Here is an 81,660-nt window from a genome sequence, read left to right as displayed (position 1 = left end):
AACCGCTGGTCAATTTTGGTGCCTGATAATGGCGGCGGCGGGGGTGGGGATTGCCGTATGGCTAATAAAAAAATCAAACACCAGGCGCGCCAAGCCCGTTTCCTTCTAAGGTTTTGATTGCGATTTCTATGGCCTCAGGTTGAAATAGTTTCTTTTTTCTGTCGCTCCAATTAGAAATATAATTAATAATTTTTTTACTATCATTTGTCTTCATTTCATTTGTTGCCCAATGAACAGATGACAACAATTCCATGCCAAAAGAATCTTCAAAACCATCGATTAACTTTTTAACCTTTTCTATGTTTTCTTTTGTTTGGCTTGTATCAGTAGCATTTAAAAAGATTTCAGATTTTTCTTTCGCCCCAGGCAATAATTCAATCAAGTTATTTGGTTTATCACCTTGTTCAAATCCTTTAATGAAATGATTGCATAACGCATCTAAAACAAATCTTAAATTTTGGGCATAGGGGCCAAACTGCTCTTTGTTAAATTGCAACCTCAATGGTTCACCAAAAGCTTGCATAAAATACATTAATTTGTGCACCTCTAACAACGTAATAGCCTCGTCTAACAACCCTTCCAAATAAGAATCTATTAGCAAAACTAAAGAGGCTCTGCCCGTTGTAAGTTTTCCACTCTGATTATTATAATTTGTTTTAAATTTATTATCCGCCAATGATTGATTTGGCTCATACAAAAAAACTTTAACGTCAGGTAAGTCTTGAAAAGAATTTTTTATTAAAATGCTAACCTCCTGCCAATTCAAGCCACCTAACCCGCAACCCAATGGGGGTATAGCGATAGATTGAATTTTATATTTCTTAACCGCATTTATCAAATCTTGTAAGCCATCTTCAATATATTCGATTTTGCTTTTACCGCGCCAATGAACCTTGGTCGGAAAATTAATAATATATTTTGGATTAAAAATATTTTTTGTTGAATAAACAAACATTTTACCAGTTTGCACCAATCCATCTTGGCAAGCCTTTTCATATTCCTTAAAATTATTAGAATATTTTTCTTTAAATGCCAAGGCGACACCCCGCCCCATCACGCCAACGCAATTAACGCTATTGACCAATGCTTCTGCATCGGCATCCTCAATTTTTCCTTTTTGTAAAATAATCATTGCCTTAAAAATACCAGTCCTTCTTTACCTCTATAGAAATTTTCTTATCCTGTAAAACTTTTTCTATAGCAATCTTTGTTTTTTCATCATACACAGCTAATAACTTGCAAAGTTTTAACGAAACAAAGTCTTTAATGAGAAATTCTGAATATTTTGCTATAAAATTATCAGGATATTCAGCCCTGGCAAAATCTTCTGAATGAATGCCATCCCAATTTAATTTATTTATATCATCTGCGTCTGTATAAAAAACTGTTCCCCTGCTTGCGGCATTGCCATTGGTAAAAAAACATTGTTGTTGATATTTAAGAACACTCTCTATTTTTGTTACAAAATAAATAGCTTTATGTTGTGAAGATTGCTTCCTCCATTCATATAACAAGGGATGCCTTGGACAAAAATAAAATGGCACATAGTCACCGACATTACCTTGGTCGCCCAAAATACCAATAGGAATTTCTTTTCTTAATCTTGCATCCTTAATTTCTTTACTGGTATTAGAAGCCGCTGTTTTATTCTCACGACGCAATCTTGCATCTGACTTCAAGCCACCATCCTTAACAATGCCAACCAAATTATCAATGTGGATTATATGATAAATATCTATTTTATTTATATCGACCATTCCCTATTATATCACAACTACAAATGTCGCGCAAATTCTTGAAATAGAATTTTGTTGTGCGGCTGGTCGATGACAATATCAACCTCGGGGTGCCATTGCAGGGCGAGCAAAAACTTGCCCTGTTTGGTGTAATCGGGGCAAGATAAGGCCTCGATAACGCCGTCATCGGCGTAGGCCTCGACCTTAAGATTTGGTGCCAATTTATCAACCCCTTGGCTGTGCGCCGAATTGACCAGCCATTTTTTCTTGCCGGGTTCGAGCCGTTCGTAAAGTTTTTCCAACACGCCATCGGGCTGGATAGTTACATCATGCACCGCGCGAAACCCGTAATTATATGTTTTGCCCTGTTCGTATTGATAACGATGGTCCATTTTGCCTGGCAATTCTTCGATATGTTGGAACAAACTGCCGCCCATCGCGACATTTAATTCTTGCGCGCCACGGCAAATACATAAAATCGGCAGGCCGCGCCCCATGGCCAATTTAAACAACGGCAGGGTGGTTTGGTCGCGTTGGCGGTCTTCCAAATTATCGGCGCGTGGTGCCTCGCCGCCATAATTATCGGGGTGCACGTTACTGCCCGCGCCGGTGAAAATAAGCCCGTCCAATTTTTCAACCGCGGCAAACATCGCCGCCCCCAATGGCGGCAACAACACCGGCACCGCCGTGATATCGTCAACTTGACAGCTGTCAATCACCCGCTGGCTGTAGCGTAATTTTTCGACAATCATTTCAACCCCATTGATTAACCCGAATTTCATATCGGCTTCATCAACTTTATAGTTGCTGGTGATACCCACCAGTTTTACTTTTTTTGCCATGCAGAGATTTTCCTGCCCCTTTTTAATCCTTTTTTAAATCGATAAACAAATATATTTTTCTTCAACATATTCACGCAGGCCTTGCCATCCGCCCTCGCGCCCCAGGCCGGATTCCTTAACCCCGCCAAATGGTGCGACCTCGGTTGTCAACATGCCCGTGTTGACGCCCACCATACCACTTTCAATCGATTCTGCAACATTAAACACGCGCGATAAATCGCGGGCGTAAAAATAACTGGCCAGGCCGTAACGCGTGCTGTTGGCCATGGCGATGGCTTCTTCGTCCTTATCAAATTCAAAAATCGCCGCCACCGGGCCAAAAATTTCGTTGGTCGCTATCAACATATCGGGGGTCATGTTTGTCAATAATGTTGGTTCAAAATAAAACCCACCGAGTTTATGTTTGTTACCGCCAAGGGCGACCTTCGCCCCCTTGGCCGTTGCGTCCTTGACCAGTGCCTCGACCTTTTCGACCGATGGCGCGTCGATAAGCGGGCCGGTGGTTACCCCGTCGTCCGCGCCGTTGCCGACCACCATTTTTTCCATCGCCGATTTTAATTTTTCAGCAAATTGTTTGGCGACCGAACGTTGCACAATGAAGCGATTGGCGCAGACGCAGGTTTGACCGGCGTTGCGGAATTTTGACGCCATGGCACCGGTTACCGCCGCGTCCAAATCGGCATCGTCGAACACCAAAAACGGCGCGTTGCCGCCCAGTTCGAGCGAGATTTTTTTCACCGTGCCAGCGCATTGCGCCATCAATAATTTGCCAACCTCGGTCGAGCCGGTAAAAGAAAATTTCGCCACCCGTGGGTCGGTGGTCAAAACCGTGCCCACGTCGCGCGCGCGTGACGATGTAACGATAGAAAATAATCCTTTTGGCAAACCGGCTTCCTCCGCCAATTTGGCCATGGCCAGGGCCGACAGCGGGGTTTGTGCCGGCGGTTTAACAATTTGCGCGCAACCGGCGGCCAGGGCCGGCCCGGCCTTTCGTGAGATCATCGAATGGGGGAAATTCCACGGGGTGATGGCGGCCGTAATGCCGACCGGTTGCAATATCACCATTAAACGTTTGTCGGGCAAATGCCCGTGGATAACATCGCCGTAGGCGCGTTTGGCTTCCTCGGCGAACCATTCGATATAACCCATGCCCGAGGCAATTTCGCCCAAGGATTCAGCTATCGGTTTGCCATTTTCCCAGGTGAGGATAAGCGCAAGGTCGTCCTTATGCTTATCAATCAGGGCGACCCATTTTTTTAACACCGCGCTACGTTCCTTGGCGGTTTTTTTTGCCCATAATTTTTGCGGCGCAACGGCGGCCGCAATCGCGGCCTCGGTTTCGGCAGAGCCACAATCGGGCAGGGTCGACAATAATTCGCCGGTCGCCGGGTTTTTTACATCAAATGTTTTGCTGGCCGAAACCCATTCACCGCCGATGAAGGCCTTGGTGCAGAGCAAATCCTTACGCGCCAATTGTTTTGCTGGAACTTTAGTCATGGTTGTTGCGATTATTATTCTATGACATTTGATTTAAAAAACCACCATAGATAAAAAATTGTTACCTTAATAAATTTTTAATATACCTGCCCCAGTTTTTTGCCCGCGCAGACATTGATAGCATAAAGAATTTAATTGCACAACTAGGCCGTAGGCCTAGAACCAAACTTTTCAGCTTTGTTCAGAAAGGCTTCTTTCCTCTCCAACAGTCATCCTCTAAAATTCTTACGAGTAGAAAGCGCAAAGCCTCCATTGCTTTAGCCGCCGACGAGGGATAAAAATACGAACACCGCGAAGCGGTGGAGATATTTTTTGGGTGGGTTCGCGGACAAGATTTTTTATATTAAAAAATTTATAAGCGAGCAAAAGCGGTATTTTTTGCGCCGCCGTCAAAAGCCCCTCTCGCCGTCATCCTCGAAACCCGCGCCTCTCACCTCTCTGCCCGTCATTCTCGAAGCCCGTAAGGGCTATCGGGAAACCATTCCTTGGACGGCGTGAGTCGCTATCAGGTTATTGCCTTGCACTACCGCTCTTGCCTCCCCGCCCGTCATCCTCGAAACCCGCGCGACCAGCGCGGGTTATCGGGGAACCATTTCCGAGGCATCGGTGGTTACAGGAAACGAAAGGGTAATAGAAAGGAATCTTAAGCTAGCCAAAAAATATTCGCCCTACCGCTTCCATGGTTGAAGGCAGACAAAATTTTGACACCATCACCCTTTCGCAGTTTTCCATGATGACGCCTCGGAAATGGTTTCCCGATAATCGCTTCGCGATTTCGAGAATGACGGGTAGGGCGAGGCCATGGGCTTAGAGCCGGATTTTTTTTGGGTTTTGATTAAAATTTTTTTGTTCTATTTATTGTTGACTTTGTAAGTAGATTGCGTATAATAAAATTATGTCCTTATTCTCCTTAAAAAATGGTTCTTTAAAGAATATAAAACCAAATTATTTTATATTGGAAAAAGATATAGAAGAATTTGTTAAAAATCATTTTAATGAACTCTTTGCAGAATTGAATTTTATTAAAAACCAATTTTCTATTGGTGATTATATAATTGATATTCTTGCCTACGCGCCCCAAACAAAGTCATTCGTTATTATAGAGATAAAAAAAGGTAAGGACAGCTCCTTATCTGACCAAGGCGTTTCGTATCTTAATTCAATAATAAACAGAAAAGCAGATGTAGTTTTAGAATATAATCAAAAACTAGGTTTCAATATGAAAATTAATGATTTCGACTGGACAGAATCTAAATTAAAATTTATCTCACAAGAATTCAACCGCTATCAGATTGATGCAACCGCCTCCCCAGCGTTGCCGATAGAATTATATAAAATTACAAGATACGATGACAATTTAATAGAATTTAAAAAAGTAGAAAAATATGGCTCATCTAAAAGTGAAAATATAATAAAAGTTAGCAAAAGTCTTGATGCAACAATAAAATCTTATACAGAAGAAGACCTTATTAATCATCATAACAGCAATGTGCAAGAATTATATAAAGAATATAAGAAGCATATTCTTGATTTGGCAATAGACTTAAAAGAACCGATTGCTACAAAAACCTATATGGCATTCAAAAAGAATGGTTATAATTTTTGTGATATTGTAATACAAAAAAAATCCATTGATATATTTATTAATTTAAAAAAAGGCGAATTAAATGACGCCACAAATAGAACCAGCGATGTTTCTAACAAAGGGAAAGCAGGAAATGGAGATTATGTTATTAAAGGTATTACCAATATTAATAATTTAGAATATGATATTGCATTGATAAAACAATCTCTCCTTAAAAAATAATATCACATCCCCAACATCAGCCTAACATTCTGCAAGGCCGCGCCGGACGCGCCCTTGCCCAGGTTGTCATATTGCGCGGTCAGGGTAAGGCGGCCATCGGTGTCATTGCCCAGCACCGATAATTTTATATCATCGCGGTTGGCAAATTCATCGGGCAATAATCTTTGCCCTACCGCTCCGCTGCTTGAGGGCGATAATCTTTGCCCTACCGCTCCGCTGCTTGAGGGCGTTAATCTTTGCCCTACCGCTCCGCTGTTTGAGGGCGATTCGTCGCCCAACAAAATCTTCTCGCAACCGCCATAACTCTCAACCCAAATTTTTTCGATAAGCGATTGGTTGATTTTGGTTAACACCCGCCCGTCCAACGGCACCATCATCACCATGCCGCGCGGGAAATCGCCCACCACCGGTTGGAACAATGGCGGGTGCGGCAACAAACCATAATCGGCCATTTCGGCCAAATGTTTGTGATTTTGCTGTAACCCATAAACATGGCCGTGAATTTTTTTATTGGGGGTTTCATATTCGGCCATCATGGTTTTGCCGCCGCCCGAATAACCCGACAGGCCAAACGCCGCCAATGGGTAATCGTCGGGGATAAGGCCGGCGCGTTTCAACGGCGCGACCAACAAAATAAAACCGGTGGCGTAACACCCCGGGTTGGCAACCCGCGGCGATTTGCCAATCACCGCCGGTTGTTGTTGGTTATATTCAGGCAGGCCGTAAACCCAGCCATGGCTGATGCGGTGCGCCGTCGAACAATCCAAAATTTTTACCGCCGGGTTGTCGACCATGGCCACGGCGTCGCGCGCCGCATCATCGGGCAAGCACAATATCGCCACATCGCAATCGTTTAAATTTAACGCGCGGTGTTTTTTGTCTTTGCGCAAATCATCGGGCAGGGTGATAATGTCAAGCCGGTCGCCAGATTCGCGGTTATAGGCCGCCAGTCGTTCGCGAATGTCGAGGCCGGTTGTGCCCTCCGCCCCGTCGATAAAAATTCTTTTTTTAACCATAATCTTACTGCCATATCTTTACGCCAAAATCTTGCGCCGCGCAAATATTGTTCGCGCGTTATTCATGTTTTATATTTATTGGTTAGATTTTGCGTTTTAAACCCTTGGCAAAAAATGGCGGCCGGCGGGCGCGAACAAAACCCCGCGCCAACAATGCCAAGTGGTTTGATTACAACATGATAAAAAATTGCCCCTGCGGGAGCGGCTTGGTGCGGTTGTCGCCGCTTGTCCATCGGCCTTTAAGCCCGGCCTTAAGCGATATTGTCTTCCTCGTCGCCCGCGTTATTGGCCATGCCGTCACCCGCGTTATCGGCCATGCTATCGGCCATGTCATCGCCCACCATGCCGGCCGGCAACAGGTCGTCGCTTGGCATGTCGGTTTTTTTAATTTTGCCAACCGCCTTATCCAATTCGGCCTTGGAACATAACCCCAATTCGACCGGATGTTTCGCGCTTAAATTGGCCATGTTCCAATGGGTGCGGTTTTTAATTGCCTTAATGGTATTCAGGGTCGTGCCGATAAGCCGGCCAATTTGGCTGTCGGACAGGCCCGGGTGATTTTTCAACAACCACACCACGGCGTCGGGTTTATCCCCGCGTTTTGAAATCGGCGTGTAACGCGGCCCACGGCGTTTTTCAACCAAATTGTCGTAACTTTCAACTTTATTTAATTGCAATGATTGGCTGGCGTCTTTTTCGCAACGGGCAATTTCCTCGCGCGTTAATTGGCCGTTCAGCAATGGGCTGGTGCCCTTCAATTGGCTGTCGCTGGCATCGGCGAGGTTTTCCACCTCCAACAGGTGCAGGCCGCAAAAATCGGCTATCTGCTGAAAACTAAGGGCGGTGTTATCAATCAACCACACCGCGGTCGCGCGCGGCATAAGGATGGACGGATGGGTAATTTTCTTTTTGGCCATTTGGTGATGATTAACTAATATCGGGATTTTTGTCTGACGCAGTCTTTATCATATCCTTAACAAATTGTAAAAAGAAAAATCTTGTTTACCGACCCAAAAAACGATAATCTCCGTAAAGGATAAGTTTTAGAAAGCCTGCCAAAATAAATGACCAATAACACCATCACCATCACCGATAACCGCACCGGTAAAAAAATTGACCTGCCGATTAAAGACGGCACCATGGGCCCCTCGACCATCGACTTGAATGGTATCAAGGGTGGGCTTTACGATAACATGGGGCTTTTCACCTTGGATTCGGGTTACAGCCAAACCGCGTCATGCAAAAGCGCCATCACCTTTATCGACGGCGACCAGGGGGTGTTGTTGCATCGCGGCATCCCTATCGAGGAATTGGCCGAAAATTCCGGCTTCCTTGAAACCGCTTATTTATTGATTTACGGCAACCTGCCGACCAAGCCGCAATATGATAGTTTCTGCTGGGAAATAAACCACCACAGCATGGTGAACGAACAATTGATAAATTTTTATCGTGGCTTTCGCCGCGACGCGCACCCCATGGCGACCTTGGTCGGGGCGGTCGGTGCCCTGTCAGCATTTTACCAAGAGGAAACCAACATCAGCGACCCGAATATCCGCGAAAAGGCAATGATTCGCATCATCGCCAAAATGCCGACGCTGGTTGCGACCTCCTACAAATACTCCATCGGCCAGCCGTTTGTTTACCCGCGCAACAACATGCATTACACCGCGAATTTTATTCACATGACATTTTCGGTGCCTTGCGAAAAATACGAAGTCAACCCGGTGTTCGAACGGGCGTTGCGCAAGATTTTTATTTTGCACGCCGACCACGAACAAAATGCCTCGACCTCGACGGTGCGAATGGCCGGCTCGTCAAAGGCCAACCCATTTGCTTGTATATCGGCCGGTATTTCGTGCCTGTGGGGGCCCAGCCACGGCGGCGCGAACGAGGCGGTGTTGAAAATGTTGCAAGAAATCGGCGACAAGAAAAATATCAAACCATTTCTGGACAAGGTAAAGGCCAAGGAGGCCAACACCCGCCTGATGGGTTTTGGCCACCGCGTTTACAAAAATTACGACCCACGGGCCGCGGTGTTAAAAAAATCTTGCCACGAGGTTTTGGCCGAATTAAAAATCCACGACCCATTGTTAGAATTGGCGCAAGAATTGGAAGCCATCGCCCTGAGCGATGAATATTTCATCGAACGCAAACTTTTCCCCAATGTTGATTTTTATTCGGGGATTATTTTCCGCGCCATGGGTTTCCCGCTGTCGATGTTTACCGCTTTATTCGCCCTGGCGCGCACCGCCGGTTGGGTGGCGCAATGGAACGAAATGATGAGCGAGCCAACGCAAAAAATCGACCGGCCACGCCAACTTTACACCGGCCAAACAAAACGCCCCTACGTACCGATGGAAAAGCGGTAGGGGGGGTGCTTCCATGACCGCTGTCGTAGGTGGTTGAGTTAGACATTTTCTAATGTTTGCGTGCCAAAAATTTTATTTGCTTTTTAAGAAAAATATAATAAAATGGGCAGGGAAAGATAAAAAAATGACCCCTACCGCACAAAAAATTTATGACATTTTGGTTGATTGCGCAAAAAACAAAACAATCATTTATTATGGCGAATTAAAGAATATGGTTTACCCTCAAAACGGACAAAAAGACCATTCGTTTTTTGGCAATGACCGTTCTCAAGGCTACCATGATTTACTCGAAGTATCAGAATACAGCATTCAAAATCATAACGGAGCTATATTAAATGTTTTAATAAGAAGAGATGACGAACAGAAGAAGGTTGGTTGCGGATTCTGGGATTATGCAGGTTATTGCACTTCGGTTAATCCTAGAATTAACAAACAACAGGCTCTAAATTTATCCGATGCCGATAAGAAAAAAATACAAGACGATGAAACGCAATTGGTCTACGCACAATTTCCATAATTCAGCCCCCGCCTAAATTCGTGGTAATAATTCGACAAAATTGCATGGGCGGTGGCGATTGTCCAATTGCGACAGCAATATCATTTGCCACGCGTCCTTAACCGCGCCCGGACTGCCGGGCAGGGCGAATAACAATAACCCGCCGGCGACAAACCCAATGGCGCGCGATTGAATGGTCGAGGTGCCAATTTTTTCGTAAGATAACTGGCGGAACAATTCGCCAAAGCCAACGATCTCCTTGCCCTGGTGTTTTTGCGAAAATGCTTGCAATGCCTCGGGCGTTATATCGCGCGCCGTAATGCCGGTGCCGCCGGTTAATATCACCACCTTCGATTCTTCCCCCTGCCGAATTTTTTCCAAACAATCGACAATATCTTTTGCCTCGTCCTTTAACAAATGGCGGGCATGGATTTTATGGCCGGCGGCCAAAACCATTTCGGCCAACACCGCGCCCGATTTGTCGTTTGCCATGTCGCGCGTGTCGGACAGGGTTACCAGCGTTATGGCAAGCGGTATAAAAGGACGGGAATCATCGCGTGGCATCTGGCAATTATCTGCTTAAAATTTTTTGATTGCAACCCTTTTGATTGCACGCCTATTGACCGATAAATTTTTTTGGCCAGCGGTTATTAACTATATCGGTTAGGGTCGGGTTATCAAGGTCGAGCATGTCGCTGTAAACCCAATAATTGGCCAACACCCGCGCCACGTAAAGCCGCGTTTCGCGCAACGGAATCGATTCGACAAACAACAATGGGTCGCCGTGATAAGATTTTTTATTTTTAACCCATTTGCGCATATTGTTGGGCCCGGCGTTATAGGAAGCAACCGCGAATATCAAATTGCCGTCAACATCATCCAACGCCAACAAACTGGCCAGGTAACGTGTGCCCATCACCAAATTTAATTGCGGGTTAAACAAGTCATATTTCGACGGCCGTTTGTTATCGGCATATTGCGATGTTAAATCTTGGAAACTATCCCAGCGGCTGACCATCGTGGCGGTTGTTGGCATCATCTGCATCATGCCAACCGCGCCACTGCGGCTGATAGCATGGGGGGAAAAATGCGATTCCTGCCGCGCCACCGCCAGGGCCAGGGCGGCATCGTCCGGTTTTAAATCTTTATCGCCATCGGTTAACACCGGAAAAAGCGCGCGGCCATAATAATGGCCAGAAATTTTTTGCAAATGAATCGCCAAGCGAAGACCGGTGTGGTGCAATTGGTAATCATCGGCCAGGGCCAGCAGGTTTTCGCTGTAGGAGCTATTTAACCTATCAACCGCATAACGCCATTCGAGCATCGCCAAGGCCGGCTCGTCGATATTAAGCAGGGCGAAACCGCGCGCCATGACCGGTATTTGTGCCAGACGCGATAAAATACGTGGGTTGCCCTTTGGGCTGTCGGTAAAAATATGCTTGTTATTAACCTTGCCATCGGCGGCAAGGTATTTTAAGGCAATTTGCCCGTAAAAAGTGGTTGGGTTTTTGGCGGCATAGGTCAATTGCTTCACCGCCATGTCGTCTTTGTTTTGCGACGCCATGGCGCGCCCCTGCCAAAAATAGGCCGCCGATTGCAAAAATGGGTCGGTGCTTTGGCTGGTGATACTAAATAAATTTGCCGCCCGCTCGTAATTGCCTTCCTGCCATGCCGCCAGCCCACCCCACCAACTGCTTTCTATCGCCGCATTTTTTAAATTATTCACCGCTTCATCGGCCAGGGTGGCGGCGTCGCTATAACGTTCGTCAAAATAAAAACCCGACATGGTGATGGCAAACATTTGGTCAAGCAACGACGCGTTGTTTTTTATATTATCGGCGGTAAGGTTTTTGCGCGCCAAGGCCACGGCGTCAAATAATTTATCGCGTTTTACCAACCGCCGCAGGTCCATAACCTGTTGGTCGAGCGGGTCGAGGGCGAAATGGCTGTCATCGATAATGCCATTGTCGGCCTGGTCAGCTAGAAAATTTTTCTTTGATTTGTCGTCCATCGCATCAAGCGGCAATAGCGGTGCCACCGGTTCGGTAAGAACAAATTTTTTGTTTGGCCGCCGCGCCAGGGCCAAGCGATAGATATTATCGGCCATGCCGTGGTCTTTGTATTTGGTTAACCAATCGGCCAATTCCTTGATGCTGGTTTTGTAACCTGGGTGGATATAAATTTGCGCCAACACCGCCGAACGCAAAATTGGGTTTTCGGCGGTGCGGATAAAGTTCTTTGCGGCATCAAATTTTTTATTATGCACCGCCTGGAAAGCTTTTTTATAAATCGCCTGGTCATTGGCCGATAATATGGTTGGCACCGTCGTCCCAACCGCGAAGGCGGGGGGTGATGATAGCAATAACAACATCGCCGGCACCCCCAGCGATAAAAACAACGCGCGCCATGGGCGGCGCACCGGCAAGGCCACCACCATCGATAACCGCCCAGTTTGCGCCAACCGCGCCAGTCCACCCAGGCCCACATTGGCCGGTTGCCGATGGTTTTTTAGCCGAAAGATTTTTGTGATTTTCTTAACCATAGATTTATGCCCCAACACTAAGCACGTAGCGTGCCACATCATGCCCCACGCCATGCAACCGCCATTTGGTCATGGGCCATTTCATCCGCTGAATAGACTGATTCGCCTTAAGAGTATAGCTTTTCGCTGATGGCGGAAAGGGCGGCGCGCGCCACCGCCAATTTGTCATTAACAATAGCTTGCTGGGCGGCGTCCTTGGTGTTTTTTAATTCGTCGGTGAAATCCTTGATTTGCTTTTCAATATCCTTGCTGTCCAGGGTGGCGACATCATTCGCCGCGGTGGCCAAAATCACCACTTTTTTTTGGCTGATGTCGGCGAAGCCGCCGCTTAGAAAAAATTTTTTGCTTAATTTGCCGCCGGTGTAAAACCACAACACCCCAGGGCGCAGGGCGGCAATGGTGTCGGCGTGCCCCGCCAAAATACCCATGTCGCCATTGTCGCCGGGCACAATAACCATGTCGCCCATGCCATTAAATAATGTGCCGTTCGGGGCAATGATGTCGATTTGTAATTGTTCGCTTGCCATTTTTTATCAATCTTTAATTCATGTTTTTTGATAGGCTTGCGTTTAGAATTTTCGCCCTTTCGCAAAAATCAATTTTGCAACCACAACCAAAAGAATCTTAAGCCGCCTTGGCCAATTCCTTGGCGCGCGCCACCGCTTCCTCAATACTGCCGACCATGTAAAATGCCGATTCGGGCAAATCATCATAATCGCCATTGACGATGGCGGCGAAGCTTTTCACCGTATCCTCAAGTTGGACAAATTTGCCGGGCTTGCCGGTGAAAACCTCGGCCACATGGAATGGCTGTGACAGGAAACGTTGAATTTTGCGTGCCCGCGCGACGGTTAATTTGTCGGCTTCCGACAATTCGTCCATCCCCAAGATAGCAATGATTTCTTGTAATGATTTATAGGCCTGCAGGGTGCGTTGCACGGCGCGGGCGGTGTCGTAATGTTTTTGGCCGACCGTGTTGGCGTCAAGAATCCGGCTGGTTGAATCCAGCGGGTCGACCGCCGGGTAAATCCCCAATTCAGAAATTTGCCGTGACAAGGTGGTGGTCGCGTCAAGGTGAGAGAAGGTCGTGGCCGGGGCCGGGTCGGTCAAATCGTCGGCCGGCACATAAACCGCCTGAATCGATGTAATCGAACCTTTTTTGGTTGAGGTGATACGTTCCTGCATCGTGCCCATGTCGGTCGCCAAGGTTGGTTGGTAACCCACGGCCGAGGGAATACGGCCGAGCAAGGCCGAAACCTCTGACCCGGCTTGGGTGAAACGGAAGATATTATCGACGAAGAACAACACGTCCTTGCCTTCTTCATCGCGGAAATATTCGGCTTGCGTCAAACCGGTCAGGGCGACCCGCGCCCGCGCGCCCGGTGGTTCGTTCATCTGGCCATAGACCATCGCCACCTTTGACTCGCCGCCCAAATTGATAACGCCCGAATCTATCATTTCATGGTAAAGGTCATTGCCCTCGCGCGTCCGCTCGCCCACGCCGGCAAATACCGAATAACCGCCGTGCCCCTTGGCGATGTTATTGATAAGTTCTTGAATCAGCACCGTCTTGCCCACGCCCGCGCCGCCGAACAAACCAATTTTACCCCCCTTGGGGTATGGCGTCAGCAAATCGATAACCTTAATACCGGTGACCAGCACCTCGGTATCGGTCGACTGGTCAACATAGGGCGGTGCCGAACGATGAATCGGCATTTTCATTTTTGATTTTATCGCGCCACGGTCGTCAATCGGATCGCCGATAACATTCATAATGCGGCCCAAGGTTTCCGGCCCAACCGGCACCGAAATCATATCGCCGGTGTCCTTCACCGCTTGGCCGCGTTGCAACCCCTCGGTTGCGTCCATCGCGATGGCGCGCACGGTGTTTTCGCCCAAATGTTGTGCAACCTCGAGCACCAATTGTTGGCCATTGTTGTCGCAGGTCAAGGCGTTCAAAATGCCCGGCAAGTTGCCGTCGGTAAATTCGACGTCGACCACCGCCCCCAGCACCTGGTTAATTTTGCCCATGCCGGACGCGGTTTGAGAATTCTTTGCCATGTTTTTTTCCTTTTTTTCTTTTGTTATTGTAATAAATTCGTTCTTATTTTTTTGCCTTACTTTACCAGTAACAATTTTGGCCTTATCAAGCAACAAGTTTTTTGTCAATAACAATATTTAACGCCCGCGCAAGTAATTTTGTGCTATAGAACAGCCATGACGGCCATTGCGCAAAATATATTCAGCCATATCACCGACCAACGGAAAGATTTCATCGCCACCATGCCACGGGTCGGGCGATTATTGGCGTTGGATATTGGCAAAAAACGCACCGGCCTGGCCCTGTCGGACCCGCAACGAAAAATCGCCAGCCAATTTGGCCTGTTGCAACAACAGATGCCGCATAATGGGGCGAAGGATAGTTTTTCGCGCCAGGCCGAGGCGATTATCACCATGATAAGCAACGAGCAAATTGTTGGCTTGGTTATTGGCCTGCCGCGCAACATGGACGGCGGCGAAAACAAATCAACCCAAAGCCGCCGCCAATATGCCCGCAACCTGGCCAAGGCCGGCGTTACGATTCCGATATTGTTGTTGGATGAACGTTTAACCAGCCAGGCGGTTGATAAATTATTGGCCGATGATAAGGCATTTGGCGATAACCTGACCACCGCCAAAAAAAACAAATTGCGCGACCAGATGGCGGCGAGTTTTTTGTTGCAAGGATTGTTGGACCAGATGAACCCCCTCATCAACCCGCTCATGAAGCGGCCGTTATAGAAGCGATTTGATGGCGGCATCAAGCCGCGCCAAGGATTCAGTTTTGCCGCAAACCGCCAGCAAATCAAAACAGCCCGGCGAATGTTCAAGGCCGGTCAAGGCCAGGCGGATAGCGGGGGCGATGTCTTTCATTTTTAAACCCTGCGCCTCGCCCCAAAATTTCACCGCATCATGCAAATTTTGTTTGCCCCAATTTTCTTGGCTTGATAAAAATTCACAAGCTGACAATAATGTCTGTTTTTTATTTTGCAATTCGGTTTGCAAGGTTGCGGCGGTTAGGGGAAATGCCGGCGTGGTCAGCAACAGCGCAACCTGTTTTTCCAAATCAACCAAATTAAATACCCGCGTTTTTATCAGCGGTATAAATTGCTTGCCCTCAGTAATGCTGGCAAGATTTGCCAACCGCGCGTCATCGGCCATCGCCATGTAATGGCCGGCCAAATGTTGCAATTTTTTTATGTCGGTGCGGGCCGCGCTTTTCCCGACATGGGCGATATCAAACCATTCCACCGCCTGCGCCATGGAAATAATTTCGTCATCGCCGTGCGACCAGCCCAGGCGCAACAGGTAATTCACCATTGCCTCGGGCAGAATCCCCATTGTTTGGTAATCGGTTATCGCCGCCGCGCCATTGCGTTTTGATAATTTTTCGCCGGCCTCGTTCATAATCAGCGGAATATGGGCAAATGCTGGAATGTTTTTTTCATCGCCAGCAATCGCCTTAAAGAGGTGATATTGGCGGAAAGCGTTGGTTAGATGGTCATTGCCACGAATAATATGGGTAACGCCCATATCGACATCATCCACCACCACCGACAACATGTAGGTCGGGGTGCGGTCAGACCGCAGTAAAATAAAATCGTCCAATTCGCTGTTTTGCACCGTGACCGACCCCTGCACAGCATCGTTGATGGTGGTCGCGCCAGCTTGCGGCATTTTTATACGGATGGTTGGTTTTGCACCATTGCCCGCCATTTTTTTTCTGTCGGTTTCGTCGCGGTCGCGCCATCGCCCGTCGTATTTCAGGGGCAATTTTTTTGCCTCTTGCTCTTTGCGCAGGGCCTCCAATTCATCCGCCGTCATGTAACATTCATAGGCCAAGCCTTTTTTTACCAAGCCCTCGGCCACCGCCACATGCCGCGCAATGTTGTTGGATTGCAACACAAAATCGCCATCGTGTTTTATGCCCAGCCATTCCAGGCCGCGCAAAATAACCTCTATCGCGTCGGGGGTGGAGCGCGCGCGGTCGGTATCCTCTATCCGTAATTTGTAATCGCCGCCGTGGTGTTTGGCGAATAAATAATTAAACAGCGCGGTGCGCGCCCCGCCCAGGTGCAAATAACCGGTGGGCGACGGGGCAAAGCGGGTAACAATTTTTTGTGTTTGCGCCATTATTCATAACCACATCGATAACCACGGGGTTGTTTCATCGCATGATGCACGGCCTTATTATGGCTTGGCCGGCGCGATGGCGGGCGGCGTTGCCGGGGTCGCCGGCGCAACCGCCGGAACAACCTTGGCCGATTTCACCGTGTAATCGCTGTCCTGCATGATTGGTTTTACCAACCATTGTTCATATTCGACAACAATTTTTTGCCTGGTGGCAACCGCCTGCTCAATCACTTGGCAATCATCTGGCGTTTTGGAAAACATGCAAGAGACAATAAAAACAGTGATTGGGTCGCTGGTCATAACCATGCCCTCGACCGGCAAAACCATGGTGATTTCGCCCGATTTAAATATAATCCCCTTCACCGAGTATTTTTGCACCACGCCGGCGCGCATGCCACGGCTGTAATCGGGCATAAAACCAAATAGCGATATCGACACCACCAGCACCAGCACCAGCACCACCAGGGCAATAAGAATGGGCAGGAAACGCCTTACCGCGAAGGCGACACCCAAAAACAACAGCAATAAAATTGCAACATACAAAATCGTCATGCTGTTATCTTACCATGTTTTTTTGGCAAATAATAGATGGCAACCGCCGCCAACATTTTCTTAATGAAAAATTATTGTTTTCGTGATAGCAAAAACCAAAGCGGAGTGTAGCTCAGACTGGTAGAGCACTGCCTTCGGGAGGCAGGGGCCGTAGGTTCAAATCCTGCCACTCCGACCACGAAAAATACTTGCGAAAGCCACGAAGTGGCGTTCGCCTCACCGACATTTTTTTATATTTTTCACGCGAGCAAAGCCCGCGCGAATTTCGGGCGGGGGTGGCTTCACTTGCTACTATAAACGTTTTTACCCACGTTGCTACTCGAACGATATCTTGCGTGCGCGGCGGGTGGCAGGCTTAGGCTACCGCAAAGATAAAGAAGCTATTAGCTTTTATTCTTAAGCGTGAAAAGCCCGCATGAATTTCGGGCGACGTTTGAGAAAATGAAATCTGATTAAAAAAAAACCACCCCAAACATCAATTCATAGAATTGGTGCAGGGGTGGGTATATTCATCTTTAATATAAGCCTGTCCCCTTTATTTGTCAAGCCTCGCTGGTTTTCTATAAAAAAGCGATTATCCTTTGCCGCCGGTTAGCTTCTCAAATTCTTTTTTCAACGCTTCCATCTGTTCATCGATAATGTTCATTTCCTCCAAGGATTTTATCATGTTGAAAAAATAATCGCGGTTTGTGCCGTTTGCACCGGCGGAGGTGGCGATAATTTTTGCCTGCTCGGATAATGGCATTTCGCGGTGCACATATTGTTTGTGCGCCGCGTCAAGGGTGAAGGCCAAGGCCTGCACCACTTTATTCTCGCCCTCGATAAGCACCGGCAGGGCGCAGGGGGTGTAGGCCGCCGAAATCATTTCCCGCTCCCATAGTTTTTTTGCCACGGCGTCGCGGTCTGCCTCCGCCACCTGCAGGCATGCCCCCACCGTGTGGCCGCCATGGTCCAACCCCACCACCAACCCGGGTTTTTCAATCGTGCCGCGGTAATGCACCGACCACATGCCAAACCGGCGGTGAAACCCCTCGACACGGGCGCGCATTTTTTTTTCGCAATTAAAATCGGGTGCCCAAATCAACGACCCAAAGGCAAAAACATAAAATGGGCGGAGCGATTCGACGAGCGATAAATATTCTTGGTAGTTTTGTCTATCTGCGGTCATAAATTTTCACGAATAATGCTGGGGGTTCGTTATCAACATGATTCGCACCCCCATTGGTAAGATTGATAACAAAAAATCACCCTGCCCAATTAACAAAAATAGTCAAAAAATTGTTTCGGTGGTTTGCTTAATTGCTGGCGCGCGCCGGCAAAAAATTCAACGGGTTCGACGGCTGGTTATTTTTTCTAATTTCAAAATACAATTGTGGGCGTTGCGCCAGGCCCGACCGACCGACCGTGGCAATGATTTGTCCGCGTTTTACCGCATCGCCCTTTTTCACCAACGATTTTTGCAAATAGCCATAGGTCGATACCAACCCATTATCATGCTTCACCAACACCAACAGACCAAGCGGTTTTATATCGGTGCCGACATAAATCACCGTGCCACCGCTGACCGCCGCAACATTTTGCCCCATCGACCCGGCCAAAATAAGCCCATCTTGGCTTGTGCCCTCGCCAAATTTTTGCAAGATATTCGATTGTTGCAACGGCCAAGCCAGGGCTTGCGGTTGCCCACTGCTATTGGCCTTGTCATTGGTGGTTGCATTTGAACTGGCTATCGGTGTTTCGGTTACCGCCATTTGCGCGCGCGGCGGTGTCATGCCGTCGCTATTGCCAATTGCATTGCCCGCCGCGTTGCTCGCGACTTTTTTACTAATCGTGATATTTTGCCCTATCTTCAATTGGTCGGTAATTTTTAAACCATTATCCTTTGCAAACTCGGCCGGCGTCATGTTGTTTTGCCGCGCCAAGGAATAAATCGTATCGCCCTTCACCACCTTATAAGGGGTTTTCTTCGTCACCATTTGTGGTGCGCTGGCGGTATTATTATTGGCATTATTGATGGCAACATTATTGGTCGGGTTGCTCAGCCCGTTATTGGTTGGCTTAAGGCTGGCCGGGTTATCACCGGCAAGGATGAGTTTTTGCGGCTTGCTACCGCCGCCGCCTTTAACAACCAAATCCTTAACACCAACTTCCTCGCCCCAGCGAAACGGCAAGGATTCACACCCCCACAGCGACAACATTATTGGCAACAGCAAAAGATATTTTTTTGCGATGGTGTTTTTTCCTATTACGATGCTCATTGTAAATCTCCTTATTTTTTTATTATCTTTGCCATGCCCGCCATGTAGGGTTGCAACACCGCGGGCACGTCAACACCACCATCGGACGATTGATAATTTTCCATCACCGCCACCAGGGCGCGACCAACCGCCAGTCCCGAACCATTGAGCGTATGGACAAATTTCATCGTGCCATCCTTATCCTTATACCTACCATGCAAGCGGCGCGCCTGAAAATCGCCCACGTTCGAACAGGACGAAATTTCGCGATAACAATTCTGCGCCGGCACAAAAACCTCGATGTCATAGGTTTTTTTGGCGGCAAACCCCATGTCGCCCGAACACAACAACATGGTGCGATAGGGCAATTGCAACTTTTGCAATATATGCTCGGCGCAGGCCGTCATCCGTTCCAATTCATCGTTCGATTGTTCAGCGGTGGTGATGCTGACCAATTCAACCTTCCAAAACTGGTGTTGGCGAATCATCCCCTTGGTGTCCTTGCCGGCGGCCCCGGCCTCCGACCGAAAACACGGGGTCAGGGCAACATAACGTTTGGGCAATTCGTCTGCTTGATAAACCCTACCCATGATTTGCGCGGTCAGGGGCACCTCGGCGGTGGGAATAAGCCATCGGTCATCGGTGGTTTTGAACAAATCATCGGCAAATTTTGGCAATTGCCCGGTGCCATAAACGGTGTTCGACCTCACCAACAGGGGGGGCGAGGTTTCCTCGTAACCAAATTCTGTAAAGTGGGTATCAATCATAAATTGCGCCAGGGCACGTTCCAACCGCGCCAAATCTTGGCGCAAAAACACAAACCTTGCACCGGCCACATTGGCGGCGGTGGTGAAATCCATCATCGCCAAATCCTCGCCCAATTGGTCGTGCGGCTTTGGCGGGCTTGAAAATTTTCGCGCCTCGCCTTGGCGGCGAATTTCGACATTGTCATGTTCGTCTTTACCCGCCGGCACGGCATCCTCTGGCAAATTGGGCAGGGCGGCGAGCATTTCATCCAACTTGGTTTTTTGCGCCGCCGCCGCTACCTCCAGCTCGGGGATTTTTGTTTTTAATGATTGCAATTGCGCCATGGCGTCGTCAGTCGGTTGGTTCGATTTTTTTAAAACCGCAATATTGGCCGAGCCAGCATTGCGCGCCGCCAATAGTTCCTCCAGCTCGCGTTGCAAGCGTCGCCAGGTTTCGTCCATCGCCAAAATGGTCGCGCTTTGCGCCGCCAGGCCGCGCCGCGCCAGGCCGGCATCAAATTGTTCGGGGTTATCGCGGATGAATTTTATATCGTGCATGGTGGTGGTGTTACAAACGATTTAACCTTTTTTCATCGCCAGGTAAAGCGGCGCGGCGACCATAATAAAGCCTTAATCAATATATTGGAGCGGGTAGAGGGAATCGAACCCTCATCTTCAGCATGGGAAGCTGACATTCTACCACTGAACCATACCCGCGGTAAAAATGCTCTATCAAAAAATTAAACCCAAAGATAGCCCCACCGACAACCCACCGGCCGACACCATGGTGGCGGTTGCACCGCCGGCGGTGCCGCCCGCGCCGAGCGGCAAGTAATAACGACCATAGAGGGTAAAATCCAAGGTTTCATTAACCTTATAATCCACCACCAATTTAAAGGGCAGAACAAAGGCGACATTGTCGAAATCATCGCCGCCGGCCACCGCGCCGCGAACCACCTCGACCCCGGCACCACTGCCCAGGTAAATACCAAAATTCCCCAAAACCTTAAATCCCGACGACCGACCAAACCGATAACCTACGTCGGCCAGGGCGATATCATGGGTAACATAAAAATAATCCCCCGCGCCGGTGTTATTAAATATATTGCCGCCGCTTTGTGATTCAATGATGCTACGATGTTGGAGGAAAATATATTCGGCATCTAGTTGCAGGCCGTTTAAGAAACGATAACCGAGCGCGCCAAAAAAACCACCGGCTTTATTATTGGTCAATTTGGCCTGTTTGTCGCCGACCGTGATGGTGGTGGCAAAGGGGCTGTAGATTTCGGCCCCGCCCTGCAACAACCATTCGGCCCGCGCCGGACCAGCCTGCATCGCCAACAGCATCATGGCCATCAGCCCGGTCAGGCCATGGCGGCGACCAAAGCGCGCCTTGCCATGACTGCCAAACAATTTTTGCAAATAACGCATCATAAAAATTGCCTACTCCACCGTAACCGATTTGGCAAGGTTTCTTGGCTTATCGACATCTTGCCCGCGCAACAACGCGGTATAATAGGCTATTAATTGTATCGGCAAGGAAAAAACCAGCGGCGACAACAATACATCGTGGTCGGGCACGGTGAAGAACCCCTTAACCGCCAGCTGGCGTTTTTTTAATTCCCTTTCGCCTTTCTCATCGGTCAGGGCAAATATCACGCCGCCGCGCGCCACCACCTCCTGCACGTTGCTCAAGTTTTTTTCAAACAATTCATCGCTCGGGATAATGGCGATAATTGGCATGCCTGCCTCGATAAGGGCTATCGGCCCATGTTTCATTTCGCCGGCGGCGTAACCCTCGGCATGGATATAGGAGATTTCTTTCAATTTTAACGCCCCCTCCAACGCCAAGGGATAACAACGACCGCGCCCCAAATAAAGCACCGACCGCGCATTTTTTAATTCGGCGGCAATTTGTTTGGCGGCCTCGTGGTTTTGCAATTCCTTGTTCATGATGAATGGCAAATGGAGGAGATGCTCGACAATATTTTGTTCGATGGATTTATCAAAATGTTTATTTTTTTCCTTTGCCAGGTGAAGCACAAAAAACAACAGGGTCAATAATTGCGTGGTGAACGCCTTGGTGCTGGCGACGCCAATTTCCGGGCCGGCGTGGGTGAATATCGTGGCGGTGGCCTCGCGCGCGATGGTGCTTTGCAACACATTGATAATCGCCAATGTCGGCAAATGCCGTTCGTGAAAAAATCGCAAGGCCTCCAAACTATCCATCGTCTCGCCCGATTGGCTAATCACCAGCCCCAAATTATGCGGCAAAAATGGCGGCTTGCGGTAGCGAATTTCGGAGGCAACATCGCATTGAAAGGGGATGCCGGCCAATTCCTCGCACCATGACCGCGCTGTCAAGCCGGCGTAAAAGGCCGTGCCGCAGGCCGCCATCTGCACCTGCTGAATATCCTTTAATGGCAAATTTATTGGCGGCAGGGTAATGGCCAGGGTTTCGCGGTTTATCATTTCTTGCAACAATATGCCCATCACGGTCGGTTGTTCATAAATTTCTTTCAACATGAAATGTTCGTAATTGCCCTTGCTGACCAATGTCGCATCGGCCAGCGATTGATGGATGGCGCGTTTCACCACCTGATTATTTTTATCAAAAACCACCGCCGTGGTTTTTGACAGCACGACCCAATCGCCCTCTTCCAAAAAACTAACCTGGTCGGTCAGGTGCGATAAACTTAGGGCGTCCGACCCCAAAAACATTTCGCTATCGTCCTTGCCGTAACCAATCGCCAGCGGGCTACCACGGCGCGCGCCGATGATAATATCATCATGGTCGTTGAACATGGCGACAAAAGCAAATGCACCGCGAAGCAACGGCAACATTTTTTTCACCGCTTCCTCGGGCGCCAGGCCGTCGTCAAGAAAACTGGTCAACAGATAAACCAACACCTCGGTATCGGTTTCGGACGAAAATTGTTGTTGGTATTTTTTCGCCAGGCCATTTTTTAATTCTTGGTAATTTTCGATAATGCCGTTATGCACCAAGGCAACTTTATTGCTGACATGGGGGTGGGCATTTTCTTCCTTCGCCCCGCCGTGGGTTGCCCAACGGGTGTGGCCAATTCCCATCGTGCCGGTCAGGGGGTGTTTGTCGAATTGCTTGATAAGGTTTTCCAACTTGCCGGTGGCGCGCAGGCGCGAAAATTGATTATCGTTCAGCATCGCCATGCCCGCCGAATCATAACCACGATATTCTAATCTTTTTAACCCATCCAAAATATCTTGCGCCACCGATGCTTGATTCGATCCTAAAATGCCGATAATACCACACATAATAATAAACCCACGCGCCTTTTAATTATTTCTTGTTTTGCCATTTTTTTTGCCGATAGCCCGCCACCGCCATCTGTTGCCCACGGGTAATGGCCAGCGCGTCCCGCGCCACATCTTCGGTTATCACACTGCCGGCGGCGACCACCGCCCCCTCGCCAATTTTTACCGGCGCGACCAGCGAGCTGTTACTGCCGATAAAGGCATTTTTGCCGATGATGGTTTTTGATTTCTTTTGTCCATCGTAATTGCAGGTGATGGTGCCGGCGCCGATATTCACCCCATCGCCAACCTCGCTATCGCCAAGATATGTCAAATGGTTGGCCTTGGCCCCATAACCTAAAGTCGCGTTTTTGATTTCGACAAAATTGCCAACATGCGCCTCGGCCAAAATTTTTGCCCCCGGGCGAAGCCGCGCGTAGGGGCCAACCACCGCGTTCTTGCCGATGGTGGCCTCGGCCAGGTGACTGAATGATTTTATAACCGCGCCGCGTTCGATATTGACGCCATTTTTTATCACGACAAATGGTTCGATGGTGACATCGGGTTCAATCGCCGTGTCGTGGCTAAAAAAAACGGAGGCTGGGTCGGGCATGGTGACCCCCTGCGACATAAATTGTTCGCGCCATTTATTTTGCAATGTTTTTTCCGCCTGGGCCAGGTCGGCCTGGCTATTAACCCCCAAACATTCATCCTCACCCGTTAGGCAATAGGTGGTTTTTAAACCAGCATTGCTCACCATCTTAACCAAATCGGTGAGGTAATATTCGCCGGCGCGGTTATCGTCGGTGATTTTTTCTAAATGGTCGAGCAGGGTTTCCCTGCCCAAATGCCACCGCACCGCCATCACGCCCGAATTAAAAATGTTAATTTTTTTATCCTCCGCGCTGGCATCTTTGGCCTCGACGATGCTCATCACCTGGTTATTTTTAATCTGCAATCGGCCATAATTGTAATCCTTACCCGATTGAAAGGCCAATAGGGCAAGGTCATGTCGCCCCGCCTCGCCATCCAAACTATCCACCAATTGTTCGATGGTGCTTTGTTCAAACAATGGGCTGTCGCCGCATAAAAACAACACCACCGCATTGTCGGGCATGGCTTTTTTTTCAAATTCCTGCGCGGCCAATTTGGCGGCATGGCCAGTGCCCAATGGTTGGCCCTGCACCAACAGGCGATGCGGGTAGAACAGGTTTTTTAACCCATCGTCTTTTTCCTCGCCCGCAAATGGCGGAATCAAGCATAAAATATCGGCCGGCGCGAGGTTTTCGGCCAGGCGCGTAACATGCGCCCCCAGTGGTAAACCACCCAGTGAGTGCAAAATTTTCGGCAGGGTGGCGCGCATCCGCGTGCCGCGCCCGCCGGCCATTATCACCACAAATATCGATTTTCTTGCCATGTTATTGCTATTTATTGTTTATTGTTTATTGTTTTTTATATTTTTTATTTTTTGTGCTTAGAAGTAGCAACTTATGGCTTTTGCAATTTTATTGCCAGCATTATTATATGAAGAATTTTTAAGCACCGCGAGTGCCTTGGCTTATTGCCATTAGCCGTCAATAAAGTATTTTGTTAAACAATAAGCTATTTAGGCTGTCTCAAATCATTGAGCCAGTTTTCATCGTGATAATCTTGATAGTATTTTTCGTCTTTATCTAATCGGATAGCCATCGCTAAAGCGGAGACATTAAATTTCCTTGCTAAAGCAGATACTTCTATTTCTTCTTTCATGTCTTTAATTACTGTAATAATTTTATCATAAGGCATTAAAATATCAGCGGCCATTTGATTGGCGGCGACCTCGTCTTGATTCGATAGCGAGCCCCGATACATAATATGGTCAATGATGCCATCGCCAATTTTATCTTTGTGTAAAACAAAATGGGCTATCTCATGGGCAATCGTAAATCGTTGTCTAACCTCAGGGTGAGATTTGTTAACAACAATTATATATTTATTTTCACCATCTTTTTTTATTAAACCGGAAATAAGCTCTTCATCACCTTGAAATGACTCGTAACTAATACCCACCCCCAAAGCTTGCGCCATCTCTTCAACGGGCACAGGGAGGCTGGTTGGCCTGTCTCTAATTTCTTTTACGACAAGCCATCGTTCATAAACGGTGGAGGAATTTTCTATCGACATTTTTTACCCTATCATGGTTTATTTGGTTTGTCCATATTGGTCTTCTCAGCTAACGCCCCTAGATTCTCACGCTCACGCTGAAGATTGTGAAGCCTGCGTTGAAGTTCTTGCCGCCGCTCCAAAAGATTCTCAAGTTTCTTTTTTTGGCTATCTTCTGTTTCCTTTTCTTTTTTAAAAGCGGTGAATAAATTTTCTGCGGTTTTTTCTGCCGATTCTTGCGCCGCCTCTTTTATATTTTGAAACCCAACAAAGCCTAGTGCGGTTAATATAATAGTAAATAAAACCAAAAACAAGCCAAAGAGGCTGATTTGGTTAGACATTGTAGAAGCGTCTATAATTTTAGAACTCTGGTCATAAATATAATAATTTTGTTTTGGTATTGCGTAACCAATTATTCCTATTAAAATTACTATAAATAAAATTGCCGAAATTATTCCAAAAAAATAAATTAAGGTTTTGCGAATTGTTTTCTCGATTGTTTTGCTCATGGCGAGAATCTTGCAAAATTCTCGCCAAATTGTCAAACTATTTAAACATCATTTTATCCCTTGCGATTTTTATTTTTTTACCATAAAATGGCAACCAACCATTTTATTAAACCAATATTTATTTTTTTAGGAGAGAAACCCATGGCAATGCCGAGTAAAGCCGATTGGCAAAAACAAGCCAAATCGTTAAAATTGGAGACTAAGGCCTTCATCAATGGCCGATTTGTTGATTCATTAAGCGGTAAAAAATTCAAAACCATCAACCCCGCCACCGAGGAAGTGATTGTCGAGGTCGCCGAATGCGATAAAGAGGACATCGATGTCGCGGTTAAGGCGGCGCGCAAATCGTTTGAAAGTGGTGTTTGGTCAAAAATGTTGCCCAGCGACCGCAAAACCATTTTGTTAAAATGGGCTGATTTGATTGAAAAACACCATGCCGAATTCGCCCTTATCGAAACCCTCAACATGGGTAAGGCCATCAGTTACGCCTACAACGACGACATTCCCTTTTCCATCGGCACCATCCGTTGGTATGCTGAGGCGGTTGATAAAATCTACGACGAAATAACCCCCACCCCCGCGCCCAACGCCATCGCCATGATTCGGCGCGAGGCCGTCGGCGTGGTCGGTGCCGTCGTGCCGTGGAATTTCCCCCTGCAAATGGCGGTGTGGAAATTAGCCCCGGCCCTGGCCGCCGGTAATTCGGTGGTGTTGAAACCGGCCGAACAATCGCCCCTGTCGGTTTTATTGGCCGCCAAATTGGCGTCTGAAGCCGGCCTGCCCGATGGCGTGCTGAACGTCGTGACCGGTTTTGGTCATACCTGTGGCAAGGCTATCGGCCTGCATATGGATATTAACGTCGCGGCCTTTACTGGCTCGACCGAGGTTGGCAAGTATTTCCTTGAATATGCCGGCCAATCAAACATGAAGGCCGTGTGGTTGGAATGCGGTGGCAAAAGCCCGAACCTGATTTTCGCCGATGCCGATTTGGAGGCCGCGGCCGATAACGCGGCGCGTGGTATTTGGTATAACCAGGGCGAGGTCTGCTCGGCCAATTCGCGGTTATTTGTCGAAAACAAAGTGAAAGACAAATTTGTCGCCATGTTGAGCGAGCGCGGCAAGAAAAATTACATGCCGAAGGACCCGCTGGACCCAACATCGATGATGGGGGCCATATTGGACGACAACCAACATAAACGTATTTTAAGCTACATCGACAGCGGCAAACAATCGGCCAAGCTGGTGATGGGCGGCAATGCGGTAAAAATCGACGGCAAGGGTTTCTTCATCGAACCCACCATTTTCGACAATGTCAAAAACGACATGAAAATCGCCCAAGAAGAAATTTTTGGCCCGGTGTTGTCGGTGATTGGCTTCGATAACGACGAGCAAGCCGTCGCCCTGGCCAATGATTCTATCTATGGCTTGGCCGGCAGTGTTTGGACCAACAACCTGTCGCGCGCCCATCGTTTGGCCGATGCGTTGCAGGTTGGCACCGTGTCGGTGAACAACGTCGACGCCGGTGGTTTCACCATGCCGTTCGGCGGGTTTAAGCAATCGGGGTTTGGCCGCGATTTGTCATTGCATAGTTTTGACAAATACACCGCGTTGAAAACCGTTTGGATTAGCTATTAAAGACGAAGCCACCGCCACGGGGGTTTGTTTGCCATGCTGGGCATTGCGGGGCGGTGGCGAATCACGCTATATATTGGCAATTAAGGAGCCCCGTTGAGGAATCTAAATGACCGATAATAGCCGCGATGATAGCCAATTTGATATTGCCACCCGTCTGATTATTGACGGCCGCGACAGCATGCGTTACGACGGCGCGGTCAACCCGCCGCCGCACCGCGCCAGCACCATTTTACACCCCACCCTGAACCACCTGCTGGGGGCCGAGCCACAACAATTTACCTATGGCCGGCATGGCACGGTGCCCGCCAATTATTTACGCCAGGTTTTAACCGAATTGGAACATGGCCATGATACGATTCTTGCACCATGTGGGCTGTCGGCCATCACCACGCTGTTTTTATCATTATTGCCATTGAAAAAAAACCCGACCATTCTGGTTACCGACAATACCTACGAACCGGTTAAAAATTTTGTGCGCGATATCTTAACGCCAATGGGCGTCACGGTGATTTATTTCGACCCGATGGATTTGCCGGCTTTGGAACAAAAAATTAATGCCTATGAAAAAAACCTGGTGTTGGTCTGGCTGGAAAGCCCCGGGTCGCAAACGTTCGAGGTTTGCGATACCCCCGCGATTGTCAAATTGGCGCGTGCCAAAAATATATTGGTCGGGCTTGATAACACCTGGGCGGTTGGCATGTTTATGAACCCACTGCCATTGGGGGTAAATTTTGTCATGCATTCCCTGACCAAATATATTTGCGGCCATGCCGATGCGCTGATGGGGTCGGTAACCGCCGACACCGCCGAGCATTTTGCCCTGTTGGAGCGCGGGCGGCGCGCGCTGGGCGTTTCGGTATCAGCCGACGATTGTTATATCATGTTGCGCGGCCTGCGCACCCTGCCAGTGCGTTTAAAACATCATGAGGCATCGACTTCATGGTTGTTAGAAAAATTGCAGGGGCAAAAACATGTCCAGGCCGTCCTGCACCCCAGTGTTGCCACCGCCACCGGCCATGAATTTTGGCAACGGGATTTCACCGGCTCGGCCGGCGTTTTTGCCATTATCATCGACCCCTTGGTGAAAAACAAATTGGCCGATTTTTTAGACAACATGAAATTATTCAAAATGGGTTTTTCCTGGGGCGGGTTTGAAAGCCTTATCCTGCCGCAACACCCAAATCGCCATGTCACGCCCTGGACGCGCTCCGCCGCGCCCTGGAAAACACCCGAGAAAACGCCGGGGAAAACGCCCGCGCAAACCACCGGCAACGATGAAGCGGTCGATAATGACAAGCCCTTGCTCCTGCGTATTCAAATTGGGTTGGAGGCCAAGGAAGATTTATGGGCCGATTTGCAAGCCGCCTTCACCCGCGGTTACGGCCAATAGATAAAACTAATTATTGTGGCAACATATGGGGTTTTTTAACGCCCTGCCGCGACCAAAGACGTTAGGCAAGCGTCATGGATTTTTCGCTTTATTTCTGTTATAAAACAACATGGCCTCCGAACCTATTCGTAAAACCCTTCCCGCCGCTGAAAAAGCCCGCCACCCGGAGAAAATTCACCGCCCCGACCAATTGAGTGTCGCTCGACCCGATTGGTTGCGCGTTCGCGTTGCCGCCAGCCCCAGCCCGGCCTGGCAAGAAACCCAACAAATCGTTAAGGATTATAACCTGCATACGGTTTGTGCCGAGGCCGCCTGCCCCAACATTCATGAATGTTGGCAAAAAAAACACGCGACCTTTATGATTATGGGTGATACCTGCACCCGCGCCTGCAGTTTTTGTTATGTCAAAACCGGTCGGCCAAATATCCTTAACCCGCAAGAACCCGATAATATCGCTAAGGCGGTTGCCCTGATGAAATTGGCGCATGTCGTTGTAACCTCGGTCGACCGCGATGATTTGCCCGACGGCGGTGCCGAACATTTCACGCGGGTGGTCGCCGCCATTCGCCGTGACAACCCCGCAACCACGGTCGAAATACTAACCCCCGATTTTAAACAAAAACGCGGCGCGGCCGATATTATCGCCCGTGTGCCACCCGATGTTTTTAACCATAACCTGGAAACCGTGCCGCGACTTTACCCTGAATGTCGCCCGGGGGCGCGTTATTACACCTCGCTCGCCCTGCTGGAAAAAATGAAGGAGCTGGTGCCAAGTATTTTTACCAAAACCGGCCTGATGGTCGGCCTGGGGGAGGAACGGGGCGAGGTGTTGCAAGTAATGGACGATGCCCGTTCGGCCGGGGTTGATTTTTTAACCCTGGGCCAATACCTGCAACCCACCAAAAAACACGCCGCGGTAAAAAAATTCTGGACGGCCGAGGAATTTGACGAATTGGCGCAGGTCGCCTCGGCCAAGGGTTTTTTGATGGTATCGGCCAGTCCCCTGACCCGTTCATCATACCACGCTGGCGATGATTTCAAAAAATTGCAAGCCGCGCGAAATGCTACTATAACAACATCGGGGACTGGTGATAAAATTTAGATAACGAAAACAAAACCTTATATTCATTTACCATGTTCAAACGCCCGCCAAAACCCTCGCATCAATTTTCTGGCCATGGTAACGGCGCGGGTAACGCCACGCCCCCTGGCGGCGCGGACAATAAAAAAAAACCAACTGCCTGGCGGCGGGTTTGGCATTATCTATTGGCCAGCTTGCCCTATTGCTTGCCCTTGGGGATTTATTTTTTTGATTATTGGCTAAAAAAATATTTTGCCGCGCCAACCCTAAACGACATCGCCAATTATTTTCTTACCACCGGCATCGCCAATGGTTTGCATGTTGCGCCGGCGGTTTATGGTTGGTTCGTTCTATGGGTGTTGGTCATACCATTCGCCATCGCCGTGGCAATTGCGCTGTGCGTGGCTGCCCTGCGGGCAATATTGATAGCCAGTGGTCGCATTGCCTTTGACATGATGCTCCCCAGCTTCCTCACCAATCAGCAGGCCTTTGTCCATTTGGTGTTAAAAAAAGTCTTGCCGAAAAAAATTATCGACCCGACCGAACCGCTGGTCAATAGTATTTTGGCACGGATAATCGATAAGTTTATTTTTTTCGTCAAATGGCTGGTGGTCATTATTTTTATCGCCATCAACGGGGTCGGGCTGGTGCGCGATGTCAAATGGAATGACTTTTGGCAAAGCCCAGAAAAAGACCAATTGGTCGAACGTGTCAAAACCGGTGCAACCACCGGCGGCGCAAACCTGTTGCATCGTTTATTGCCATTTTTACCGGCCAGGGAGCCAATAACGCCAACCGCCCCCACCATGCCGGATGATAACCCCAGCCTGCCCGATAATAACGCCGCACCAACCACACCCGCACCAACGCCGCCGGTCACCACGCCGCAACCCGCGCCAACGCCTGCGCCTACGCCTGCGCCAACCACGACCACACCAAAACCCGCCCCGCAACCCACAACCACGACCACACCAAAACCCGCCCCGCAACCCACAACCACGCCCGCGCCAAAACCCGCCCCCACGACCAACCGGCCTTAAGGCTGTATCGGGGATGCCGCCTTGACAGGCGGTGGCTTTAAGGCTATGGGTTGATTCCTTGGGGCTAAAAATTATAAATTTTATAGCATATATTTAAGCCATCACTTAAAGCCATCTTCCCTTGCGCTGAACCAAATGAAAAAAAGGAAAAAAAACAACCGCCAAGCCGCGCCGTTTTTTGCTCGTAATACCGATGGCATGGCATGGTTACCTGTGGCCTATGGTTCGCTAGCTTATTTTTTACCATTTGTCTTCTACGGCTTTAAGCTGTGGATGGACGAAAATTTTGGCGGTGCCGGCACCGTGGAAATGATCGCGGTGTTCCTGATGTTCGGGCCCAGCGCGCTGGCGGGTGGACCAAGCGAATTTATCATCAATGGTGTTATATTAATGGTGTTATGGCCGTTGGCTATCAGCTTGCTTGCCAGCGGGTTGGACCAATGGTTGTTGTGGCTGTTTAAAAAAGCCGCCAGCAATGCCAGCGAAATAAAAAAAATATACCAACGTTATAAAATTATCAAATCGGTGGTGGTGGTTGGTTGGTTTGTCTTGGTGGGTAGTATTTTATGGCACGCCCTTAATGGCAACGAATTTGTAAAAATGCACAACAAATCAAGTGCCGACCAGCCGGATTATTTTCAACAACATTATGTTGACCCAAAAAACATTGCCATCACCCCGCCCGCCCGCAAAAAAAACCTGGTGCTGGTCTATGTCGAAAGCCTGGAGGATAATTTTAAGGACCCGGCTTTTTTCGGGCGCAATTTAATGGCCAGCATGAAGCCGATGGAGCAAAAAGGCTTCCTGTTCAACCTGCACACCGCCGGCACCGCGGTTGAAACCCTGCCTGGCCATGTCGCCAGCCAATGTGGCCTGCCCTTAAAATCTACCTTTTTTACCAACATCGATAATGCCCGTGGCGAACCCGCGGTATTGCAAAACGCAATTTGCCTGAGCGATATTTTGGCAAAACATGGTTATTACAATGTTTTTATGCAGGCGGCGACCCGCTACACTGGTGGCATCGGTTATTTTTATGGTAACCACCATTTTAATGAAGCCAAATCGTTGGAATATTGGCAGACCCATGGCTATGGAATTGGCGAATCGGATAAAAAAGGCCCCTGGGGATTGTTTGATAAGGTAATTTTTGACGAGGGTTATAAAAAATTACAGGCCCTGCAGGCGCAACGCCAGAACACCGACCAACCATTTTTCTTGATTATCGCCACCATCGACATCCACGCGCCGGTGGCATCGCCCTGCACCCGGGGTCAACAACCACAACAATTTGACCAGGTGGTTGAATGCACCAGCCTGGCCATTGCGCAATTTGTTGCCGACGCCGATAAAAATGGCTTGCTGAAAAACACCGAACTCTACATGATGGGCGACCATCGTATCGTTTCGGTCAGCGGCGTCGACATGGAAAAATGGAATAAAGCCTACCCAAAGCGAGAGCCCTATAGTTTTTTATACGGCAAGGACATTACCCCCAAACGCCGTGATATTACCCATTACGACGTATTGCCAACCTTGCTCGAGCTATTGGGGTTCAGTGTCGCCGGCCATCGCCTCGGGTTTGGTTATTCGGCACTTGCCGAATTCCCCAATTACCCCAGCCTTGACCAGTGGCATAGCATCATGGCGCAGGCCGCCGAACCGTCGACAAAATACCTATCGCTCTGGGGCTTATCCGATGCATCATTCAAACAATATATGGGCAATGTGCAAGAACCATATCCCGAACAATAATATGTAACAAGGCAATGACGCACCAAACAACACAACGCAAGCAGTTACAACAAGATTACAACAAAGTATAAAAACAACAAAGAAACCTATTGCGCCAACCAGCGAATTGTTTTATTTACATTAGGTAAAAGAATAATGGGTCATAGAATAATAAAAAAATCATAAGCCATGGCCTAGCCTGGCGCAGAATGCCAACAGCCCCGCCAATAAAAATAATAACACCGCCATGAACCCTATCACCTGCATCCCTTTGTTGAAAAACGGTCGGTCTACCCGCGCCACCCTGGCGCGGCTGTGCCTGGCGGCCGCCATTATTCTTGCGCCCACTTTTTCGGCGCGGGCGCAAAACGCCAATGATAGCCTGGCTATCCCCGACAACATGCGCGTGCCAAAAACCATGACCAGCAGTTTTGCCCTGCCAGCCGATAGTAACAAATTGGGGTTGTTTTTAAAGGGCGGTTTTGCCGCCATCATCCCCTTTGACGAAACCGGTTTCGCCGCCACCGGCGACCGCGTTACCAATACGTTCAAGACGGCCTTTGCCCCGACCATGGCGCTGGGGTATGATTTCAATAAAGACTATTCGGCCGAGGCCAATTTCCTTTTTTACAAAACCCCGAGCTCGGTTTATTTCAGCACCAGCGCGCCGCTTAACCAGACCTCTACCACCATCAGCAATTACATTTTAACCATCGACCAATCGTTCCATGGCGTATCGATTTGGCAATTTTCATTCCCGTTGCGCCTTGGGGTTGGCGCGTTGTTTTGGAATAACCCAAGCGCGCCGGCGGCCAGTGGCACGTTTTTTCTGTTAAAGCTTGGCACTGGTTTAAAATTTAACATCGTGCAAAATCTTTCGATTTTCAGCACGATGGATGTCGAAACCCGTTTCGATTATTATTTTGCCTTTGGCGACCGCCGCAACACCAACGTGGCCCAGGGGTCGCAATTGCTGTTGAGCAAGGACATCGCCTCGGGCGGTATCGGCAGTGTGATGGTCGATTTCAAATTGGGTTTTTAACCACGCGATTGCAAAAATCTTTTTTACAATAAACTTGCACCCAATGTTACTATTGGTTTATCATTAAAACACAAAATAACCGAGAATAATAATCATGGCCAACAACCTCATTCCCGAACATTTTGCCGACACCACGGTCAATATATCCTTAACCGGTGGGTTGGTGCGCATCGACTTTGGTTCTATCCGACCCGACCCCGACAACCCACAAAACACGCCGGAGTTATCCACCTGCCATCGGGTTATCATGCCGCTCAATGGCTTCATCAAAATGTTTGGCGATTTAAACGGCATGGTGCAAAAATTAGAACAAAGCGGCGTGCTCGGCCGCACCAACCAGGCCGGCGGGCAACCAGCCGGACAAGGCATGGGACAAGGCATGGGGCAAGCAATGGGGCCGGCAACCGCGCACAGCAACCTCGCCAACGAATTCAGGCTTGATACCCGCGGCATGCCCGCCGCCGAACCAAAAAAATAGCAAGCCGACGCGCTCATTATGGAAAAATCCCACCTCGCGTTTTTGCATACCTTAACCGCCACCACCGCCCGCGCCGTTTTGCCATTATGGGGGTGCGGTGATAAAGAAAAATCTGACGGGGTATGTGTTAATGGCTTGCGCCGGGGATTAAGCGACGCGCCGTTTCAAGCGCGCGTCGTGATTGGCGAGGGGGAAAAAGACAATGCCCCGGCCCTTTATCGCGGCGAAATTGTCGGCAACAAGCAAGCCCCATTGCTTTACGACATGGCGGTTGACCCATTGGAATGCACCAGTTTTTTTGCCAACGGGCTGGGGAATAGTTTGGTGGTGGTGGCCTTAACGCCGCACAACAGCATGATGGATTGTGGCCAAAGTTATTACATGGATAAAATCGCCCTGCCGCCGCGCGCCAAAAACAATATCGATAAAAAAATGTTGCAGGGTGATATCGATTACGACAAATTCTTGCCCCATTTGGCCCATGTCTTGGGCAAAAAGCCGGCCGATTTGGTGATATACATGCTCGACAAAGACCGCCATAAAAAAATTAAGCAAGCCGTGATAAAGCACGACGCCCGGATGATAGCCATTCCCGCCGGCGACATTGCCGGCGCGGTGCTGGCCATGACCGGCACGCCAACCACCGCAACCCAAGGCAACCACGGCAGTGTAATGGTCGATGCCTTGCTCGGCATTGGTGGCTCGCCCGAGGGGGTTGTCAGCGCGGCGATGGCAAAAATCTTGGGGGCCGAATTTCTTGGCCGCTTCGCCCCGCAATCGGATAAAGAACGCGACCTGTTAAAAAAAGAAAATTATAATTTTGCACAATGGTATAATGCCGATGATTTCATCACCAGTGGCGACGTAAACAACATGGCGGTTGTGCTGACCGGCATTACCGAGGGAATGGTCGTGCCCGGCCTGACGGCAAAAAAAGCCAGCAGTTTGATTATCACCAACGGCGCGGCGACCATCACCGATTATATTTTTTAAATGAAAAAAATCTTGACCGCAACATCAAACTTAATTATGAAATAAAGAGAGAGAATATAATGACCGCCATTTCATTACGCCAATTGCTTGACCATGCCGCCGAACATGGCTACGGCGTGCCGGCATTTAACATCAACAACATGGAACAATTATTGGCGATTATGCAGGCCGCCGACAAAACCAACGCACCGGTGATATTGCAGGCCAGCCGTGGCGCGCGCAGTTACGCCGGCGACATGATGATAAAAAAAATGATGGAGGCCGCCGAATTCATGTATCCCCATATTCCGATTTGCGTCCACCAAGACCATGGCAACAGCCCAAAAACATGCCTGTCGGCGATGCAATATGGTTTCACATCGGTGATGATGGATGGCAGTTTGATGGAAGATGCCAAAACCCCGAGCGATTACGATTACAATGTCGCGGTTACCGAACGCGTGGCCAGCCTGGCCCATGATATCGGGGTGTCGGTGGAGGGGGAATTGGGTTGCCTTGGGTCGCTGGAAACCGGCAAGGGCGATAAGGAAGATGGCCATGGGTTCGAGGGCACATTGTCGCACGACATGTTATTGACCGACCCAACCCAGGCGATGGATTTTGTCAAAAAAACCAAGGTCGATGCCTTGGCGGTGGCGATTGGCACGTCGCATGGCGCATATAAATTTACCAAAAAACCCGACGGCAAGGTGCTGGCGATGGAGGTCATAAAAGAAATCAATAAAAAATTACCGACCACCCATTTGGTGATGCATGGTTCGTCGTCGGTGCCGCAGGAATTGCAAGACATCATCAATAAATACGGCGGGGTGATGCCGCAAACCTATGGCGTGCCGGTCGAGGAAATTAAGGTTGGCATAAAACACGGCGTACGCAAAATAAATATCGACACCGATTGCCGCATGGCGATTATCGGCCAATATCGCAAAATCGCGATGGAGAAAAAAGACGAAATCGACCCGCGCAATTTTAACAAGCCGGCTATCGAGGCAATGAAAAATTTATGTATCAGCCGATTCGAAGATTTTGGCACCGCCGGCAAGGCCGATAAAATCAAGGTCATCCCCTTGAGCGAAATGGCCAAACGTTACGCCGCCGGGCAACTCGACCCAAAAATGGGGTAGCTGTTTTATCGCCGGCGCGGGCAATGACGCGGAAGATAAATGCCCCTAACCGCCGCGCTTTTTTCACCAATTGTAACCGCTAATGGTAAGGGCAGATGGTAAAAGCCAATTGCAACGGCGATTTGCCGGTGGCAATTGTTGTCGATGACTCCTTAAAGGACATTCGCAACCCACGCCCCTTTGCCTGCCATTGACTCCTGCGCCATATGGTAGTATAATAATACCATATTTATCGTCAAGCAAAGACGAATTGTTCTTACCATGATTAAAATTTCAAAAATGACCGACTATGCGATTGTGCTATTGGCCGAATTGGCACGTGGTCGCCCGCTAAAAGATTTGCGCGATAATGCAAATGATAATTTGCCCATCGCGGATAACGGCACGCGGCAATTTATGTCGGCCGGCGATTTGGCGGCCCTGACCCTTATCCCCTTGCCGACCGTGCAATTGTTGTTAAAAAAATTAACCGCCGGCGAATTGTTGCTGGCCGAGCGCGGCCGCGATGGTGGTTACGCCCTGGCCAAAAACCTGGCGGCGATATCGGTGTTTGATGTGCTGTTGCTGATGGAGGGCGCGCCCGCCCTGACGACCTGCGTCGCCAATGTTGAGGCGCAAGATGCCTGCGACAAAATTGACCATTGCCATTTGACTGGTCGCTGGCAAAAAATTAATCACGTCATCCACAGCGCGTTGCAAGAAATCAGCTTGCAAGATATTTTGTCGGACGACAAAACCTTTAACCAAAATTTTCAACATTACATCAGCACATGACCGACCAACAAAATATTACTAACCATAACCCCATCGATGGCGCCACCGCGCCCGATGCGGTGGCACAACGTCTTGATAAAGATTACGAATTTGGTTTCGTGTCGCAGGTTAATAGCGACGTGATGAAGGTCGGCCTGTCGGAGGAGGTGGTGCGTGCTATTTCAAAAATTAAGGACGAGCCGGATTGGTTGTTGGATTTTCGCCTCAAGGCCTATCGCCATTGGCAAACCATGCGAGACCCCAACTGGGCCAGCTTTCCCATTCCCGCCATCGATTACCAAAAAATATCCTACTTCGCGCAACCCAAAAAATCGGTCGAAAGTTTAGACGACATCGACCCCGAGGTGCTAAAAACATTTGAAAAACTCGGTATCCCGTTGAAGGAGCAAGAGGCCTTGCTGAATGTCAAGGGTGCGCCGCGCGTCGCGGTTGATGCAATTTTTGACAGCGTGTCGGTGGCAACCACCTTCCGCGAGGAATTGGCCCGCGCCGGCGTTATTTTTTGTTCCTTTTCCGAGGCGGTTCGCCACCACCCCGAGCTGGTAAAAAAATACCTCGGCTCGGTCGTGCCCTACACCGACAACAAACATGCCTGCCTGAACAGCGCGGTATTTTCAGACGGGTCGTTCGTTTATATACCGCGCGGCGTGAAATGCCCGATGGAGCTATCGACCTATTTTCGCATCAACGCCGAAAACACCGGCCAATTTGAACGCACCCTCATTATCGCCGATGCCGGTGCCGAGGTAAGTTATTTGGAGGGTTGCACCGCGCCGATGCGCGACGAAAACCAACTCCATGCCGCGGTGGTCGAATTAATCGCGCTCGACGACGCCAAAATAAAATACTCGACCGTGCAAAATTGGTATCCGGGCGATAAACAGGGCGTGGGGGGAATTTATAATTTTGTTACCAAACGCGGTGCCTGCCGTGGCGTGCGTAGCCATATTTCTTGGACGCAGGTTGAAACCGGCAGTGCCATCACCTGGAAATACCCCAGCTGTATTTTGCAGGGCGATTATTCATCGGGCGAATTTTATTCGGTGGCGATTAGCAACCATTATCAAAAGGCCGATACCGGCACGAAGATGATTCACCTCGGCAAGAACACCACGTCGCGTATTATTTCAAAGGGGATTGTCGCCGGCCACGGCCACCAGGCCTATCGCGGGTTATTGAAAATTGCCGCCAAGGCGACCGGCGCGCAAAATTTCACGCAATGCGATTCGTTGATTATCGGCGACCGCGCAATCGCCGAGACCATTCCCTATATCGAAAACAACCAGTCGCTGGCCAAGTTGGAGCATGAGGCCACCACCACCAGCCTATCCGACGAGCAAATTTTTTATTGCCAACAACGCGGCATCGATAAGGAACAGGCCATCGGCCTTATCGTTAATGGTTTTTGCAAAGAGGTATTGCAAAACCTGCCGATGGAATTTGCGGTTGAGGCGCAAAAATTGGTGGCGATTAGTTTGGAAGGGGCGGTGGGGTAACACTGGTTTATCCCAGGGTAACCGCGACAAAAAACATGAATTTACTTGAAATCAAAAACCTAAAAGTCAAAAGGGAGGATGGCAAGGACGCCATCTTGCAGGGTATCGACCTGACGATTCCCGCCGGCCAGGTGCATGCCATCATGGGCCCCAATGGTTCGGGCAAAAGCACGTTGGCGCAAATCCTAGCCGGCAAATCGGGCTATGAATTATTAAGCGGCGAGGTATTGTATAAAGGCCAGGATTTGCTGGCGATGGCGGTCGAGGAACGCGCCCGCGCCGGCGTGTTTTTGGCCTTTCAATACCCTATCGAAATTCCCGGCCTGTCGTCATCGATTTTTTTACGCCACGCGGTCAATGGCGTGCGCCAAGCGCGCGGCGAAAAACCATTGTCGCCGATGGATTTTGTTAAGCACCTGCGCCCGCTGGCCGAAAAATTACAAATAACCGACGCCATGTTGATGCGGGCGGTGAATGATAGTTTTTCGGGTGGCGAGAAAAAAAGATTCGAGGCCTTGCAGATGCTCTTGCTCGACCCGACGATGATGATTTTGGACGAAACCGATTCCGGCCTCGATATCGACGCCATGAAAACCGTGGCGTCAGCGGTCAATAGCTTGCGCGACGCCAATCGGTCGTTTTTAGTTATCACGCATTATCAGCGATTGTTGGATTATATCGAACCCGATGTGGTGTGGGTGCTGGCCAAGGGGCGCATGGTAAAAAAAGGCGATAAAAATTTAGCCAAAGAATTGGAAGAAAGCGGTTATGGGCAATACCTCTAGCATGACACACAACAACCCAATCATCGCGGGTAGAATGACACCGCCCGACATGAGCGATGACAGCATCAGTTTTTACAAAACCCTGAAGGCCGGACAGGGGTTATTGCCCGCCATCAAATCCCTGGCGGCGGCAACCGCCAGCCACGCGACCACGGATTTCAAAAAAATAACCATCACCGACGGCGACAACCATATCAAGCTGGATGATGATTATAATATTATCGTGCCGGACAATACCCAAGCCGATATATTTATCACGCCGTTGGATATATCATCGATTAGCCCATTGCGCCTGATGTTGTCTTTGGGTAAAAAATCGGTGGCCAATGTTTTTTGGCAAGACGACGCGGGCGATGTTGCGCCGCTTATCGGCGTTATCGATTTTACCTGTTGCCTGGCGGCGGATAGCCAGCTGAATCATTTTTCATTTTTTAACCTGCACAACACCCTGCGTTGCCAACAAACCATCCGCCTGCAGGGCGATGGCGCGAGTGTTAATATCTTTGTTGGGGGTAAGGCCGACGAAGCCACACCGCACGTAAAATTAGCCTTGCCCGCAAAAACCACCAGCCAACCACCGCAACCATTTGCCGACAGCACGATTCATATTATTCATGAATCGGGCAACAGCCTGTCGCGCGTTGCGATTCGTGGCGTCGTCGACGACAGCGAGGTCATGATTGGCCAGGTGCGCACCGACATTGCCCAAGACGCCACCGGCGCCGACACGACCCAGGATATCAAGGCGATGATATTATCGCCCGAGGCAAAATTTTTTGGCAAACCAGAATTAAATATCAAACATGATAAGGTCAAGGCAAAACACGGGCTGTCGGTCGGGGCGATGGATGAGAACCAGATTTATTACCTGCGGGCGCGCGGCATCGACGATGCCACGGCGCGGCGGTTGTTGCTCAGCAGTTTTTTTATCAACGGCTTGAATCTTTTTTCGGGGGATTTATTGAAAAAAGCGGTCAAGTGGTTGCAACCGCTTATCAATCAACCGGTGTAACGTCCGCCATAACCATGCAAGCCATCATCGATAACATCCGCCAACAATTCCCGATATTGCAAGAAAAAATTCGTGGCAAGCGATTATGTTACCTCGACAGCGCGGCCTCGGCGCAAAAACCCTTGGCGGTTATGCAAAGCCAATCTTACCTGATGGAACATTGTTACAGCAATGTGCATCGCGGGGCTTATCTTTTTGCCGAAGCCATAACAAGCGAATATGAAAAGGCACGCGGCCTGGTCGCCGGTTTTATCGGCGCGACCGCCGATGAAATTATTTTCACCGGCGGTGCGACCTTTGGTTTTAACCTGCTCGCCCATTCTTTTGGTCGCCATTTTTTAAAACGCGGCGATAAAATTTTGTTGTCGGTGATGGAACACCACGCCAATATGGTGCCGTGGCAAATGTTGCGCGATGAAATCGGGGTCGAGCTGATTTATGCAAAAATCGACGATGATGGCAATTTGGATATGGAGGATTTCTATCGCCATTTGCCATCGGTCAAGTTGGTGAGTATCACGCAATGTTCGAACGTAATTGCCACCATCAACCCGGTGAAGGAAATTTGTGCGGCGGCCCGCGCCTTGAATATCCCGACCATCGTCGATGGCGCGCAAAGTATTTGCCACCAAAAAATCGACGTGCAGGATATCGGTTGTGATTTTTTTATTTTCAGCGGCCATAAATTATACGCGCCGACCGGCATCGGTGTGCTTTATGGTCGCGCCGCATGGTTGGAAAAATTACCGCCATTTTTGGGCGGCGGCGATATGATAGAATCGGTGGCGTTTGACAAAACAACCTTTGCCAAACCGCCAACCCGTTTCGAGGCCGGCACCCCACCAATTTTGGAGGCTATCGGCCTCGGCGCCGCCATCGAATGGTTAAACACCCTGCCGTTGCCTGAGCTTTACCACCATGAAAAAAAATTGCTGACCATGACGCGCGACCGCTTGGCAAAATACAAAATGGTCGATGTGCTGGCGACGCCGAAGGAATCCGGCCCCCTGGTGGCATTTTTTATCAAGGGTGCCCACCCGCATGATGTCGCCACCTTGCTTGACCAATCGGGCGTGGCGATTCGCGCCGGCCACCATTGCGCCATGCCGCTCCATAGCTTGCTTGCGGCGAAAAAAAATACTGCGGTTGCGGCGTCGGCGCGGGTTAGTTTCGGGCTTTACAGCGGTGAGGACGATGTCGAACAATTTTTTGCTAGTTTTGATAAGGCCATCAAGGTGCTAAAATTATAATTTCTTATTATGGTAACCATCGCTATCTTATAAAACATCATGAATAATAAAACCCTCGACCCATTACGCACCGCGCCGCAAGATGAGGCGCAAGACGGCGCACCGGACAAATCGCATGGCGCGCCGCAAGCCAAGCCCAACCCCGAGCCCACCAGCGGCAATATCAATGATTTAAAACGCGATGTGTTGGATATTATGCCGAGCAACGCCGACATTGCCGAGGGGCGCGAGGTGGTGGTCGGCGAAGCGTTGGATTCGGCCGAACCAATTGCAACGCGCGAGGCGATGGAAAACGCCCTGCGCCAAGTTTTTGACCCCGAAATTCCGGTTAATATATTTGACCTCGGGCTTATCTACGAACTCAACCAATCGCCAAACGGCGATGTTGATGTGGTGATGACCCTGACCGCGCCGGCATGTCCGGTGGCGGGCGAAATGCCGGGGCAAGTGGCCGAGGCCTTGGCGGTTATCGGCGGTGTGGGCCGGGTGCGCGTGAAATTAACCTGGGAACCCGCCTGGAACATGAGCATGATGTCGCCCGACGCAAAATTGGCCTTAGGATTTGGTTAGGGGTTTGGCTAGGTTTTGGCTAGGTTTTGGCTAGAAAAACTTATCGCAAAAAATCGGTAAAATTTTTGCAAACCCACCCGCTTTTCGCTATAAGGCGGAATAACAAAAACAACCCAGCAAAAAAATGGCAAGTAACGCGACAACAACCCCAGCAAAAAATACACCGCTGTTGTTGGTGATATTGGATGGTTTCGGCCTGCGCGACGACGCGCCCGAAAAACAACCGGACAATGCGGTGGCCATGGCCAAGATGCCGTGTTGGCGACAATTATTGCAAACCTATCCCATGGCGAAATTGGACGCGTCGGAAGAATTGGTCGGCCTGCCCCATGGCCAGATGGGCAATAGCGAGGTTGGGCATATGAATATCGGCGCGGGGCGCGTCGTGATGCAAGAATTACCACGGATTAGCCAAGGATTCGCCGATGGGTCGTTCCAACAGAATCCAGTGTGGCAGGAACTTATCGCCACCGCAAGGCAAAACAAATCGCGCGTGCATGTCATTGGTTTGTTGTCGCGCGGCGGGGTGCATGGTTACCAAGACCACATGGCCCAGGTCGCCAATTTGTTGGCGGCGGAACATATTTCGGGTTGGCTTCATTTTATTACCGACGGGCGCGACACCGCGCCACAATCGGCCAAGCGTTTTTGGCAAGATTTTCAGGCCTTAACACCAACCATCAATGACTTGGTAAAACCGGCCACCCTTATCGGTCGTTATTTCGCCATGGACCGCGATAAAAATTGGCAACGCACCGCCCGCGCCTTTGCCGCCATTGCCCACGCGGTGGCCGATAATCATGCCGATAATGTTATGGCGGCGGTTGACCATTCTTACCAACAAAATATCAACGACGAATTTATCGAACCGACGATTATCGATGGTTACGACGGGGTGAAGGCCGGCGACGTGGTGTTGTTTATGAATTTCCGCGCCGACCGCGCGCGGCAACTTTCCACTTCATTGGTTGAGGATGATTTTAATTTTTTCCCGCGCGACAATGGCGATAAAAAATTTATCAAACCCGACATGATGGCCGGCTTGGTCGAATATTCAAAAAACCTGTCGCAAAAAATGGCGGTGCTGTTCGCCAAAGAACAATTCCAAGAAACATTTGGCGCGGTGGTGGCGGCGCATGACCTGCGCCAATTGCGAATCGCCGAAACCGAAAAATACGCCCATGTTACTTTTTTCTTTAACGGCGGGCGAGAGGAACCATACCCCAAGGAAGACCGGATTTTAATCCCATCGCCGAAGGTCGCGACCTATGACCTGCAACCTGAGATGTCGGCCGAGGCCGTTACCATGGCCGTGTTGGATTCCATCGACCATAAAAAACACGATGTGATAATTTTAAATTACGCCAACGCCGACATGGTCGGCCATTCGGGGCTGATGGCACCCGCCGTCAAGGCGTTGGAAAAACTGGACGAATGTTTGGCGCGATTGAAAACCGCCATCGAAAAACAACAGGGCATCATGATTATCACCGCCGACCATGGCAATATCGAAACAATGTTTGACAAAACCACCAACCAACCCAACACCGCCCACACCCTGAACCTGGTGCCATTCATGTTGGTTGGTGACCAACAACAATGGGGCAATTACCAATTATCGCCGCGCGGCAAATTGGCCGATATTGCACCGACCATGTTGACCCTGCTCGGCATTGCCAAACCCGCCGCCATGACCGGCGTATCATTGTTGGTGAGAAAATAATTTCCAAACCTCAAAGATATTTAACAATCTCCGCCGCGGCACGGCCGGCCGGGTCGGTAATGGTTTGCAGGGTTCTTAGCCCCTTGTCATAATCTTTCCTCACCCCCGCGCGGCCAAGGTTAAATTGCCGTTGCGCCGTGGCGATGAGGTTGCCCATGGTTAAATCCTCTTGGATTAACTCCGGCACAATGTTTTTGCCCGCCAACAAATTGGGCAGGCAAATGGTCGCGACCTTTATCAACCGCCGCACAATAAACACCGTCAACCAACCGGTTTTGTAAATCGCCACCATCGGCGCACCGGCCAGGGCAACCTCCAACGTTGCCGTGCCCATGCAGACCAATGCCAAATCGGCCGATAAAAACCATCGCCATTTATCGCGATAATCGCTGACAATTTTTATATTGGGTTGTGGCTGGTGCGCGCCACTACCAACAAAATCTTGTTGCAGGGATTTTTTCACCATCGCCACCAGATGGGGTTGGGTGTAAAAAACATAGTCGGTGGTGGCGGGTAAAAACCGATTATCACTGATAAATTTTTTTAACAGCGGCAGGGTGTGTTTCACCTCTCGCCGCCGCGACCCGGCCAACAACAAAACGCGCGGCGGCGATTTTTTTGGTGAGGATTCTTCCTGTGCCTGCTTGGCGCGGGCGACCTCCGCCACCAGCGGGTGGCCCATGGTGAAGGTTTTTAACGTGGTGTCGGCAAAATACCGCGCCTCGAACGGATACAAACAAAACAGCTCATCAAAAATTTTTGCGTAGGCAAAACGTCGCTTGGCACGCCATGCCCACACGGTTGGCGCGACCAGATGAATTTTTTTGCATGGCCCGTCTTTTAATGCCTTGGCCACCCGTTTGCTAAAATCGGGAATGTCGATGGTGATAAGCATGTCGGGTGATTGCGCGCGCAAAAAACGGATGGTTTTGCACAACAAATAAATCAATTCCGGCAAATGGGGCAATAATTCGGCCAGCCCCATCTTGGCAATTTTTTCCATCGGGAACAGCGACGCCAACCCCGCCGCCGCCATTTTTTGCCCGCCAACCCCGATAAATTTTATTCGCGCCCCTGGGTATTTTTTTTGCACGGCGGCGCGCAACGCCACCATCACCGCGCCACCCAAATCATCGCCCGATGGCTCGCCGGCAATCATGGCAATGGTTATTTCTTTTTTTAACATTGGTGCAATTGTTTTTTTCATTACCCGCCGACAATAAAATTTATCGCGCACCATTGCAAGGTAAGAAAATCGCCAGAAAAAAACAGAAAAAAGAAGGGTTTCTGTTGCTGGGAAACCCTTCAAGACCCCACCTAACGAGTATGAGTCGCCAGGAATTTTGAGATGTGCTCTAAACCACTCTAGGCGGCAAGGGCAACACCCCTTTCATTGTCATTGGCATTTATAGCCTTTGAAGCTCTCTTAACCCGCTAATTGCTTAACGGGCGGCGAACTCAATACCGGACGCAAACCATAACCTTTATTACGCCTGTCTAGCCTATGTCACCCCCAAAATTTTTGCCGCCAACTTAAAAAATAACTTTTCAATTTTTTTTCAAGCGTCACAATTTTTTTTGCAAAATCTTGTGAATTGGTGGAGGTGCCGAGTACTGCCCTCGGGTCCAGATCGTCTATGCCGTTTGATTTGATAGCGTCATAGTCCTGCCAAAGCAGGACGATTCATGTTATAATCCATCGCAGAGCAAAAGTCAATAAAACCAAAAAAACCCGCCGAATGCCGCATGCGCCCCGCCATCCTTAACCCCCTGTTCCAACCGGTCGGCAATTTGCACGGCCTGGGCCCGACATTTGCCCCATTAATCGCCGGCCTGGCCGGGCCGCGGGTTATCGACCTGTTGACCAAATTATTCCCGCAAAAAATTATCGAACGAAAAATGGTCGAAAAATTATCCGACTTGAATAGTAACTTGGTCGGCCAGCCGGTGGTGGTGCGCGGCAAAATTACCCACCATGCCGCGCCCGAAACCAATTTTAAAAAAAATCGCCCCTACAAAATTTACCTGGCCGATGGGTTGCGCGCCGTCACCCTGACATTTTTTTTTCAACAGGGGGCATGGTTAAAAAAACAATACCCGCCCGGCGCGGAAATGGTGGTCAGCGGCCTGTTGGGTGAGTTCCAGGGCGAATGGCAAATCAGCCACCCCGACATCGCCCTGCCAATAAAACGGCTGGCCGAGGTCGCCATGGTGGAGACCATCTACCCCAAGAGCCAAAACCTGCCGCAAAAGGTCATCCAAAAATCAATGCGCGCCGCCCTGGCCCTGGTGCCGCCATTGCCCGAATGGTTGCCGGACGATGTTATTAAAAAACACAACCTGCCCAGTTGGCGGGATGCCTTACAAAAAATTCACCAGCCAAAATGCGACGATGACCTGCTCCCCCAGGCCCTGCCCCGTTTGCGGCTGGCGATGGATGAGATTTTGGCTTGGCAAATCGCCATCAAAAAATCGCGCGCCGCGCAACAACCCCTGACCAATCGGCGGTCGTGGTTGTTGCCGCAGGCCACATTGTTTGAAAAAATCGATTTGCCATTTACCCTCACAAGCGACCAACAAAATGTCATCAAGGATTTGGAAAGCGATTTTGCGTCGTTAAAAAAAATGACCCGATTGCTGATGGGCGATGTCGGTAGTGGTAAGACGATGATAGCCCTTTACGCCATGGTGCGGACGATTGAAAAATCGATGTTGGCGGGCGATAAAGAAATCGTCCAGGCCGCGCTCCTCGCCCCGACCGAAATTTTGGCCGAGCAACATCATCGCAATTTCGAGCGGTGGTTGAAGCCGCTCGGCATTAAATGCGTTTTGCTGACCGGTCGTTTCAGCAAAAAAGAAAAGGACGAGCGCAAGGCGATGATAAAAAATGGCGATTATCATATTGTCATCGGCACCCACGCCATTATCCAGGAAGATGTCGCCTTCGCCAATTTGCGCCTGCTGGTGATTGACGAACAGCAACGTTTCGGCGTGTTGCAACGGCTTGCCCTTTACCAGAAATCTTTTTCAGGGGATGATGCGCCGCCGCCCGATATGTTGTTGATGACCGCGACGCCCATTCCGCGCACCCTCAGCCTTATCCAATTTGGCGACCTCGACCTTTCTACCCTCAAGGAAAAACCGGCCGGCCGGCAAATCGTCGAAACCGCCATGGTCAGCGACGACCGATTGGCCGAGGTCATCGCGCGATTGAAAAAACAAATCGCGGCCGGCGCGTCGGTTTTTTGGGTGTGCCCATTGATTGAGGATAGCGATTTCATGGCACTGCCATCGGCCGAGGCACGATATGAATTGGCCAAAAATTATTTTGCGGCGGAAGAGGTCGCCCTGATTCACGGCCAAATGAAATCCAGCGATAAGCAAAAAATCATCGATGATTTTAAATCGGGGCGCGTCAAATTGCTTATCGCCACCACGGTTATCGAAAGCGGTATCGATATTCCGCGCGCCACCATCATCATCATCGACCATGCCGAACATTTTGGCCTGACGCAATTGCACCAATTGCGCGGTCGGGTGGGCCGCGACCAAATTTTTGATAAAAACGCCGACAACCGCGCCTACTGCCTTTTGCTTTATCACGCGCCGCTGTCGGACGGGGCGAAAAAACGCCTGACCGCGGTCAAGGAACATAACGATGGTTTTTACCTGGCCGAGCGCGATTTGGAATGGCGCGGCATGGGCGACCGTTACGGGTTGCGACAATCGGGGTTTGGCGATTTTTATGCCTTTGATTTGTTTTTTCACAACGAATTATTGATGGCCGCCAACCAATTGGCCGACCATATTGTCACCAACAATCTGTTGGGGCTGGAAAAATACCAAATCCTACTCGCCCTTTATCAAAAAGACCGCGCCCTCGAACTGGTCAAGGCTGGTTAATAATGGCTGGTTAATCTCAATAAGGTAATTATGTCTTATTTTATTTTGCCAAACCATGCTATGGTCTGATTATGATAAATAAACAATTACGGGCACAAAAAAAAGCCGCACTCGATAAAATGAACCGCGAAGCCGCCGAACATCAACGCAAAAGCGACGAATTAAAAAACAAACGATTGCTGAAAGAAAAAGCGGTTTAAGGTTACTTTGCCACGCCAATCGCCTTGTTCTGTGCGGCGAAAATAACCGCAACCCCCTGGCGCGCCAATGCCAACATCGCCAACATATCGTCGTCAACAAATGGCGATTGTTCGGCCGACAATTGCAATTCCAATAATTTGCCGTCGCTGGCAATAACAAAATTACCATCCAGGCTGGCGTTCGAATCCTCGGAATAATCGACATCCAGCAATGGCCGCCCATTGACCAACGCGACCGAAACCGCCGCCAATTGGTATTTCAACGGGTTGGCGGCGATAAGCCCTTGCTTCACCAAACCACTGCAGGCGACATGAAGCGCGACCCACGCCCCCGACAGGGCGGCGGTGCGGGTGCCACCATCGGCCGAAATAACATCGCAATCGATTTTGACCTGGCGTTCGCCCAATGCCACCAAATCGGTCGCCGACCGCAGGCAACGGCCAATCATACGTTGAATTTCCTTCACCCGCCCGTCGCGCAATTGCCGTTCGCGGTCGAGGCGGTTTTGCGTCGCGCGCGGCAACATGGCATATTCGGCGGTGACCCAACCTTTTTTCCCACCGCGCAAAAATGGCGGCAATTGCTCCTCAACCGATGCGGTGACCAACACCCGCGTCAAGCCAAACTCCACCAGGCATGACCCTTCGGCAAAGCGGCTGGCGTTTGGCGTGATGATAATCGGCCGCATGTCATGCGGTTGGCGACCATCGTTTCGTTTGGCAATGTTCATGGCTGAATCGTTGGGGGATGAAAAAATAGTGATATTAACAATAAAAAAACCCAAGGCGATGATTGGAACTTTTGGTTGCGGGGGTAGGATTTGAACCTACGACCTTTAGGTTATGAGCCTAACGAGCTACCAGACTGCTCCACCCCGCGTTAAAAAATTATAAATTTCCTTGCTGATTTTTTATATTCTTATCTGATGATGGCGCAAAAAGCAAGGTTAAACAACCTGCCAGCAAATCGCCCAAGAATCAACTATGAATCAACCATGAATCGCACAACAATTGGCGGGCGAGCGGTTTAAAAAACTGCTACCGAGGGTTACAGGCTTTTGCCGTCGAACAATTCTATGTCCAGCGCGGCAAAATCGATATCGGCGATGCAACGCACGTTGATATCGACCTCATCGACCTTATCAGTTTTGGTGCGGTTGTTGTCGGCATAGATAAGCACGCCGCAGGTTTTGCAAAAATGGTGGGTATACATGTTGCGCTTGGTGAAGCTGTAGGATGTCAGGTTGCCACCGCCCGACAACAGGGCGAAATCTCGCCTGTCGAGCACCGACCACAAGACCCCAGCCTTGGTGCAGAACGAACAATTGCATTCGGATAATTTATCGGTGTCAATTGGCGCGCGGAATGTTACCGCGCCGCAATGGCATGAACCCTCAAGCATTTTTTTACTCATGCTTCAGTTTGCCATAATTTTTCCAGCAAGTCCATGGCGGCAAGCAATGTCTGCCGCCGGATGGCTTCGCGGTCGCCGGCGAAATGATATTCCTCGACCAGTATTTTTTTCGCGCGATTGCCGGCGGCGATAAAAACCAAGCCATCTGGTTTATCGCTTGTATTATCATCGGTATTATCAACCACGGGTTTGTCCGCCACGATTTTATAAGCGGCGGCATCACCCGCCAGGCCGGTTATCGCCATGCAATGGGTGATGGCATCATCGCGCAGGTTATCAAACACGCCGGTCGCCATCGCCCGCGCCACCGGCGCGCTGACCGCGCCATGGCGCAACAACATATCATGCGGCACCGCCAGCAGGTTTTCTTTCCATAAATTATGATAAACCACTACCCCACCGTGAAACAACGGCGACACCCCGGCGACCGATGTCAACAACCCAGCCAACAAACCGCCGGTGCAGGATTCGGCGGTCGCCAATATTGCGCCGCGTTTCGCCGCCGCCTGCAACAAGGCATGGGCGCGTTGTAATAATTGGTTGTCGAATAACATTTTTTAAAGATAGTCCTTTCTTGGGGTTTTTTTAAGACAACAGCGCGGGGTGGTAAAGCAAGTCGGTGAAGGAGAAGCCGTTCCAACGCACCACCGCGGCGGTGCTGCCATCGGCATTTTGTTCGCGCGGCAATACCCAGCTGTTGCCACGGGTGCGGGTGCGGGCGTCGATGGTTTTTACCACCGCGTCATCACCCTTTATCAACCATAGCAGGGGGAAGGCGAAGTTGGTGCCGTTTTTAAGGGTTGTGATATCACAGGTAATAAAATCGACATTATCACCCTGGTTATTGCCATCGCCGAACACATTGCCAAAACTATCGGCCGCCAGGGAGAAAACCCGCGCGCCGGTTTTTTTTAAAAATTTTTCACCGACCGGCGTGCCAAGGAAGCCAAGCGAAAAAAACCAATCGATTTGGCCTATCGCAAATTGTTGTAGCAAGGCTTCGTCGTTATTATAATGGCCGACAAAATTATTATAATAATCGGCGAGCGCGCCTTGCCTTGCCGGTGGCGTTGTTTGTTGCGGGCCAGCCGGCGCGGCGGCGGGAGGGGCGGCCGAGGTTGCGGCCTGTTCCGCAATTGGCAAGGCGGTGTCGCCCGTGGTGTCGCCCATGGCGTCGTCACTGCTGTCATTATCGGCGGTATTGTCGCCATTATTTTTCGCCACGGGCGGCAATTTGGCGAATTGATTGGTCAGGAAATTGTCCAACAATTGTGCCAATAGCAAATTGTCGGCGGCGCGGGCGGTGGGTTTTTGTAACAATTGGTCGATGGTTTTTATACCACTGCGCACCAGCAAAAATAATGGCACCGGTCGTAACACCGCCATGGCGTGATAACCCAAATTCAACAAATTGGCTTGGTCGATAAAATTGCCCTGCGGGTTAAAAAATTCCAGTGGCAAAATAACCGACCCGGCATTAACACCGCCAAGTTTTTTTAATAATGAAGCGTAAGAATCAAACGCCACCAATTGTGGTTCGATAACGCGGGCGGTTTTATCATTGCTGGCGGTTACCAGCAGGCGGTCGGCCAAGTAGGCCGCGCTGTTATATTCGGCCGAAAAGGGCGAGGCGACAAAAAAATTCGCCGCGATATTCCTGCTGTTATTGCCCACCGCTGGCTTGCCCGTCGGCTTATTCATTTGGGCGGCTGATTTATTGGTTTGGGCGGCGGCCACCAACCCCGGCATCGCCGCCGGCAAGGTAAAACTTGCCGCGGCCAAATGCCATAACATCCAACGGCGCGACAAAACTTCTGCTTGGGCTTCTGCTTGCGATTTTGCTTGCGCCCTTGCTTGGAATGTTGCTTGGGGGTTTGTTTTTTTGACCACGGGTGTTTTTGCCGAATTTGTTTTGTTTTCTTTTCACTATAGACTGATTACCAGCGATTTTCAAAACCATCATGCGATGGCCGTCAACGAAGTTCACCCCGTCGCAATATAGCCAGGATTATAACCCCACCAGCCACAACCAGCGAGGCGTTTTAATCCTGCAACAACAATTAATGATAAGTGGAAAAAAACTGCCAACATATTTGGCGATTCTTCCGAAATTCCGCTATTAGGCGGCTTTTTTGCCCATGGTTTTGATGCGCTTGTTAAGGCGCGAAATGCGGCGCGAGGCATTGCCCTTTTTAATCAGGCCCTTTTGCGCGCCACGTTGCAACACGGCGGCGGCGGCGCGTAGCGCCACCATGGCTTCCTTTTGCTTGCCGGCGGCAATTTGCTCTTCAACTTTTTTAACAATCGTGCGCATCCGGCTTAATCGGGTGCGATTAACGCTGTGGCGTTTCACGTCGACGCGTTGTTTTTTAATCGCATGGGCTTTATTGGGCATATTTTTTCCTTTTAATTTTTATAATGGGCTTGCTTATCATTTCTAACGCCGCCTTGTCAAGCCCTATAGAAATCGAATGAAGTATGGCGTTTACATTTTCGCAAATCATATTGCTGAATTAGAATTAGATTGGCGAACCCACCCGAAAAATATCTCCACCGCTGTCGCGGTGTTCGTATTTTTATCCCTCGTCGGCGGCTGAAGTAATGGAGGCATTACCGCAATTTTTATTCTACCGTTTCTATGTTTAAGCGGGGCTAAGAGATAAAATGACAGCTTCACCGCCAAATGATTATTATTTTGTTGAAATAGGATGCCAAGGAATGGTTTCCCGATAATCGTTGCGAATGGTTTGCGATATTGCTTTAAGCAATATCGCTCGCAACGATTTCGAGAATGACGGGGTAGAGGAAAAAAGGTTTCGCAGTATAGAAGCAAGTGAAGACGCCCCCGCCTGCATCGCGCGGGCTTTGCCCGCGTGATAAAGAAAATATCGGTCATGAACAAATGGCGGAGCCATTTTTTCATCAATTTAAATTGCTAATAGGAAAGCTGACGGACGAAAGCCGCCACATCGCCGGCAAAATCGTTGTTAATACGTTTGATAATTTTGTCGCTTTGCGATTCTTTCGACGCCATCACCTCGCGCACGAAATCTAAAAAAATACCTTCGTCGCTCCCCATTTGGCTTTTTACCGCCCGCGCCTTCAACCCATGTTCGGCAATCACCAGCATTTCTTTTAAATAATCATAAACGCTGAACTTGCCCAATTTGGCGCGCAGTCCCAATTTTGGCACGTCATGCGCCATTGCCGCCATGTCGTCGATGCTCCATTTGGCTATCATGTCGTAACCGGCATCCAAACTTGATTGGTCATAAAGCAAGCCAACCCAAATGGCGGGCAGGGCGCATAGATGTTGCCATTCGCCAACATCCGCGCCGCGCATTTCAAGGTAACGTTTCAATCGAACCTCGGTAAATACCACGGTCAAATGGTCGTCCCAATCCTTAAGCGTTGCCGGCCGATTTTCGAACCCGCTTAAATTACCGGCCATGAATTTTTTAAAATCTTTGCCCAGGGCGTCGCGGTAAGTTATCTTGTGATTTGTCGCATAATCTTTATCGTAATCCTTAACAAAATACATCGGCACATCCAGCATGTAATCGACCCACATGTCATAACCAAAACCATCGTCAAACACCACGCTGGGGAACCCGGTGCGGTCGGGGTCGGTGTCTTGCCACACCGCAACGCGGGTCGATTGATAATCGGTTAGCTTGCCATTCATCAGGGGCGAATTGGCGAACAACGCCGAAGCAATAGGTTGCAGGGCGAGCGACGTGCGGAATTTTTTTATCATGTCAGCCTCAGACGAAAAATCCAAATTGACCTGCACGGTGCAGGTTTGCGTCATCATTTCGGTGCCACGGCCACCACGGGTCGGCATGTATTTGCGCATCAGGGCGTAGCGGCCTTTGGGCATCCATTCGATGCTGTCGGGGTTATGAAGCGGGTCGTGCCCCAGGCCAAACATCTGGATATCAAACTTAGCGCAGGCCTTTAGCATCATTTCCAAATGGCGGTGGGTCTCGGCGCAGGTTTCGTGCAAGTTTTTCAACGGCGCGCCCGATAATTCAAATTGGCCACCGGGTTCCAGGGTGATGGAATCCATGTTGTCGCCATTCAGGCCGATGATGTAATCCCCTTCCCAAATCGGTTGCCAATCGGTTTGTTGTTGCAAAAATGTTAATAATTCTTGAATGCCGTTTTTGCCGAAATAGGCCACCCGCTTCTGGGTTTTTTTATCATACAAAAATTTTTCATGTTCGGTGCCGATAAGCCATTTGTCCTTGGGCTTTTCACCGCTGGCAATATAATCGGCCAGTTGCGATTTTTTGGTGATAATGGGTGACTCATTGGCCATAATTTATCGCCCTATCATAACTTGCGTGAAAATAAAAGCCCCGCGAGCATCGCCATCGCCGCCGTTTCACTGCGCAATATGGTTTGCCCCAAATGCACCGCATGGACATTTTCTTGCTGGCGGAGCATCGCCCGCTCACCATCGCTGAAACCGCCCGGCGGCCCAACCACCAGGGCAATGTTTTTTGCCGCTAGGGACGCCATGGTTTGGTAAAAACCATCGCCGCCCTTTTCATCGGCGTAAATAATGGGGCAGGGCGTTTTTGCTATATCTTGCGCGGTTTTTACCACCGCCGATAAATTGGTGGCGTCATGCAAATGGGGCATGGTCAACCGCCCCGATTGCTCGGCCGATGCCACCACAACCTTTTGCCATTTTTCCTTTTGCCTTTGCCATTCATCGGCACGGCGGTCGGTAAATTCGCTTATCACCGGTGCCAGGTCGCTGACCCCTAGCTCAACCGATTTGGGGATAAGCATATCGAGCCGCGATTTTTCCAGCAGGGCAAAAAACAAAATGGTTTTAGCGACCGGCGCGGGTGGCGTTTTTTCTTTTCCCATGATTTTTATCGTCGCGGTTTTTTTATTCACCGCCGCAATCACCGCCCGCCATTCGCCAACCTGTTCATTAAACAACAACAATTCATCGCCCACCGCGCGGCGCAACACCGCCAACAGGTGATGTTGCTGGTCAGTCGTTAATGCCAAATCATCGGCCGCCACCGCAGACGGACAATAAAATCGTGGCACATGTTTCATGTTATTAACCCCGCCAAGGCTTTACGCCGGCTTGGCCGGTTTTGTTTGTTGCGCGATTTTTTGTCCCAAAAAAGATTGCAGGCGATGCAGGCCGGCCGGCGTCATGCCCTGAATCTGGTTGGCGGCCGACAGGTTTTCTGGTTGCGCCTGCGCCAATTTTTCGGCCAATTCAGCGGATAATCCGGCGATATTTTTATAATCAATCCCCGCCGGTATGGCGACAAATTGGTCGCGGGCGTAATTTTTTATTTCCTGTTCGTAACGGGCGCGGTAACCAGCGTAAAGCGATTCGGCCATGATGGTGCGAATTATCCGCCGGTCAACGGTCGCCAAGCCATCATACAAACCGCATAGTTTTTGCCATATTGTGTCATCGCCATGATTGCTGGCACCATTGCCGTCGCTATCGGTTTGCTTAACCTGCTCTTGATAGACCATGGCCAGCAAGTCGAAACCGGCGCGTCTTTTGCCATCTTGGTTCAGGGTGATGCCATGCGCCGCCCATTCCTTGGGGCTTTTGGGGTTGGCTTGCAATTTATCGCGCCATATTGCCGCCCGCGCCATTTTGTCGTTGAAGATTTTCTGTTGTTCGCCTGCCACCACCCCGAGCTCAACCCCCAGGGGGGTCAGGCGCAAATCGGCGTTATCGGGGCGCAAAAACAACCGATGTTCAGCGCGCGCCGTAAACATGCGGTATGGTTCGGCCGTGCCCAAGCGCGTCAGGTCGTCAATCATCACGCCGATGTAACTGGTGGTGCGCGAAAAAATCACCGGCGGTTGTTCGGTAATATAACGGGCGGCGTTTATGCCGGCCACCAGCCCTTGGGCGGCGGCTTCCTCATACCCCGTGGTGCCATTAATTTGCCCGGCCAGGAACAACCCGCCGCCGCCACCATTACCGCCCTTAACCATTAATGCCTGGTCGATTTGCCGTGGGTCGATAAAATCATATTCGATGGTGTAGCCAGCACGCAAAATTTTGGCACGTTCCAAGCCCTTCATGCTGTTGATATATTGTTGCTGTATCGCCAGGGGCAAGCTGGTTGACAGGCCATTGGGGTAAACCGTGTCGTCGTCATAACCCTCGGGCTCCAAAAAAACCTGGTGCGATGTTTTATCGGCGAAGCGCGTTACTTTATCCTCAATCGATGGGCAATAACGCGGCCCCTTCGACGACAACACACCGCCATACATCGCCGATTGGCCAAGGTTGTCGCGAATAATATCATGGGTCGCAGAGTTGGTGTGGCTGATGGCGCAGGCAATTTGTTTCTGCGTGATGGTATCATTGGTAAAGGAAAATGGTTCGGGTTGGTCGTCGCCCAATTGTTGCGGCAGGCTGTCCCAATCTATCGTTTTTTTTGACAGGCGCGGCGGCGTGCCGGTTTTTAACCGCCCCAGTTTTAACGCCAAATGCTCCAGGCTAAGGGACAGGGTGTTTTCTGCTTCCTCTCCCCAGCGGCCAGCCGATTGTTGATGGTCAACGCCGATATAAATCATGCCGCGCAAAAATGTGCCGGTTGTCAACACCACCGCATCGCAATCAATAACCGCTATGCCCGCACCATCGCCCACACCGACACCGGTTACATTATTATGTGCATCGAATATAATTTTTTTCACCTGGCCTTTTTTAATCACCAAGTTTTTATTGGCGGCCAGCAATTGTTGCACCGCGGCGCGGTAAAGCCCGCGGTCGGCCTGGGCGCGCGGGCCAAACACCGCCGGCCCCCGACTTTGATTGAGCAGGCGGAATTGAATACCGCCCCGGTCGATGGCGCGGCCCATAATACCGCCCATGGCGTCAATTTCCTTGACCAAATGCCCCTTGCCCAGACCGCCAATCGCCGGATTGCATGACATTTCGCCGATGGTGGCCGGGTCGCCGGTGATAAGCATTACCTCAACCGCTGATTTCGCGCCCCCTGCCGCCGATAATAACCGCGCAGACGCGGCGGCGGCCTCGGTGCCGGCATGGCCACCGCCAATAATCACCAATCGTTTTAGGCTTTTACCCATTGTTTTTGTTCTTGCTCTTGTTTTTTATAGTATATTAATGACGCTAGCCCATTTGCCTGTATTTATCACATAAAAAGCGGAAATAAAACTAGGGCTAGCCCCTATAAATCCTGCATAAATATCATGGACTCTAAGCCCACAAGATGCCCTATGAGTGCTTAAAAATACCCTGGCAGTGCCCTATGAATACCTGGGAATACCTGGGAATAGTTGAGCGCGGCGGTTATTTCCTGCTTCACCGCATGAATAGCCCCGCCTTTATCAAAAAAATATAGGTTTTGATAAAAATAATTCTTGCATTGTTGGCTATAATAGATAAAATGATGGTGGAAAAGTTGTTAACATTACATTGATTGATAGATTACAAAACATGGAGTCTCGTAAAACATCCAAAGTTGGTGCTAGGGTAACGGCCAGCATGAGCCGTAAGGCCAAGGCGGCGGGGCCCGCGCCTGATGGCATGAATAAGGAAATGGGCAAAGAAATGCCCCGCTTGACCACCACCAGCGGTATCCTTCGCATGTTTGATTTTTCTGGCATTTCGTGGCGCGGCGTTGGGCTTATTTCGCCGGCCTTCCTTTATGCCATGTTGTTGGCGATTATTCCCCTGATAAGCCTGATGATGATTAGCCTGTGGCAACAATCGGGCATCAATAGTTATGATAAGGTGTGGGATTTCACCAATTATATCAGGGCGTGGAACGATAACCTCTTCCCGCATCTTATTATTCGCACCATCATGATTGCCGCCCTGGTGACTATCGGCACCGTGTTGATTTCTTTTCCGGCGGCCTATTATATTTCTTTTTACGGCGGCGAAAATAAAAACACCTGGCTGTTTTTTATTACCCTGCCATTTTGGAGCAGTTATTTGCTCCGCGTCTTTTCATGGAAAATTGTGCTGGGTTACGGCGGCGTGTTGGATTCGGCGTGGATTAATTTCCTTGGGCTGTTTGTCGATGGCTCGCTTGATGATTATCACCTGACATTTTTGCTTTACAACATCAACGCGGTGGTTATCACCCTGGCCCATGCCTACGCGCCCTTTGCCATTTTGCCGATATTCATATCGCTCGAAAAAATCGACCGCAGCCTGCTGGAGGCCGCCAATGACCTCGGCGATAAGCCCTGGCAAAGTTTTATCCGCGTTACCCTGCCGCTATGTTTTACCGGTATTATTGGCGCGTCGGTGATTGTGTTTATTCCGACCATGGGGGATTATGTAACGCCGAAAATGGTCGGCGGGGCGGAGGGGATAATGATTTCCAACCAAATCGAATGTATGTTTAAAACCTGCGCCGATTGGCCGATGGGTTCGACCCTGTCGATTATCACCATGGCCCTGGGGCTGGTCTGCCTGATGTTTTTTGTCGGCGCATCGCGCGAGGTTTTCAAACGAATCAAATAAACAATTACCACAAGCATCTTTACCATGTCCCTACTATCCAAATTCAAAGAAAAACGCGCTGCCAAGCGCAATGCCGTGCCCAATTCTGGTCGCCGCGACAATAAAATGTTGCGCCGCTACGCCATCGGTTACATGGTTTTCCTTTACGCGCCGATGATTTTTATCCCCTTGTTTTCCTTTAACACCGGCGCGGTGGTGGCCTTCCCGCTGGAGGGGTTTGGGTTAAAATGGTATGCCGAATTGTTCCAAACGCCCGAGGTCGGCCGCGCCCTTATCAATAGTTTGAAGGTTGCTATCCCCGCCAGTATTATCAGCACCGTGGTGGCGATATTTGCCTGCCGCGCCCTGACCCGTTATAACCTGCCGTTTAAAAACGCCCTGACCGCACCGATTATGTTGCCGCTTTTCCTGCCCGATATTATGATGGGCCTGTCGATTTTGCAGGTCGTTAATCAATTTAGGAACAGCATCGCCCCCTTTTTGCCGGAGGGGATGCAGGCGGTATTCGCCGATTATTTCCCATCGCTCCTTACCGTGGCGTTGGGGCATGTGCTTATTCTAATGCCATTCGCCATGACGGTGCTGTTGTCGGCTTTCGAAGGGTTGGACAAAAGCCTCGAGGAAGCCTCGGCCGACCTGGGCGAAAGCGAAAGCCAAACCTTCCGCCGCGTTATCTTGCCCTTGGTGATGCCCGGGATTCTTTCCAGCCTTATTCTTTGCTTCATTGTGTCGTTCGATGAGTTCATCATCGCCTTCTTTGCGTCGGGCACCGAAAACACCCTGCCATTATACCTATGGAGTCAATTGCGCTTCATCCAAAAATTACCCCACATCTTAGCCTTGGGTAGCCTTATTCTTTTGACCTCGGTCATATTAATCTCCGCGGTGGAGTTTATTAAGAATCAATCCTTGAAAAAAACCGGCATGAAAGGAGGCGGTGGGATATGGTAAATAACAAAAACATGCTCGACATTCGTGGTGTCGGCAAAAACTTTGGCGCAACACAAGTGCTGAAAAAAATAGACCTGCAGATGAAGGAGGGCGAGTTCTTCTCGCTTTTGGGGCCTTCGGGTTGCGGTAAAACAACCTTGCTCCGTATTATTTCGGGGTTTGAACAACAATCGTTTGGCGATGTTTTCATCGACGGGCAAAACATGAAAAATGTTACGCCCGACAAACGGCCAACCAAAATGGTGTTCCAATCCTATGCTATTTTCCCGCATCTTAAGGTTATCGACAATGTCGGTTACGGGTTGCGTCGCGAAACGGCCGCCAACCGCAAACGCCGCGCGATGGAGGCACTGCAACAGGTTGCGCTCGACCATTTGGCCGAACGCATGCCGCACCAATTGTCGGGTGGGCAACGGCAACGGATTGCCTTGGCACGCGCCATTGTGATGGAGCCAAAGGTCATGTTGCTGGACGAGCCATTATCCGCGCTGGATAAAAAATTACGCGACCAAATGCGTGACGAATTGCGCAAATTGCAACGCAAATTGGGCATCACCTTTGTCTTGGTCACCCACGACCAGGAGGAAGCCCTCACCCTGTCCGACCGGATAGGGGTGATGTTCGGCGGCGAATTGACCCAGGTCGACACGCCCAACGGCATTTACCAAACCCCGCGCAACAAGGTGGTGGCTGATTTTATCGGCGGCATGAATTTTGTTGAGGTGGCGGTGGAAAAATCATCGGGCAAAGAACTGGAAGTTCATATCGATGGTTTTGGCAACGCCGTGGTGATGAAGCCCGCCAATTACAATGGGGAAAAAACATTGTCGGCCGGCATTCGCCCCGAACAATTGAGCATTTTAAATGGCACCGGCCTGCAGGCGGCAAAAACCACCAAGGGCAAGGTTACCGACGTCGTGTATTATGGTGAATTAACCTATTACACCGTGGCCCTGCCCGGGGTGAAAAAGCCATTTGAATTGTCGATGCGCAATATCATCGGTCGCCGTATTTTTGATATTGGCGATGCGGTCGATATTGGTTGGTCGCCCCAGGCCTTCGTCGTTTGGGCTTAGGGCTTCTTCGGCTTCGTCACCATTATCATTTTATGCAGAGGGCGCGCGTCGTTAGGTCTCTTAACGCGGCGCGCCCTCGTCGTGGTCGGCGTGCTTATTTTTTATCCAGCCAATTTTACAATTGGCCTGGCTGGGATATTGTTGTTATATTGTCAGTCGCCGGTTGGCTGGGGTTGATTATTTTTGCCCAAACCACTTACGCCGCCGGTGCATTTTTGCTTTTCACCGAAGAGCGATTTTTGTTTGACCAGGTGCAACAGCTGTTGCATACCACTGGGTTTTTACAATTTATCACGCGTTGGTTACTGCCGGTGCATTTTGTTTATGGCGGTTTTTGGCAAGGCGATTTTATTGCCTCGATTTTGCCAGAAAAATTATGGGGTGAGCCCGGCCAAATTATGGCAATGCGTTTTTTTCAAGCCTTGAGTTACTTGGCCGCCGTATTGTCATTAAGCTTTTGCTTCTTTCAAACCAAGGCGGCGCGCGCCTGGCTCTTACTTTTATTATTACCCTTACCGATGTTCAATTATGTCGTTGCCTTGCCCAAGCCAGAACCTTATCAATTATTATTTTTGTCATTATTTTTATATCATTTTAAAAAATATAACTTTACCTTAAAAAAATTCTACTGGGTGTTTTTAGGTCTATCCTTTGGTGTAAAAATTTCTATTTTACCCCTATTGCCCATATTTTTTATTTACGGCCTCTATGTTGATATAAAAAAAGCAAAAATAATTTCTTCTATTGCCGATAACATCGTGGTCGCCATCTTTTTCTTTTTCTTAGGCCTGTGCTTGATGTTTCCGGCATTTTTTGTTTATTTATTACCTGCGATGATTATTTATTTAACGATAACAACATGGTTGCAAAAAATAAATTCGGTCACGCTACTAACCATAAAATTATTTACGGCATTTGGTTTCATTGGTATTTTTGCCATCGCGGTTGTCTTTGGGCTCCAGCTTGACCATATTGGCTTTTTATCGTCGTTATTGCACGCGCCGCATGATTGGTTTTTGCAAACGCGCGGCGCGGCGATTTATGATGGCGCGACAGCAAATCACCACACAGCACGTATATGGCTAGCTATGTTATTAAAATTTACAGCTATCTTTTTTATTGCCATGTTTGTTTTTATTGTTGGTTATTGGTTAAAAAATAAAAACAAAAAAATAATTTCTACAATTATCAAGGATGATAAAATACGCTATGGGGTTTTTATCATGGGCTTGGGGGCATTGTTATTATTGCAAATTATTTTTTTTATTGGCGGCCGCTTTAATTCCTATTATTTGGCGGTTGGCACCGCCCTCTTGATGGTTGGGTTTGTGATATTGCTGGAACATCATTTTCTTAACCATGCCAATGATTCTAAAAAAAATATTTTTTTATTTTCTATATTGTTTTTGCTCTCAATCACTATGGTGCAAAATTGGCAACGAACTTTTTATGCCTTTTATTACCTGCGGCAACAGGGCGCATCACAAGAATACAAGAACAATTTGCAATCCTACAATGATGTTTTGGCCTTCTTGGCTGAGCAATATAATAAAAATAATAAAAAATTTAATGTTATCTTTGACCCCGATTTTTTGTTCGTGCCAACCAGCACCGACAAATATAATATTATCTGGTTTAACGGCAGTGGCACGGTGACAAAAAATGGTGCTGCCGGCACTTACTACTTCGGCGACCTGTATAACGGCAACCTCGGCAAGATACCGGCCTTGGCGTCGCTTGCCAACGATTTGCCCTTGGTTATTTTATTATCGGCGCGCCATACCCCGCCATTTGACCAACCAACCGGCATTCATTATTATTATTTGCTGGAAGGGGACGCGCCACCAGCATTGAGTCGCTTACTGGGCGAAAAAGAAAAAATGGTTTATAACCATTATGTGTTACAGGGAAATGCCCCATGCCAGCAAACCTATTGTTATCGCAATGTTAAAACCCTTGCCAATGGCGGGCAAATATTGTTATTGCAACAGGGCAACAAGGGCTAACATGACGGAAATTGATGCAATCTTATGAAAAGCTTAATAAAAAAAATTATTCATCGTTTAGGTTACTCTATCCGACGACTTGATACGATTTTAAATTTTGATAATGATCCGGGGGCTGTCTTAGCTTTCTTAACGCCGCAAGAGGTAAATAGAAACGATTCTTGGTCACAAGAGGGGGAGGACCTAATTATTGCCGATAGAATTTTTTCAAATAGAACAAAAGGATTCTATATAAATATTGGTTGTCATCATCCATTTCGTTTTTCTAATACCTATAGCCTATATAAAAAGGGGTTTCATGGTATTAATATTGATATTGATAATCGGTCAATTGCCTTATGTAAAAAATATCTTCCTAAAGATAAAAGCTTATTGACATTTATTGGTGGCGATAGCACACCTCAAGTTATTGAATTTACATTTTTTGAAGACGGCGCGCTCAACACGGCTGACCCTGAAAGAATAGATAAGCTTGAAAAGCTTGGTTTTAAAAAATTATATAAAAGAAAAAGAAAAAAAACCCACATTAATGAATTATTAAGAAAACATCATGTTAAAGAAATTGATTTTTTAAACATCGATATCGAAGGGTTGGACAAGGATGTTATTATGTCGCTTGATTTTACAAAATGGCGGCCACTTGTTGTCGCCATTGAAACGGGTTTCAAAAATAAAGACAATAGTGTAAAAGATTTTCTAGAAGCCAAAAACTATCATTTGATATCAAAATTATATAATTCAGAAATTTATTGTGATATAAATCTATATGAAACATTATAAATAAATGATAAAAAAAATAATCAAATTCTTATGCAGAAAAATAATTCTGTTATTGGCAAAATTGGCTCGCCTTAATGTAATTTTTTTGCCCAATGATAGGGTTTCTTTGGCTTTGCCAGCTGACAAACAGGCCTGGCATCCTCATTTAAAATTATGGATTGAATCCTTGTCGCGACCTTTTGAAGAAGTGGAAAAAATTGAAGATTGCCTTCCTTGGCTAGCCTACTCAGCGATTGAAATTCTTAAATCTCGATTGAAAAAAAATATGACCATTTTTGAATATGGTTCTGGCGCGTCAACCATATTTTGGTCGCAAAAAGTAAAAATGGTAGTATCAGTAGAACACGATAAAGATTTTTATGAAAAAACAAAAAATAGAATAAACAAATTAGGAATTAAAAATATATCACTCATATATCAACAATTAGATAATGATTATCCGCTGGCGATTAAAAAATTAGACCAATTATATGATTTTGTTATAATTGATGGCAGGCGACGCGTTGATTCAATGAAAGCTTGCTTGAGCCACCTAGCGCCCGATGGCGTTATATTGGTTGACAATAGTCAGCGAGAAGAATATCAGCCGGGGTTCGACTTTTTAATAAAAAATGGTTTTAAAAAATTAGATATCACTTCTCTTTATCCGTGGTTATATCATTTTGAACAATGTAGTTTCTTTTACCGTGATAAAAATTGTTTTAATTTATAATTGCTTTTTATTATATCGATTAGGTTAAGGCTAAAATAGATATCGCCAATGGCGGGCAACCAATTATGGCAAGGTTGCGCCGATTGATTTACTTAACGATTATTGTTAGGTTGTTTAAACAACGTTCAAGAACGTTCAAGGACGAAAAAAACCATGGCACGCAAAAAACCCAATATATTTGGTAAAACCGGTGGGCAAAAATCCGAACCTGGATTCCAAGGCCTCATCCCGCGTTATTTTACGCGGCGGCGACCGCGCATCAGCGTGAACCCGATTCCGCCCTATCGCGCGCTTTACCACAAACCATCGCTCAAAAAAGTTGGCACCTGGCTGGCGGCGCAGGATAAGTTTTTTAAAAGCCGTTGGCGATGGCGCGAATTCACCATCGCGTGGTTTTATTTTTTTTGCGGCGTCATGATGACCGGTTTGTTCGTGATTTTTGTTTTGTGGGTGCAAAACCAACCGCAATTCAAAAACAAATCGACGCGTCAAATTATTAGCATCATCGCCCATCGGGCATGGGCATGGGACCAATCGGCGGCGGCAACAAACGCACTGCACAATGCCAAAAAAACCCTTAAAAAATTAAAACAAGAATTGCCCTAAGCGATGCAAAAAACCATGACCATGGTTCGGCTGGCCGATATTAAATCGATGGCGGTTGATTTGGGGTTTTATCATGTCGCCGTCGCGCCGATAAAAATTCCAAATGACATTGTAAAAAAATACGACGATTACATTGCCCGTGGTTACCATGGCGACATGGCGTGGTTGGCCAATCATCGGGCGGCGCGCATCAACCCACAGCATATTTTTGTCGAAACCAAATCGATATTGGTGCTGACCCACCCCTACCACGACCAATCGGCAAACCATAGCGCGCCAGATGCGCCGCATGGCCTGGTGGCGCGTTACGCCCGAGGGGTCGATTACCACCGGCTGTTAAAGGAAAAATTGGCCAGGGTGCAAGATTGGTTGCGGGCGCAAAATATTGCATCGCGCGCCATTACCGATTCCGCGCCATTTTTTGAAAAACCGATGGCCGCCGTCGCCGGCATTGGGTGGCAGGGCAAGCACAGCAATTTGCTGTCGCGCGATATTGGCAATTGGTTTTTTTTGGCCGAATTATTATTATCGGTTGAGGTAAGCGATGATAAAAACGGCGATGATGCAAAAAACAACCAGCCGGTCGGTTCTTGCGGGTCGTGCCACAAATGTCTTGACGCTTGCCCGACCGCGGCCTTTCCCGCGCCATATCAACTTGACGCGCGGAAATGTATTTCTTACCTGACCATCGAACACCATGGCGCGATTGATAAAAAATTTCGCCGCCAAATTGGCGACATGATATTTGGTTGCGACATTTGCTTGGCGGTTTGCCCATTTAACAAATTTGCCGCCAGCGCAAAAAATTTAAAAAAAGATGCGCGGTTGCAGGGGCCAGCCGGCCTGGGCTTGGGCGACATCCTAACCATGGACGGGGCAACCTTCACCAACCGATTTTCGCAATCGCCCATCAAACGTTTGGGGTTGCACCGCTTGCAACGCAACGCGCTTATCGTGCTGGCTAATTATTTTTATGACGGGGCGGGGGCGGGCAATGAAATGGCGCGGGGGCGATTCCTGCCACTGGTGTTGCGGTTGTTGCAACATGATGTGGCGGTGGTGCGCGGCGCGGCCGTGTGGTGTTTGCGCGCCATTGCCGCCGCCGACCAGACCGATGGCAATATATTTCACAGCGAAAAAGAAAAATACTTGCCGCAAGAACCCGACCCAATGGTTGCGGCCGAGTGGCGGGATTAGAATCGTTCTTACTTTGATTCATATAACTGAAAAAAATTAACAATTTTTTAAAAATAATACTTGATAATGTTAAGTAAAAGATTCAATAAATAGTATGATGATAAGGTTATAGGGTATTGACTATGGTTAGAGAAAATATTGAAAAAATAGAATCTTTCGCACCCCTTTTTCGTCAAAAATTTGATAAGCTAAATAATCTTATTGGATTAGAAGAAAGAAAAAAAGAATTTCTTTTATCAATCAAGGGCGGCAAAAATAAATACAAAAGATATTTGGGCGCGCCGATTCGCTATGCTGGCGGTAAAAGCCTTGCTGTTGGTCTTATCGTTGAAAACATACCATCATCAATTAAATCTATTATGTCTCCCTTCTTGGGCGGTGGATCGGTAGAAGTAGCTTTGGCAAAAGAGCTTGGCTTGCCAGTAAAAGCCTATGATACTTTTGATATTCTTATAAATTTTTGGCAAGAATTGCTTCATAATAAAGAGGATTTAATTAAAACATTATATCAATTGGCGCCCTCACCTGAAAAATATGTGGAAATAAAAAAAGAATTAAACGCCCATTGGAAAAAAGAAAAATATTTATCGCCGCTATCATTGGCAACGCATTATTATTTTAATCATAATTTATCTTATGGCCCTGGATTTTTGGGTTGGATGTCAAAAATTTATCAAGATAAAAAAAAATATTATAAATTATTAAATAAATTAGAAAATTTTCATGTGCCCAATTTGTCGGTAGAAGTTGGTAATTTTATTGATACGATACCTTATCATAAATATGAATTTATTTATGCTGACCCACCTTACTATTTGACGGGTGATAGTAAAATGTTTCGCGGTATTTACCCGCAAAGAAATTTTCCAATTCACCATAATAATTTTGACCACAATCAATTAGCAAAATTATTACTAGCACACCGTGGTGGTTTTCTTTTGTCTTATAATGATTGTTCAGCGGTAAGAAATTTATATAGCGGTTGTAAAATAATAGAGGTAGCGTGGCAATATACAATGGGCCAAGGTGAAACTCGCATTGGGTTTAATAGAATAGAAAGCGGCACGTTAAGCCATGTAAAAAAATCACATGAATTGTTAATTATAAAAGAAGCCTCATAAACAATGGCAAAGAAGCGAGCAATGACCTCGGCGCATGCTAGCCACGTTAAGCGGCAAGGGCATGCCGACGCTAAAGAATTTGCACAGTTAATAGGTGTAGAAGACGAATACCAAAATAATCCCCAAGATAAAAAAGATGTGATTGATAAAAATGGCGATGGGCATTCGGTTAAATCTGGTGCAAAAAAATGGCAAATTTTTTTATATCGTCAAACGCGATTTGCAACAGATAATCAATTTCAAACCATGAATGGTGTAGGTCAATTAATGGTGGCGGCTATCGCTAGTTTTCCTGCCACATTTGAAGATTATCAAAAAAATAAATTCATCAGCAAAGAAAAATTAAGACCCATTATGCGTTCCATAAAAGAAAAATTGCAAGAGAAGCATAGATTAAAATCCTTTCTAGAAAAATCAATTTTTGAAGGACGGCAAATAAATTATCTCACAATAAAAGATAATAATGTTTTTCACATGTTTCCACGCGACGATGTTTTAGAAACTCTCACAAAAAATATTATAGTTGAAAACTCTAATCCTTCTAATAACAATCAAAAGCTAAAACCAGGTCAATTCCATGAACAAAAGGTTATTTTTAAAACAATAACAGATAATAAAAAAAGCACCTTGGGCGAGATAGAAATGAGAAATGACTCAAGAATACATTTTAAAGAAATAAAGTTTTGGCTTTATAAAAAGAAAACGTTGTTATTATTAAAGCAATCAATAAATAATTCGGGGGAAATCCTTGCTGGAAAGATATTATTTTATGGGAGTTCGCAAAAAATATTCTTGCGAAAAAATAATGAATTCTTAAAGAAAATTTCTTAGCCTTTTAACACCACCAATTGGTCGACCGCGACCGCGCCATTTTCTGACAGCAATAATGGGTTGATGTCGAGCGTTACCAATTCATGTTGGTGCTTGACGGCAAAATTATTTATTGCCATGGCGGCCGCCACCACCGATTTTATCGCCAATGGTTTTTGGCCGCGAAACCCGGCCATCAGTGGGTAAATTTTTAACCGCTGGAGCGCGGTTTCAATTTCACCCGCACTGGTCGGCAGGGGGATTAAAATCCGGTCGGCGCGCAGTTCGGTTAAAATGCCGCCCTCGCCAATAATCAACGCCATGCCCACCACCGCGTCGTTGTTGACGCCCAAAATCAATTCCAATTTTTTATCGACCATCATTTCCTCGATGGTTATGTTATCGGCGATGGCAAATAATTCCTGCGCCGATTTGGCAATCGCCGCGTCGTCGGTCAGGTTTAAGCGCACCGCCCCGGCCTCGGTCTTGTGGGCAATACCCTCGGCCTTTAACACCAATGGTTTTTTAAAATCCTTCACCACGGCGGCAAAATTTTTGGCATCGACCATCTGGCTTTTTGGGAAATTCAACCCAAACCCACCAAGCAAGGCGCGCGCCGATGGCGTATCCAACATTTTTTCTTTTTTATCGCCCGTGCCATCGCTCGCCAAACCATTTGCCAAACCAATCGGTTGGTAATAATCGGGCGTCAATTCCAACAATGGCAAAAGTTTCAGGCAGGTTTCAATCCCGGCCAAGGGGGCAATGCCCTGCGCCAATAATTCGTGGCAAGCATTTTCGGCCGGCAAACATTCGACCAGGCTGGCCAGCACAATGCCACGCCGATTGTGGGCGGCAACGCCGGCGACAAAACCATCTTGCGTGTCGCGCCACCCCCACGCGTCCATGCCGGCGCGGTTGGGCGTGTCGAGAATCAAAATGCCGTAATCAACATCGGTTTCCAACGCCATGGCGAAATTTTTTTTCAACCCTTCCTTATTCCCCCAGATATAGGTTTGATAATCGAACGGGTTGTTCAGGGCGACCTGGCCGGCGTGCAATTCGTCCAGGTTTTTTTTCACCTTGTCGGGCATGGGGGGGAATGCAATGTCGTGGGTTGCGGCGGTGCGGTTAAGGGTATCGGCGATGTCGGCGATTAAGGTTGCCTCGCCCCCCGAACAAGAAAAAGAAATCACGCGAATGTCGTTTTTGCCATGGTGGTTGCCGTGATGCGTGGTTTTATGGCGTGGCAATTTTTTCAAGCCAAAGGCCATTTGCAATTTTAGCATTTCCAAAAATTCGGGCACGTCGAACAATTGCGGCACGCCAATTTTTTGCAAAAACGCCGCCGCCGCGCCGCCGCCACCGGCCAACGACGCGGTGTGCGACATGGTAAGGGCCGCGCCCAAATTGGAAAGGCCGGTTTTCAACACCGCGACCGATTTGCCGCGTTCGTGGCAATAACGCACCGCGTCGATAAAATCCTGCACGTCGCCAAACCCCTCGATATGCAAACCAATCGCTGACACATTTTTGTCGTCGGCCATGACGCGCATCACATCGGGGATTGTCACCATCGCCTGGTTGCCCATGGTCATCATATATGAAATGGGCAAGCCGCGCCGTTGCATGGTCAGGTTGATGCCGATGTTACCGCTTTGCGTTATCAATGCCGCGCCGCGTTGGTTGTCGGCCAGGCGGGTCAGGCCTTGGAAATCGGGCCACATCACCGACCCCAAATTCATGTTGATGATGCCGTAACAATTTGGCCCGACGAATGGCATGGCGCCCAATTTTTCATTTTGGCAAGCGGCGATGAGGCGTTGTTGGCGCAGGACGCCCTCTGGCCCAATTTCGGCGAAGCCGGCGGCGAACACCACCGCGCCGCCCGCGCCAATATCGTTTAGTTGTTTTATAATCTCGATTGTTTTTTCATGCTTGATGGCGATGTAACAGGCGTCTGGCGGTTCGGGCAAATCGGCGACCGACCGGTAACATTTGACGCCGGCCATTTCATCGCGCTGGTCGTGAATGGCGTAGATTTTTCCGGCGTAACCGGAATTTTTACATTCCTCAATCACGCGGGTGCCCCAGGTGCCACCGATAACGACAATCGATTTCGGCGCGAACAGCCGTTGCAACCGCGCGGTTGAAAATTTTTCTTTTTTGGCTTTTTCCATTTTGGCTTTATGTATTTTTTTATGCACCCCAGCCATAAAACAGCCGACCCATTTTTTCAACTGGTTTTTGATTTACAAAAACCAGTTGCACGGCATGGTGGAATCATGGTTAGCTTGGGTTATGAAAAAAACACTCTACAGAATTATACCCAAATTAAAAGAAGGGGAAAAATCATACGATATTTTTGCGCGTAACTTGCGCCAACATCGAGAAATGAATGACCCCAATGCAAAACATGGCGATGTTGATGGCAACGAATACAATAGGCAAATCAAAATTTTTCAAGATATTTATTTTGGATATATGTTTTTTACAGATTTTTACATGCCAGCAGCAGAAAATAAGGTCGTAACAAAAGAAATTATAGACAAGAACTGTCACGAAGCGTTTATAGCTGTATTATTTTTTTATGATTATGATAATGAAAATAATAAAATAATACCAAGGTTTGCGACTGAGGAAGAGATGATTTATGAGCTTAATAAAAGCTTTGAGGCTAAATTAACAAAAAAATATCTGGAATATAAAATAAATATTGAAAAACAATTTTATAAAAATATTTTTAAATTTCTATCAGCCAATAGAGACCATATTGATTATGAGTTGTCTATCAATCTAAAAATATTTCAAATTCTTCTAGAAAAATTATATGTGTCATCATATCATGACAATGGCGACGCCTGGAAAGAAAAAATTAAAGAAATAGATAAAACAAAATACATTATTCAAGAAGCCGAATTATCATTAACTGATGATGCAAATATAGAAGACGGGTTAATAATTGCAAATCTAAATAATGATTTTCATATTTGGATAAAAAAAATAAAATATTATGAAACTATTGATGAATATATATCAATAATTAAAGATTATTTTTTTAAATATGTGAAATATAATTTATCATCTGTTCCGCTTGATGATATTAATAAGACGCAAAATGAAATAATTGGGCCTATAAAAAAACCCTTGGGATTGCCTACCGATAAATTGCTTCCTGATGAAATTCTTAAATCAAAATATGCTAATAATTTTCGTGCATCGTTGTTTTTCTTATTAATGCCTTCATTTATTAAACATAAAAAATATGCATCTGAAGATGAGGTAAGATTCTCAATTATACTCAAAGAAGATATAAGAATAACTTGCCACGAAATACTCAAAAGGCTTCTCCCTATAAATACTTTATCAGAGAGGCTAGAAACATTACATATGGATATGCAAACAAAAACGACGACGCATAAGTTTAATATCCACGAATCATGGAGCCATCTTATCAAAGTATCAATAATCTAACCGCAACCTCATAATCACAAAGCGGAAAAGCCCGGTGCAGGGCGCGCCCTGCTATGCCCCCAATGGCCTTAGCAGTTCGCGGCTGATGATGTGTTTTTGAATTTCGGTGGTGCCGTCCCAAATACGTTCAACGCGGCTGTCGCGCCAAATTCGTTCCAGCGGAATTTCGTTCATCAACCCCATGCCGCCGTAAATTTGAATCGCCTGGTCGGCGACGCGGGTTAACATTTCGGTGGCGTAATATTTGGCCGATGCAACCTCGCGATTCGCGTCCATCCCCTTGTCCAACCGGTCGGCCGCCGACAGGGTCAACCAATCGGCGCAATCGATTTCGGTTATCATTTCGGCCAATTTGAAACTGACACCTTGGAACTTGCCGATTTCTTGGCCAAATTGTTTGCGGGTCGCCGCCCAATTTAACGCCAGGTCAAACGCGCGGCGCGCCCGGCCCACCGCCATGGTGGCGACGGTCAAGCGGGTTGCGTATAACCATTTGTTCATGGTGTCAAACCCCATGCCCTCGCGCTCCACCCCGCCCAAAATTTGCCGCTGGTTGATGCGGCAATTGTCGAATTTTAAAATGCTGTTGTGGTAACCGCGGTGCGACACCGATTTGTAACCGGGCAGGCATTCGAATCCCTTCGTGCCTTTATCCACCAAAAAACAGGTGATGATTTTTTTCGTGCCCTTTTTGGTTTGTTCCTCGCCGGTGGCGGCAAACAAAATAACAAAATCGGCAATGTCGGCGTGGCTGATAAAATGCTTGGTGCCGCTGATAACAAAATCATCGCCGTCGCGCTTGGCAAATGTTTTCATGCCGCGCACGTCGGAACCAGCGTCGGGTTCGGTCATGGCCAGGCAATCCATTTTTTCACCGGCGACGCATGGCGCCAAATAATCCTTTTGCTGGTCGGGCGTGCCGGCGCATAAAATCGCCGATGGCCGACCGAAATAGGTCGCCAGGCCGTAATTGGCGCGGCCCAATTCCCGTTCCAACAATGTAAATTCCAAATGGTTCAACCCGCCGCCGCCAAATTCGGTGGGGATGTTGGCGGCGTAAAACCCCAAGTCCTTAACTTTTTTTTGTATTGCCTTGCCCAATTCGGCGGGCACGCGGTCGGTGCGTTCGACCTCATCCTCCAACGGGTAGAATTCTTTTTCAACAAATGTTCTGACCGTATTTACGATCATTTCTTGTTCTTGGCTTAATGTGAAATCCATGGTGATAACCTTTCTTTAAAAAAAATACCTAACCGATTTTGCGCCCCGCCCGTTCGGGCATGGCCAGGTTGCTTTGCGCCGCAATTAATTTTTGCAGTTTCGACAACACCGGTTCGTGCGCCGCGCAAGATTTTTCAGTTTTGTGGTCAACATGCAGGCAGAAATGTTCGGCCGTCGCCACCACCGCGCCCAATTTGTCGCCGTCCATTTTATACATATGGTGGAACAGGCGCAATTTTTTATCGCCGCCGCCCAATACTTGGCTGACAATTTGGAATCGCTCGCCCACCCGCATCTGGCCAATGTGGCAAATATGCGATTCGACGGTGAAGAAGCTAAAGCCCGAGGCGATGTAGGCGGCGTCCATGCCGATATGGCGCAGAACCGCGTCGGTCGCATTGCCAAAATTTTCCAAATAGGCAAATTCCGTCATATGTTCGTTGTAATCGACCCATTTTGGCAAAACCATGTTGGCAAATAATGGCAAGGGTTTGCTGTCGTCGATTTTTGTTTCTTGGCGATGCGCCAGGGCGTAAAGCCGGTCCTCATGTTTTTTTAATGTTTTGCCGGCCGCCATGTCGAGCGTGCGGAGCGATTGCATGATACCGATAATCGCCTCATCCCTTTGCCGTTCCATATCGCGCAGGTTTTTTGATTTCCAATCGGTCGAATTTTCCATCTGGCCGTCTGATTGCGCGACAATTTTATTCAACAATTCATCGGTTAATGGCGGTGCCTTTAACCTTGTCCAATTCCATTCCAACGCCGGGCCAAATTGTTTCATAAAATGGTGCATGCCCATTTCGCCACCGGCCAGGCGATAGGTCATGAATGTCCCCATGAAGGCCCAGCGGATACCGCAACCGAACCGCACCGCATCGTCCAATTGTTCGGCGGTGGCTTCGTTATTTTCTATCATGTGCAATGCCTCGCGCCACAGGGTTTCCATCAAGCGGTCGGCGATGAAGCCCTCAACCTCGCGGTCCATCATCAGCGGTTGAAAACCCAATGTTTCATAAAATTCCTTGGCGCGTTGCAACCATTCTTTCGATGTTTTGCCCCCCGGGCAAATTTCAAGCAACGGCAACAAATAAACCGGATTAAACGGGTGGGCGACAAAAATACGTTCGGGGTGTTTGGCCTTGGCCTGAAAAATCGACGGCAAAATGCCCGATGTCGACGACCCAATGCCAACATCGGCCGGCAGGCTTTCCGTCAATTCGGCCATGATTTTGGTTTTTAATTCGGGGTTTTCCGGGGCCGATTCCTGCACCCAATCGGCGACCTTCGCCAATTCTTGCAACGACGACACCAATTTGAAAGAACCTTCCTTGGGCAATGGACTCATCGTCATCTGTTGCCAGGCAAAACGCGCATTGTTCAAAATCGCCATGAATGATTTTTCAGCATTCGGCGCGGGGTCGAACAACACCACGTCCAAACCGTGGATAATGGCGCGCGCGCCCCAGGCACCACCGATAACACCACCGCCGATGAGCCCCAATGTTTTAACTTGACGCATTGTTTTCCCTCCCAGGATTTTTAGGCCGTGCCGCCCGTCAATTTTATTGTCCCATCATTATTGTCCCGCCTTGTCCCGCCTTGTCCGCCACTGCCCCGCGGATTTACCAAAGCCCGCTAGAAATTGCAACCGCTAGCAAGCCACCATTTGTTTTGCGACAAATAATGCCAAGCCGCTCCATCGCCCATTCCATCACCCGCCATGTAAACTCAAAAAATATGGGAAGCTAAAAAAAACGCGGCAATTATCAATGCTAACGATTTTGCAACCGCGCCAATAGCTGGTTATTCAATTCTTCGATATCTTGGTTTTTTGGCTCCTTGACCATTGTCATCACCGGCAAATGGCGTTGCATAATTAATTGATGCGCCTTGACGTTTGATTCAAAATTGGAAAGATAAGCGCCAGGGAAAGAAACCGACTTTTGCCCCTCGTAAGACCAAATCGACAACATGCGGTCTTCCTCGTAAGTAACTTTATCAATCCGCCGCCCAACCTTGGCCGCCAAATCAACATATTTTTTTGACTCGGCGTCAACGTTCGACGCCTTGTAATAACCATAACGTTGCTTGCAAAAATCGGCACGCACCGGAATGTCTTGGTAAAAACTTACACCCTCGGGGTAAAGTTGAATGACATTGCTGGGAAATAACCCGACATAAAACCACACGCCCTTGGTTTTTTCCGGAATCGCCTTGGCGCGTTTCACCGCGTTTTTATAGGCGCGCACCGACCAATATTGCGGTTGGCGTTCTTCGTCTTTCAAAAAAATACCACGCGCCAACGACACGCCGGTTTGTTGGTTATATTCATCTTCCGAATATTGATTACCATAAAGATCGCGTAAGAACGTATGAACCTTGGCCACGTGGTAACCCTCGTTATCGACATCGCGCGCCGATTTCCAATTGGCGTTTAAGGTTTCATTGCCGAGCATATCGCCCTTACCACTGGCACTGGGCACCGGCACCACGCTATCAAGCTGATAAACCTCGAACAATTTTTCATAGGGGGCAAAAATTTCAGCCAGCGATGGTTGCGGCCCCTTTTCAAAGCGGATGAAAATAAACCCTTTCCAGATTTCCATCTCAACCTGCTTCAGGCCAAATTTCTTTTTATCGATTTGGTCATAGGCGCCGGTTTGCGCCACGCCCATCAGCGAGCCATCAAGGTGATAGGTCCAGCCATGAAATGGGCAGGTTAAAATTCGGCCGCAATTACCATGGTCGCGCTCCACCAGGTTTGACCCGCGATGGCGACAAACATTATAAAACACCCGCACTTCATTATCGTTGCCGCGCACCACCAGCACCCGGTCGCCCAATAATTCATCGGTAATAAAATCGCCCGGTTTTGGAATGTTGCTAACATGGCAAACAATTTGCCAATGGGTGCGAAAAACTTTTTTAATTTCTAACTCGGTTAAATCCTTGTTATGATAGGTCCAACCAGGCAAACCCCAACGGTCTTGGTTGGTTTTAAAAAATGCTTTCGGTTCGGTCTTATTAATTAAATAGGATTCAAATTCGCGTAAAACCTCAGGGTTGGTTGCGCCGGCACCGGTGTCCACCATGCCGCCAGAAATATGTTGTTGATTGTTTATGTCGCCTTGACCTGTGTCATCATTATCTAACCATTTTTTAGTCATCTTTATACCCACCTTCGCTTATGTTCTCAGAATTTATTTTTTATACTTGTTTTTTAGCACCTCATAATGATTTTCATAATATAACCCTAAGAATTTATATGGATTATATTAACCAAATTAGTGGTTCTGATGGGCTTATATCACAATCGATAACGATTGGTAGAAAAACCCATTAATCGAATTCTAGAGAAAAAAGCCCATTTTGTCAAATTTAAAGTTTTTTGCCTTTTTCACAATCAATCAATATCGTAAATAACAGTATTAATATTATTATTAAATAAAATTATTATTATACGTTACTGGTGACCAAAAAAACAATGGATAAGCCATTAATAAAAAAATCGCGATGCATAATTTAAGCGTTTGATTTTTAAAGATAGTTTTTAAAAACAATATAAAAATCAAATGATTAAGCAAAAACAATAAATATTATAAAAATCAATCAAACACGATGATAATGACAAACATATCAACAGGTTGTTAAAAAATCTTTTTGTTAATAACCAAGCGAATAAATCACCATAGGTTCGGTGCGAATCGGGCGCGAATCAGCAATAACTTTGCCAATAAAAAATCCAAAGCAAAAAACCATGGATTATGATAAGGTTGTCCCATGGATTTTACATTGTTATTAACATGGCCTCATCACGGGTAATTTGGTTGCCAAACAAACCATTAAACAGGTAGTATATTTTAAAATGACCGACATAAAAAAAGTTTTATTGATTTCTGATTCGACCGGCGAGACATTGCAATCGCTGGCGGCGGCGGTAAAGGCGCAATTTGCCTTTCCGATTGAGGATGAATTGGAGCCGCTGATTCGCAGTCGACTGGCGCTGGAGGCCATGCTGGCGAAAATCGACGGCAAAATCAATAAGGAAAAAAAACGCCCCGACCTTATTCTTTATACCCTGGTCGAGCAAGATTTGATAAAAATGTTGGATGAGTTTTCCATCAAACATGACATACCGGTTATCGATGTGTTAAACCCGTTGATAAATAAATACGCGATGGTGTTCCATGCCGAAAGTTTATTGACGCAAAAAAAATCGACCCCGGGCGGGCAACATAGTTTGGATCGCGCCTATTTCGAACGGATAGAGGCGATGGATTTCGCCAAGAACCACGACGACGGTATGAATGTCGAAAACTTAATCGCGGCCGACGTGGTGATATTGGGCGTGTCGCGCAGTTCAAAATCGCCAACCGCTTCTTACCTTGCCAATCATCGCGGGTTAAAGGTGGCCAATATTCCTTTTTTAACCCGCGCGCAATTGCCGAAACAAATTTTTGATTTGTCGACCAATATCAAAAATGGCAAATGGCAAAAAACCATGATAGTCGGTTTGACCAAACGCCCCGAGGATTTGTTGGAAATTAGGAAATCGCGGCTTAATTTATTGGGCCAGGTTGGTTACAGCGGTTACACCGATATTGAAAAAATCATTGCCGAGAGCGAGGATTTTAAAAAACTTTGCCATCAAGAACATTGGCCGATTATCGATGTTACCCATAAATCGATAGAAGAAACCGCCGCCCATATTGTTAGGAAATGGCAGGACCGCCAGGACGCGAGCGACGCGGCGGCGAATGACGCGAAGTAATCGGGGGGATTCGCGAGGCACCCCCGCAAGGATAAAAAAACCAGCAGGCCCATGATGATTAATAAAACAGCGAGCAATAAGAACAAAAGCAAATGGTAGAAAAAAAAATTATATTGGCCTCGGCCAGTCTTAGCCGGTTAAATATTTTGCGCGGCGCGGGGTTGGATGTAACCGCCGTGCCGGCGCATGTTGACGAAACCGCGATTAAAAAAGCAATGCAGGCGGCCGGGGCGCGGGGCGAAGATGTGGCGATGAAATTGGCCGAATTAAAGGCCGAAAAAATATCAAAGCAACAGCCCGATGCGCTGGTGCTGGGGGCTGACCAATTGTTGTTATTGCTAAAAGACGGCGGCGGTGAAATTTGGTTCGATAAGCCAAAAAACCTGGCCGAGGCAAAAAATCACCTTTCGGCCTTTAGCGGCAAGACCCATTTTTTGGCGACTGCCCTGGTGATGTATCAGGGCGGCATGGCGACCTGGCGCGTGCTGGAAAAACCGGCCATGACCTGCTGGGCATTTGATGGGGTGTTTATCGATAATTATATTGCCCGCGCCGGCAATGGCATCTTGTTATCGGTCGGGGCCTATCAATTGGAGGGGCTTGGGGCGCATTTGTTTTCGCGGGTTGAGGGTGATTATTTTTCGATTTTGGGCTTGCCCCTGTTGCCGCTTCTCCGCCAATTGCGCTTGATGGCAGGTTAATGTTTCACGGGAAACATTCGATTCCCACCAAAATCTTACGCAAAAAACAACATATCGACTATCGCCATCTGGGCGTAGATGCGATTTTCTGCCTCGCGCAGGACGCGCGATTGCCGCCCGTCGATAACGCCGGCCGTAACCTCCTCGCCGCGGTGTGCGGGCAGGCAGTGGGAAAATATCGCGGATTTATCGGCGGTCGCCATCATGGCTTCATCGATGGTGAAGCCCTTGAATTTTTCCAACCTTGCGGCGCGGTCGGAATGGTTCATCGAAACCCAGGTGTCGGTGATGATGACTTTTTTGCCCTTGATGGCCTCCGCCGGTTGGTCGGTTAAGGCGATATTTTTTGGCAGGTTGTTTGGGGCATATTGTTTTGGCGCGGCCACCACCATCGGCAGGCCAAGCACCGCCGCCGCCTCAACCCAACTTTGGCATGTGTTATTGCCGTCGCCGACCCAGGCCAGGGAGACATCGTCAAACCCGCCGAATTCTTCTAAAATCGTTAGCAAGCCGGCGACGATTTGGCAGGGGTGGCTGTCGTCGGTCAGGCCGTTGATAACCGGAATGGTCGCATGTTGGGCCAGGGTTTTTAGCGTTTGATGGTGATAGGTGCGTATCATCATGCCATCGGCCAGCACCGACAATACCTGCGCCGTGTCGCTTAATGATTCGCCATGGCCCAATTGCATTTCGCCGCCGGTTATCGACATGAATTTGCCGCCCAAATAATTCATCGCCATGTAAAAACTGATGCGGGTGCGGGTTGATGGCTTATCAAAAATTCCGACCAATGTTTTGTGGGCGTAATTGTGGGTGCTGGGCGATTTTTGTTGCTGGACGGCTTGCTTCATGGCGCGCGCAACATCGACCAGCCGCAATAATGTTGCGCGGTCAAGGTCGATAATATCCAAAAAATGCTTGGTGGTTTTTTGCGTCATTGCACTTTTTAGAACTTTTGACGATGTTTGTCAAAACTAGACAATAAATTTGCCCAACTTGATTGCGCAACTTGATAGCGTAAACAAATAGGGCGAATAATAATGCCCTCAAGTAGCGCTAGCGATAGGGCAAATATTATGTTTCCCGTGAAACAATCGCCCATAATATATTTGTCTTTGCTAAAGGTTAAAAAAAGTCTAAAGATTTTGCCATGGCTATAACGGTTGCATTCACCAATCAAAAGGGCGGGGTGGCGAAAACCACCACCACCGTCAACCTGGCGACCGCCCTGGCCGCCAGCCGAAAACGCGTGTTGGTGATTGATTTCGACCCCCAGGGCAATGCCGCCACCGCCCTTGGCGTGCCGGCCAACCAAACCCTAACGATCTATGAGGTCCTGACCAACCAAACATCGATGCGCGAGGCAATGATGAAAAGCGCGGTGCCCGGGTTGTTTTATGTTTGCTCGTCCTTTAACCTGGCGGGGCTCGACCATGAATTATACGGCACCGAAAAACCCGAGTTGCGGTTGAAAAACGCCATCGAATCGGTGGCGCAAGATTATGATTTTGTTTTTATCGATTGTCCACCAAGTTTAAATTTGCTGACCGTCAACGCCATGGTGGCGGCCAATGAATTGATGATACCGATGCAGTGCGAATTTTACGCGCTGGAGGGGTTATCTTACCTGTTGCAAATGGTGCAGAAGGTCAAAAAAAACCTCAACCCAAATTTGCGTATCGAGGGAATTGTTTTTACCATGTATGACGAGCGGTCCAATTTGACCGGCGCGGTGGTGGAGGATGTCAAACAACATTTCCAAAAAGAAATTTACCAAACCGTGGTGCCGCGCAATGTGAAGGTGGCCGAGGCGCCGTCGCACGGCAAGTCGGTTTTGCTTTACGATTTAAAATCGGCCGGCGCGCGCGCCCATGTTGCCCTCGCCAAGGAATTCTTGGCGCGCCACTAGGCCGTAGGCCTAGAACCAATTTAGTTGCCACTAGCTAGGCCAGGCATGTTCATTGGTCTTACCGATAATAGGTAAGGTTTTTGTGCGGAGGCGTTATTTTTTTTCCAACCGCGCCACCACGCCGCCGGCGTGGTTGGTGGCTAGAATATCCATCCGCCATTTTTGTTTTTCGCTGTTTTTTACATCGCGCCATTCGTCGTTAATTTTTGCCCCCTTTAACAAATACAGCGGTAAATGTTTTGGCACCAGCGGCGACAACAATGGCAAAAGTTTCGGTAAGGGCAACAACGCCCGCGCGGTGATAAACCCCGGCCGTTGTTGGTCGATAAGGTCGGGTAAGACCTCCACCATTGTTCGCGCCACCACCGCGGCGTTCAGCCGCAGGTCGCCCACCATCGCCTGCAACGCCGCGGCCTTTTTATTTGTTTTTTCCACCATGATGAAACTGGGGGTTATGGGTTTGTCGCCCGCCGCTAAATAAAACCCCCAATGGATGGCCAGCGGAATCGCCGGCAAGCCATTGCCCGAACCCAAATCGATGAAACGATTATTTTGTCCTACCGCTGACGCTACTTGAGGACGATTATTTTGCCCTACCGCTTCGCTGTTTGAGGGCAATATGGTTTGCCCTATCGCTTCGCTGGTTGAGGGCAATATGGTTTGCCCTATCGCTTCGCTGGTTGAGGGCAGGCCCAAATCGCGACCAATCACCTCGGCCAACCATAAACATGGTGCCAGGTGATGTTGCCTAAAATAATCGAACGATGCAATTTGTTGCGGCGCGATAAGATTCAATTTGTCATTCCACGCGACTAACAGATGGTAATAGTTTTTTAATTGCTGGTCGGCAAGCGGCGGCGCGGATGATGGCAAATTCATAAAAAGAACAAAATAGCAACTATAATTTCGTAAATTGTTCGATGGTCAGGCCAAAACCCGACAGGCCAAGATATTGTTTTTCGTGGCGCGCCAACAGGTTGATGCGTGTTATGCCAAGTTGTTTTAATATCTGCGCGCCGATGCCAACCTCGCGCCACGCGGTTTGGCGCATCTGGTGGCTTTGGTTATTATCGCCGTGGGGTTTGTTTTTGTCGCCGTCATTGTCGGCATTATCATGGCCATGGTCACGGTGCGCCGCCACGCCAACCGCACCCTGGCGCAAATAAATTAACACCGCCGGCTTACTTGCCGCTTCCTTGGCCAAGATGCCCAGCGACATTTGCAAATCATTGTTGGTGGTAAAAACATCGTTGGGCAGGTTTTCAACCTGCAACCGCACCATCACCGGCTGTTGCGTCGTAATTTTTGCATCGCCGCCGACCGCGCCAAACACCAAGGCATAATGTTGCATCCTGTCAAATATGGTTTGATAGGTAAACAGCGTCGCCGCCACATCCTTGCCCGCTACCCCGACCATGATATTTTTTTGCTCGGTCATGGTTAATAATTGCTCGCGGCTTTGCCGATGGCTAATAATCTCGGCAATCGTCAGGGTGATAAGGTCATGGGTCGTGGCAAAATCGGTTAGCTCCTTGCCCTTTTTCACCGTGCCATCGTCATTGACCAATTCGCCAATCACACCAACATCGGGCAGGCCCGCCATGGCGGTTAAATCCACCGCCGCCTCGGTATGGCCGGCGCGGGTCAACACCCCGCCCGGTTTGGCAATCAATGGGAAGACATGGCCGGGGCGCACAAAATCATTGGCCAAGGCATTTGGGTTGGCCAATAACCGCACCGCGGTTAGACGTTCCTTCGCGCTGATGCCGGTGGTCAGGTTTTCCTTGGCGTCGATGGAAATGGTGAAGGCGGTTTGGTGCGGCGCGTCGTTATGTTGGCCGGGCACCATTTCATTCAGGGCGAGTGCCTTGGCGCGGCGCGGCGTTAATGGCGCGCAAATAATCCCCGATGTGTGGCGTATCATAAATGCCATGGCGGCCTCGCTCATGGTGCTGGCGGCGGCGATTAAATCGCCCTCGCCCTCGCGGTCGTCATCGTCCTTAACCAGAATCATTTTGCCAGCCTTTAGCGCGGCCAAGGCCTGTTCGATATTATCGCGGTTGTTGTCGGCCATGTTATTTATCCCTTAGGAATCGATTGGTGGCCGAAACGATAGCTTTCAATGATGATACATCGATACTGCGGTCTTCGCCCACGCCGTGCAGAACCGGGTTAACACCGCCGTTGTTGGTGCCATTGTTATTGCGACATTCCATGTAGGTAATGGCGGTCGCC

General features: G+C 48.5%; 72 protein-coding genes and 3 tRNA genes. 37 read left to right on the top strand and 38 right to left on the bottom strand.

Annotation, left to right across the window (positions count from 1 at the left end):
* Positions 1–73 precede the first annotated feature (73 nt).
* From QM529_01200 to QM529_01185, 4 genes are read right to left on the bottom strand one after another with little or no spacing between them, the layout of a single operon-like run.
* The gene (locus tag QM529_01200) at positions 74–1,132 is read right to left on the bottom strand and encodes a macro domain-containing protein (GenBank protein MDI9313282.1); all 1,059 of its coding nucleotides are present in this window, start codon (positions 1,130–1,132) and stop codon (positions 74–76) included.
* Positions 1,133–1,136: 4 nt separating this feature from the next.
* The gene (locus QM529_01195; protein ID MDI9313281.1) at positions 1,137–1,757 is read right to left on the bottom strand and encodes a DUF4433 domain-containing protein; all 621 of its coding nucleotides are present in this window, start codon (positions 1,755–1,757) and stop codon (positions 1,137–1,139) included.
* A gap of 17 nt (positions 1,758–1,774) precedes the next feature.
* Positions 1,775–2,578, bottom strand: a complete 804-nt coding sequence (locus tag QM529_01190) for a gamma-glutamyl-gamma-aminobutyrate hydrolase family protein (GenBank protein MDI9313280.1) — start codon at positions 2,576–2,578, stop codon at positions 1,775–1,777.
* A 33-nt stretch (positions 2,579–2,611) separates the two neighbouring features.
* Positions 2,612–4,075 carry an NAD-dependent succinate-semialdehyde dehydrogenase gene (locus tag QM529_01185; GenBank protein MDI9313279.1) on the bottom strand — a complete coding sequence of 488 codons (1,464 nt, stop codon included), beginning with the start codon at positions 4,073–4,075 and terminating at the stop codon, positions 2,612–2,614.
* Positions 4,076–5,030: 955 nt separating this feature from the next.
* Here QM529_01185 and QM529_01180 point away from each other — a divergent pair.
* Positions 5,031–5,882: a hypothetical protein gene (locus QM529_01180; GenBank protein ID MDI9313278.1), complete on the top strand. Its 852-nt coding sequence runs from the start codon at positions 5,031–5,033 to the stop codon at positions 5,880–5,882.
* A gap of 2 nt (positions 5,883–5,884) precedes the next feature.
* Here QM529_01180 and argC read toward each other — a convergent pair whose 3' ends face one another.
* Together argC and QM529_01170 are read right to left on the bottom strand one after the other, a co-directional pair.
* Positions 5,885–6,898: an N-acetyl-gamma-glutamyl-phosphate reductase gene (gene argC, locus QM529_01175; GenBank protein MDI9313277.1), complete on the bottom strand. Its 1,014-nt coding sequence runs from the start codon at positions 6,896–6,898 to the stop codon at positions 5,885–5,887.
* Between the two features lie 251 nt (positions 6,899–7,149).
* The gene (locus tag QM529_01170; GenBank protein ID MDI9313276.1) at positions 7,150–7,815 is read right to left on the bottom strand and encodes a DUF1013 domain-containing protein; all 666 of its coding nucleotides are present in this window, start codon (positions 7,813–7,815) and stop codon (positions 7,150–7,152) included.
* A 147-nt stretch (positions 7,816–7,962) separates the two neighbouring features.
* Between QM529_01170 and QM529_01165 the strand changes: the two genes are divergently transcribed.
* Together QM529_01165 and QM529_01160 are read left to right on the top strand one after the other, a co-directional pair.
* On the top strand, positions 7,963–9,267 hold the full coding sequence (locus tag QM529_01165) for a citrate synthase (protein MDI9313275.1): 1,305 nt from the start codon (positions 7,963–7,965) through the stop codon (positions 9,265–9,267).
* A gap of 52 nt (positions 9,268–9,319) precedes the next feature.
* Positions 9,320–9,784, top strand: coding sequence for a hypothetical protein (locus QM529_01160; protein MDI9313274.1), 465 nt, complete (start codon positions 9,320–9,322; stop codon positions 9,782–9,784).
* A gap of 12 nt (positions 9,785–9,796) precedes the next feature.
* Here the strand turns inward: QM529_01160 and QM529_01155 are convergent, their stop codons facing one another.
* The 4 genes from QM529_01155 to atpD all read right to left on the bottom strand — a co-directional run bounded on the left by QM529_01155 (position 9,797) and on the right by atpD (position 14,366).
* Positions 9,797–10,327, bottom strand: a complete 531-nt coding sequence (locus QM529_01155; GenBank protein ID MDI9313273.1) for a molybdopterin-binding protein — start codon at positions 10,325–10,327, stop codon at positions 9,797–9,799.
* 52 nt (positions 10,328–10,379) lie between these two features.
* Positions 10,380–12,305, bottom strand: coding sequence for a lytic transglycosylase domain-containing protein (locus tag QM529_01150; GenBank protein MDI9313272.1), 1,926 nt, complete (start codon positions 12,303–12,305; stop codon positions 10,380–10,382).
* Between the two features lie 107 nt (positions 12,306–12,412).
* On the bottom strand, positions 12,413–12,832 hold the full coding sequence (gene atpC, locus QM529_01145; protein MDI9313271.1) for an ATP synthase F1 subunit epsilon: 420 nt from the start codon (positions 12,830–12,832) through the stop codon (positions 12,413–12,415).
* A 97-nt stretch (positions 12,833–12,929) separates the two neighbouring features.
* On the bottom strand, positions 12,930–14,366 hold the full coding sequence (gene atpD / locus QM529_01140; protein ID MDI9313270.1) for a F0F1 ATP synthase subunit beta: 1,437 nt from the start codon (positions 14,364–14,366) through the stop codon (positions 12,930–12,932).
* A gap of 156 nt (positions 14,367–14,522) precedes the next feature.
* Here atpD and ruvX point away from each other — a divergent pair, with 156 nt between their 5' ends.
* The gene (ruvX, locus tag QM529_01135) at positions 14,523–15,086 is read left to right on the top strand and encodes a Holliday junction resolvase RuvX (GenBank protein ID MDI9313269.1); all 564 of its coding nucleotides are present in this window, start codon (positions 14,523–14,525) and stop codon (positions 15,084–15,086) included.
* Here the strand turns inward: ruvX and gltX are convergent.
* Entirely contained in the window at positions 15,081–16,478 is a 1,398-nt protein-coding gene (gene gltX, locus QM529_01130) for a glutamate--tRNA ligase (GenBank protein ID MDI9313268.1), read from the bottom strand. The genes ruvX and gltX overlap by 6 nt on opposite strands.
* A gap of 57 nt (positions 16,479–16,535) precedes the next feature.
* On the bottom strand, positions 16,536–17,030 hold the full coding sequence (locus QM529_01125) for a hypothetical protein (GenBank protein ID MDI9313267.1): 495 nt from the start codon (positions 17,028–17,030) through the stop codon (positions 16,536–16,538).
* A gap of 101 nt (positions 17,031–17,131) precedes the next feature.
* Between QM529_01125 and QM529_01120 the strand changes: the two genes are divergently transcribed.
* Positions 17,132–17,208 (top strand) — tRNA-Pro (locus QM529_01120).
* A 396-nt stretch (positions 17,209–17,604) separates the two neighbouring features.
* Here QM529_01120 and QM529_01115 read toward each other — a convergent pair.
* The 9 genes from QM529_01115 to QM529_01075 form a co-directional block, all read right to left on the bottom strand.
* Complete coding sequence (locus QM529_01115; protein MDI9313266.1) at positions 17,605–18,198, bottom strand: gamma-glutamylcyclotransferase; 594 nt, start codon at positions 18,196–18,198, stop codon at positions 17,605–17,607.
* A gap of 127 nt (positions 18,199–18,325) precedes the next feature.
* Positions 18,326–19,288: a LysM peptidoglycan-binding domain-containing M23 family metallopeptidase gene (locus QM529_01110; protein MDI9313265.1), complete on the bottom strand. Its 963-nt coding sequence runs from the start codon at positions 19,286–19,288 to the stop codon at positions 18,326–18,328.
* A gap of 11 nt (positions 19,289–19,299) precedes the next feature.
* A complete protein-coding gene (gene serS / locus QM529_01105) occupies positions 19,300–20,571 on the bottom strand; it encodes a serine--tRNA ligase (protein MDI9313264.1) in 1,272 nt (423 codons plus the stop codon).
* Positions 20,572–20,656: 85 nt separating this feature from the next.
* Positions 20,657–20,730 (bottom strand) — tRNA-Gly (locus QM529_01100).
* 15 nt (positions 20,731–20,745) lie between these two features.
* Positions 20,746–21,447, bottom strand: a complete 702-nt coding sequence (locus QM529_01095; protein ID MDI9313263.1) for a hypothetical protein — start codon at positions 21,445–21,447, stop codon at positions 20,746–20,748.
* Positions 21,448–21,456: 9 nt separating this feature from the next.
* Complete coding sequence (glmS, locus tag QM529_01090; GenBank protein ID MDI9313262.1) at positions 21,457–23,307, bottom strand: glutamine--fructose-6-phosphate transaminase (isomerizing); 1,851 nt, start codon at positions 23,305–23,307, stop codon at positions 21,457–21,459.
* Positions 23,308–23,332: 25 nt separating this feature from the next.
* Positions 23,333–24,703, bottom strand: coding sequence for a bifunctional UDP-N-acetylglucosamine diphosphorylase/glucosamine-1-phosphate N-acetyltransferase GlmU (gene glmU, locus QM529_01085; GenBank protein MDI9313261.1), 1,371 nt, complete (start codon positions 24,701–24,703; stop codon positions 23,333–23,335).
* A gap of 185 nt (positions 24,704–24,888) precedes the next feature.
* Positions 24,889–25,449: an ImmA/IrrE family metallo-endopeptidase gene (locus QM529_01080; protein ID MDI9313260.1), complete on the bottom strand. Its 561-nt coding sequence runs from the start codon at positions 25,447–25,449 to the stop codon at positions 24,889–24,891.
* 11 nt (positions 25,450–25,460) lie between these two features.
* On the bottom strand, positions 25,461–25,937 hold the full coding sequence (locus QM529_01075; GenBank protein MDI9313259.1) for a hypothetical protein: 477 nt from the start codon (positions 25,935–25,937) through the stop codon (positions 25,461–25,463).
* 147 nt (positions 25,938–26,084) lie between these two features.
* On the opposite strand from QM529_01075, the gene QM529_01070 reads away from it, so the two are divergent.
* From QM529_01070 to gpmI, 16 genes are all read left to right on the top strand, one after another.
* Positions 26,085–27,572 (top strand): aldehyde dehydrogenase, encoded by a 1,488-nt coding sequence (locus tag QM529_01070; protein ID MDI9313258.1) that lies wholly within the window; start codon positions 26,085–26,087, stop codon positions 27,570–27,572.
* Positions 27,573–27,678: 106 nt separating this feature from the next.
* Positions 27,679–28,962 carry a PLP-dependent aspartate aminotransferase family protein gene (locus QM529_01065; protein MDI9313257.1) on the top strand — a complete coding sequence of 428 codons (1,284 nt, stop codon included), beginning with the start codon at positions 27,679–27,681 and terminating at the stop codon, positions 28,960–28,962.
* A 109-nt stretch (positions 28,963–29,071) separates the two neighbouring features.
* On the top strand, positions 29,072–30,064 hold the full coding sequence (gene lipA / locus QM529_01060) for a lipoyl synthase (protein MDI9313256.1): 993 nt from the start codon (positions 29,072–29,074) through the stop codon (positions 30,062–30,064).
* 32 nt (positions 30,065–30,096) lie between these two features.
* Positions 30,097–31,083, top strand: coding sequence for a hypothetical protein (locus QM529_01055; GenBank protein MDI9313255.1), 987 nt, complete (start codon positions 30,097–30,099; stop codon positions 31,081–31,083).
* Between the two features lie 135 nt (positions 31,084–31,218).
* The gene (locus tag QM529_01050) at positions 31,219–32,838 is read left to right on the top strand and encodes an LTA synthase family protein (GenBank protein ID MDI9313254.1); all 1,620 of its coding nucleotides are present in this window, start codon (positions 31,219–31,221) and stop codon (positions 32,836–32,838) included.
* Positions 32,839–33,064: 226 nt separating this feature from the next.
* A complete protein-coding gene (locus QM529_01045; protein ID MDI9313253.1) occupies positions 33,065–33,859 on the top strand; it encodes a hypothetical protein in 795 nt (264 codons plus the stop codon).
* Positions 33,860–33,953: 94 nt separating this feature from the next.
* On the top strand, positions 33,954–34,337 hold the full coding sequence (locus tag QM529_01040) for a hypothetical protein (protein ID MDI9313252.1): 384 nt from the start codon (positions 33,954–33,956) through the stop codon (positions 34,335–34,337).
* Between the two features lie 18 nt (positions 34,338–34,355).
* On the top strand, positions 34,356–35,330 hold the full coding sequence (locus QM529_01035; GenBank protein ID MDI9313251.1) for a fructose-bisphosphatase class II: 975 nt from the start codon (positions 34,356–34,358) through the stop codon (positions 35,328–35,330).
* Positions 35,331–35,389: 59 nt separating this feature from the next.
* Positions 35,390–36,454 carry a fructose-bisphosphate aldolase class II gene (fba, locus tag QM529_01030; GenBank protein MDI9313250.1) on the top strand — a complete coding sequence of 355 codons (1,065 nt, stop codon included), beginning with the start codon at positions 35,390–35,392 and terminating at the stop codon, positions 36,452–36,454.
* 261 nt (positions 36,455–36,715) lie between these two features.
* On the top strand, positions 36,716–37,228 hold the full coding sequence (locus tag QM529_01025) for an Rrf2 family transcriptional regulator (protein MDI9313249.1): 513 nt from the start codon (positions 36,716–36,718) through the stop codon (positions 37,226–37,228).
* Positions 37,225–38,724 (top strand): Fe-S cluster assembly protein SufB, encoded by a 1,500-nt coding sequence (sufB, locus tag QM529_01020; GenBank protein ID MDI9313248.1) that lies wholly within the window; start codon positions 37,225–37,227, stop codon positions 38,722–38,724. The genes QM529_01025 and sufB overlap by 4 nt, the downstream gene beginning before the upstream one ends.
* Positions 38,725–38,759: 35 nt before the next feature.
* The gene (sufC, locus tag QM529_01015; protein MDI9313247.1) at positions 38,760–39,509 is read left to right on the top strand and encodes a Fe-S cluster assembly ATPase SufC; all 750 of its coding nucleotides are present in this window, start codon (positions 38,760–38,762) and stop codon (positions 39,507–39,509) included.
* Between the two features lies 1 nt (position 39,510).
* Positions 39,511–40,521, top strand: a complete 1,011-nt coding sequence (locus tag QM529_01010) for a SufD family Fe-S cluster assembly protein (GenBank protein ID MDI9313246.1) — start codon at positions 39,511–39,513, stop codon at positions 40,519–40,521.
* Positions 40,488–41,771: a SufS family cysteine desulfurase gene (locus tag QM529_01005; protein MDI9313245.1), complete on the top strand. Its 1,284-nt coding sequence runs from the start codon at positions 40,488–40,490 to the stop codon at positions 41,769–41,771. Before QM529_01010 ends, QM529_01005 begins: the two co-directional genes overlap by 34 nt.
* 39 nt (positions 41,772–41,810) lie before the next feature.
* Positions 41,811–42,341, top strand: coding sequence for an iron-sulfur cluster assembly protein (locus QM529_01000; GenBank protein ID MDI9313244.1), 531 nt, complete (start codon positions 41,811–41,813; stop codon positions 42,339–42,341).
* Between the two features lie 124 nt (positions 42,342–42,465).
* On the top strand, positions 42,466–44,064 hold the full coding sequence (gene gpmI, locus QM529_00995; protein MDI9313243.1) for a 2,3-bisphosphoglycerate-independent phosphoglycerate mutase: 1,599 nt from the start codon (positions 42,466–42,468) through the stop codon (positions 44,062–44,064).
* A gap of 10 nt (positions 44,065–44,074) precedes the next feature.
* Here gpmI and lpxB read toward each other — a convergent pair whose 3' ends face one another.
* Positions 44,075–45,271, bottom strand: coding sequence for a lipid-A-disaccharide synthase (gene lpxB, locus QM529_00990; GenBank protein MDI9313242.1), 1,197 nt, complete (start codon positions 45,269–45,271; stop codon positions 44,075–44,077).
* A gap of 539 nt (positions 45,272–45,810) precedes the next feature.
* On the opposite strand from lpxB, the gene QM529_00985 reads away from it, so the two are divergent.
* Complete coding sequence (locus QM529_00985; protein MDI9313241.1) at positions 45,811–47,967, top strand: ATP-dependent DNA helicase RecG; 2,157 nt, start codon at positions 45,811–45,813, stop codon at positions 47,965–47,967.
* Between the two features lie 71 nt (positions 47,968–48,038).
* Positions 48,039–48,167, top strand: coding sequence for a hypothetical protein (locus QM529_00980; GenBank protein ID MDI9313240.1), 129 nt, complete (start codon positions 48,039–48,041; stop codon positions 48,165–48,167).
* 2 nt (positions 48,168–48,169) lie between these two features.
* Here the strand turns inward: QM529_00980 and rph are convergent, their stop codons facing one another.
* The 9 genes from rph to mnmG form a co-directional block, all read right to left on the bottom strand.
* Complete coding sequence (rph, locus tag QM529_00975; protein MDI9313239.1) at positions 48,170–48,898, bottom strand: ribonuclease PH; 729 nt, start codon at positions 48,896–48,898, stop codon at positions 48,170–48,172.
* A 72-nt stretch (positions 48,899–48,970) separates the two neighbouring features.
* Positions 48,971–49,047, bottom strand: a tRNA-Met gene (locus QM529_00970).
* 168 nt (positions 49,048–49,215) lie between these two features.
* Positions 49,216–49,581, bottom strand: coding sequence for a GFA family protein (locus tag QM529_00965; GenBank protein MDI9313238.1), 366 nt, complete (start codon positions 49,579–49,581; stop codon positions 49,216–49,218).
* On the bottom strand, positions 49,578–50,135 hold the full coding sequence (locus QM529_00960; protein ID MDI9313237.1) for a CinA family protein: 558 nt from the start codon (positions 50,133–50,135) through the stop codon (positions 49,578–49,580). Before QM529_00960 ends, QM529_00965 begins: the two co-directional genes overlap by 4 nt.
* A gap of 31 nt (positions 50,136–50,166) precedes the next feature.
* Complete coding sequence (locus QM529_00955; GenBank protein ID MDI9313236.1) at positions 50,167–51,471, bottom strand: hypothetical protein; 1,305 nt, start codon at positions 51,469–51,471, stop codon at positions 50,167–50,169.
* A gap of 229 nt (positions 51,472–51,700) precedes the next feature.
* Positions 51,701–51,976 (bottom strand): 30S ribosomal protein S20, encoded by a 276-nt coding sequence (gene rpsT, locus QM529_00950; protein ID MDI9313235.1) that lies wholly within the window; start codon positions 51,974–51,976, stop codon positions 51,701–51,703.
* Between the two features lie 540 nt (positions 51,977–52,516).
* Positions 52,517–53,902, bottom strand: coding sequence for a glutamate--cysteine ligase (locus tag QM529_00945; protein ID MDI9313234.1), 1,386 nt, complete (start codon positions 53,900–53,902; stop codon positions 52,517–52,519).
* Positions 53,903–53,916: 14 nt separating this feature from the next.
* Complete coding sequence (locus QM529_00940) at positions 53,917–54,660, bottom strand: RsmE family RNA methyltransferase (protein ID MDI9313233.1); 744 nt, start codon at positions 54,658–54,660, stop codon at positions 53,917–53,919.
* A gap of 21 nt (positions 54,661–54,681) precedes the next feature.
* Entirely contained in the window at positions 54,682–56,679 is a 1,998-nt protein-coding gene (mnmG, locus tag QM529_00935; GenBank protein ID MDI9313232.1) for a tRNA uridine-5-carboxymethylaminomethyl(34) synthesis enzyme MnmG, read from the bottom strand.
* 370 nt (positions 56,680–57,049) lie between these two features.
* Here mnmG and QM529_00930 point away from each other — a divergent pair, with 370 nt between their 5' ends.
* From QM529_00930 to QM529_00885, 10 genes are all read left to right on the top strand, one after another.
* Complete coding sequence (locus QM529_00930; GenBank protein ID MDI9313231.1) at positions 57,050–58,087, top strand: ABC transporter permease; 1,038 nt, start codon at positions 57,050–57,052, stop codon at positions 58,085–58,087.
* A gap of 24 nt (positions 58,088–58,111) precedes the next feature.
* Positions 58,112–59,038 carry an ABC transporter permease gene (locus tag QM529_00925; GenBank protein ID MDI9313230.1) on the top strand — a complete coding sequence of 309 codons (927 nt, stop codon included), beginning with the start codon at positions 58,112–58,114 and terminating at the stop codon, positions 59,036–59,038.
* Positions 59,032–60,114: an ABC transporter ATP-binding protein gene (locus tag QM529_00920; protein MDI9313229.1), complete on the top strand. Its 1,083-nt coding sequence runs from the start codon at positions 59,032–59,034 to the stop codon at positions 60,112–60,114. The genes QM529_00925 and QM529_00920 overlap by 7 nt, the downstream gene beginning before the upstream one ends.
* A gap of 32 nt (positions 60,115–60,146) precedes the next feature.
* The gene (locus tag QM529_00915) at positions 60,147–62,120 is read left to right on the top strand and encodes a hypothetical protein (GenBank protein ID MDI9313228.1); all 1,974 of its coding nucleotides are present in this window, start codon (positions 60,147–60,149) and stop codon (positions 62,118–62,120) included.
* A 24-nt stretch (positions 62,121–62,144) separates the two neighbouring features.
* A complete protein-coding gene (locus QM529_00910; GenBank protein ID MDI9313227.1) occupies positions 62,145–62,900 on the top strand; it encodes an FkbM family methyltransferase in 756 nt (251 codons plus the stop codon).
* Between the two features lie 4 nt (positions 62,901–62,904).
* The gene (locus QM529_00905; GenBank protein MDI9313226.1) at positions 62,905–63,612 is read left to right on the top strand and encodes a class I SAM-dependent methyltransferase; all 708 of its coding nucleotides are present in this window, start codon (positions 62,905–62,907) and stop codon (positions 63,610–63,612) included.
* A 153-nt stretch (positions 63,613–63,765) separates the two neighbouring features.
* Positions 63,766–64,218: a hypothetical protein gene (locus QM529_00900; GenBank protein ID MDI9313225.1), complete on the top strand. Its 453-nt coding sequence runs from the start codon at positions 63,766–63,768 to the stop codon at positions 64,216–64,218.
* Positions 64,219–64,233: 15 nt separating this feature from the next.
* Positions 64,234–65,415: a tRNA epoxyqueuosine(34) reductase QueG gene (gene queG, locus QM529_00895; GenBank protein ID MDI9313224.1), complete on the top strand. Its 1,182-nt coding sequence runs from the start codon at positions 64,234–64,236 to the stop codon at positions 65,413–65,415.
* 122 nt (positions 65,416–65,537) lie between these two features.
* Entirely contained in the window at positions 65,538–66,536 is a 999-nt protein-coding gene (locus QM529_00890; GenBank protein MDI9313223.1) for a DNA adenine methylase, read from the top strand.
* A 3-nt stretch (positions 66,537–66,539) separates the two neighbouring features.
* Entirely contained in the window at positions 66,540–67,367 is an 828-nt protein-coding gene (locus QM529_00885; protein ID MDI9313222.1) for a hypothetical protein, read from the top strand.
* Here the strand turns inward: QM529_00885 and QM529_00880 are convergent.
* Complete coding sequence (locus QM529_00880; GenBank protein ID MDI9313221.1) at positions 67,364–69,526, bottom strand: acetate--CoA ligase family protein; 2,163 nt, start codon at positions 69,524–69,526, stop codon at positions 67,364–67,366. The genes QM529_00885 and QM529_00880 overlap by 4 nt on opposite strands.
* Before the next feature lie 121 nt (positions 69,527–69,647).
* Here QM529_00880 and QM529_00875 point away from each other — a divergent pair, with 121 nt between their 5' ends.
* Positions 69,648–70,820 carry a hypothetical protein gene (locus QM529_00875; GenBank protein MDI9313220.1) on the top strand — a complete coding sequence of 391 codons (1,173 nt, stop codon included), beginning with the start codon at positions 69,648–69,650 and terminating at the stop codon, positions 70,818–70,820.
* Positions 70,821–70,871: 51 nt separating this feature from the next.
* Here the strand turns inward: QM529_00875 and QM529_00870 are convergent, their stop codons facing one another.
* The 3 genes from QM529_00870 to QM529_00860 form a co-directional block, all read right to left on the bottom strand.
* Positions 70,872–72,041: an acyl-CoA dehydrogenase family protein gene (locus QM529_00870; GenBank protein MDI9313219.1), complete on the bottom strand. Its 1,170-nt coding sequence runs from the start codon at positions 72,039–72,041 to the stop codon at positions 70,872–70,874.
* A 28-nt stretch (positions 72,042–72,069) separates the two neighbouring features.
* Positions 72,070–73,563, bottom strand: a complete 1,494-nt coding sequence (locus tag QM529_00865) for a 3-hydroxyacyl-CoA dehydrogenase NAD-binding domain-containing protein (GenBank protein MDI9313218.1) — start codon at positions 73,561–73,563, stop codon at positions 72,070–72,072.
* A gap of 253 nt (positions 73,564–73,816) precedes the next feature.
* On the bottom strand, positions 73,817–75,211 hold the full coding sequence (locus QM529_00860; GenBank protein MDI9313217.1) for an aromatic ring-hydroxylating dioxygenase subunit alpha: 1,395 nt from the start codon (positions 75,209–75,211) through the stop codon (positions 73,817–73,819).
* 698 nt (positions 75,212–75,909) lie between these two features.
* On the opposite strand from QM529_00860, the gene QM529_00855 reads away from it, so the two are divergent.
* The gene (locus tag QM529_00855; protein MDI9313216.1) at positions 75,910–76,815 is read left to right on the top strand and encodes a pyruvate, water dikinase regulatory protein; all 906 of its coding nucleotides are present in this window, start codon (positions 75,910–75,912) and stop codon (positions 76,813–76,815) included.
* 92 nt (positions 76,816–76,907) lie between these two features.
* Entirely contained in the window at positions 76,908–77,516 is a 609-nt protein-coding gene (locus QM529_00850; GenBank protein ID MDI9313215.1) for a Maf family protein, read from the top strand.
* A 35-nt stretch (positions 77,517–77,551) separates the two neighbouring features.
* Here QM529_00850 and argF read toward each other — a convergent pair whose 3' ends face one another.
* Complete coding sequence (gene argF / locus QM529_00845; protein ID MDI9313214.1) at positions 77,552–78,454, bottom strand: ornithine carbamoyltransferase; 903 nt, start codon at positions 78,452–78,454, stop codon at positions 77,552–77,554.
* Between the two features lie 212 nt (positions 78,455–78,666).
* On the opposite strand from argF, the gene QM529_00840 reads away from it, so the two are divergent.
* Entirely contained in the window at positions 78,667–79,425 is a 759-nt protein-coding gene (locus QM529_00840) for a ParA family protein (GenBank protein ID MDI9313213.1), read from the top strand.
* 93 nt (positions 79,426–79,518) lie between these two features.
* On the opposite strand, the gene QM529_00835 is transcribed toward QM529_00840, so the two are convergent.
* Both QM529_00835 and ribB read right to left on the bottom strand, forming a co-directional pair.
* Complete coding sequence (locus tag QM529_00835) at positions 79,519–80,304, bottom strand: class I SAM-dependent methyltransferase (protein ID MDI9313212.1); 786 nt, start codon at positions 80,302–80,304, stop codon at positions 79,519–79,521.
* A 19-nt stretch (positions 80,305–80,323) separates the two neighbouring features.
* Positions 80,324–81,499, bottom strand: a complete 1,176-nt coding sequence (gene ribB, locus QM529_00830) for a 3,4-dihydroxy-2-butanone-4-phosphate synthase (GenBank protein MDI9313211.1) — start codon at positions 81,497–81,499, stop codon at positions 80,324–80,326.
* Positions 81,500–81,660: the final 161 nt, after the last annotated feature.

This window comes from Hydrotalea sp., assembly GCA_030054115.1.
Taxonomy (GTDB): domain Bacteria; phylum Pseudomonadota; class Alphaproteobacteria; order JASGCL01; family JASGCL01; genus JASGCL01.
The sequence above is the reverse complement of the archived record's forward strand: the minus strand, read 5'-3'. Positions and strand labels throughout refer to the sequence as shown.

Excerpts from the sequence above, each read along its gene's own strand:
- argF (MDI9313214.1), bottom strand. The coding sequence starts at position 78,454 with ATGACGCAAAAAACCACCAAGCATTTTTTGGATATTATCGACCTTGAC.
- rph (MDI9313239.1), bottom strand. The coding sequence starts at position 48,898 with ATGAACATTGCCAAACGAAACGATGGTCGCCAACCGCATGACATGCGG.
- QM529_01115 (MDI9313266.1), bottom strand. The coding sequence starts at position 18,198 with ATGACCGCAGATAGACAAAACTACCAAGAATATTTATCGCTCGTCGAA.
- sufB (MDI9313248.1), top strand. The coding sequence starts at position 37,225 with ATGACCGACCAACAAAATATTACTAACCATAACCCCATCGATGGCGCC.
- QM529_01200 (MDI9313282.1), bottom strand. The coding sequence starts at position 1,132 with ATGATTATTTTACAAAAAGGAAAAATTGAGGATGCCGATGCAGAAGCA.
- QM529_01150 (MDI9313272.1), bottom strand. The coding sequence starts at position 12,305 with ATGGTTAAGAAAATCACAAAAATCTTTCGGCTAAAAAACCATCGGCAA.
- gltX (MDI9313268.1), bottom strand. The coding sequence starts at position 16,478 with ATGGCGCAAACACAAAAAATTGTTACCCGCTTTGCCCCGTCGCCCACC.
- QM529_00900 (MDI9313225.1), top strand. The coding sequence starts at position 63,766 with ATGGCACGCAAAAAACCCAATATATTTGGTAAAACCGGTGGGCAAAAA.
- QM529_01000 (MDI9313244.1), top strand. The coding sequence starts at position 41,811 with ATGAATAATAAAACCCTCGACCCATTACGCACCGCGCCGCAAGATGAG.
- argC (MDI9313277.1), bottom strand. The coding sequence starts at position 6,898 with ATGGTTAAAAAAAGAATTTTTATCGACGGGGCGGAGGGCACAACCGGC.
- QM529_00835 (MDI9313212.1), bottom strand. The coding sequence starts at position 80,304 with ATGAATTTGCCATCATCCGCGCCGCCGCTTGCCGACCAGCAATTAAAA.
- QM529_01065 (MDI9313257.1), top strand. The coding sequence starts at position 27,679 with ATGACCGATAATAGCCGCGATGATAGCCAATTTGATATTGCCACCCGT.
- lipA (MDI9313256.1), top strand. The coding sequence starts at position 29,072 with ATGGCCTCCGAACCTATTCGTAAAACCCTTCCCGCCGCTGAAAAAGCC.
- QM529_00865 (MDI9313218.1), bottom strand. The coding sequence starts at position 73,563 with ATGCGTCAAGTTAAAACATTGGGGCTCATCGGCGGTGGTGTTATCGGT.
- QM529_01080 (MDI9313260.1), bottom strand. The coding sequence starts at position 25,449 with ATGTCGATAGAAAATTCCTCCACCGTTTATGAACGATGGCTTGTCGTA.
- QM529_01040 (MDI9313252.1), top strand. The coding sequence starts at position 33,954 with ATGGCCAACAACCTCATTCCCGAACATTTTGCCGACACCACGGTCAAT.
- QM529_01095 (MDI9313263.1), bottom strand. The coding sequence starts at position 21,447 with ATGATGCGTTATTTGCAAAAATTGTTTGGCAGTCATGGCAAGGCGCGC.
- QM529_00920 (MDI9313229.1), top strand. The coding sequence starts at position 59,032 with ATGGTAAATAACAAAAACATGCTCGACATTCGTGGTGTCGGCAAAAAC.
- QM529_00965 (MDI9313238.1), bottom strand. The coding sequence starts at position 49,581 with ATGAGTAAAAAAATGCTTGAGGGTTCATGCCATTGCGGCGCGGTAACA.
- QM529_00890 (MDI9313223.1), top strand. The coding sequence starts at position 65,538 with ATGGTTAGAGAAAATATTGAAAAAATAGAATCTTTCGCACCCCTTTTT.
- QM529_00860 (MDI9313217.1), bottom strand. The coding sequence starts at position 75,211 with ATGACTAAAAAATGGTTAGATAATGATGACACAGGTCAAGGCGACATA.
- QM529_00880 (MDI9313221.1), bottom strand. The coding sequence starts at position 69,526 with ATGGAAAAAGCCAAAAAAGAAAAATTTTCAACCGCGCGGTTGCAACGG.
- QM529_01050 (MDI9313254.1), top strand. The coding sequence starts at position 31,219 with ATGAAAAAAAGGAAAAAAAACAACCGCCAAGCCGCGCCGTTTTTTGCT.
- QM529_01010 (MDI9313246.1), top strand. The coding sequence starts at position 39,511 with ATGACACACAACAACCCAATCATCGCGGGTAGAATGACACCGCCCGAC.
- QM529_00940 (MDI9313233.1), bottom strand. The coding sequence starts at position 54,660 with ATGAAACATGTGCCACGATTTTATTGTCCGTCTGCGGTGGCGGCCGAT.
- QM529_00925 (MDI9313230.1), top strand. The coding sequence starts at position 58,112 with ATGTCCCTACTATCCAAATTCAAAGAAAAACGCGCTGCCAAGCGCAAT.
- ruvX (MDI9313269.1), top strand. The coding sequence starts at position 14,523 with ATGACGGCCATTGCGCAAAATATATTCAGCCATATCACCGACCAACGG.
- QM529_00985 (MDI9313241.1), top strand. The coding sequence starts at position 45,811 with ATGCGCCCCGCCATCCTTAACCCCCTGTTCCAACCGGTCGGCAATTTG.
- serS (MDI9313264.1), bottom strand. The coding sequence starts at position 20,571 with ATGCACGATATAAAATTCATCCGCGATAACCCCGAACAATTTGATGCC.
- QM529_01035 (MDI9313251.1), top strand. The coding sequence starts at position 34,356 with ATGGAAAAATCCCACCTCGCGTTTTTGCATACCTTAACCGCCACCACC.
- QM529_00910 (MDI9313227.1), top strand. The coding sequence starts at position 62,145 with ATGAAAAGCTTAATAAAAAAAATTATTCATCGTTTAGGTTACTCTATC.
- sufC (MDI9313247.1), top strand. The coding sequence starts at position 38,760 with ATGAATTTACTTGAAATCAAAAACCTAAAAGTCAAAAGGGAGGATGGC.
- QM529_01160 (MDI9313274.1), top strand. The coding sequence starts at position 9,320 with ATGTTTGCGTGCCAAAAATTTTATTTGCTTTTTAAGAAAAATATAATA.
- queG (MDI9313224.1), top strand. The coding sequence starts at position 64,234 with ATGACCATGGTTCGGCTGGCCGATATTAAATCGATGGCGGTTGATTTG.
- QM529_00875 (MDI9313220.1), top strand. The coding sequence starts at position 69,648 with ATGAAAAAAACACTCTACAGAATTATACCCAAATTAAAAGAAGGGGAA.
- atpD (MDI9313270.1), bottom strand. The coding sequence starts at position 14,366 with ATGGCAAAGAATTCTCAAACCGCGTCCGGCATGGGCAAAATTAACCAG.
- QM529_00930 (MDI9313231.1), top strand. The coding sequence starts at position 57,050 with ATGGAGTCTCGTAAAACATCCAAAGTTGGTGCTAGGGTAACGGCCAGC.
- QM529_01125 (MDI9313267.1), bottom strand. The coding sequence starts at position 17,030 with ATGACGATTTTGTATGTTGCAATTTTATTGCTGTTGTTTTTGGGTGTC.
- rpsT (MDI9313235.1), bottom strand. The coding sequence starts at position 51,976 with ATGCCCAATAAAGCCCATGCGATTAAAAAACAACGCGTCGACGTGAAA.
- fba (MDI9313250.1), top strand. The coding sequence starts at position 35,390 with ATGACCGCCATTTCATTACGCCAATTGCTTGACCATGCCGCCGAACAT.
- QM529_01045 (MDI9313253.1), top strand. The coding sequence starts at position 33,065 with ATGAACCCTATCACCTGCATCCCTTTGTTGAAAAACGGTCGGTCTACC.
- QM529_00915 (MDI9313228.1), top strand. The coding sequence starts at position 60,147 with ATGCAGAGGGCGCGCGTCGTTAGGTCTCTTAACGCGGCGCGCCCTCGT.
- QM529_01190 (MDI9313280.1), bottom strand. The coding sequence starts at position 2,578 with ATGGCAAAAAAAGTAAAACTGGTGGGTATCACCAGCAACTATAAAGTT.
- glmS (MDI9313262.1), bottom strand. The coding sequence starts at position 23,307 with ATGTGTGGTATTATCGGCATTTTAGGATCGAATCAAGCATCGGTGGCG.
- QM529_01025 (MDI9313249.1), top strand. The coding sequence starts at position 36,716 with ATGATTAAAATTTCAAAAATGACCGACTATGCGATTGTGCTATTGGCC.
- QM529_00960 (MDI9313237.1), bottom strand. The coding sequence starts at position 50,135 with ATGTTATTCGACAACCAATTATTACAACGCGCCCATGCCTTGTTGCAG.
- QM529_01195 (MDI9313281.1), bottom strand. The coding sequence starts at position 1,757 with ATGGTCGATATAAATAAAATAGATATTTATCATATAATCCACATTGAT.
- lpxB (MDI9313242.1), bottom strand. The coding sequence starts at position 45,271 with ATGAAAAAAACAATTGCACCAATGTTAAAAAAAGAAATAACCATTGCC.
- QM529_01165 (MDI9313275.1), top strand. The coding sequence starts at position 7,963 with ATGACCAATAACACCATCACCATCACCGATAACCGCACCGGTAAAAAA.
- atpC (MDI9313271.1), bottom strand. The coding sequence starts at position 12,832 with ATGGCAAGCGAACAATTACAAATCGACATCATTGCCCCGAACGGCACA.
- mnmG (MDI9313232.1), bottom strand. The coding sequence starts at position 56,679 with ATGGGTAAAAGCCTAAAACGATTGGTGATTATTGGCGGTGGCCATGCC.
- QM529_00885 (MDI9313222.1), top strand. The coding sequence starts at position 66,540 with ATGGCAAAGAAGCGAGCAATGACCTCGGCGCATGCTAGCCACGTTAAG.
- QM529_01110 (MDI9313265.1), bottom strand. The coding sequence starts at position 19,288 with ATGAGCATCGTAATAGGAAAAAACACCATCGCAAAAAAATATCTTTTG.
- QM529_00980 (MDI9313240.1), top strand. The coding sequence starts at position 48,039 with ATGATAAATAAACAATTACGGGCACAAAAAAAAGCCGCACTCGATAAA.
- QM529_00855 (MDI9313216.1), top strand. The coding sequence starts at position 75,910 with ATGACCGACATAAAAAAAGTTTTATTGATTTCTGATTCGACCGGCGAG.
- QM529_01070 (MDI9313258.1), top strand. The coding sequence starts at position 26,085 with ATGCCGAGTAAAGCCGATTGGCAAAAACAAGCCAAATCGTTAAAATTG.
- QM529_01075 (MDI9313259.1), bottom strand. The coding sequence starts at position 25,937 with ATGAGCAAAACAATCGAGAAAACAATTCGCAAAACCTTAATTTATTTT.
- ribB (MDI9313211.1), bottom strand. The coding sequence starts at position 81,499 with ATGGCCGACAACAACCGCGATAATATCGAACAGGCCTTGGCCGCGCTA.
- QM529_00840 (MDI9313213.1), top strand. The coding sequence starts at position 78,667 with ATGGCTATAACGGTTGCATTCACCAATCAAAAGGGCGGGGTGGCGAAA.
- QM529_00850 (MDI9313215.1), top strand. The coding sequence starts at position 76,908 with ATGGTAGAAAAAAAAATTATATTGGCCTCGGCCAGTCTTAGCCGGTTA.
- QM529_01170 (MDI9313276.1), bottom strand. The coding sequence starts at position 7,815 with ATGGCCAAAAAGAAAATTACCCATCCGTCCATCCTTATGCCGCGCGCG.
- QM529_01185 (MDI9313279.1), bottom strand. The coding sequence starts at position 4,075 with ATGACTAAAGTTCCAGCAAAACAATTGGCGCGTAAGGATTTGCTCTGC.
- gpmI (MDI9313243.1), top strand. The coding sequence starts at position 42,466 with ATGGCAAGTAACGCGACAACAACCCCAGCAAAAAATACACCGCTGTTG.
- QM529_01155 (MDI9313273.1), bottom strand. The coding sequence starts at position 10,327 with ATGCCACGCGATGATTCCCGTCCTTTTATACCGCTTGCCATAACGCTG.
- QM529_00945 (MDI9313234.1), bottom strand. The coding sequence starts at position 53,902 with ATGGCCAATGAGTCACCCATTATCACCAAAAAATCGCAACTGGCCGAT.
- QM529_00870 (MDI9313219.1), bottom strand. The coding sequence starts at position 72,041 with ATGGATTTCACATTAAGCCAAGAACAAGAAATGATCGTAAATACGGTC.
- QM529_01055 (MDI9313255.1), top strand. The coding sequence starts at position 30,097 with ATGTTCAAACGCCCGCCAAAACCCTCGCATCAATTTTCTGGCCATGGT.
- QM529_00905 (MDI9313226.1), top strand. The coding sequence starts at position 62,905 with ATGATAAAAAAAATAATCAAATTCTTATGCAGAAAAATAATTCTGTTA.
- glmU (MDI9313261.1), bottom strand. The coding sequence starts at position 24,703 with ATGGCAAGAAAATCGATATTTGTGGTGATAATGGCCGGCGGGCGCGGC.